We start from the raw sequence: 115343 nt of genomic DNA, 5'->3' as shown, positions 1-115343 counted from the left end.
AATTGAAATAATCAAATACGGCAGTAAAATTTTCACAGAACCAGATTTAAAGAATAGAACAAAAGAAACAAATACTACTCAAATATATTTAAAAGCGTTAGATACTATATTAACAGCAATGAAAGGCACGCGCATCTTTGACCGCTTTGGATTCAACGCCCCTAAAACCAAACAAAAAGAAAGACCCAAAGCCAAATTGTTAACTAATTTTAAAGAATGGGAATATGACCCTTCAAGGTCTGATTGGGTGAATACCTCAAAAGATGAGGTGCTAACAGATTTTAAACCACCTTCGTATTTAGAAGCAATTCTGAGCGAAAATTTAAACGATACAATCTTCTAAATACCTTTATATTTGAAATCACAGCCGCCGAGAATATTAAATAATATGTCAGAAGAACAAAAACAACTCCTACAGCGTAAACTCTGGGAAATAGCAAACCTCCTGAGAGGTAAAATGAATCCAGACGATTACCGTGATTACATTTTAGGATTCATATTTTTTAAGTATCTATCTGAAAAACAGGAACTTTACGCAAATCAACTACTTGAAGGTGAGGAGGTTACTGATTTTACACAAGTAACTGATGCTGAAACACTTGATGCAATTCGTGAGGAGTCACTTATTAAATTAGGGTACTACCTCAAACCTGAAGAGCTATTTGCAGCTGTAGCCAGCAAAGGAAGCTCTAAGGTAGAAGGAGAAAGTACTTATATTCTGGATGACCTTCAGGAAATCCTACGTCACATAGAGCAAAGCACGATGGACAGCGAGTCTCAAGATGATTTTGAAGCACTTTTTGAAGATTTAGACCTAACTTCTACCAAGCTGGGACGTACCGTAGGCGCAAGAAACGAGATTATCGTAAAGATTATCAATGCCTTAGATGAAATCGATTTTAGATTAGAAGATATCGAGAGTGACGTACTAGGAGATGCGTATGAGTTTCTAATCGGTAAATTTGCAGCTGGAGCTGGTAAAACCGCTGGAGAATTCTATACACCTCAACAGGTGTCTACTATACTGGCTAAAATTGTTACTACAGGAAAAACCAAAGTAAAATCAGTATATGACCCAACCTGCGGTTCGGGTTCGTTGCTGTTACGTGTAGCCAAAGAAGCAGACGTAAGTGAGTTCTACGGTCAGGAATTAAACCGTACCACCTACAACCTCGCACGTATGAATATGATACTGCACGATGTGCATTATCGTCAGTTCGATATACGTCAAGAAAATACCCTAGAAGAACCGCAACACCTAGAGTACCGTTTTGAGGCGATTGTGGCAAATCCACCATTTTCAGCGCATTGGAAAGGGAATAAAAACCCACTCAACAGTACAGACGAGCGTTTCAGCCAGTTCGGGAAGCTAGCACCTAACACAAAGGCAGATTATGCATTTGTGACGCATATGTATTACCAGCTAGCAGATAATGGTACAATGGCGTGTGTATTGCCTCACGGTGTCCTATATCGTGGCGCAGCAGAACACGTGATACGCAAGTACCTCATCGAGGAGTTGAACGCATTAGATGCCGTGATAGGCTTACCAGCAAATATTTTTTACGGTACATCCATTCCTACCTGTATTTTGGTACTCAAAAAATGCCGTGAGGCAGATGATACCATTATGTTTATCGATGCCAGTGGTGAAGACCATTACGAGAAGGTAAAGAACCAGAACGAACTGCGAGAGCAGGACGTTATGGAAATTGTAGAAACCTACCGCAACAAAACCGAGAAGGACAAATACAGCAACGTAGTCACCATCCAAGAAATACGTGATAACGATTACAACCTCAATATGCCTCGTTATGTAGATACGTTTGAAGATGAGGTCATCATTGACCTAGATGCAGTGACCGAAAGACTTAAAAATATAGATGCGCAATTAGGCGAAGTAGATGAAGAAATCGCAGGCTATTGTGCAGAATTAAACATCCCAACGCCTTTTTAGATGAAGTATAACAACTATTTGGGCGTGACCTTATCAGGTCGGGCTATTCGTTACAAGTCCTCGTTCGTGCCTCACTGTGGGCTTTTCACTGCTATCCCTCACGCAAAAATCAGCTCGCTATGTTAGAAAAACTAAAGCCAGAGCTGCGTTTTCCTGAGTTTGATGAATGTTGGAAGCTTTTAAAGTTAGGTGACATTACTTCTAAAATAGGTAGTGGGAAAACACCAAGAGGAGGCGAATCGAACTATCAATTATATGGCGTGCCATTTATTAGAAGTCAAAACGTACAGAATGGTTCGCTGGAATTAGACGACACTCACATTCCTTTAGAAATTCACGAGGAAATGTCGAATAGCAAGACAAAACCTTTTGATATACTCTTAAATATTACAGGTGCGTCAATAGGACGATGTAGTATTGTTCCTAAAGACTTAAAGGAGGCAAACCTAAATCAACACGTTTCTATAATCCGCATAGAAAGTGGGGAACCATTATTCTATCAAAATTTCATAATCTCTCATAGCGGTCAAAAACTAATATATCAGCAACAAACAACTGGTGGTAAAGAGGGATTGAATTTTAAAAGTATAAGAAACTTTAAAGTTCCATCACCTTCAGTTGAAGAGCAGCAAAAAATAGCCAATTTCCTTAAAGCTATAGACAAACGCATCAAATTACTCAAAGCCAAAAAAGATGCCTTAGAAGATTATAAAACCAGCATAATGCAAAAGCTATTTTCACAAGAAATACGCTTTAAGCAAGATGACGGTAGTGATTTTCCTGAGTGGGAAGAGAAGAAATTAAGTACGTTATTTAATGGTAAGAAAGGTAAAGGCTTACCAAAGAGTAGTGTAGCAGAACAAGGAAAATACCCTTGTGTTTTGTATGGAGAATTGTATACAAAGTATGATGAGGTTATAGAGAGAGTCATCAGTTACACGGATTCAGAGGACGGTGTTCAATCTCATAAAGGTGATTTATTGATGCCTACATCTACAACCACTACAGGAATTGACTTGGCTAATGTTACAGCCTTAAATATTGAGGATGTTAGATTAGGTGGTGATATATCAATATTGCGAAAGAAAGTAGAGCTAAATACTATTTTTTACGCCTATTATCTTTCAAATTATAAGAAGAACGAATTAGCAAAATACGCTCAAGGTATAACAATAGTTCACTTGTACTTCTCGCATTTAAAAAATATAAAGGTAGATTTTCCACACGTAAATGAACAAAATAAAATCGCAGAGTTTTTACTAAAGTTAGAAAGAAAGAAATTTAAGATTGATGATTTCATAAGTGATTTATTGATGTTCAAAAAATCATTACTTCAAAAAATGTTTGTGTAGGTATGGAGTTAACGAAGGCTAAAATAGAAGTGACGTACTCACAATGGAATAATCCTTATTGTGAATTACTCTTAGTATCCGTTTTAGTGAAAGCGAAACTAAACCGTTTCAAATCATTGATATATAGTTGTTTGGATATGTATCCATATTTGCATATATGCAAGTATTATTGTGAATTGCTTGCAAATATTCAACAATCGTTGTATTTTTGTACCAACAGTACGCACCGCGCGATAGTCCCGTTACAAGTGGGAACAGCGTCCCAGGGTGCGTCTTTTGCTTTTAAGAAATTATATAATACACCCGCTATGCCTCTGCTTTCAAGCACACTTAGCGGGTTTTTTCGTGCCTATGTTTAAAAAAGAAGCTACCACCATACGGCAACAAATAGTCCGTTTAAAAGAACGTGGCTTAGATATTCCTAATGATGAGTTAGCGACAAAATATCTTTCAAATATTAGTTACTATCGCTTAGGTGAATATTGGTACGTTATGCAATCTGATAAAGAGACCCATCATTTCAAGCCTAATAGTAGGTTTAGCGATGTGGTGGCCCTTTATAATTTTGATGCAGAATTGAGGCTTTTGCTTTTTGGAGTTATTGAAAAGATTGAGATTAGCCTTAGAACAAAACTAATCTATCATTTAAGTCATGAAGTTGACCCGTGGTGGTTCTGTAACTCTGAGATTTTTATTGATAGATTACAATTTTCAAGAACGCTTGCTAAGATAGAAGAAGAAATAAGTAGAGCAAGAAGTAAAGATGTAACCATAAAAAATCATTTTAAAAAGCATAAAGATGATTTAAGATTTCCACCATCTTGGAAGAGTTTGGAGCAAGTAAGTTTTGGAAATTTATCAAAGCTTTATGGGAACTTAAAGCACACGGTTAAAGCTAAAGATACCATTGCAGAGGAGTATGGAGCGGTAAACCATACCTATTTACCTAGCTGGTTACAATCTATTGCACAAATACGAAATTTTTGCGCACATCATTCTCGCTTATGGAACAGGAACTTACCGGGTACAGTAAAGCTACTCTCAAAACCACCTAATCCGTGGATTACTGATGATGCAAATGTTCCAAAACAACACGAGTTTACAAAGCTATACGTGCATATGTGCTTGATGCGATATATGTTGAATATCATACAACCGAATAATATATTTACTCAGGATTTAGAAGCTCTTTTTCTAAGATATCCAAATGTTGACCCTAACGCATTGGGTATGAAAACAGATTGGGAAAACGAACCTCTATGGACATAATATGACAACACAACCAGAACAAATATTAGAAAATAACCTAGTCACACAGCTAGTGGCATTAGGTTACAAAAAGGTCGAGATAGTCGATGAGGTTTCGATGTTGTCTAATCTTAAAGCACAGCTAGAAAAGCATAATAAGGTTACCTTATCAGAGCAAGATTTTAAGCAAGTACTTAACTACATTAATAAAGGGTCAATTTTTGACCGTGCAAAAATTCTTCGTGACCGTGTACCTTATGTAAACGATAAAGGTGAGAACAAAACCATAGAACTCATCAACCAGATACACTGGTGTAGAAACGAGTATCAGGTAACACAGCAAATCACTATTGAAGGGAAGTACAAAAACCGTTATGATGTTACAATTCTCATAAACGGTTTACCATTGGTACAAATTGAGTTAAAGCGTAGAGGTTTAGAACTCAAAGAAGCATTTAACCAGATTAACCGCTACGAGCGTCACAGTTTTGGAGCTGGAGCTGGTTTATTTCAGTTTATACAGTTATTTGTAATCAGTAACGGAGTCAACACCAAGTACTACGCAAACAGTCCTATCAAAGCTCGTTCGTTCAAGCAAACATTTTACTGGACAGATACCAAGAATAAACTCATCACTCAGCTCGCAGACTTTTCTGAGATATTCCTAGAGCCCTGTCACGTATCAAAAATGATATGTAAATACGTTGTGATGAATGAATCAGGACGTTACCTGATGGTATTACGTCCGTATCAGTTTTACGCAGTAGAAGCTATTATTGATACCGTAAAGACCACAACAAAAAACGGTTACATCTGGCACACCACTGGTTCAGGTAAGACATTGACATCATTTAAGACCAGTCAGATACTTACACAAATGCCACAAGTACACAAAGTGGTTTTTGTAGTGGATAGGAAGGATTTAGATTACCAGACTACCAAAGAGTTTAATAGTTTCAGTAAGGGCAGTATTGACGGTACAAATGATACCTCAACATTGGTAAAGCAATTAACTGGAGATGCTAAGTTGATAGTAACTACTATGCAGAAGCTAAATACCGCAGTCACCAAGTCACGCCATATCAAAAAAATGGAATCGCTTAGGGATAAACGAGTCGTATTCATTTTTGATGAGTGTCACCGTTCGCAATTTGGTAAAACACACGAAGCGATTAAAGGATTTTTCGAGAATAGTCAGATGTTTGGTTTTACAGGTACACCCATTTTTGAAGATAACGCAGGAAAGAACGAATACGGTAAACGTACAACTGCAATGCTATTCAACAAAGACTTGCACAAGTATGTAATTACCGATGCAATACGTGACGAGAACGTACTAAAGTTCTCAGTAGAGTATATCCAGACATTTAAAAAGAAAGACGGTATTCAGGATATCGAGGTAGAAGCGATTGATGAGAAGGAAGTAATGGAAGCACCTGAACGTTTGGATGCTATTACTAACTTTATAATAACAAACCATAATAGGAAAACTCACAGTCGAGAGTTCACAGCAATATTTTGCGTGAGTAATGTTGATACCTTAATCAAATACTACAATCTATTCCAACAGAAAAAGGAAGCTGGAGAACACAACCTACGTATAGCAACCATATTTTCATATAATGCAAATGAAGACGATAAGGAAGCTGTAGGTGATACGTGGGCAGATGACGAGTTTGCGAGTCCTCCTGAGCTGGGTCGAAGGATGGCAGCAGAACCATCAGCAAGCTATGGAACAGCAGAGAAGAACCAGCATACAAGAGAATACTTAGAAGGTTTCATAGGTGACTACAATAAGATGTTTGCGACAAATTATAGTACGAAAGATTCGCAGTCATTTTACAATTACTACAATGACATCGCAAAGCGAGTAAAGCATAAGCAAGTGGATATTTTACTGGTGGTCAATATGTTTTTAACTGGTTTTGATAGCAAGTCGTTAAACACTATTTACGTTGATAAGAACTTACGTTACCACGGTCTAATTCAAGCCTATTCCAGAACTAACAGGATTTTAAACGAGTTAAAATCACAAGGTAACATCGTAGCGTTTAGAAATCTAAAAGAACGTACCGATGAAGCAATAGGCCTATTCTCGAATTTAAATGCTAAGGACGAAATCATAATGCAACCGTACGAAGAGTACGTTCTAAAGATGAACGCAGCCTTTATCGCATTACTGCAAATAGCACCTACTGTTAACAGTGTAAACAACCTGAAAGACGAGGAGGAAGAGCTAGCTTTTGCGAAAGCATTTAGAGAGTTAATGCGTTTAAAAAATATTCTAAGCACGTTTACAGAGTTCACATTTGATGACCTCAGCGTAAACGAACAGACATTTGAAGATTACAAAAGCAAGTATCTAGACCTATACGATAAAGTAAAGAGTCACGATGCAAAAGAAAAAGTGTCAATACTTCAGGATATAGATTTTGAGCTAGAACTTATACACCGTGATGAGATAAACGTATCTTACATTTTAAAGTTACTAGCTAAACTCAAGGATGCAACTCCAAAAGACAAAGAGAAGCAAGAGAAAGCCATTTATGATATCATTGCTGGAGATACGAGATTACGTAGTAAGCGAGAATTGATAGAGAAGTTTATCAATGAGCATTTAACACTAATCGAAGATTCTGAAGATATCGGTGATGAGTTTGCAAACTTCATCAGTATAGAAAAGATGAGAGCTATAAAAGACCTCAGCGATAAGGAAGACCTAGATGCTACTAAACTGGAGAAAGTAATCGGTGACTACCTATTTACAGAAAAGAAGCCTCTACGTGATGATATTGTCGATTTGATGAACAAAAGACCAAGTTTAAAGAAACGAAAGACAAAATCCGAAAGAGTGACTTCAAAAATCCTAAAGTTCGTTGATACTTATATCAACGGAATACAGAATTAATATCATCTGAACCTAAGTATTTTAAAGGTATTGTTGCTATTTTGTTACTGAATAAAACAAAAAACCCTGAAAATCAGATGATTAACAGGGTTATAATGTACTCGAGATGGGACTTGAACCCATACGGACTAATGTCCATTGGATTTTAAGTCCAACGTGTCTACCAATTCCACCACTCGAGCATGTCTTACGCATTGTTCACGTAAGGAACTGGATTTCAAACTAAAAACTCCGTCAGCGGCGGCTGAGCGGAGTCGAAGTCGAGCGAAAAAAGGGATTCGAACCCTCGACCTCCACCTTGGCAAGGTGATGCTCTACCCCTGAGCTACTTTCGCGTTTGATAATTGTATTTTAAAGAACATCATTCGTTATGAATGCGGGAGCAAATTTAATACATTTCTATAAATTGCAAAGGAATTTCTTTTAAAAATCACGATAATCCTGCTTTTGAAAAGGGAAAGGGTTCAAAAGAAAACTTAACTGGTTGCCTTCTTGTTCTTTGTGAGTAAACGCTTTATTTCATTAAGTTTCATTAAGGCTTCAACAGGGGTAAGCGTGTTGATATCTAAATGTAAAATTTCTTCCTTGATTTCTTCTAAAAGTGGGTCGTCCAGATTAAAGAAACTCAATTGCATTTCATCTTGCGCTACTTGTAATTTCTCCGTTAACTCCTCGTTAGAATGTGATTTTTCTAGCTTCTTTAAAATTTTATTGGCCTTATGAATTACTTGTTGCGGCATTCCGGCCATTTTAGCGACGTGAATACCGAAACTATGTTCACTTCCTCCGGGTCTTAGTTTTCGAAGAAACAGCACATTGTCCTTTAATTCTTTAACGGAAACGTTGTAATTTTTAATACGCTCAAAAGAAGCTGACATTTCATTCAGTTCATGATAATGAGTAGCAAATAAGGTTTTAGCTCTGGCCGGATGTTCATGTAGGTATTCAGAAATGGCCCATGCAATGGATATACCGTCATAGGTGCTGGTTCCTCTACCAATCTCATCTAATAGGACAAGACTCCTTTCCGATAAATTATTGAGAATGGAGGCCGTTTCGTTCATCTCTACCATGAAGGTAGATTCTCCCATAGAAATATTATCACTGGCACCTACACGTGTAAAAATTTTGTCTACATAACCTATATGGGCAGCTTCAGCAGGTACAAAACTACCCATCTGCGCTAATAGTACAATTAATGCAGTCTGTCGCAGAATGGCGGATTTACCACTCATATTAGGCCCGGTTATCATAATGATTTGCTGACTTTCCCTATTAAGGGAGACATCGTTTGCAATATAGGTTTCACCCAAGGGTAATTGTTTCTCAATGACAGGATGTCTTCCATTTTTAATTTCAAGGGAGGTGTTATCGTTAATCTCCGGAAGTACGTAGTCGTTTTCTTTGGCCAATTGGGTAAAACCACAAAGACAGTCCAGTTGCGCTATTAATTGGGCGTTATTTTGAACGGGGGCGATATACTCTTGCATCCAAACGACTAGTTGGGAGAAGAGTTGTTGTTCCAGCGTTGCTATGCGGTCTTCGGCACCTAAGATTTTTGCCTCGTATTCTTTTAATTCCTCCGTAATATATCGTTCTGCATTGACCAGGGTTTGCTTTCGTATCCAAGTTTCAGGTACTTTGTCCCGATGCGTGTTCCTAACCTCGATGTAGTAGCCAAAAACATTATTGGATGCTATTCTCAAAGAGGTAATACCCGTAGCTTCGGTCTCCCTTTCCAACATTTTGTTCAGATAGTCCTTTCCTGAAGTGGCCAAACCTCTAAGCTCGTCCAATTCTTCTGAGAAACCTTCAGCGATAACCTTGCCTTTGAGAATATTTACGGGGGCTTCCTCGCTCAGCATCTCTTTTATTTTGGTCCGGAGCAAATCACAGGATTGCAATTGGTCTCCGATAAGGGCCAAGGCTTCATTGTCAGCGTTGGAAGCACTTTGCTTAATAGGAATTATGGCTTCCATGGAATTCTTCAACTGAACTACCTCTTTAGGATTAACCTTTCCTGTAGCTATTTTAGAAATTAACCGTTCCAAGTCTCCCATCAACTTAATACCGGCCTGTAGTTTGTGTAATAGTGTTTCCTCGGTCATCAAATGGCTCACAACATTATGTCTGTCCTTAATTTTCTGAACATTCTTTAGCGGTAAGGCCAACCATCTTTTAATCATACGACCTCCCATGGGAGAAATGGTCTTGTCTATAATATCTATTAAGGTAACGGCATTTTCATTGGTAGAATGGTAGAGTTCCAGGTTTTTAATGGTGAACCTATCCATCCAAATATAATCGTCCTCGGCAATACGCTGCAATCTATTAATATGCCGTAATTGCCTATGTTGTGTTTCGGATAAATAGTGTAATATAACACCGGACGCCACTATACCCTGAGTTAGATGGTCAACGCCGAAACCTTTCAGGGTCTTTGTGTTAAAGTGGTTCGTTAAGTTTTCCAAGGCATAATCCTCCTGAAAAATCCAATCTTCCAAATAAAATGTATGAAATTGCGGACCAAAAATTTCGCCGAATTCCTTTCTATGGTTTTTGGAAATAAGGACCTCGTTAGGGGCAAAATTCTGTAATAATTTATCAATTTGCTCTTCATTGCCTTCCGCGGTCAAAAATTCGCCCGTGGAAATGTCAACAAAAGCGACACCCAGTTTTTTTCTTCCAAAATGAACGGCACACAGAAAATTGTTGCTCTTTGCGCTTAAAATATCATCGTTTAAAGCTACTCCGGGAGTAACAAGTTCTGTAACCCCTCGCTTTACAATGGTCTTTGTCTGTTTAGGGTCTTCTAGCTGGTCGCAAATGGCAACGCGCTGGCCTGCTTTTACAAGTTTGGGTAAATAGGTATTTATGGAATGGTGTGGAAAACCGGCTAACTCCGTTCTATCCCCACCGTTATTTCTGTGGGTGAGTATAATTCCTAATATCTTAGAAGCTTTAACCGCGTCTTCTCCAAATGTTTCATAAAAATCACCCACTCTAAATAGCAGCAGCGCATCAGGATGTTTTGTCTTGATGGTATTGTACTGTTTCATTAAAGGGGTCACCTTTTTTACCTTTCCTTTATCTGCCACTGCCTTTATCTGCCTATTTTTGTTCTATGATAACGAATATATGGCATTCCCAATGCGATTTAAATTTTTGTTGATATTTAAGGTTGATAGTTGAAAAGTATTCTAATGAGAAAGTTAAAAAACGAGGAACTTGGAAGGTTAGCGGTAACCGAATTCAAAAAAGCCAAAAAACTTCCCGTAATCATTGTTTTGGACAATATCAGGAGTTTAAATAATATTGGCTCCGTTTTTAGGACGGCAGACGCGTTTTTGGTCCAAAAAATTTATCTCTGCGGAATTACCGCTTCACCGCCACATAAGGATATTCACAAAACGGCTTTAGGGGCTACGGAAAGTGTCGCTTGGGAATATGCCGAAAATACCTTAGAACTTATAATGAGATTAAAAACTGAGGGTAAGCTCATATGCGCTATAGAACAGACAGAAGGTTCTCAAATGCTGAACGGTTTCTCTCCGCAGAACGATACAACCTACGTTCTGGTTTTTGGTAATGAGGTCAAAGGGGTCCAACAAGAGGTAGTTAACAGTGCTGATGAGGTTATAGAAATACCTCAATTTGGAACTAAACATTCACTCAATATCTCTGTAAGCGCAGGTGCGGTAATTTGGGATTTTTGGTCAAAAATGAACAAATAAAAAACCCAACCGAAGTTGGGTTTTTCGTATAGTTTGAGTTAGTTAGTTTCTCCTAAGAGCCTCACAAGAAACTAAATACATTTCTTTTCTGCAAGAAAATTGCAAAAATTGTGTTAAAAATTTTGTGTTAAGGCAAAATCTTGAATGGTACTTAAAACCATTTCGTAATCTTCTTTATCTCCCACAAAATCAAGTTGAGATACATCTATAATCAGTTGATTTTCTTTGGGATAGGTCTTTAAAAAATTGAGATAGCCCTGATTGATATTATCAAGGTAAACGGCATCAATACTTTGCTCATAGTCGCGCCCCCTTTTTTTTATCTGCTCCAAAAGACGTGTAGTGTTCTGATACAGGTAAACATAAATTTTAGGCTTTTTAACGTCTTTATACATGAAATTAAAAATCTTACGATATAGTTCGTACTCCTCTTTTTGTAAAGTTACCTTGGCAAAAATCAATGATTTATAAATATCGTAATCACTGATCATAAAGTTTTTGAAAAGGTCGAACTGACTCGTATCATCCGAAAATTGTTGGTATCTATCTGCCAAAAAAGACATTTCCAGTGGAAATGCATAACGAGCCTTATCTTCGTAAAAATTGGGTAGGAAAGGATTCTCGGCAAAGCGTTCCAAAATTAGCTTAGCGTTAAAATCATTTGATATTTTAGTGGCAAGGCTGGTTTTTCCAGCGCCAATATTTCCTTCAATGGCAATAAATTGAAGACTGGTAAATAAAGCGGCCCTATTGGTATGCAGTTTACCGCTTATCTTTGACAATTCGCTTTTATCCCTGCACTGTTGCAATAGATTTCTACTGTCTTTTTTTAGAACTGGGTGATAGAATTGAGGGGCAATATCACTTAACGTTTTAAGAACAAACCTACGCTCTGCCATTCTAGGATGGGGAACGGTCAAATGTTCCTCGTTGATAATAGTATTCCCGTAATAAATAATATCTAAATCTATAATCCTACTTTGATAGGTCTGGACGTTAGTTCGTTTCCTGCCCAAAGACTTTTCTATATGCATAAGCCCATTAAGTAAATCTTTCGGGGCAAGTGAAGTTTTTAATTCTATACAGGCATTGAGAAAATCGTCGGACTCAAAACCCCAAGACGGTGATTGATATATGGGAGATATTTTTGCTACTGTTCCCAAGGTATCGGAGATGAGAAAAATGGCCTTTTGAAGGTTTATTTTTTTCTCGCCTAAATTACTTCCAATAGAAATATGTGCTCTTTGTGTTTTATCCATAATGTAGGGGCAAAATAAACAAAACAATTTCACTTTGGTTATCTTTGAAACGTAATAATAATCGGAATTGCATGAATTTTTTAAGAAATTTTCTGGCCGCTATCTTAGGTTGTATAGTTGCCATTGGCATTATTTTTATGATGTTCTTTATACTGGTAGGCCTTTTGGGTAGTGATGAAGACGCCGTTACTGTAAAGAATAACTCAATTTTAGAAATACAATTGCAACGACCTATAGCGGACTACACCGGTACTAGTGAAATAAACCCCTTTTCCGGATTATTTGAAGAATCCCAAGGACTGGACGAAATCTTGCATGCCATAACGGTGGCTAAAGATGACGAACGTATCAAGGGTATCAGTATCAACAACAATTTTATCATTGCCGGTCTGGCGCAGACCCAAACCTTACGTAAGGCACTGACGGAATTTAAGGAGAAAGGAAAGTTTGTCTATGCTTACGGCGATTTTTATACGCAGAAGGACTATTACCTGGCAAGCGTTGCAGATTCCGTATTCATTAATCCTGTTGGTGTGCTCGATTTTAAAGGATTATCGTCAGAAGTGCTTTTTTTTAAGGATTTACAGGATAAAACGGGGATTAAAATGGAAGTCATTCGGCACGGGAAATATAAAAGTGCGGTAGAACCCTATTTGGAAAATGAGATGAGTGATGCCAATCGGGAACAAATCAAGGAGTTAATTCAATCCCTTTGGAATTCCATGGTGGCCGAGATTTCAAACAATAGGAATATTTCTGAGCAGGACTTGAATAGTATTGCCGATACTTTGGGCGGTAGAACGCCTAAATACGCAAAACTGTCAGGGCTGCTAGACGAGGTCGTTTTTTACGATGAATATGAAAGTAAACTGGCAAATGCGCTAGCAATTGAAAAAAGTGCGGAAATTGATTATATAAATCTTGACGATTACACAAAGTATGCCAACAAAAAAGTACTGAAATCGGGCAAGGATAAAATTGCCGTCATCTTTGCTCAAGGCGAAATTTTCTATGGAGAAGGTGGGCCGGATATCATAGGTCAGGGTATTATTAACAAAGCACTCATAAAGGCACGTAATGATGATAAGGTCAAGGCAATTGTTTTAAGGGTAAATTCACCTGGTGGTAGTGCTTTGACCTCGGATATTATTTGGAGAGAAGTTGAACTAACAAAGGCCATAAAACCTGTTATCGTATCCATGGGTAATGTGGCCGCTTCTGGCGGATATTACATCGCCGCAGGTGCCCATAAGATTTTTGCCGAACCTACTACCATCACAGGGTCTATCGGGGTTTTCGGCACCGTGCCGAACGTTAGTGAGCTCGCCGGGGACATAGGTATTAATGCGGAACAAGTGGGGACGAATAAAAACGCTGTGGATTACTCTCTTTTTGAACCTATGACAGATAGATTTAGAAATCAGGTACAGGAAGGTATTGAGGATACTTATGAAACTTTTCTAGAGCGTGTTGCACAAGGACGTAATATTACCATGGCACAGGCAGATAGCTTGGCTCAAGGAAGGGTGTGGAGTGGTGTCGATGCTAAAAGACTGGGCTTGGTAGATGAGTTGGGTACTTTGGAGGATGCCATAGAGGCTGCTGCGAATATGGTAGAATTATCTTCTTACGGAATTAAAAAGTTTCCTAAATATAAGTCAGGTTTTGAACGGTTCATGGAAGACTTGGGAGGCGCCAGCGCCAAGACTAAAGAGGATATGATCAGGGAGGAAATAGGTGAGGAGTTCTATACGATATTAAAAAACGTAAGGTCTATTACAGAACAGAAAGGCGTACAGGCAAGAATGCCTTTTACCTTGAATATAAAGTAGATGATGGTGCAGAAGGATAAGGTGCTTGCACGTAGCATATATTTGTACTTAGGGGCTCTTTTTATTACTTCCCTAGTCGTATCCAACCTTATATTTCAAAAGTTTTTCTATTGGAATCCTTTCGGGGATGTTACAATTTTTGGAGCTCCTTTATTTGAGATTTCGGTAGGCATATTACCCTATCCGATAACCTTTTTAATTACCGATTTAATTTCTGAAATTTTTGGAAGAAAAAAAGCGAACCAAATTGTGGTTGCGGGTATTTTTGCATCGTTTTTTTCTTTAGCGATCGTTTATACGGCCAATGCGGTCCCAGCTACTACATGGTCGCCTGTAAACGATGGTTTGTTCACCTCGGTTTTTGGGAATACCATTGTGGCTGTCTTCGCCTCCATGATGGCTTATTTATTGGCTCAATTTGTTGATATCCAGATTTATCATTTTTGGAAAAACCTTACTAAGGGAAAATATTTATGGTTGCGAAATAACTTTTCTACTTTTTCTTCTCAATTCATAGACACTTTTACCGTAGTACTTTTGTTGTGTGCTTTTGGAGAAATACCGTGGGATAAATTTACAGGACTTGTTATCAGTGGTTTTATTTTTAAGATTATTATAGCATTTCTGGACACCCCTTTCCTTTATTTGTTCGTATATCTAATGAGAAAGCGCTTTAATCTATCCGTTGGTGAAGAAATAGAGTTAGATGTATAATATGAAGCGTAAATAGTAGTTCTAAAGAAAAACGTACGTTTAAGATGAAAAAAAAGGTTTTTAGAATTCTCGGTGTAATAGTGTTATTATTTGTGGCACTTTTGATTGCAATTCCATTTTTCTTAGAAGGGAAAATAGGGGATATCATTAAAAATAACGTAAATCAGAATGTAAATGCCACATTAGACTTCGCCGATGCCGATCTTAGTCTTTTCAGTAGTTTTCCTAATGCAGAGGTCGCTTTAACAAATGTTAGTCTAGTCAATAAAGCTCCTTTTGAAGGTGACACCCTTTTCTCATCGCAAAAAGTCTCCTTGAAAATGGGTATTACTCAACTTTTTAAAGGTGGTAATGATCCTATATCAATTCAAAGTTTAGCCTTGGATAATGCGTTGTTACATGTGCGGATAGATACAGCCGAGAATGCAAATTATGATATTGCGAAGGCCACAGCCGCTCCAATTAACCAAGATAATAGTGTTTCAGATGGTTTTACCTTTAATATGGAATCGTACGAGATTAGGGATTCCAAGGTGTTATACGACGATTTTTCTACAGGCTTGCATCTAGAAATTGTAGCGATGAACCACAAGGGTAAGGGAGATTTGTCATTAACAACCTCTGAATTGGACACCCATACGGATGCTCTGGTCTCTTTTGAAATGGATAGCACCAATTATCTTAACAAGAACAAAATTCAATTGGATGCTTTGATCGGTATCGATTTGAAAGAAAATAAATACTCGTTTTTAAAGAATGAAGCTTTGGTAAATCAGTTGCCACTAGTGTTTGACGGCTTTGTTAAGTTGAACGAGGACGAAAGTCAGGATGTTACCATCATTTTTAAAACACCATCATCGGACTTTAAAAATTTTTTGGCCGTAATACCGGAAGCATATTCCAAGAACATTGCGAATGTAACGACTACAGGAAATTTTACGGTCACCGGAGATTTTACAGGCACGGTAGATGAAACCCATATTCCCAAATTTAATATTCTCATCAATTCAGAGAATGCATCGTTTAAGTATCCTGACCTGCCAAAAACCGTAAGTAATATAAACTTGGATGTTGCTATAAAAAATGCCACGGGAATTACCGAAGATACCTTTGTGAATATCAATAAGGCCTCCTTTAACATCGATAAGGACAGGTTTAACCTTAGCGCTAAAATCGCCGAACTTATGGGTAATACCCAAGTAAACGCACATATGGACGGTAAGATGAATTTGGCCAATCTAGAAAAAGCCTACCCGATGCCAGAGGGACTTAGTTTAAAGGGGCTATTGAATGCTGATGTCACCACTGCTTTTGACATGGCCACCATAGATAAAAAACAGTACGGAAATACCGAGACTCAAGGAAATATGAGCTTGACCGATTTTGAATATAAAACTGAGGAGATGCCCAATGCCATACTTTTAAAATCCACGGCCATTACATTTAACCCCAATACGGTAAGTCTTACCAAACTTATAGGTGCTTACGGTAAGACAGACTTTAATGTGTCCGGTACCATTGACAACTTCTTGGGATATCTCTTTAACAATGAAAATGTTGAAGGGAATTTTAATTTAAAATCCAATGTGTTCAGTCTTGATGATTTTATGGCGGAAGAAGAACAATCGAATGAAAATATCACCACCTCAACTGCTAAAAAAATTAAGATACCTTCCTTCTTGGATGTAAGCTTTGATGCCACGGCGAACACGGTAATCTATGATAACATTACTCTGAAAGACGTAAATGGAAACTTGAGGATTAGAGATGAAAAAGCTGTTTTGAGCAATATGACGTCCTCCTTGTTCGATGGGAAAGTCGCTTTTAATGGTGAGGTTTCAACTAAGAACGATGTACCAACCTTTTCCATGAATTTAGGAATGGATCAGCTTAAGATAGGGGAAACCTTTCAAGCCTTGGAATTGTTCAAGGTATTGGCACCGGTAGCTGAGGTGTTGAAAGGAAATTTTAGCTCGGATATTGCATTGTCAGGCAATCTTACGGACGATTTGGTACCAGACTTATTATCCTTAAGTGGTAATATCTTGGCCAATGTGCTTACTCGGGAAATTAATGCGGAGAAGGCACCAATTTTGACGGCATTAGGTAGCAAGCTAGATTTTTTGGATATTGAGCAGCTAAACTTGAAAGAATTAAAAACAAAGCTATCTTTTAAGGACGGTATTGTTTCTGTAAAACCCTTTACAGTAAATTATAAGGATATTGCGATAAACGTGGATGGCAACCATACCTTTGACCGCAAGATGAACTATAAGGCTACCCTAGAAGTGCCAGCAAAATATCTTGGCAAGGACATCAATAATTTGATAGCTAGAATTGACGATGCTTCCTTAGAGGGTTTAACCATTCCCGTAACGACAAATATTGGAGGGGTTTATAATAGTCCGCAAGTCAGTACGGATTTTACTTCTGGTGTCAAGAACCTTACCAATCAATTAATAGAAATTGAAAAGCAGAAATTAGTAAATAAAGGAAAAGATAAAGCGAAGGATTTAATAGGGGGTATTTTATCTGGAAATAGTTCCGATAAGGATTCTACCGCGAAACAAGACCCGGTTAAGGGCAGCGCTAAAGATGTTCTAGGTACTATCCTAGGAGGAGATAAAAAAATAGATTCTGCAAAAACAAAAACTGATACCGTCCCAACGAAGAAAGAAGATGCGGTTAAGGATGCAGCCAAAGATATCCTAGGAGGCCTGTTCGGTAAAAAGAAAAAAACGGAAGCAAAAAAGGATTCGGTTAATTAATGGTTATCCCAACATAATAACCTTCATTGCCCCTAACGTTAAATACGGTATTATCATCAAAGATGAGATATTGACCTTTTATTCCTTTTAAAACACCCGAAAAATTAGGAGTTTTATCCAAATTAAGGCTCTTAACTTTTTCTGGATATTCCAGAACTGGAAATTCCAGGTTGGTCTCGTAATTGCTTTCTATAAAATAAGCTGCCACTTCTTCCGGTATAAATTGTCTTAATCTGTTGCGCCATTCTATCAGGTTCTCATCAACCACCGTATTCGTTAGCATCTTACGCCAGTTGGTCTTATCGCCAACGTGTTCTTTTAAGGCCACCTCGGTTATACCTGCTAGATAACGGTTCGGAACCTCTACGATTTCAATGGCTTCATGTGCACCTTGATCTATCCATCTGGTAGGAATTTGCGTTTTCCTTGTGACACCTACCTTTACATTGCTAGAATTCGCCAGATATACGATATGGGGCTGTAACTGTACCTTCTTCTCGTAGTCCAAATCCCTGTCTTCCTTATCTAAATGTGCAGTGCTCAATTCAGGGCGCATGATCCAATCTCCTGCAGATGGTATTTCAAAAAAGCAGGATTTGCAGAAGCCTTGTCTGAATATGGGTCTGTCATTACCACAATTTATACATTGGTGTTTAATGAAATTAATTCTTAGTTCCTTGTCCAGTACCTGATTTACATTAAGAAAATCGGACTCAAAAACGAGATAATACTGAATTGGCGTGCCAATTTCCGTTTGCATTTTTCTTAAAACACCTTGGTACTGCATGGGTATAAGCTTTAGGACTGTTGAATTTGAAAATGATAGGGATATAACCTATTTTAGGCGTGTAAAGATACCTAAAAATGCCGATTCCACTATTCAATTCTATTGCTTCTTGGTTGCTTAAAAAGCGGTATCATCAAATAGAACTTTTTTTGAAATATCCAGAAGAGGTGCAGCAAGAAGTATTGTTGCAACTTATAGAGATAGCGGAAGATACGGAGATTGGGCGCAGTTATGGGTATAACAGTATTACCAACTATGAAACCTTTAAAGAACGTGTTCCCTTGGTTTCTTATGAAGATATAGAACCCATAATAGAACGAACAAGAAGGGGTGAGCAGAATATTTTTTGGCCTACTTCCGTGAAACTATTTGCAAAGAGCAGCGGCACGACTAATGCTAAAAGTAAATTTATTCCCGTAAGCCTTGAGGCCCTAGAGGACTGTCACTATAAATCGGGCAAAGACTTACTTTGCTTATATTTAAACAACAATGAAAACTCCCAGTTGTTCACCGGAAAGAGTTTAAGATTGGGCGGTAGTAAGGAGTTGTACGAGGATAATGGTTCATTTTTTGGAGACCTCTCCGCTATCCTTATCGATAATATGCCGCTTTGGGCGGAATTCAGTAGTACGCCAAGTAGTAAGGTCTCGCTAATGAGCGAATGGGAAAGCAAACTAAAGGCCATTATCAAAGAAAGTGTTACTGAAAACGTAACCAGTTTGGCAGGTGTGCCTTCTTGGATGCTTGTATTGCTCAACAGTATGTTAGAGGAAACGGGGAAGGATAACCTATTCCAGGTCTGGGAAAATCTGGAAGTATACTTTCATGGTGGTGTCAGCTTTAGTCCGTATAAAGAACAATACAAGGTATTACTTCCGCGAAAGCAGTTTAAGTACTATGAGATTTACAATGCGTCTGAAGGTTTTTTTGCGATTCAGGATAGGAACAATGCAGATGACTTATTGTTGATGTTGGATTATGGTATTTTCTACGAATTCATTCCCATGGATACCTACAATACCTCGGAACAAGTAGAAATACCTCTTTGGGATGTTAAGGTTGGCGTTAATTACGCTATAGTAATTACTACGAATTCTGGCTTATGGCGCTATAAAATCGGTGATACGATAAGGTTTACCTCCAAAAACCCATACCGTATTCGAGTTACGGGCCGGACTAAACATCATATTAACGTCTTCGGGGAAGAGCTTATCATAGAAAATGCCGAAGAAGCCCTTAAAAGTGTATGTAAAAAAGCGGGGGCGGAAATTAAGGACTATACAGCCGGTCCTATTTTTATGAAGGGAAGGGAAAAAGGGAGTCACGAGTGGATTATAGAATTTAGAAAAGCCCCAAAAGACTTGGATTATTTCACAGAGTTTTTGGACAATGCCCTTAAGTCCTTGAATTCGGATTATGAGGCTAAACGGTACAACAATACCACCTTGAGCATGCCTAAAGTGCATGTGGCAAGAGAAAATCTTTTTTACGATTGGTTAAAGATTAACGATAAACTTGGCGGCCAGCATAAAATTCCTAGGTTGTCAAATAAAAGGGACTATATAGATGAGTTACTTCAAATGAACATGGAGCTTTAGAGTAATACAAAACTAGCTGTTTATGACTGCTATTTTCAATTTTTTAATGATTGCAGGGGCCGTGCAGGGCTTTGTGTTCAATGTGGCCACCTTCGCCTCCCGAAAGAAAATTGAAAAACCCATTCTCTACCTCAATTTATTCGTTCTTTTTCTTTCCTTAAATAATTTACAATCTTGGCTAATTGACAAAGGTCTATTATTGGAGGGGATACCATGGCAGAATTTCACTTTGCCATGGTACGTTCTTATTGTGCCTATGTTCTATGCGTTCTTACTGCATTATCTAGAAATAGAAAAAGATCGGTTCTTTGGTACGACTATCTATCGGACTGTTCTTTCTGGAATTGTTGACTAGAACGGTCGCGAACATCATGGTGGTAAGTGCGGCCTGGCCAGCACATTATTTGAGCATCTATAATACTATAGAGGATGTCATTACATTGGCCTTTTCATTATTTCTTTTTTATAAATCTATCAATATTGTATTTCAGTTTAAACCAATTGACACTCCTATTTTAGCTTTTGATGATTTAAAATGGTTAAAGTGGTTTTTTTATCTTGGCGGAGGTGTCTTCGCACTTTGGATATTATTCATAGTATTTAATGTTACCGGATGGGTTGCAAAACCATATAGTTATTATCCGCTTAGATTAGGTTCCTCAATTTTGATATACTGGGTGGGCTACCAGGCTTTTTTTAGGTGCACGATTTTAAAGGATAGGGTATTATTGAGAAAGGAAATTCGAAAAAAGAGTAGGCTTAACGGTTTAGGGCCGAGGGATAAGGAAAGTAGGGGTGCGGTTGCCTTTGCAGAGGTTGATGACTATGTTTTGTCCAATCAAAAATTTTTAAATCCTTATTTAAGTTTGGAATCCTTGGCTACGGAGTTGGGTAAAAGTACAAGTAACCTATCTAAATTAATGAATACCTATGCAGGGCATAATTTTTCAGACTATATCAATAACTATAGGGTTATTGAGGCTAAAAGGTTATTGGCTTACCCGGATTTTGACGCGTATACGATGGTTGCCATTGGTCTTGAATGCGGTTTTAACTCTAAATCTACCTTTTATACTTCATTTAAAAAGTTTACGGGTTTAACTCCAACTACCTATAGAACAATGCCTGTTTCTTAAATATCAGAATTGTCCGAATTTTTCTTGTTTATAGAATTTCGGACAAGCCGGACTTAGCGATGTTCTAGTTTTGTTCAGACAAAAAACTAGACCCATGAGAGTATTACTAATTATTTTCTTTTGGGCCATTACCCAAAGTCTAATGGCCCAAAAGAATACTGTTTTCTTAGAATTAGGAGGGCAGGGTGGCATCACGTCCCTTAGTTACGAGAGACAGTTCAACGATAGAACCACTGGTCTTGGTGTACGTACTGGTATTGGCACAAGTGTATTTGAGTTCAAGCCCAATGAATCAGATTCTGGGTCAATAGCTGGATGCTCTATCCGCGGGTCAATATTACCGCACCAAGGATTTCATTTACAATGCCGGTCAGCTTACAGTACCTGTTTGATATTAGAAATAGTAATTATATGGAGGTAGGCCTAGGGTCACCCTGGCAACTGATTTCCCTATCAATCTTTGTTCATCATGCTGTGATTGGATTCCGAAGACAATTTGGATATCAGAAAAGATGGATTTGGAAAATTAATTTTACACCTATAATCGACGTAAGTGGTGAAAATATTCAAAAGGATTCAGAACCAACGATCTGGGGAGGAATATCCCTCGGCAGAAAATTTTAGCCTATCAACAATAATGAACATTAAAATATAGAATATGAAGAAAATAGTCATCTCCGCATCTCTTTGTTTGCTTCTTAGTAGCTGCTTTACCTATAGGAATATAGACCTGGACAAAGGAGAATTCAACCAAGAAGATATTTTTAAAATAATAAAGACGGATGAACAAATAGAGAAAGGAAAATTATATTCTTAAATGATAGTTTAACTGTTCTGCAAAGGAAAGCAGGTACAAAACATGTTGTTCTAAGAACGGATATACAGGAAATTCGCAAGAGAAAATTTTCTTTAGGAAAAACCATAGCATTGCCCGATGGAATTACGGCTGTTGTTACAGCTGTAGCTCTTTATACATTCTCCAATTGGAGTGTTTCGCTAGGATATTAATCCAGATTATTTTACAAATCTGTTTTACAATTTAAACCTTTTTAAACGTATGAATTTGAACGGTTTTAATAGGTGCAAAAATCTTGATAAAAGTAAGAAGTGCTTACTTTCTTTAAAACAGGAATGCATTTTAGCCCAATAAATGATTGGTTTAACCGATAAACGGACCTACATCGAGGAATTTCCTCACATGAACAATTAAATGACGATTTTAGACGTTAAAGAGAGAATTTAGTGCAATAATTCCCAAACTAATATTTAATTATACTACTATTATGGCTGAAAGATTAGTAATTGTTTCTGATATGTGGGGGGCGAAAAAAGGCATCTGGATAACTTCCTATTTAGGCTATTTGCAACAATATTTTGATATTACTTTTTATGACAGTCAACAATTGGCAAATCTGGACTTGACTGTCCAGAGTGAAGAAAATGTGCATAATTCCTTTGCAGAAGGCGGTATCGATACTGCGATTGCGCATTTATTAAAAAGAGAAAAAACGCCAAGCTATTATTTGGCCTTTAGTACTGGAGGTACTATTGTGTGGAACGCTGCCAAAATGGGGCTACCCGTAAAATCTCTTTATAGTGTATCCGCAACACGCATACGATTGGATAATGATAAGCCTTGCGTGCCATTTAATTTATTGTATGGGGCTAACGATTCCTACGCACCAAAAGAATCTTGGGCAAATATGTTAGGGATCGAGATGGAATTGATGCCGAATTTTGGGCATACCCTTTATTCCGACGAAAAAGTGATTCGCAAAGTCTGTTTGGATTTACTACAGCAAGTAACTCAAATTGCACCTAAGGAGAAGAAGGCGGTGTAGCTTAAGAAACTGCCTTTAATTTTTTCACCGTCTCGTAAGAAAGCTTTTGCTCCGCATAAGGTTTGGTCACCTTAAATTCTGTTTCTCCGCTTGTTGGCATTTCAAACATGGCATCGGTGAAAATTGCTTCACAAAGTGACCGTAATCCTCTTGCCCCAAGTTTATACTCAATGGCTTTTGCTACTATATATTCTAGCGCTTGCTCTGTTATGGTAAACGTAATGTTATCCATGGCAAAAAGCTTTTCATATTGTTTTATGATAGCATTTTTTGGCTCGGTGAGAATTGCTCTAAGCGTCTTTTCATCCAAGGGGTTCATATGGGTCAAAACGGGTAGTCTCCCTATAATTTCAGGTATTAGGCCAAACTCTTTTAAATCCTTTGGTATAATGTATTGAAGCATGTTGGAATTATCCAGTTGCTCATCTACCTTAGAGGCATTGTAACCCACGGCTTGCATGTTCAAACGTTTTGCAATAGAGCGTTCAATACCATCAAAAGCCCCACCTGCAATAAAGAGAATATTTTCGGTATTAACTTCTATGAATTTTTGATCAGGATGTTTACGACCTCCCTTTGGCGGTACATTGACCACGGTGCCCTCTAGCAACTTTAAAAGCCCCTGTTGCACGCCTTCTCCTGATACATCTCTTGTAATGGATGGATTATCACTCTTTCTAGCAATCTTATCGATTTCATCAATGAAAACGATACCACGTTCAGCTTTTTCCAGATTATAGTCTGCTGCTTGCAATAAGCGGGTTAAAATACTTTCTACATCCTCGCCTACATAACCTGCCTCGGTTAAAACTGTTGCATCAACTATGGCTAAAGGTACATTAAGCATTCTTGCAACGGTCTTGGCCATAAGGGTTTTACCAGTACCTGTTTGACCCACCATGATAATATTACTCTTCTGGATCTCTACGTCATCTTCTTTGGAAGACGGTTGTAAAAGTCGCTTATAATGATTGTATACAGCTACGGACATTACCTTTTTGGTACGTTCCTGCCCAATGATAAAGGTGTCTAAAAAAGATTTTATTTCCTGTGGTTTCTTTAGGACCAACTCCGAAGAGAGGTCATTGGTCTTGGTTTGCCTAGATTCTTCAGCAACAATGCCATGCGCTTGTTCTATACATCTATCACAAATGTGTGCATCCAAACCGGCAATCAAAAGATTGGTTTCCGGTTTTTTTCTCCCACAAAACGAACATTCTAAATTTTCTTTTGCCATATTCTAGTACAATAACCTAATCTATAACGAGGGTATTTTGATTTTGGTTCAAAAAACTAACTTAATTTTGGTAGTTGGTCGAAATTATTTCTTTTCCCTAACCAAAATTTCATCGATCATACCGTATTCCAAAGCTGCATCGGCCTTCATCCAGTAGTCTCTATCACTATCGTCGTGTACTTTTTCAACTTTTTGCCCGGAGTGTTTTGCTATAATTTGATATAGTTCATCTTTGAGCTTAAGTATTTCCTTGGCCGTTATTTCTATATCGCTAGCCTGGCCTTGAGCTCCACCCATAGGCTGGTGGATCATAACTCTTGAATGTTCCAAACCACTTCGCTTTCCTTTTTCTCCAGCGCACAGAAGAACAGCACCCATAGAGGCTGCCATACCGGTACATATGGTGGCAACATCAGGATTAATAAATTGCATGGTATCGTAAATGCCCAAACCTGCATAAACACTTCCTCCTGGGGAATTGATATATATCTGAATATCTTTTGAGGCATCAACACTGGCCAAGAACAATAACTGGGCCTGTACAATATTAGCTACCTGATCATTGATTCCGGTGCCGAGAAATATAATACGGTCCATCATAAGCCTAGAGTATACATCCATGGCTATAACGTTCATTTGTCTTTCTTCAATGATGTTCGGCGTCATGTTGGTCGGGTACATGGCACTCATGATGTTGTCATAGTACGTACTGCTGATACCTTGATGTTTTATGGCGTAATTCTTAAATTCTTTTCCGTAGTCCATAAATAGTTAATCGATTTTAGTGGTAAAAAAAGGTGCCGAAAAAGTGTTTTCCCGGCACCGTAAAGATACTTAATTTATTGTTTGGATACTATCCATTAACTTCTTTGATGAAGTTTTCATAGGTAACTTCCTTAGTCTTTAGGTTCGCCTTTTCTTTATAAAGACTAAGAAGTTTTTGGCTCATCAATTGTTCAGATAAACGTTTTACCTCGTCCTGGTTGCCTAAAACCCTGGCTGCTATATTGTCCAGTTCTTCTTCTTGGGGATCAAGTTGGCCAAACTGTGCCATTTGGGATTTTATAAATCCTTTCGCAAACTCCTTGAGTTCGTCAAACTGCACTTGAAGGTTGTTGTCGTTGATGACCTTACCTTCAATGAGTTGATAACGCAGTCCTTTTTCAGATTTTTGGTATTCTTCCGCAGCCTCCTCTTCGGATAACTCCTTTTCACCGGTCACCTGTATCCATTTGGTCAAAAATCCTGCCGGTAGATCAAACTTTGTATTTTCAATAAAATACTCGGTTACATCGTTAAGCAATTTTTGATCCGCTTGCTGCTCAAATTGTTTTTCGGAATCTTCAATGATACGTTCTCTAAGCTCTTTCTCAGATTTTACGGCATCCTTTCCAAAGAGCTTGTCAAAAAGTTCTTGATTTAATTCTGCTGGCTCCCTTTCGTTTATCTCCGTAATAGTAAAAGAAACTTCGATATTCAATTTTTCTGCTTTTTCTTTAGAAATACCTAGGATACTTCCCAGTAAATATTCCTCCTTGACCAAACCTTTGGTCTTTAAGGTGACCGTATCTCCGACTTTTTTGCCGACCAGACTTTCTATGGCTTTTTTACTTTTTAGTTTATCTAACTCTAAAAGCGTTTGGTTGTCTATTTCTTCTGCTTCATTAAAGAACTTGCCCGATACTTCATCGGTTTTACCGACGACCTCCTTGCTTACCAATTTTCCGTATTGTTTCTGAATGCGTTCTACTTGCTCCGTCACCATTTTCTTGTCAGCGACTATTTTGTAGTGCGTTATGGCTTTTTTAGTCTTTAGGGGAACTTCAAAATTCGGTGCTAAACCTAGTTCAAATTCAAAGTCAAGTTCTTCTTGGTCCCAGTCAAAGCTGTCTTGTTGTTTTGGTAACGGATTACCAAGAACATCTAGCTTTTCTTCTGTAAGGTATTTGTTCAAATTGTCTTGAAGCAATTTGTTCACTTCGTCAACTAAAACAGCTTTACCATACTGCTTTTTAATTAGGCCCATAGGAACCTGTCCTTTTCTAAAGCCAGGAACATTAGCCTGTTTTTTATAGTCTTTAAGGATGGTATCTACTTTATCTTGATAGTCTTCCTTTGTAATAGCAACTTTAACAACAGCGTTTAAATCGTCTATCTGTTCTTTTGTAATATTCATTCCTTATTTTCTTATGTCCTTATATAAAATGGGATGCAAAATTACTATAATTTAGCCTGTTCGCCAAGTTTTTAAGGGGTTGAATTTCAAAAGCTAAGTCCATCTTTACTTGTCCTCCTTGAGGAGCGAATACAATATGGATTGTAGAAAGGAGAGCAGAAGGCTGAAAAGGAGGGCCCACCAAATATTCCCCACACTAAAACCTGCTACTAGGGCATCGGCCAAAAGAATGATAATGGCATTGATGATCAACAGAAAAAGTCCGAACGTGACTATCGTTACCGGTAGCGTAAGAATAATTAAAATGGGCTTTACCAAGAAATTCAACAAACTCAGTATTATCGCAACAATTATAGCGGTAACATAGGAGTCTACCGATACATTGGGTAGTATATTTGCCAAAAGGATTACTGCTAAAGCACTTAATAAAATTCGTAAAATAAGTTTCATTGGTTTTTGTGTTTACGGGTTGTTTTAGATGTAATGAGCTATAGTAGGTACAGCAGAATTACTTTTAAATGTAATCAATTTTTGTTTGTCTTTGTCCTTTGACATCTACAAAGCCAAGTTAGCATTTAAGCAAAAGCCTATTAGGATGACAAGAAATGTAGCGATTTGGACAAGAATTCCTTTGGGTTTTCTGCATGTAGCCAGTGTCCGGCATTGGCTATCGTTTCCATTTGAGCCAAAGGAAAATGCGTTTTTATTTGCAATAGGTCACTATCGGTAACATATTCGGATTTACTTCCTTTTAGAAATAAGGTAGGCCCTGCGTAGCTATCCGTGCTATTGATGTTCTCCCCAATTTCTTCCATCTTATGGCTTAGAACGGGCAGGTTAAACCTGAAGGACAGTTTTTTTTCACTGTTCCACAACAAGTTTTTTAAGAGAAATTGCCGTATTCCAAAATTAGATATGTGTTTCTGAAGTTCATCATCTGCTTCCTTTCGCGAAGTGAGTACGGATAAATCAATTTTATTAAGGCCATCTATAATTTCATGATGGTGGGGAGGATAAAATTTTGGGGCAATATCCGCAACCAATAGCTTTTCCGTTTTACCAGGATAATCACAGGCAAATTGCATTGCCGTTTTTCCGCCCATAGAATGCCCTATCAATAGCGTACGCTCTATATTTTTGGACTCTAGATAATTGTTCAGGTCTTTGGCTAAAAAATCATAATTAAAATCTTCGGAATGAAAGCTCTTGCCATGATTGCGTTGGTCTATGAGATGCACTTCCATACCACTGTCCGCATAAGCCATTCCCAACGTCTTCCAGTTATCGGACATTCCCAGAAAGCCATGAAGTACGCATAATGGTTTTCCGGAACCTAATATTTTTGAATGTAGTATTTCTCTCATTTCAATTTGTTCAGATACATATTTACCACATTGTCCAAGCCCAAGTAAATTGCTTCACAAATAAGAGCATGCCCTATGGAAACCTCTAAAAGATTAGGAATGTGTGTTTTAAAGTATAGGATGTTTTCTAGACTAAGGTCATGACCGGCATTTATACCGATACCGATTTCGTTAGCGGTTAGCGCCGCTTCCACAAAAGGTTGTATGGCTTTCTCTTTATCCGAGGTGAATTGTGAGGCATAGCTCTCGGTGTAGAGTTCAATGCGGTCCGCCCCAACATTTTGAGCACCTGTTACCATTGCGCTATCCGGGTCTACGAAGATAGAGGTTCTAATTCCTGCTTTTTTAAAGGTACCGATAACATCTTTTAAAAAGCTTTCGTTCTTAACGGTATCCCACCCGGCGTTTGACGTTATTGCGTCTACGGCATCCGGCACTAAGGTTACCTGTGTTGGTTTTACTTCCAAGACCAGATCAATAAACTTTGGATTAGGATTGCCTTCAACATTGTACTCCGTGGTGACTATATTTTTAAGGTCTCTAGCATCTTGATAACGAATATGACGTTCGTCCGGGCGTGGATGAATAGTAATTCCTTGAGCGCCAAATCGTTCTATATCCGCTGCAACTTTTAGAAGGTCCGGTACATTGCCGCCACGGGCATTACGGAGAGTTGCAATTTTATTTACGTTTACACTGAGCTTTGTCATTGGGTCATTTTAGTTTCAAAAACGTTCCAAAAATACGAATTAGGCTTACCTTTTGATATTAATAATTACTATTTTGCGTTATAATTTAACTCATGCAGATTCAAAGCCACATAATAAAAAATATACCTGAATTCAAGATTGGAGATTCCTTTGGAAAAGTTTTGGATTTTTTCAAGGAGAATACGTATTCGCATATCGCCATTACGGAGAAAAATCGATTCTTGGGTGTATTTTCGGAAAATGATGTAGAGATTATCGATGCGGCTGCAAAAATCGAATCGTACCGATACGATTTGGAGACCTTCTTTGTTAGGAAGAATACCAATTGGCTAGACGTACTAGAAGCCTTTGCAAGAAATGAAGCAAACTTGCTGCCAATTTTAGACGAGAACGAAGAGATAATAGGATATTACGATTTAACGGATATCGTTTCCGTTTTTATCGACACTCCTTTTTTTACCGACCCAGGGAATATCCTGGTCGTGGCCAAAGGAATGAAAGACTATTCATTTAGTGAAATAGCTCAGATTGTTGAAAGTAATAATGCCAAGTTTATTGGTGGTTTAATAACCGATATACAGAATGATGTCGTTCAAATAACTATTAAGATAAGTACCACTAATTTTAATGACGTGGTGCAAACTTTTAGGCGCTACAACTACAATATTATCTTCGGTAATAGTGACGACCAATTTTTGGAAGATTTGAAACAGCGTTCAGATTATTTAGATAAATTTTTAAACGTTTAGCATGAAAGTTGCCATTTACGGTCAAACATATCATGAGCAAGTCATTGATTTTTTACTGGAACTTTTAGACGAACTGCAAAAAGAAAGTGCGGAAGTCGTTATAGAAAAAGAATTTTACAATCACTACCTATTAAAGGGGAATACCCTGAATTTCCCAACATTTAGCGAATCTGCTGGCCTTGATGGTTCCTTTGATATGTTCGTAAGTTTTGGCGGAGATGGTACCATTCTAAGAGCGACCACTTTTGTAAAGGACATGGGAATTCCCATTGTGGGAGTAAACACAGGTCGGTTGGGGTTTTTGTCCACCTTTAAAAAAGAAGATGTAAGGAAAGTGGTTCGTGAATTTGTTGCTGGGGCCTATACCATAGTAGAAAGAAGCCTTGTTCAATTGAATACGAAGCATCTAGATGCAGAATTTGGTGACCTTAATTTTGCACTCAACGAGATTACGGTAAGTAGAAAGGATACCACTTCCATGATTACGGTAGAAACCTATTTAAATGACGAATACCTTACCTCTTATTGGGCAGACGGCCTTATTATTGCCACGCCGACAGGGTCAACAGGGTATTCTTTGAGCTGCGGAGGCCCAGTAATCGTACCCACGGCCAAGTCATTGGTGTTAACTCCTATTGCGCCTCACAATCTTAATGCGAGGCCATTGGTAATTTCAGACGAGACGAGTATTCGGCTTAAAGTCTCGGGTAGGGAAGAGAACCATCTGGTTTCTTTAGATTCTAGAATAGCGTCCCTTGAAAATGGTCAAGAAATTACCATTAAGAAGGCCTCTTTTTCAATTAAGATGATTGAATATACTTCAGAGAGCTTTCTAAAAACCCTCAGAAATAAGCTTTTGTGGGGTGAGGACAAAAGAAATTGAACCTGAAATGAAACAATAAATACCTTCAAAAGCTGTTTATCTTGTGAGAACATAAATAGGGTTGCACACCTTTGTAAACGATGAAGATGGACCTATTTATTGAAAATAGTAACGTATGTGGCGAATTGGTTTATTAGTGCTTTTTTTTAGCTCCCTGAGTTTGAAGGGTCAAACTTATGAGGTGGGGCTCTTTACCGGTGGCGCTAACACAATTAGTGATGTAGGGCGCACCAATTATATTTTGCCATCGGATATTGCGTTCGGAGGTATCTTTAAGTGGAATAAAAGCAAGAGGTATGCGTGGAGGGGTAGTGTTATGTACGGCAAGTTCACTGCGGACGATACCAAATCTAGCTCTTCTGCAAGACAACAAAGAGGTTATGTGGTGGATAACTCCATACTCGAAGGTTCTTTAGGCCTAGAATTTAACTTTGTGGAGTACAACCTGCATAAATTGGGCCCGGCATTTACACCGTATCTTTATACAGGGGTAACTTATTTTAGGTATGATTTTGAATATTTTAATGGTACGGTGTTACAGGAAACTTCGCAGAGAGATGGTTCGTTTGCGATACCAATTACGGCCGGTTTTAAGTATCGTATCAATCAGTTTCTTATTTTTGGGGCAGAAATTGGTGCCCGATATACGTTTACGGATAATTTAGATGCCAGTAATCCTGAAGGCTCCAATTTTGAACAGTTCCGTTTTGGGAATATTTTTAGTGATGATTGGTATGTGTTCTCGGGGGTTACCTTAACCTATACTTTTGGGAGAAAGCTTTGTACCGATTGTTTTGAGTAGCAAAGTAAATGGATAAAATAGAAGGATTAGTCAATCACAATTTACCAAAACATCTAGCCATAATAATGGACGGTAATGGCAGATGGGCCAAGCAACAAGGTAAACATCGCGTTTTTGGTCATGAGCACGGCGTAAAAACCGTTAGGTCTACCGTTGAAAATTGTGTGAAGATAGGAATTGAGTACCTTACTTTGTACACGTTTTCTACGGAGAACTGGAACAGACCCAAGATAGAAATACAGACTTTAATGCGGCTCTTGGTATCTTCACTTAAAAAAGAACTTAAAACTTTTAACAATAACCACGTTCGTCTCAATACTATCGGGAACATTTCAGCACTGCCGGAAAAAGCCTATAAAGAGTTGTTGGAGGTGATGGATAAAACAAAGGATAATACAGGGATGACCCTGACATTGGCCTTAAGTTATGGCTCTCGAGAAGAGCTGCGATCCGCTGTGAAGGCAATTGCGGTCAAAGTTAAAAATAATATAATTTCAGCTGAAAATATTGATGAAACCATTATAAATAACCATCTTTACACGCACAATTTGCCAGACGTAGACTTGCTTATCCGTACTAGTGGAGAACATCGGATCAGCAATTTTTTATTATGGCAGATAGCATACGCAGAATTATATTTTATTGACGTATTTTGGCCCGATTTTAGTGAGCACCATTTGGTGAAGGCTATAAAGAATTACCAGAACAGAGAACGACGATTTGGAAAAACTAGCGAACAACTCATTTAAAGATATGACTAGGTTCATATCCTTGAACCACTTATTTACCACTCTTCTTATTTTTATTTCAATTAATACCTTCTCACAAGACCTGTCTTATGAAGATGGTAAAAAATATATTTTAGGAGGGCTAGAGGTCACCGGTCTGGTAAGTTATAACGAACAGACGGTAAAGACCTACACAGGGCTTCGTGTGGGGCAGCCCATAACCATTCCAGGGGAACAAATCAGCGGTGTAATCAACAAGTTATGGGGTCTAGAACTGTTTAGCGGTATAGACGTTTACATTACGGACATCAAGGGGAACGATATTTTTTTAGAACTGCATATTGTTGAAAGACCCACCCTAACGGACGTTACTTTTTACGGAGTCAAAAATAGGAAGGTAGAAGAGCTAGTTAAGGATACCGATCTTAAAAAAGGAAAAAAGATTACGGAAAGTCTTATTTCTAACACCAAAAATTACCTCACTAACAAGTACAAAAAACAGGGTTATCTTAATACCAAGGTCACTATTGCCACAAAAAAAGATACTTCCGAGACCAATGCCAGAAGCATGGTGGTGAATATCAAAAAGGGGGACAAGGTTAAAATAAAGGATATCGTCTTCGAGGGTAATGAAGAGTTGTCAGATAAAAAACTTCGTAAAGCTTTAAAAAACACCAAGAAAAAACGCTTAGGTCGGTTCTGGAAGAAATCAAAGTTTATCAAGAAAGATTACGAGGAAGACTTGGGCTTGCTTGTAGATAAGTATGCGGAAAACGGATTTAGGGATGCGCGCGTCATATCCGACACTTTGGTAAAGGTTGATGATAATAACATCCAGCTGAACATTAAGGTGGAAGAGGGTAATAAGTACTATTTCGGTGATATCGATTTTGTAGGTAACACGGTGTATACCGATCGCCAACTCTCGCAAGTACTGGGCATTAAAAAAGGGGCCACTTATAACGGTGTTCTTTTAAGAGAGCGTATTGCAGATAATTCTAAACCTGATCCAAATGACGTAACCAGTCTATATCAAAATAATGGATATTTGTTTTCTACGATTAATCCGGTTGAGGTATCAGCGGCAAACGATACCATTAATTTTGAAATTAGAATCATAGAGGGTAAGGAGACCTTTCTAGACCATGTTACAGTAAATGGAAATGACAAGACCAATGACCATGTTATTTTCCGTGAGCTAAGAACTAGACCAGGTCAAAAATATAATAAATCGGATATTATTCGTAGTATAAGAGAATTAGGGCAGTTAGGCTTCTTTGACGCGGAACAGATAACACCAGATGTCTTGAATGCTAATCCTAACGAAGGTACGGTCGACTTATCTTGGAATTTGGTAGAATCCGGCTCTAGCCAGATAGAATTGCAAGGTGGTTATGGTGGAGGTGGTTTTATAGGTACCCTTGGCCTTTCTTTTAGCAATTTTTCCATACAGAATTTATTTAAGGGAGAAGCTTATAAACCGGTGCCCATGGGGGATGGACAAACCTTTGCCTTGCGTTTACAGGCAAGTAGAACCTTTAGGGTCTATAGTCTTAATTTCTCGGAACCTTGGCTTGGAGGTAAAAAACCGGTACGTTTTAACCTAAGCTTATCACGTACACAACAATTTGCGGCCACCTTTGGTGGTAGAAATGGAATCAATGTTAATAAGGATCAGCAGTTTTCTATTACGGGTGTAACGGCAGGGCTGGCAAAGCGAGTACAATGGCCGGATGATTTTTTCACCATTTCTCATTCCTTGAGTTATCAATTATACGATTTCAGGAACTATAATATAGGTCTATTTAATTTTGGTAATGGTAAGGCTAACGCTCTTGCCTATACTTTAGGTATTTCTAGGAATGCCACCTTAGGAGGGCGTATTTTTCCAAGAGGAGGTTCTAACTTTGAGATTACAGCAAAGTTTACTCCGCCATATTCGTTGTTTAGCAATAAGGATTTCGGTTCGCTGACGGACAGGAGTACAGAGTTGCAACCTATCGTGAACCAGCAAAGGGCTCAGGGTATACAAACATCTCCTGAAATCACTGAGTTGGAAAATGCCGACCAAGAACGCTTTAGATTATTGGAATATTACAAAATAAAGTTCAAAGGGGATTGGTACACGACCTTGGTTGATAAACTGGTCTTACGTACTAATGCAGAGTTTGGATTCTTAGGTAATTATAACAGTGATATTGGAGATGTGCCTTTTGAGCGTTTCTTCGTCGGTGGTGATGGTCTTGGGAACTTTACTTTGGATGGGCGTGATGTTGTGCAGCTAAGGGGATATGACAATCAATCGTTAACACCGGTAGACCCAATTTCCGGACAGCAAGAAGGTGGTATAGTGTACAATAAATTCTCTTTAGAACTTAGGTATCCGTTGACATTAAAGCCTTCTGCATCTATTTATGGACTAGCATTTTTAGAAGGTGGTAACTCTTTTAGCAATTTTCAGCAATTTAATCCGTTTCAATTAAAACGGTCGGCCGGTGTGGGGGTTCGCATATTTATGCCAGCATTTGGATTATTGGGAATAGATTTTGGATACGGGTTTGATGAAGACCTTAGACCTCAATCTGCTGGCCAAGGTCCAAGCGGATGGCAAACGCACTTCATAATTGGTCAACAGTTTTAATTTAAATTTGAAATTTTACGATTGTACCATATGCTAATCCTTTCATTTTAAAAGTTTTAGTAATTTTGGCACGATATTTTCTATTGGATTAAACGATATCAAAAATGAAGTCAAAAACAAAAGTTCTTTTATTTCTTAGTGTAGTATGCTTAAGTGTAAATTCCTTTGCCCAGAGAGGGGTTCGGATGGCTTACGTGGACATGGAATATATTTTGGAAAATGTAGAAGAGTATAGGGAGGCAAGTGAGCAATTGGATACCAAAGTGCAGAAATGGAAAGTGGAAATCGAGCAGAAGCGAAGTGTAGTTGAGCAAATGAAGAAAGATCTAATGGCCGAAAAAGTATTATTGACGGCGGAACTTATTTCAGAACGTGAGGAAGATATTCAAATTCTTGAGAAAGAGATGTTAGAATATCAACAGAACAGATTTGGACCACAGGGCGATTTGGTCCTTCAGAAACGGAGATTGATACAGCCTATACAAGATCAGGTGTTCAATGAAGTGCAGAAAATAGGTACCAATAAAAAATATGATTTTATTTTTGATAAATCAGCGGATGTCGTAATGTTGTACTCCGAAAAAAGACATGATATAAGTGAATTGGTATTGCGCCAAATCGCTAGGACTAGAAAAATAAGTAAGCCGGCAAATAAAGGAAATAAAAGAAGCCGATTAGATGATTTTGAAGGCGACGATGAAGAGTTAGAAGCAGTTGAAAGCGATGCGGTCACAGAACGAAAGGATAAAGCTAAAGAGGCTAGTGAAGCAAGGGCCAAAACAGCCGAAGAGAAAAGAGCAGAGCAATTAAAGTTACGGGAGGAAAGAAAGAAGGCGTATGAAGAACGAAGAAAGAAGTTGTTAGAAGAAAGAGAAGCGAAGAAAAAAGAAAAGCAAGAGGAGCGCAAGAAGGACTCGGAAGAAAAAGAAAATAGTTCCGAACAATAGATTTAAAGAACCATTAATTAACACTCAAATAAAAATTAAATTTTAACTCATGAAACAAGTAAAGAAAATAGCTGTAGCCTTAATGTTGTTTGTGGCGGCGAGCAGTTTTGTAAATGCACAGAGTAAAGTTGCACATATTGATGTAACACAATTATTGGCAGCGATGCCAGAGATGAAAGCTGCTGAGGCAGAACTTAAAAAACTACAAGAAACGTACAACGCAGATATTCAGGCTTCAATGACGGAGCTACGTAACAAGTTTACGCAGTACCAGAACGAGGCACCATCAAAGTCAAAGGAAGAGAACGATAAGAGAGCTGTAGAACTTCAAGGTTACGAGAAAAGTATCGGAGAAGCGCAACAAGCAGCGCAACAAGAATTTCAAAAGAAACAAGCTGAGCTCTTTGCTCCAATTTCCGAAAAAGCAAAAGCAGCTATCGAAAAAGTTGCGGCCGCTCAAGGTTACGACTATGTAATAGATGCGCAAGCTGGTGGAGGATTGATCGTAGCGAAAGGTAAAGACCTTTTGGCGGATGTAAAGACTGCATTAGGATTCTAGTAAGAAATATCATTTCAAACGAATAAAAAACCATCCTTTAATAGGATGGTTTTTTTATGGAAGCAATTTACTTTTAATTTTTTTCCAACGTAGTTTCTTTATAAATCTTCCTTCATTTAGAGATACCATAAAGGAAATTTTTTCTTTTTTGGCTTCAAAATATCCGTACACGTTGTCAAAAAAAATGGCACTCTTTCGCTGTTTTATCGCCATTTTTAATGAGGCTATCAGCGTTATGAGAAAGCCATAACGCATCGTATACATGGCCCTGCCTTGAAGATATCTTGCTTTTGGATTATAGGCTTTTCCAGTAGGTCTTAGGTGTTTTACCTTTAAAGTCTCGTCGGTGGTAATGAAATACCCGTGATACTGCGCTAACAACTCGTCTACCGTATCCCATCCCATTTCTGTTTTAAGTCCGCCTATGGCTTTAAAACAGCTTTTGGAATATGCCTTAAAAGCTCCCCGAACATGGTCCTTGTCCATGGTATGGTTCAATATCCAAGCTCCATTACTGTCTTTTTCATAAATAAACCCTCCTGCGATGCCTACATCCGGCCTGCCCTTAAAAATATAGGCAATTCGTTCAAAATAATTATCAGGAAGAATAAGGTCGGCGTCTAGCTTAACGATAAAATCAAAATCATCATTTAGTTCTCGAAGCCCTTTATTAAACGCCTTAATGACCTTACTACCGGGTAGGTGTTCTTCAGAAGAATGGGTATTTATCTTAAGAAGGGTAGTCGTTTTATTTATGAACTCATCAATTATCCGCTCCGTAGTATCCGTAGAGTCGTCATTAACAATAATCACCTTCTTCGGTTGTAAAGTCTGGCGAAGTAAGGAGTCTAGGGTACGCCTTAAAAAAGCTTCCTCATTGTGCGCAGGCATAATAACATAGTAGTTCATTTTTTTAGTACGGGATGTTATTTACTAGCTTTTCTGGTGGCATAGACCATATAATATCTAGGCGTAAAGGTCCTAAATAAGGGTCTTATCCCTATTTTCTTAACAGGATGTGTCCATTTCATGGAATCTTGAATCTCCCATCCAGATTTTTCCAATAGCCAATTAAATTGCCAGTCCTCAAATTCATGATAATGACGATCCCAGGGGTCCGTTTTACTCTGATAGGCTTTTGAGAACCATAAGCGTAACGGAATACTGGCTACAAGTTTGTCCGACTTAATTTCTGATAATACATTTAAAGGAGCAAGTAGGTGCTCAAAAATTTCAAAAGCGGTTACGACTGAAGCATCTGAATGCTGTACCGAGGAAAAGTTCTTGTCTAAATCTTCTCCCTTGGTGTTGCTAACCTCATAGCCTTGTTCCTGCATTAATTTGGACAAAGGGTTGGGTACACCTAAGTCCAATATTTTTTCCGTTGTACTAACGTGTTTCTGTAAGAAGCGAAGTGTTTTCTTGAACCGTTTGTTAGGAAAGGTATTTTCGTACATATTACATTCGGTAAACAATTGCATTGACGTTCATTCCTGCGCCAACACTAGCAAAGATAACAACATCTCCTACTATTAATTCTTGATTTTCAATTTTTCCTTTTCTAATCAAGTCCAATAGGGTAGGAATGGTGGCCACGGAGCTGTTCCCCAATTTCTGGATAATCATAGGCATAATTCCATCAGGCATTTCTTTGCCATATAGGGCATAAAATCTTTTGACGATAGCCTCGTCCATTTTTTCATTAGCCTGATGAATGATAATCTTTTTAACATCGTCTATAGCCACACCACTTTCTTCTAAGCAGGAGGCCATGGCTCCAGGTACATAGGTTACGGCAAATTCGTATATTTTTCTACCGAACATTTTTATGTATTTGGTATCCTCTGCCGTAGGAAGGTAAGACTTTCCGTAGAATAGAAAGTAAGCCTCTTCGTAAGTGTAGGTGGCGGTGGCGTGCGCTAAGATTTCACCACTATGGGAATCTTCTTCAATTATCGCCGCTCCGGCACCATCGGAATAGATCATGGAATCGCGATCATAGGGGTCAACTATCCGCGAAAGTGTTTCGGCGCCGATGACCAAGCATTTCTTAGCGATGCCGCTCTTAATGAAGGCATTTGCCTGTATAACGCTTTCTACCCAGCCAGGACACCCAAAAAGCATGTCATAGGCTACACATTTTGGATTTTTTATGCGTAAATGATGTTTTACCCGTGTTGCCAAACTCGGGAGCATATCGCTTTGCGATTGCCCATAAGCCACATCACCAAAATTGTGGGCAAGAATGATATAGTCTATTTCTTCTTTATTCACACCGGCATCATCAATGGCTTTTTCCGCTGCTAGAAAAGCAATATCCGAGGTATTGAGCTTTTTTGCCGCATAACGTCTTTCTGCAATTCCCGTAATGGTTTTGAACTTTTCAATGATAACGCTATTGTTATGCTTGAATTGACTTCCGTCGGCATTCAAAAATTCGTGCTGTTCAAAATCTTTGTTCTCAACGATCAGTGATGGTATATAACTTCCTGTTCCTGTAATACCTATCTTCATTTGGTGTAGTGTTAGTTGGTACTAAGCAAGATAGGTGTAATACCGCTAATTGCTATGCATGCATAATACACTTTACGATGTCCAGAAACAAAACCATCATATTCAAGGGAATAAAAAAGTCCCCATTAATGAACGAGGACTCCTGTTATGCAGTGTTAAGCGTTGTTTTATGCTTCGACATACGCTTCTATTGGAGTACAGGTGCAAATTAAATTCCGATCCCCAAAGGCCTCATCTGTGCGACGTACGGTTGGCCAAAATTTATTTTCAGATACATAATCCAAAGGAAAAGCGGCCAATTGACGGCTGTAGGGAAAATCCCAGTTATCAGAAGTAACCATGGTCAAGGTGTGCGGTGCGTTTTTAAGTACATTGTTGCTGTCTTCAATCGAGGCGTTATCAATTTCTTTTCTAATCGATAGCATCGCTTCACAGAATCGGTCTAACTCTGAAAGGCTTTCACTTTCTGTAGGTTCTATCATCATAGTGCCTGCCACTGGAAACGAAACTGTTGGCGCATGAAACCCGAAGTCCATTAATCGCTTAGCAATGTCCGTTACCTCAATACCGTTCGTTTTAAAAGGACGACAATCTATAATCATTTCATGGGCCGCTCTACCTTTCTCACCGGTATAGAGTACATCATAGGCGCCGTTAAGACGTTCCTTTATGTAATTGGCACTTAATATGGAATATCGTGTTGCATCCGTAACCCCAGAAGCCCCCAACATTTTTATGTAGCCGTAAGAAATAAGGCAAGCCAATGCGCTACCCCATGGTGCCCCTGATATTGCCGTAATGGCATTCTCACCACCCGTTTTTACGACGGGGTTAGAGGGTAGAAATGGTTTCAGTTGTTCGGCCACGCAAATAGGTCCTACTCCAGGACCTCCACCACCGTGAGGTATGGCAAAGGTTTTGTGAAGATTCAAGTGACATACATCGGCACCGATAGTTGCAGGATTCGTTAAGCCTACCTGAGCGTTCATATTTGCTCCGTCCATGTATACTTGTCCGCCATGGTCGTGTATCAAAGAAGTGATATATTTTATGGAGGATTCAAAAACACCATGCGTTGATGGGTACGTTACCATCAGGGCCGCTAAATTTTCAGAATGTTCTTTTACCTTCTCTTCCAAGTCAATGACATCAATATTGCCATGCTCATCGGTTTTGGTAACGATTACCTTCATGCCTGCCATCACCGCTGATGCGGGATTTGTTCCATGTGCAGATGCAGGAATAATACATATATCGCGATGGTGGTCGTTTCTGGAATGGTGATAGGCCCTAATGGTCATCAACCCGGCGTATTCTCCTTGGGCCCCAGAATTTGGCTGTAGCGAAGTTGCAGCAAAACCGGTAATGATATTTAATTGCTCTTCAAGCTCTTTAAGCACTAACTGATACCCTTTGGCTTGGTCTAAGGGTGCAAAGGGATGAATATTACCCCAATTGGCCCAGCTAAGCGGTAACATCTCAGAGGCTGCATTCAATTTCATCGTGCAACTTCCCAACGAAATCATGGAATGGTTTAAGGCCAAATCCTTACGCTCCAGTTTTTTGATGTAACGCATCAAATCAGTTTCGGAGTGATAGGTGTTAAAAACGGGTTGTTGTAAGAAACTAGATTTACGTGCTAATGAGGCCGTGATAATTTCGTCAAGGTCTTCTTCTTTGGAAGTATCATCATTAATACCTTGCGATTCCAAAAAACATAGGATTAAAGGTCGAATATCTTTTTCTGAAAAAGCCTCGTTTATGGAAATGGAAACCGTTTCTTCATCAATATAATTGATGTTAATTTTCTTGGATTCCGTTATGGTACGCAAAGATTTTACATTTTGAGCCTTGATCCGTATTGTGTCAAAGAAACAGGTGTTTACTTGTTCAAATCCGTGAGCAGTAAGCTTTTTGGCTATGATTTTAGTGTAATTATGTATTTTATTGGCAATATAGGTTAAGCCTTTTGGGCCATGATATACGGCGTACATGCCAGCCATAACCGCCAACAGGACTTGTGCGGTACAGATGTTAGATGTTGCCTTGTCTCTCTTAATATGCTGCTCCCTTGTCTGCAAAGCCATTCTCAAAGCTCGGTTCCCATCCGTGTCCTTGGTTACTCCAATAATACGGCCCGGGATGTTTCGCTTGTAGTTTTCTTTAGTAGCGAAAAAGGCTGCATGGGGACCGCCGTACCCTAAAGGAATTCCAAAACGTTGCGTGGTACCTACAACAACATCTACACCCCACTCACCGGGAGGTGTCAAAACCGTAAGACTTAATATGTCTGCCGCAACAGCTACTTTGATATCGTTCGCTTTCGCTTTTTCTACAAAAGAAGAATAATCGTTTACTTGTCCATATTTGCCAGGGTACTGAAGAATTGCACCAAAATACTCGCTTGAGAATTCAAAATTTGCGGGAGTATCCAACACCAATTCAATATTCAAAGGTGTAGCACGGGTTTTTAAAAGACTCAAGGTCTGTGGTAGTATTTCGTCTGAGACAAAGAACTTAAGCACACCGTCCTTTTTCTGCCCTCTGCTTCTTAAATCGAACAACATGGTCATGGCTTCGGCCGCAGCTGTACTCTCATCCAAAAGAGAAGCATTTGCCACTTCCATTCCCGTAAGGTCACACACCATGGTCTGGTAATTTAAAAGTGCTTCTAGCCGTCCTTGGGCAATTTCTGCCTGGTATGGAGTGTATGCGGTATACCAACCCGGGCTTTCTAAAATATTCCTTTTTATGACGGATGGTGTTATACTTTCATTGTAGCCTAGACCTATGTACGATTTAAAAACCTTGTTCTGGTTGGACAGATTTTCTAATAGACCTAAGAATTCATATTCGCTTATCGCGGGCGGTAAATTTAGACTTTCTTTTAAACGAATATCATTAGGAATCGTTTGATCAATTAGTTCATCTAAATCCTTTACCCCAACTACAGAGCACATTTTTTCTAAATCTTCTTCACGGATGCCAATATGGCGCGATGCAAACACGTCGGTCTTCATAATTTTATTCGAATTAGTCGCACAAAATTAGCGATTTATTCCATGGAAAAATGTCCTTTTTATCGCCTTTGAGCGAAAGTTTTTAACCAAAATCCATGGTTATAAACAGTTTGGTTACTTTTGTTTAATGAAGCTTTGGAGGCGATTTTTCAACTTTTATCTAGATGCAAGTATTCATGTGGCCCTGGCGGTATTTTCCCTGGTTTATGTAACGGGGATTACCTTAAACATTCCCATAGATTTTAACCTCTCTTGTTTTATATTTTTCGGAACTATAGTCTGTTATAATTTCATTAAATACGGTGTAGAGGCGTCGAAGTATGTTTTAGTTGCGAATCCGTACCACAAAAACATTCAAATACTCAGTTTTTTAGCCGGTGCTGGAGCACTTTATCATGCATTTTTCTTGAATGAACATACTTGGTATTTGCTGTTTTTTTTGAGTTTTATGATACTGCTATATGCGCTACCGCTATTGCCCAGTGCAAAAAATCTCAGGTCTTTAGGGGGTTTAAAGATTTTTGTGGTTGCCATGGTATGGGCCATGGCTACGGTGCTATTACCTTATTTTTCGGTGAACGAAGGGGTTTCATGGGACGCCATAGTGGAAACTGTACAACGTTTTTTACTGGTGCTAATATTATTAATACCCTTTGAAATCAGGGATTTAAAATATGATAGTCCAACCCTGAAGACCTTACCGCAGCGTTATGGCGTGGCCAACACTAAAATAATAGGCGCTTTTTTAACTCTTGTGTTTTTCTTTACAACTTTTTTCAAGGACGATATCAATAGGAATGAACTTTTGGTGAAAGGAGTATTATTTTTGGGCTTGGGTTGTTTAATGTACACTACAAAAAGAAACCAAACCAAGTACTACGCCTCTTTTTGGGTAGAAGCAGTCCCCATTCTTTGGCTTGTAATTCTTTTATTTATGGAGAAACGGCTTAGTCTTGTTTAGCCAGCTGCTGTTTCATTTTTAGTTTTTCTTGTTCGGATAAGCTTTGGAGATCAGCTTTTTGGCACAACGAAGTAAACTGGGTGTTGCGGCTACTATGCGTTGAACAAGTTTTACACATAAAAAGATGGAATTTAAGTTTCATCTTCTCCATAAATGTTGCCTCTCTATATTGAGTTTTGTCACAAATATGAACGGCTTTTTCGCAAGAAATCATCATGTTAGAACCAATTTTGATTAAGGCATCCCATAAGAGCAGTTCTTGCCCTATGAATCATTACCCATAGGTTAGACGGATTTATTCCGAGCTCATTACAAATATCTTCTGTACTTATTCCTTGAATAGTTTTCATGGTAAAAACCATGGCCTGTTTTTTAGGAAGTTTGGCTATACATTCTTGTATGGCAAGGCCTAGTTCCTCATTTTCCATTGTACTATTTTCTGACTTGCTGAAGGGGTCTGCTACTTGTTCCTCCATCCAATCCCCATCAGAATCGCTACTGGACCCGTAACTCATGCGTACCTCCGCTTTGCCTTTTTTCGAATTTATCTTACGATAATGATCAATTACCTTTCTTTTTAAGATGGCAATGAGCCAAGTACGTTCCGCTGCATCTCCCTTATAATTCTTGGCAGATTTAAGACCGGCTAAAAACGTTTCAGATACTAAATCTTTTGCAACTTCGGCATCACTTACCCTTCCTACTGCAAAATTAAAAAGATAATCAGCATAGCTGTCTACCCATAGGTCAGGATTTAATTTGTGAAGCGTCATATTTTTGTTTTCAGGATTAAAAGTAACAGAATTTGTTGTAACAATCCTCATGTTTTCCTTGCGTTCGTGGTATTTTAGTGCTCTCATAATCTATTTTTTTATTTATTGCTATGAAATATGTGCTCTTACTATCTCTTATTTTGGTTTCTTTCTTTGGAACATCCCAAAGTTCAACTATACATATCACAGAGTTCTCACAAAATGATATTAAAAACGGGATACTTATAGATGTAAGGACGCCAGAGGAGTTTGCCAATGGTCATTTGGAAGGTGCTATAAATATGAATTGGTACGATAAGGACTTTGCTGGTCATTTGAGTAATATCTCAAAAGATGAAACCATATATGTTTACTGCAAGAAGGGTGGACGTAGTACCAAGGCGCAAAAAAAACTAATTTCTTTAGGATTTAGCAATGTTATCAATTTGGAAGGGGGATATGATGCTTGTTTTGATGCTAAAAAGAAGTAACAGGATAGGGTCATCATCATATCCTTGCCCTGAGAATACTGAGCCACTACTCTCATAAATGCCATTCTTAACACTTCAACGAACTATTTGTGTACTATTTTCAATGTAACGATAGCATTTCTTGTTCCTATTTTCATATTTAAATAGCATTGAAATATTAATCCGCCCCAGCCGTTAATTTAAACAAGTGCCAATAGGTGGAGTGATACCTTTTTCCATGGGAATAGTATCATATTAGGCAAAGAGTTTGATAATTTGGCTCTGGGAAGTTTATCAGAATCCCAGAATACAGGGATGTACGTAGCTTTTATCTCATGTAATTTGCATTCCTATTTTGAAGGTTAAACGTTTTTTAAATTGATGGTCAAGCAATAGTAATACAAAAGAATTAATATGAAAAATTATATGTTACGTATCGGAATCCTAACATTTTTTGTTTTGATTACCGCTTGCAAGTTCGATAAATCCGTTAGCAAGAACTTTAATACCAGTATAAGCACGGAAGGCAATGGACTTTCTGCCGGTGAGGTTTACCTTTCCACAGACGCTGAACGCTTGGACGATAACGTATTTGTATACGGACAGAAGATTTACACCAATTTCGAAAACATGGATGGTTTTGTTGTAGAAAATGACAAGTATTATGCAAAAATGGGGGTTGAAGTGATTTCGGAAAGTGGTGAGGTGGTGATGCAAAGCAATAATTTGTTGGACAGTTCTGTCGGATTGGACGCTTCCTTAAGAACGCTCTTTGGAGAACTTATCCTTGCACAACCCATGCATTCAAGAGCAAAGTATACCGCGTCGTATGATATATCCGACGAAAGGGGTGAGGGTACTTTCACATCTACAATGGATTTTGAAATACTACCAAACCCGGATATAACCGTGAAGGAATCGGGTCTAAAGGCGCAGGAGATATATATTTTCAATACCGATTCGAAATCCGTTATCACAAATTCTGAAACTCAATTTGGCGATAATTTGCAATTTCAGTTTGAAGGGCTAGAGGGCTACACTTTGGTAGATGGCTTCGTAGCCTTGGGGTTATCCATAAAAGTTGAAGATGCGAGGGGAAAGCAAATACTTTACAATAAAAATGCCTTTGAGAACACACGTGTTACGGAAGCACAAATAGCTCAAGGAGTAGGCGGCACATTGGTTTTTTCCAAAGGAATGATAAATAACCCCGTTACCTGGGAGGTTGAAATATGGGACCTGAACAGCGATGCGCGTTTAAAAGGAACTACCCAGTTAAAAGTGAACTAATCATAGGTGCTCTTACAATAAGACCGATGGGTTGGGGCAACGAAATGTAGCTACTCCACAAGCCATTACTAATGAAGCTTAAAAATAGATGAAAACAATTAGTACGCTTGTATTTGAACTACAACTTCCAGATACTTTTCAAATCATACAGGAAAGTAAAATAGGGCTTCGCGCAGAGGACCACACCAACGATTGTAAAGAGCAACATCCGCATTTGGAGGCCAGGTTGTTTGCGCTGGCCGATTTAAAATCGGATAGTTATAAAGGTGATACGCTAGAAAAGAAGTGGGAAGATTGGTGTATATCATTGCATTATAAATCTTAGCTTATCAGTTTTGAAGAGACCAAGCTCAAGGGCTTTAAGACTTTCGTTATTCATGCCCATACAGATGCTTCTTGGAATAATATGCACTTTAAGCTACAGTATTTCCAAGCTGCAGTGTTTTTGGATAACAACTATTTTTTAGAGTTTAAGACCGTTCACGAAAAAACCCCATCCAATTCATTGGACTTTTGGGTGATGCCCGCCTTTGAATCTCTACTGTTTTTGGGTGATACGGTTACAAGAAAACAGGCTTACGCCCAACATTTATTGGATGCGCAGAAAGCATACGAAGCACAGCAACAGTTGGTAATAACTGATGAGGAAAGGAAGGAAGAGGAAAAGAAAAATGCCTTTTGCGAGGTTACAATCCCCAAGGACGGAAAAGAGATTTTTAAGGTAGGAGAATTTGATTTTGAGTTTATCCCTGAGGAAACAGAAATCAGTATCGGAAAAATGTCTAGGGATATACAACTGATTATAAAAGCGAGGACCAAAGCATTCAAAAGAGCTATTTCAGCTAAAATTCTAGATGACTATCCGGGTGATGGTGTAGTTACCTTGACTATACCCGCGATAGGCATTCATGAAAATAGCATGCCCAAAGGGCAACTGTATTTTGAGGAGGAAAAGACCGATGCACCACTATTTTTACATGCCAGATGCGAAGGTTTTGAATATAGTCTGGCATTCTCTGGCTCCGTTACCTACTATAATGGTTGGGTATTGTTAAAGGGAGAAATGACCAAGAGCTATCACAAAAAAGCATATCCAATTTTTGTGGCTAAAAAATTTGATATGTCGGGTTTAAAATGGTCAGATTATCGCTTTTCATCAATGGAAGAGGCGGCAACTGCTAGTCCACAGGAAGTAGCTTATCTTATGCTGCAAAACCCAAGCTTTACAAAATTACCGGAAGCCTTATTCCAGTTCAAAAATTTAGAGGAGCTTACCATCCACCAGAAATCAAATCATTGGGAAGAAGAAAAGTTACCTTTTCATGATATTCAGCGTGAAATAGGCGCATTGACAAAACTAAAAAAACTACATATAAGCGGTACTGCACTAGAACAGCTTCCGAATAGTCTGGGTCAACTAACGGATTTGGAACAGTTAAACGTCAGTAATACTCTTATTCGGGAGGTCCCGGAAAGTATTTAGCAATTGCCCAAACTAAAATATCTCTGGTTGTCATCCAATAAATTGGAACATATTCTCACTTCTATCCACCTTCCTATTTTAGAGAATATTTCCTTGGATAAGAATTAATTGTTAACCCTGTCAGAATCCTTGGCGAAACAACCAAAGTTAAATCGGGTTGTGCTAGATGAGAATCCTTTGGAAAGTCTGTCCGATGCTTTTAACAACATTAAGAAAATCAGTTTGTCCATGGAAGACAAATTAAGACTACTGGACTTCAGCTATAAAGGAGCGGATGGCAAGGGATTGTTTACATGGGAAGATTCCGTTTTTTGGTCGCACTAGGACAAGGAATTGGTTTCACAAATTGATGCAATTATCAAGACCAATAGGTTGGAAAAATATGCCACCGCCCTTCGTCCTATGGTCAAAAAAGCTATCGGTTTGGGGGTATGCCAGATTTACCGGAGAATGTACCATACCCAAGATTTGGGGAGAACTGGCGCGAAGGAAAATCGGATTACACCTATGAATTTATAGGGCAGATTAATTGTACCGAAATTGCGCATTTGCAAGACTATTTACCAAGAACGGGCACTTTGTTCTTCTTTTTAGAGACCATGCATAATATCTATGGAGGCACTAACAACCCTGGGAAAATCATTTATGTGGAGGATAACACCCGTTTAGCTTCGGGCAAACGTTTTCAATTTACGGAAGAAGATTATTTTGAAATGTGGGACAGCGGTTATCTTGGTTACAAAGTCAAAGCGGCGAAAATGAACAGTGCTCCATCGTTTTACGCGACTTACGTAAATAAATATCTTATTAAGGACGACAGTGAAGTTTTATTGGAAGATGAGAAATTATTGGACGAACTCTACGATACCTTTGAAAGTCCACTAAATGATAAAACACAATATGAATATATGGTTAATGCGCACGGTTTTACCCAACATGAGATACCAGAATTACAAGCTTCACTGTCCAAAAAAGGAAACCCCGAAGACTGGATGACCTTGTCGGTGGTAACTTCTGCGGGAGATATGCAATGGAGTGATGCGGGTGATATTTTCTATGTCATACACAAAAGTGATTTGGCCAAGCTAGATTTCAGTAACGTATTCGTTACTTTGGAGAGTAGTTAGTAAAGGCAATTTTGACTCGATCTTCCTTAACGTTCAAGAAGACAAATCACCTTAAAAAGGAACAAGCTGGGGAAATCAAGAATATAGATACTGAGTTTCAAAAATACCTGTGCATAAGGTTGAAACACTAATTGATTATTTCCAATGAACCATCAAGAGTATCTTTAAAAAAACCTTCAAACGGATGATTTAAAAAATGCTATCTCCATTATTTAATAATTTTGTAGCTGGTCCCAAAGGTATTCACAAGAAGTCCAATACCGTTTTCAGAAGCGTTCTCTTGAAGTTCGTGAACGAATTTTTTAAACGGCCTACTAGTGTCATATTTTCGCTGTAATTCTCTAAAAATTTCGTTTTCAGAACAAATCAAGTGGGCTAACTCCTCTGCGGTCACATTTAATCTAATTTTATCGGAAACTTTAGAAACCAAACGAAACCCTTCGGTATTAAGGCCGGTGAAGTCAACAAAATGATCATAATCATTAATTTGTGTTGATTGCTCTAAGCCTAATTTGCGGTATATCGAATTAAATAAAACCTCAAAGTCGTATAGTAATACAACAGCATCGCTTGTACCTACGTTGAATATCTCCTGAAGTAATTGTTGGGATTTTCCGTACCACCAGGAACCTGCTAGGGTAATAATATCAAAAGAGTTTCTCCTCTTGTTCAGCGATAAACCATCAAAATGTTCATAGCAAATGCCTTCTTGCGGTGCAGTTTTCTCTAGCATAGCGGTACTAGGGTCCATACCTAGGGTTTTCTTGCAAAATTGCTTTAGTGCTATGGTAGATTTTCCAGTGCCACAACCAATATCCAATCCATTTTCAAATTCCTTTTTTAACAAGGACTTTTTTAGGATAAGTGAGTGGAGCGGAGGTCTGTACGCTTCGTAGTGATAGGCAGTTTGCGCATTATATGCTTCACTGGACATCCGCTGCTATTTTTTTCTTAAAATACCGGTCCCCAAAAATCTGAATTACGAATATGAGTATAAAAATTATTCTAGCCAGGGTGGGGAACGATGTTGCAAGCACTGCCGCCAATGCCCAAACAAAAACAGCCGTCAAAGACCGGAACTGCAACCAATCGCCGATACTTTTTGTCATTCCATTGTTCCCTAATTCCTTCTTGGCAATAGCCCGAATTAGCATAAAGTTGAACAAACCTAACAGGACTGGCTTCATACAATAGAAAATGAAAGGAGCGGTACCGAAGAAATCACCTACGTAAAGTGCCGTTGAAAAAGGCAGGAATACAACGAATAGTAGTAAGATAATGTTCAGCCAAATTAATTTTTCGGTCAATACGGTGATATACCGGTAGATTCTTAAGTGACTTACCCAATAGAGCGCAATGACCATAAAACTGACCAAAAACCCAATAAAGCTGGGTATTCTATTTGCTAGAACAGCTGAAAAATTGTTTTTATAAAGTACTTCAACGCTGGGGACTTCAATTTCTAATATTAAAAGGGTCATAGCAATAGAGAAAACAGCATCGCAAAAAGAGGCTACACGACCCTTGTCAAATAAAAAAGAATGTGGCATTTATGGTTTTTTAATTTCAACCTTTACAAGATACTGAACTAAAATACCTGAATCTAGGGATACGGTTTAAAAATAGGGTCGTTGTTTTTGTTTCAAATTAAATAGGTTACCATTTAACAAAGCTGTGATTATGACAACAAAAATTTTTCTTGTAAACTCTTGACCGTATTATTTTTTACTGGTGTTTTTTTAGTAGGAGGTAAAATTATGGCTCAAAACGATACCATATGCCATGATTCCAAATGGAAAACTACCGTTAAGGATAGTGCCATTTTTTTTCGTCCCCCAGTAAAAAAAGAAGGTGATTTATATGTAATGCAAGATTTTTACAGTTCCGGGAAGTTACAGATGAGCGGAACTTCATCCAAGGCCAATAAAGACTTTTGGGAAGGTAAAGTAACTTGGTACAATGAAGACGGAAGTATTTTGCAGCAAGGCAGCTACACAAACAATCGTTTGAACGGAACATATATCTCCACACTAGACGGGAAACCCTTAAAGGCGCTTTTTAAGGACGGGAGAATAGTCTCTGGAAAGACCGGTAGTAATTTTGGTAATAATAGGCGGTATTATACTGAAATAAAGGGAGACACTACACTAAACATCATTTATGAGAAAGATATCAAAGGTGTGCGCTATGAAAGATACAGCGTAGGTAATAGATACGACGTCTTGATAAAGTATTGTGATGTTGATGGTAAATTTATTGGCGAACGAAAATCCTTATCTAACGGAACTTATGAAGGTCTGGAAGTCTCCTATTGTAAGGAGCCCATGCGTCCCCTGCGAATCACCTATTATCCTAAGGGACAAAAATTAGGTACCACGGTGTATTACTGTAACGACCAAGTAAGGGAGGAATTTAATTCTGCAAATGGGTTGTCCAAAACTTTTTATAGTCCGGCAGGTAAGGTCATAGGTAAGATTAACTATGTTTATGAAAATAATTACTTAAAACCAGTGGATGGCAAAGAGTATCAATTTTATTCAAGTTATAACGAGTACAAAGAAGAGCTTATTAAGGGTATTAGAACGTATAGCGAAGGAAAATCGGTAACAGAACAACAGTTCTACTAAAATCAGCAACTAAAGAGCCGTACCGAATATACCGATGGAGCCAAAGAACTACAAATTAGTTACGGTGAGGACGGAAAAGAGATTGCCAGAATGGTGTATAAGAACTGGACTCCATTGAACGGAACCGAAATTATCGGAGATCGAAAAGCCACCTATAAGGACGGTAAATTGGTTGTAGAACTTAACAACTATTACAATACCGATATTGTATTCAGTGAAAAAGCAACGGATAAGGAAACGTACTACGATAAAAATGGTACCATCTTGGGAACATTGAATTTGGAGGATGACAACGGGTATCTTAAGGCAATAAGCGGTGATCGCTATACCATTGATTATGAAGGGGATGTTAGCACAATTGAACATTATGAAAAGGGTTTTGTGACTCGTAGGACAAGCTATAGAAAACGTAAAATAAGTGAGAAGGAAAATTCCACTTTCAAAACGGTGGAGCTTTATGAGCCGCTAGGGTATAAACGAACAAAGGAAATCAGATTTTATAGCAATGGAAAAAAGCAAAGCGAAATAGAATACGAAGGGTACGATAAAACTACGGGAACCTTTTATGATATGGATGAGAACGTATTGGGAGCGTATAACTTTAAGACCAAGGAAGGAACGGTCTATGAATTTTTCGGAGACTCGGATTAGGTAAAACTGATGGAAACCCCTAAAGATGGGGAGCAACAAAGACTAAAACGTTATGATTATGGCCCTAACAATACATATGTTCAGATTGACCCAGTGTTGGTTGAGGATATTGATGCCAACTGTTGCGCTTCATTTTATTCTCGAGAAGATGAACTTTTAGGCAAAGTAACTTTTAAGGAAGGTAAGCCTTGGGAAGGTACTTATTACAATGTAAAGAAACGGACCTCTTACATCTTGAAGCAAGGAAAACGTAACGGGGCGTATAAAAAATACGATTATGATGAGAGCATTTTAGAAGAAGATACTTTTAAGGATGATAAGGAAGAAGGTCTATTCAAATACTATAATTACAACGAAGAACTCATTAAGACTGAAAACTTTAATAATGGTCTGCTAAACGAAATAGCGAGGTACTATGACGAAGACCAAAAGCTTGCCTACGAGATGACCTATAGTGCGGGACTACCTGTTGAGGGAACTAGATCAGTAAATACCTATTCCAGTAAAAAACCCATCACGGAAACCTTTATTGGCGGTGTGATGGTGAAGCGTATCAGTTATGACGATAATGGAAAAAGGGTGTCTAGCTATGTAGCAGGAAAGGAAAAAGAAACTACGGCCTACTATGGTGATACGGATAAAAAAAGACTAAGCTATAAGGTAGATGGAAGTACCCTTGACGGTAGGGTCATTAGCTATGATAAGGACGGCAAAGAACAATATAGTGCACTGTTCGAAAAAGGTAATCTTAAAGAAGGTACCGTAATGCTTACAGGTGGTAATGTAAGAGGTAACCCAGAATATATGATACTGTCCAGAGAACCCGATACGTTGACCGTAAAATTAATGGGTCAGGACAATAAAGTACTTTTTACCGCAAAGAAAAATCTAGCTTTTGGTACGGCTACAGTTTTTATGCAAAATCTAGATATTTACATGGATTATATAGGACCAAACCGGTTGTATTAAAGTATTGAGGAACCTAAGTAACAATTATAATCGGCCGTTTTATTTGATGGTCAAAATTTATAATACTTCGATGTTCGCGTCGAAATTATTTAGAAGTTTTCTTATCACGCCATCTGGAATCCTTCCTAAGGTTATTTTTTGAAAGAACATTACATATCTAACAAGATAAAATTAGATAAATAATCTTCTATTTCTTGTTCATTTAAGCCAGAGGGCATGTCTTCATGATATAAATAACGCAATACTTCCACTTCTGATGGTAGAATGTTATGGTTAGGAGATACTGTAGAGCACATAAAACTTCCAACGGGCTCACTGGAACCACAGCGATTGGAATGACCCAGCCCTAGTCCATGCCCTAATTCGTGCTTAAAGAGAATCTCTGAGTCAATCGAGAGCCAAATACGAGCATCGTCAATAAGGTTGTTAGAAAAAGACGTGGAAGCATATCCTTGATTGTTGCTTCCGTTAGCGATATCAAAAATATCCGGCCACAAGGTTTCAATTTCTGATACATCACCTAAATACAATGTGGCGTTCGCATCGGATTGATTGTTGGTCAAAGAAATCGTAAAATCCCCTACGGTAAAATAGTCATTTATTTCGGCTAGGGCTGTCGTTACCATTTCTCTGTATGCTGGGGTAATGGCACCGTCTAGATAAAGTTTTATGGATTCTCCCCATTTTAAATTGGTTGTTCTAGGGCTACTAGCACTTTTTCTAAGTGTTAAGAATGTATAATACTCCACCAAATCCTTTTGCGCCTGACTTAATATCTGGTATTCGTTGATATCCGTTATGGTAAGCGTAGCGTCCCAATCTGCGATGGTGCTCCCATCAAAAACCGATACGGTAAAAGGTATTTCATTATTCGTTTCAAAATCTAGCTGTAAATTCTCGCCAACAGATAATTCTCCCGTATTTTCATCGATGACCAAATCATAATTGGAATCAATGGTAAAGGTTAGCCTGTCTTCATCCGCATCAGACGCAGTTACGGTACCTATAGCGGTGCCTCCCGTACTATGTTCTGGAATCTGAAAAGCGGTTACTTCAATTCTTGGGGCGTTGTTCTGTCCGTCGCTAGCCGTTTCATCATTGGTAACTTCGTTGTCCAGAAGTTCATCAGTCAAAACATCGGTATCTGTGCTACAAGAGGCAATAAATAGCACTCCCAGTATATAAACTAGTTTTCTAATCTTTAAGTAGGTTTTAAAGTATATAAAGAACTAACGCTTATATGCCGTAATCTATATATAAGTAAATTTAAAATTTAGTGTATTTCATCGAAAACTATAATCACTCACCTCATACTAGTGGCTTAAACCAAAAGAATTACTGAGAATACCGAGGGATTATGCGTGCAAGGAAACACCCTTTCTTAACGTATAGTTTTATAGAAGTCCCGCTCTTTCCAATAGCGCTTCTACTTTTGGTTCCGCTCCTCGAAAACGTTTGTAAAGGACCATCGGGTTCTCCGTACCACCTTTAGAGAGTACGTGTTCCTTGAATTTTGAGGCCACCTCCTTATTGAAGATACCTTCTTGTTTAAAATACGCAAAGGCATCGGCATCCAACACTTCTGCCCATTTGTAGCTGTAGTAGCCAGAAGAATATCCACCTTGAAATATATGGGCAAAAGCTGTACTCATACAGGTCTCGGGGGTTTCAGGATAGAGATTGGTATCGGCGAATGCTTTGTCCTCATATTCTTTTACGTTCGTAATGTCGGTGGGGTCGGTGCCATGCCAAGCCATATCCAATAGGCCAAAACTCAACTGGCGCAGGGTTTGCATTCCTTCCTGGAACGTGGCGGAATCTTTGATTTTCTGAACAAGCTCCATAGGTATAACTTCACCCGTTTCATAATGCTTGGCGAACAATTTCAAAGCTTCTTTTTCATAACACCAGTTTTCCATGACCTGACTGGGAAGTTCAACAAAATCCCAATAGACCGAAGTTCCGGAAAGACTTGGATATGTGGTGTTCGCCAGCATACCATGCAATCCGTGACCGAATTCATGAAATAAGGTAGTAACCTCGTTAAAGGTCAATAAAGATGGTTTGGATGGTGTTGAAGGCGTAAAGTTGCATACGTTAGAGATATGCGGACGAACATTTTGTCCGTCTCTTATATATTGCGGTTTAAAAGAGGTCATCCATGCTCCTCCGCGTTTTCCCGCACGTGGATGAAAATCCGCATAGAAGACGGAAATAAAGTTCTTGTCGGTATCGTATACTTTGTAGGTCTTTACTTCCTGATGGTATTTATCTATATCGGAAACCTCCTCGAATTGTAGCCCAAAGAGTTTTTCAGCGACTTGGAAAACTCCGTCAATGACGTTCTCTAGTTTAAAATAGGGTTTCAGTTGCTCATCATCTAGGCTAAAGAGTTTCTGTTTTAGCTTTTCGGAATAGTAACTACCGTCCCATTTCTCCAAGCGGTCAATAGCGTCCTCTTTTTTTGCGAAGTCCTCTAATTGTTTGAATTCTCGTACTGCTGCCGGCTTGGCTTTTTCAAGAAGTTCGTTTAAAAAGGAATGTACTTTTTCCGGTGTTTCTGCCATACGCTCTTCAAGAACGAAATGGGCATGGGTCGTATAGCCCAAGAGGTTGGCACGCTCATGTCGCAGCTTAGCGATTTTCAGTACATTTTCTTTATTGTCCAATTCATTTCCATGAAAACCTTTACTACCAAAAGCCAAGGATAGTTCTTTTCGCAAGGTCCTGTTCTTGGCATACTTCATAAAGGGTATGTAGCTGGGATAATCCAAAGTTAACATCCAACCCTCTTCCTTACCTTTTGATTTGGCCAATTGTGCAGCCGCTTCTTTGGCACCATCAGGCAAACCATCTAGATCAGTTTCGTTGGTAATATGCTTTTGGTACTTGTTCGTTTCTGCCAATAGGTTTTCACCAAACTTTAATTTAAGCTTGGACGCTTCGGCATCAATCTCCCGTAAACGTTTCTTTTTATCCTCGGAAAGGTTCGCTCCATTTCTACTAAAACTCTTATACCTTTTTTCCAAAAGGGTGCGCTGTTCCACGGTGAGGTCCAGGTCGTCTCTTTGTTCGTAGACCGTTTTTATGCGTTTAAACAAAGCTTCGTTCAAGATAATATCATTCCCGAATTCAGAAAGGAGCGGGGATATCTCCTGTGCTATTTGCTGAATCTCCTCATTGGTTTCTGCAGAATTAAGATTAAAGAAAACACTTGAAATCCTGTCCAATTGCTGTCCTGAAAACTCCAAAGCTTCAATAGTGTTCTCAAAAGTTGGCGCTGCCGTACTGGATGTTATCGCATCAATTTCTGCCCTTGCATCCTCCATGGCTTTCAAAAAAGCTGGCTTAAAATGTTCATTTTTTATTTTTGAAAATGGGGCTAAATCGAAATTTTCTACTAATGGATTCATTAAAGAGATTATGAGATTATTTGTTCAAAGGTTTATACTAAAGTAGTTTTTGGTGTTAAAAGTTTAAGAGTAAGGCAAAAGTTCTAATTGCTTTCAGCTTTAAAGGAACATTGATTTTGCCAACTGCCAACTGCCAACTGCCAACTGTTTACTACTTACTGCTTACTGATTTTGCACCTTCAATGACTTTTTGCTTTAGGCCTTCTTTGTAAAGGATTACTTTGTCCAGAACACAGGTGTCAGAACTTCCAATAATCTGGGCAGCAAGAATACCGGCATTTTTGGCACCATTAAGAGCGACTGTTGCTACTGGTACGCCACCGGGCATTTGAAGAATGGAGAGGATAGAATCCCACCCGTCAATGGAGTTGCTACTTTTAACGGGTACACCGATTACAGGTAATGGTGACATGGAAGCAACCATGCCTGGAAGGTGGGCAGCACCTCCTGCACCGGCTATAATTACGGAATATCCGTTGGTATGTGCGTTTTTGCTGAAATCGAACAATTTTTCAGGAGTACGGTGTGCCGAAACAATATCTACATCAACTTCTATATCAAAACCTTTTAAGATATCTATGGCATCTTGCATTACGGGAAGGTCACTAGTGCTTCCCATGACAACGGCTACTTTGCTCATGATTATTTACTTATTACATTAATCGTTTCCTTTACCTTCTGTGCAATACTTCTTGCTTCCGCAATATTTTCGTTTACAATGGTCACATGTCCCATCTTGCGAAAAGGTCGGGTCTGCTTTTTACCGTAGATGTGTGGGGTAACCCCTTGCATGCCCAAAATTTCTTCTATATTTTCATAGACCACATCTCCCGTATGACCTTCGGCTCCAACAAGATTTACCATAATCCCTGCGACTTTACTCTCCGTTTCTCCTAGGGGCAAATTTAATATGGCTCGTATATGCTGTTCAAATTGATTGGTATAACTGGCCTCTATGCTATAGTGTCCGCTGTTGTGAGGTCGCGGAGCCACTTCATTGACCAAAATATCATCTTCTTGGGTTTGGAACATCTCTACGGCAAGTAGGCCGGTAAGTCCTATTTTCTTCGAAACCTTCAAAGCTAATTTGCGTGCTTTGTCCGCTACCTTTTCGTCTATCCTTGCAGGACAGATAACATATTCCACCTGGTTAGCCTCGGGGTGAAACTCCATTTCCACCACGGGATATGTTTTTACTTCCCCGTCCGAGTTTCTTGCAACGATGACCGCTAGTTCGTTTTTAAACGTAATCATGGTTTCCGCAATACACTCCCCTGGCGGTAATCCTTCTAAATCCGATAGTTTACGTACTACTTTTACGCCTTGACCGTCATACCCAAATTGAGCTACTTTCCAAACAAAGGGCAAATCTAACCCTCCGTTTTGTATACTGTCCTCTATTTCACTCCGATAAGCGAATCGTTGAAAAGGAGCGGTGGGTATGTCATGGTCTGTATAGAATAATTTTTGTTTTGCCTTATTTTGGATAATGCGAAGGGCATCTGGTTGCGGGTGTACCTTTACACCCTCTTTTTCCAATTGCTCCAGAGCGTCCAAGTTTACGTTTTCTATTTCTATGGTGAGGACATCAACGTCTTTTCCAAAATTATGAACCGTATCGTAATCTAGCAGGCTTCCCTGAACAAATTCGTTACAAGCTATTTTACAAGGAGCGTCGGGCGAGGCGTCCAGGACCTTTGTGGCTATATCCCATTTCCGGGTTTCGTAGAGCATCATTTTACCCAGTTGCCCTCCTCCTAAAATTCCTAGCTTAAAATCCGATGAAAAATAGTTCATATTCTAAACAGTCTTTTTATTTTTAGAATTAATCCTGTTTATCGCAAAAATACGCTTAAATCTGAGAATCCGATGGGCTAAAATTCAAAAACACATCTCAATATGCTATCTTTGCCAACCTTACTAATTTTTAAAAATTGATTCAACTTCACGACAAATTTTTTAAGCCTTTTATCAGCGAAAAGGAAATTCTGCAAGCGGTCAAACGCGTTGCGGATACCATTGCAGCTGATTATAAGGACAAGACACCAATTTTTGTGGGTGTTTTAAACGGGTCGTTCATGTTTGTATCCGATTTTTTAAAGGCTTATGACTACCCTTGCGAGGTTTCTTTTGTAAAACTAAGCTCTTATCAAGGGCTTACTTCTACTGGTATTGTGGAAACTTTACTTGACTTGCCCGATAATATAGAAGGTAGAAGTGTCATCATTTTGGAAGATATTATTGATACGGGACGTACGCTAAAGGAGCTGGTTCATCTTTTTTCCAATACCAATGTAAAGGAGTTTAAAATTGCTAGTCTCTTTTATAAATCCGATGTGTACAATGGTGAATACGTTATAGACTATTTTGGGTTAGAAATCCCCGACCGTTTTATTGTGGGATACGGACTCGACTACAAAGAATTAGGAAGAAACTTTAAGGAAGTATACCAACTAAACCAAAAACATATGATAAATCTTGTACTATTTGGAAAGCCCGGAGCAGGAAAAGGCACCCAGGCCCAGTTCTTAAAGGAACAGTACAATTTAAAGCACATTTCTACCGGTGACGTTTTCCGTTTTAATATTAAGAACGGTACCGAACTAGGTAATTTGGCCAAGTCTTACATAGATAAAGGCGATTTAGTACCGGATGCGGTGACCATTAAAATGTTAGAGGACGAGGTGGGTAAAAATCCCGATGCGGACGGCTTTATTTTTGATGGCTTTCCACGCACCGCCGCACAGGCGGAAGCACTGGACAATTTTTTGGAATCTAAGGACATGAAAATTGATGCCACCATTGCGCTAGAGGCCAATGATGAGGTGTTGATTGCCCGGTTGTTGGAAAGAGGTAAGGTAAGTGGCCGTACGGACGACCAGGACGTGGACAAGATTAGAAACCGTTTTGAGGAGTATAGTTTAAAAACTGCGCCATTAAAAGAATATTACGAAGACCAAAACAAATTCCATAGCGTCAATGGTATAGGTACTATTGAAGAAATTACGGAAAGACTAACAAAGGTAATCGAATCGCTATAGTTGGCAGAACAAGTAATACGACCCAAAGAAGCTATCAAGGGCTGTTTTGTTACCGGCTGTTCTTCAGTGTTTATTTTTTTCTTAATAGCTGCTTGCTACCTGATTTATCTATTTTATTTTGATGATTCCCTAGATTTCGATTAACTATTTTCCTAGGAAAAATATAACAACTTTATCGCTTCGAACGTAACCTATATGCATACTGGTTATTCTTAAAGTCCCTTCATCTATATTATGTATTTTTGCGCTGGCATAGAAGCGTTCTTGCTTAAACCTAATCATTTAAAATGACCGAAGGTAATTTTGTAGACTATGTAAAAGTGTTTTTAACTTCCGGTAACGGAGGTAAAGGCTCGGTGCACCTACATCGAGAAAAGTTCATTACTAAAGGAGGTCCTGATGGGGGTGATGGGGGTCGTGGAGGTCATGTGATTCTACGAGGTAATCAGAATTTATGGACCCTCGTTACATTTAAGTTCAAGAAGCATTTTAAGGCCGGTCACGGTGCTCACGGAGCAAAGAGCAGAAGTACCGGGGCAGATGGGGAGGATGTGTATTTAGACGTACCCTTGGGTACTATTTTGCGCGATGCGGAAACCAACGAGGTCCTATTGGAGATTACGGAACATGGCGAAGAAAAAATTGTAGTGGAAGGAGGTATGGGAGGCCGTGGAAATTGGCATTTTAGAACGGCGACGAACCAAACACCGCGGTATGCGCAACCCGGAAAGGAAGGAACCGAGGGCGCTTTTATTTTAGAGCTTAAGATTTTAGCTGATGTTGGGCTTGTAGGTTTTCCCAATGCAGGTAAATCCACGCTGCTATCGGTGATAACCTCTGCCAAACCCAAGATTGCGGACTATGAATTTACCACGTTGAAACCAAACTTAGGGATAGTAGAGTATAGGGATTTCAAGAGTTTCGTAATGGCCGATATACCTGGTATTATTGAGGGTGCTGCAGAGGGTAAGGGTCTCGGACATTACTTTTTACGTCATATAGAGCGCAATGCCACCTTACTTTTCTTAATTCCTGCGGATAGTCCGGATATTAGTAAGGAATATGATGTTCTATTGGATGAGCTAAGACGCTACAACCCTGAATTATTGGACAAGGAGCGCTTAATAGCTATTTCCAAAAGCGATATGTTAGACGAGGAGTTGATGGATGAAATGCGGACAGAACTCGAAGCTGATTTAAATGGAGTTCCCTTTATGTTCATCTCTTCCGTAGCACAATCTGGCATAACGGAACTTAAGGATAGGCTTTGGACAATGATAAACGCTTAATGGATATTTAGGGGAGCGGAATGAGGCAGTATCTTAAAAATATCGTTGAATTGAACGATAACGCTAAAAGCAGGTATTTTGCTTATTTTATTCAGGTTTTAATACTGGTCTCCATTATTTCCTTTTCATTTGAAACGGTACCGGATTTAGAACCCCGGACAAGAAAACTACTGCGCTTTATAGAAATTTTCTGCGTGGTTATCTTTAGTGTTGAATACGCGCTGCGTATCTATGTAGCCGATAGAAAAAGTAAGTTCATTTTTAGCTTCTATGGCATAATTGATTTCTTGGCCATACTTCCTTTCTACCTTGCGCTTGGGATAGACCTAAGGTCGCTGAGGGCGCTACGGTTTTTGAGACTTTTCAGAATTTTTAAGTTAATGCGTTATAACAGGGCAATAAAGCACTTCTCCGCCGCCATAATGAGGGCCAAGGAAGAAATCCTATTGTTCCTTTTCGTTACATTGATATTGATTTATTTTTCAGCCGTAGGTATTTATTATTTTGAAAATGCCGCGCAACCAGAACACTTTTCCTCCATTTTTGATAGTCTTTGGTGGGCGATCATTACCTTGACTACAGTAGGGTACGGAGATGTATATCCTATAACCGTGGGCGGTAGGGTATTTACCTTTTTTATCTTGATGATAGGCCTGGGAATCGTGGCGATTCCTACAGGTATTATATCATCCGCGCTTACAAAGTCGGTTGATAAAACTGATGAAGATTGATTTTTACGTATATTGAAGTAAAATATTGATAATGAAATATTTCAGTTACCTACTACTGCTTTTATTTTTCTCCTCTTGTGGTGCCATTCAAGTGGATTACGATTATGACCGTAATACGGATTTTTCCTCGTACACTACATATAACTATTTCTCCGATTTACAAACAGGACTAAATCAACTGGATGAAAAACGTTTAATGAGGGCCATGGATATTACTTTACAATCCAAAGGGTTAATGTTCTCGGAGGAGGCGGATATTTTTATTAATATAAAAAGTACTGTTTTTAGAGCACAGGCAGGTAATTCCGTAGGTGTTGGCCTAGGTGGTGGTGGCGGTAATGTTGGCGGTGGAGTATCTATAGGCATACCCGTTGGTGGTCCAAAACTTAATCGTGAACTACAAATAGATTTTGTAGATGCAAAGAAAGATATCCTGATTTGGCAGGCCATAAGTGAGAGTCCTTTTAAGGAAGGCAGTACTCCAATGGAAAAAGAACAAAAAATGCAGGAACTTGTTGCTAAAATATTCGATAAATATCCTCCCAAATCTCGTAAATAGTATCTAAGACTATCTGCTGAAACCCCTACTTCTTTTTAATACCCTAAAAACGCCGAAAACACCCATTTTACGGGGATTATTGATTACTTTTTACGAAGTAAATATAATATAAATAACTTATAATCAAATAGTTAAATTTTAGTCAAGCAAAATACCCGTTCGGACGTTTCTTTCTACCGTTCGTCATAATTTAGTGTGCCGCCCTAGATTTCTCACTTAGATTTACACCATCAAACAAAATAGATACTTCAAAAAATAAACGTATCAAGTTTGAAAAGTAAAATCAACTGAACAATAAAAACATATCATCATGAAAACAATCGACAAAACAAAATTAACAGTATTAAGTATCGGAGTATTAACCGTTGTAGTTTCCTTAATCGGAGCAGTAAGTAGTTTAAATTTGATGGATTATTTCTTTCCGCTTTACGCAGGCTTAACCTTGGTAGGCGTATCACTCTTGAACAAGGAAAGTAATAAGGAGTGTTCTAGAGAACCTTCCATGCTTAAATAGTATAATACCGTTTGGAACCAACTAGGTCTAAGCGGTATTTGTATTCTATTCGCCACACTTAATAATAGCTTTAAAACAATAACATGATCGCAATAGTAAAAATACTTTTATCCCTTCTCATTTCTATTTTTTTCTAGACCAAGAAAGAAACAACAGGTACCTTGGATATAAACTATATTTGAAGTTGAAAATTTAGATTAAATGAGTTCATTTATAAAGAGACACAGATGGCATTTCTACTTCTGGGCCGTACAGTTTTTAGGCTGGGGCGGACTGGTTTTTATTGCCTATGCCTTTACTCCCGATATGGACGGGTATAAGGCGAGTAAGTTGTTCTACTATGGACTAGCATCTACGTTTTTAATAGGTGTTCTCACTACTAGTTTATTGCGTTCTTTCCTAAAGAAAGTCATAAACTTCGATGCTTTTGATTCTAAACAGCTTCTAAAAATCCTGGCTGGTATTGGTGTGGCGGCATTGTTATATTTTGGCCTTTCCTACGGTTTTGGTCATTTTGTAGGGAAGTTTTCGGAGGAGCACGTAAAAGTTCCGGAGATGTATAAGGATTTTGGAATTGGGCTGTTGTTGATCAATTCCCTAATCACCATAATGGGGTGGACTATTTTTTACATGTCCGTTAAAATTGCGGCAAAACTCAATGCAAATCGCTTGGAACGTGCTGAACTTAACAGTACCCTAAAACAAGCACAGTTAAATACGTTAAAGGGACAGATAAACCCCCATTTTATGTTCAATAGTCTCAACAATATAAGGGGTCTTATGCTAGAGGACGTAGAAAAATCTAGGGATATGCTAACCAAGCTATCAGAAATGCTTCGCTATTCATTGACAAAAAATAATATGAATGCCATCTCACTAGAGGAAGAGCTAGAGATGGTAGATAATTACATAGCTCTTTCTAAAATTCAGTTTGAGGACCGTTTGGATTTTATAAAGGAAATCGATGAGAACACCTTAGGTTTTCAGATACCTCCAATGATCATTCAGCTGCTCATTGAGAATGCTACAAAACACGGAATTTCTAACCTTAAATCTGGTGGCACGATAAAGCTGATAGCGGAAAAAACAGAAAACCTACTCTCTATAGAGGTAAGTAATACGGGTAAACTCATGATAGCTCATAATTCTACCCAGTTAGGACTAAAGAATATTAAGCAACGTTTGCGTTTACTTTATGGCGCAAAGGCTTCTTTTATGCTTAAAGAGGTTAACGGGGAAGTAGTGGCAACTATTAAAATACCCTTGTCATGAGTAATACCATTAAAGCGGTACTAGTAGAAGACTCTCGCTTGGCACGCAATGAGCTCAAGGAACTCATTAAAAAGCATGAACAGATAACGATTATAGGTGAGGCGGAAAATGTAGACGATGGTTACAAATTAATTCAGGAGAGCCGTCCAGATTTACTTTTTTTGGATATTAATATGCCAGAGAAAGACGGATTTGAATTACTGGAAATGCTAGATGAAGTGCCAATAACCATTTTTACCACTGCTTTTGACGAATACGCCATAAAATCTTTTGAGTATAATGCACTGGACTATTTGCTGAAGCCAATCAACGAAAAACGTTTTGCTCAGGCGATAGCCAAAGTAGAGGACAAGCTTGATGCCGAAAAGGAAGAAGCTCTAGTCCCTAGCGAACGCCTTACGGGAAACAGTCAAATATTCATTAAGGATGGTGAAAAGTGCTGGTTGGTAAAAGTAGGGGATATTTCTCATTTTGAAATCGTGGGAAATTATACCAGGGTATTTTTTCAAGAGGAGAGTCCAATGCTTTACAAATCTTTAAATCAGGTGGAGGAGAAACTACCGGAAAAGTATTTTTTTAGAGCCAACCGCCAACAAATAATAAATACCAACTTTATAACGGATGTAGTTCCCTGGTTCAATGGTAAACTAAAATTGACCATGGCCAATTCTGACGAGATAGAAGTATCTAGAAGACAATCGTATTTGTTCAAGGACAAAATGAGTCTTTAATGCTGGAAAAATCATTTCCGCCTTACTTTAACTACATAGGTGGCTACTATAGCATCTTTATATTGCACGTGAACATCAAAGCTTCCTGCTCTTTCAAAGCGGTGTTTTAAAGTGTGCCCTGTATCATTATTTGTTATTTCTGGTTCTATTTTTGTCGTTGTCTCATTATGGACCAGTAGCAGGTTTAGCTCCTTCTCGTTGACCAACTCAGGAGTGGTCAGTTCAAATGAAACACTCTTGTTTTTAACCGTTTCTAAATACATTTGTTGCGGCGCTATCGGGATGATATTGTTAGAAAAGGCCGGTTTATAGACCACAGGTCCTGTTATGAATTCAGTATAACTGGGAACCTTCTCAAGTAAGGACCATTTGGCTTCTAAGGGATAATGATTTTTTATGAATAATTGTGGATCGGCCAAGAAGTATCCATCCGTATATTGACTTTTGAATCTAGGGCCATCTTCCTCTACGACGATAAGACCTGCGGACCATGTAGCATCGCACACATACCATTTATTCTGTAATAAAATGGTGTTCCAAGAATGGTTGGCACTACTTTCTTCCTGCAGTCTTAAGGTGGCCGTACGTCCGTGGCCATCTACGATTTCACTTTTAAGCCCCGCCAAGTTGGCCATTTCCTTAATAAGATAGGCATACCCCGTGCAGGCGGTCTTTTTGGTTGTCAATAATTTTTCAAACACTTTTGGTGTAAAAGAATGATTCCATTTTAAAAACTCCTCCCTGTCATCGGATAGTTTTTTACGTTTGTTGCTTGTTCTTAAATAAGCAGTGTAGTCATTTTCAATATTGGTGCAGATCCAAGTATAAATAGCCCTAAATTTCTCCACATCCGTAGTAAAATTACCTGTAAGGTTATAGGTAAGCAGCGGTAAATTTTTAAGTGATGCACCTTTATGGGATAGAGCCACACTATCGGCTTTTTTAAAGTCTATTTCTAAAAAATCCGATCGTTGCCCATAAGAATTATACAGTCCCGTTAAAATAAAAAGGTAGACTAATTTCATTATCGGAATAAATCTGCCACTTTTTGGAAGAAGGTTCTCTTAGAGGAAAAAACACCTTCTACGTCTACTTCACCCATTAGTTCTACATCTGCGAAATCAAAATTAATCGTAATATCCAATACTCCTGCGGTACTTTCCGGAACTATATATGCTTTGGTTTCGTAACCCAAATAACTAAAAAGCAAAATATCACCGACTTCTAATGCTTGTGGAAATTCAAATTTCCCATCAAAATCGGTAGATACGCCCACTTTGGTTCCTTTTAAGAATACATTAGCTCCGGGAAGAGGAAGGTTTTCTTCATCTAGAACGGTTCCCCTTACGGTCAGTTCTTGAACCAATTTAGGGTTGACAATACTTTGATCAATATTGAAACTGGTTTGTGATATATTTTTCGACAGTTGCGGTTTGCTATCTTGCGCGTTAACAGTATTCAACGCGCATAAAGAGAGTAATGAAAAGCTGAGCATCCCCAGCTTTTTTGCGAGTAGATTTGTAGGTAAATGATGGGTCGTGTTGGTTTTGTAGGATTTGAGTTGGGAGGTCTTAAAACGTTCGCAAGTCTTTTGCTCGCCACTGCTAAAATGATTCATAAGTGCTGTTTCTGACATTAGACTAAAATCTATAACTTCTAGTTTACAAGATAGGCAAAATCCTCCTTTTTTGGTTTTGTCGAAGTTTTCGAAATTTTCTGAACATGGTTTTTTTACTGAGATACAAATTGTGTTTTTCATCACATGTGGTTTTAGTATTATACCTCTAAGCTATGGTATACTAGGGGTGATAAAAACCGGTAATTCGTGAAAGGGTCCTTTTAATGAGTGACTGGGCTTCTTGGGCTAAATTCAAGTTCAAGTTCAAGTTCAAATTCAAGTATTAATAGTTGATTTTAAGACCAAGTTTTGACTCCGGTTATTCATTTGTCACTTTTACACGAACACCCTCGCTATGGCTGCTGAACTCTGGCGCGTACATACTTTGTATTGAGGTAATGCCGTTGCTGAAATCTCCAGAGTTGTTCACGCGCACATCATATTCAAAAACATAAACGCCTTTGGGCAGGTAGTCAAAAAAGAAATTGGTGCTCGCATCCTTGGTGCTTTCGTAATAGCCTAGTCCGTCTTGCCATTTGTATTGCGATAGTACATTTATGGGTTCAAAACCTGCGGCGCGCATATCTTTCATATGCAGAAATTCCATATTTCTGTCCGATTTCAATTCAATACGTACACGGACCAGATCACCCACCTTCAACTCAGTTGACTTGGTGATTTCAGAAATTGTTTCTCCTGTGCCAGTGTTCTTTTTTAGGAATAGTTTCTTTTTGAGCTGCAACGGGGTTTCAGCAGAAGTTATCTTGTCCAAATCTTCAAAATATTGCCAGTATAATGCACCCCATGCAATACCTTCGCCTTTTTTTGCAATCTGTACCTCGGCCATTTTGGACTCCACTTCTGAGCCAGCCCAAGACGTTTTGTAGTAACCGGTACCCGCTTCAATTTTTACATTTTCTAATTTGGAAGGAGCTAGTTTTTCCCCGCCGACCAAAACACTGACCGCTTCTGTAACTGATAGCCAGTCGCTACCCTTTAGGAGTAACGCATAAACCGCTTCTGTGGTTGCTTTGGTAGTTTTCCATTGATTGGTCTGCTTGTTTTTTAACAACCAAATTTTTAAATTATCAATAGTGGTAAGGTCACCATCAATCTCAGAAAAAGCTTCGATAAGTAATGCCTGCGTTTCAATTGGTGCTTGGTACCAATACCAGGAACTGGTGTTTTCTTTCCAGTACATGCCCAATTCATCGGATACGATGCTATTCTCTTTTAGGGAACGTAGTATTTTGGTAGCTGTTTTTTCATCTCCGTTTCGTTGCATAACAAGGGCCAACATTCCCTTGGTGTAAAGGTTTCTTTTTGTCCAATACTTGCGTGATTGTCCTAAATAATAGGTGCTGATTTCATCTACCTGCTTTGAAGTCTTAATATCCTCGAAAAAACTTCTCATGTACAGGTACTGAATTTGTGTATTGCTCAAATGGTCTTTTGACAGATCAGTGGCATATTTTTTCATTTGCCTATATTCCTCTACAAAGGCATTGTCCAAGTAACGGACCGCTTTCTTGATCATTCTCAGTTCCTTGTCATCTGCAGCAACGGACAGGTGTCTTAGATGACCTAATCCGGTAATAATATGTTGGGTAATGTATCTGTTTTCACGGCCACCGTTAAACCAAGGCCACGCACCAGAGTACATTTGATTGTTTTCTAGTTTTCTTAAAGCGATCTCTTGCTCGCTCTTCATTTTATTTAAATTTAAAAGTAACCCAATACGTTTTTTCTGTTGACTTTCGGACTGGGCGTCCCGCAACCATGGGGTTTCTTGAATGAGCAATGATTTCAGTTCTTGATTCTTCTCTAGATTACTTAGCAAAGCATCAGTATTTGCCCATTGTTGAAATACTTCTTCAATTCTTGGATTGGAATTGGCAATATGAGTTGCCAACGTATTGGCATAGTACCTAGAAAAGGTCTGCTCATTACACTCATAAGGATATTCCATTAAGTAGGGGAGTGCCTGCACGGCGTACCATGCCGGATTAGAGGTCATTTCTAAAGTTAACTTATGGTTGCTCAACGTAGTTGAGGTATTATCCTTCAGCTTGCCCAACGTAAAGGTTTTTGTCTGATTGCTCCGCACCCACATGGGAAGTGTTTCCGTCACTAACATACGGTTTGTTAGTACGGGTAATATATTCTGTTCACCATCGCTAAAATCCCCGGCCTTGGCAACGATTTTATATTGAACTCCTTGCAGTCCTTTAGGAATGCTGATGGTCCATGAAAGTTGTGTATTTCCCTTGGCATCAACCTGAAAGTCCTGTGTTTTGAGGTTATTTTTTAGAAGTGAGTCTATGGATTTTCCGGTAATGACGTCCGTTAATTCCAACTGACCGGAACCACTTAAGTATTTATTCGATAGATTCGAAATTTTACTACTAATGGTAATTTCATCTCCCTCACGTAAAAAGCGTGGCGGGTTGGGTAAAACCATCAATTCTTTTTGCGTTACTGCGGAAAGTCTGATGCTTGCCGTCTTCAAGTCTTTGGTATACCCTAGTAATTGTACGTTCCACCGCGTTAAGGCCTCCGGAGTCGTAAAACTGAAGCTTACCGTGCCGTCTTTATCCGTGCGTAGCTGCGGAAAAAAGAAAGCGGTTTCTTGAAGGTTCTTGCGGATTTTTATATCAGTAAAGTCAACAGGTTTTTGGGTTTCACTCGTTTCTTCAGGTAAAGGAGCAGCACTTATGGATAATCCTGCCGCTCTTCCTTGAAGAGCATCTGCGGCCTTCATTTCCATATTATCTTCTGCCATTTCTATAGCAACGGCTCCCGTAACGGATTTTCTTTTTTGTGTCCCATACCCCATAACAACCACCTCCTCAAGGGCTGCGGAATCCTCTTGCATGTAGAACGCGTAAAAATTATCCGTGCTAACCTTCTGCCGTAGCGTTACCTGTCCTATGAACGTAAGTATCAGTTCTTGACCCACGGCGGCCTTGATGGAAAAGTTACCATCGAAATCGGTTTGCGTTCCCTCGGTAGTTCCCGAGATAACTACATTTACACCAGGTAACGGTTGACCATCCTGATCGTATACGGTACCGCTTATATATCCTTTTTTAATCGTTGCATCAACGTAGGAAGCGTTCCGTAAGCTTGCTTGTCTTCTTTTTAAATAGTTGCGTTGGGCATAACGAGGGTTTCTAAAATCTAGACCAAACCACTCAAAACTATCAAAGCTTAGGGCAGGTACGGCATCTATCAGAAAATTAGCATCGTACTTCCTGAACGATTTCGTTCCAAAACTTTGGCTAGCGTTCGTATAGGAGTCAGAATAGTAATAAGGTCTGGCAATGGGGTTAAAGTTCCAACTATGTCCCCTGAATTGATCTAGAGAGGCGTCGTACATACTCGTGAGTAGTTCCGCGGTAACTTTTTCTCCTTCTGGTCCTTTTATCTTGAAACTCCATGTTTCATCGGTTCCCGGTTGTAGTTTGTCCCTAAAGTTCAGTGTCTCAATCTCTAGGTCCGTATTGGGATAGGGAACGCTGATAGGTGCACTACCTGCTCGGAACGAATTAAATACCGTAAAATGGTATTTTACGGTAAAACCGCCCAAATCTTTTGCAGTTACAGGAACGGTGATTGTTTCGCAGCCTTGTTCAAACCTAAGAATTTCCTTCCGTATTAATTTTTTGTCTTTTTCAACCAATACCGTTACATACGAATCTTTCGCATTGCTATAAAAGGTGATTTCTGCCATGTCCCTAACAGTATAAAAAGGCTTGTCGGTCTTGACATGAAATAACTGATTATCGGCGCGTATTTTTTCTTTTCCGTTATGGACACTGGTCTTTGTTTTTGCAGTAACCTTTTGTCCAAAGATGTCCTTTGTTTCTAGTTCTATAATGTACAGACCAGAGTTCCATTTTTTTAGGTTTTTCAGTGTTATATGTGTACTTTTTTCCGTGTCAAAATCAGTCTCTAGTACCAATTTTCCTTTTTCCCAAGTCTTAGGGTCATGTTCGTTTGAATAGGAATCATGGGGATAAAGTGTTTTAAAATCCTTTTTGCCCCAGTAGTTGTAATCGGGTGCGGGCCATGGCCTATCCCGTAAAACGTACTCCGGTGCCTTTAATTTGTACATTTTTAGAACACCTTTTGCAAATACGTTTTGGCCGTTAAGGTTCTGCGTACTGATATTTATTTTTTGGTTTTTAGCAGTGGTGTTCAACGGTTCATCTACCATAATGGAAGCGGTCATGGCATGATACCCAACTTGTACGGTAGTTGCCGTACTCCTAGTTTCTCCGTTGATATCAGTAACATCGGCGGTAACATAATAGGAAAATGTGGGTAGATTGGCTTTATCCGCTGACAGATCAGGCAGTGCTTTAAAAGTAATCTCATAACTGCCATTGCTATCCGTGGTGGTCTCGCCCAGTCCTATTTCTTGCGGTTCTCCATAGTTATATGGCCTGCTCCAATAGTACCATTGAGGATAGTTTACATTGCGCTGAACACGGTAGCTTACCTTAGCTCCTGAAATGGTGCTTCCCGCAAAAGCATTCGCCGTACCCTTCACGGTAATGCTATCGTTAACGCGATAGGTCTCTGTTACGGGTTTAAAAGATGTTTCAAATTTTGGGCGCTTATACTCTTCAACAAAAAAGTAAAAATCTTGGTCCACCAATCCGGAGACACCATAAACCTCTAAATAGAACATGCCCGTTAAACCTGTATTTGGAAGTATAAATTCACCTGTAAAGGAACCGAAATCGTTGGTTTGCAAATCCATTTCCGATACTTTTTGACCATTAACATCATATAGGCCAACGGTAACGGTTTCCTCGCTGGCAACCTGAGATACGGTATCATCATTCTCTATAAGAATTCCCTTAAAATATAAGGCTTGTCCAGGGCGATAGATGCTCCGGTCTTTGAATACGAATGCTTTATATGTTATCTGGGGCTTTTTGGTATCCCTTCTCTTTTGATTAATGTAGGTGCCTTCAAAAAAAGCGGTCTCTTTACCATGTTCGATCTTTGTTGTTTCAATAGAAATGCTAGACCTGTTCAAATCCATTGCACTAAAGCCATTTTTGTCTGTCACTAAACTCTTTCTGAGAATGGAGCCACGGTAATTTTTTCGATAATACAAGGTAATTTCCGCCCCAGCCTTAGGTTTGCCGGTATTGCGGTCCACTACCTGAAAGATATGTTGGTTTGGCATTTTGGTTTCGGTGAATGCCAAATCTGTAACCTGTAGTGTACTAAAGGCAAAACTTTTTTCTGTGTTCGATTTCTCATTGGTATCGGCTCCTGTGGCCACAATAACATATTGTCCGGCTTCTAGTGCAGGAAGCGGTATTTCTATACTGTGCCTTTGGTAGTCCCCTTCATCTTTTAGTTGAACGGTCCACGAAGCACGTGTTTTCAGGTCTTGGATATACGCCAACTGCTTTTTTATAGGGTATAGTTCCTCCAATTTTTTTCGCTGGATTTGAGAGATTGCATACGCTTTTAGGTTTAAAGACTTGTGATTTTTATAGTTTACCAATAACCTTGATGGTTTACTGACAGCTAACTGCTTTTCGGAAGTTAATTGTAGCTCTGAAGCCAGTATTCTAGATTTAAGCGCAGCACATTTTTGTCCGCCTCGGCTATCGGGAAATTGTGCTATAGTTGCGTCGTAGATGGCTATGGCTTCTTTAAGTTTCCATTGTGTTGCTTCGTTAGTGGCATTATAGGTGTTTCCTTGATGTTGCAGTAATTGAGCAATTTCATGGTTGTACAAGGCAGAAACCTCATGCTGTACCAAACGTTCTGCGGATTGTTGCAATACCGATAGATACACTTGGTCCTTGTCCTCAAAAACGGCATTGGTGTGGATAAACCTTAAACGTTCTATATCGACCGTGACCAGAGCATCTAGTCTTGGATTGGGAAAATGGAAAGTCAGCAATTGTTGATATATTCCCAAAGCTCTTTGTTGTAAGGATGTTTTATCATCCATGGGAATATTCAACTGTGTAAACCCGTAAGCTTCGCAAAGTAATTCCGGGTCGCTTATTTCAAATTTATCCGCTGGCCTGGTGATGCTATTTTCGTTGGTCTTATAAAAATCAAGGGCCGTATGTGCCAATACATTAAAAAGACTTGGTCTAAAGGTTTTAGAGCCCTCCTGTTCATATAGTATTTCTTTAAAATCTTTTAGAGTTTCCTTTTGAAGCTTTTTAGGATTCGCGAGTGATTGTTCAAAACGGAAGCTGATTTCATTAAATAGTGTGGTCAAATCCCAAGTTCTGAAGTCAACACTATCTATTTTGGTATCGGTAGCGGTTCTGTTATAAAATTGATAGCGATTTTGTTGGTAGTACTGCCAGTATAAATTGGCCAAATAGCTTTCCAGCACGTTCTTAACAGGGAAATTGGCCTTAGAAATTTCAACCTTGAGATTGGTAATGGTCTTAAGCTTGGCATCCTCTTCTAGAATCAATCCATACTTCGCTTTAAAAAGAAGGGATTTAATTACTTGACTATGCTGCTCTTCTTTCTTTGCCTTAGCGTTAATCGTTTCAACAATCTCTAGAGCGGATTTTGTTAATACTTCCCGTTCTAATTTATGAACCTTGGCCCACAATTGCTCATAAGACAAATTCGGTTCTTGTGCGGGTAGTACCTGTGAAAAGAGTATTACGGACAAAGTAGCTATCAATGTTTTCATTATTCTAAATTTACATAACAAATCTTTGCAAAACCTATGCCGCAGCAAAATAGCGTTGAGCCAAGTAGGGCTTTCGTTTACGGAAAGGGCCGTTTTGGGTTAGGTAATGCTCTTTTATATAATGAAATATCACATGGATTTTAATAGACCGCCATCGATAGGGATATTGGTTCCCGTAATGTAGGCAGCCTTGTCCGATGCTAAAAAAGCTGCTAAAAACCCATATTCCCTTGGGTCGCCAATCCTTTTTAAAGGAACACGGGATTGCATCTCTTGGAGGACCTCTGCTTCCGTAATGCCCATTTGCTCCGCTTTCTTTGCATTGAGCTGCGCTATACGGTCCGTATCAAAATAGCCTGTGAGAATATTGTTGACCGTTATTTTGTCCGGCCCAATCGCCGTTGCCAGTGACTTTGCCCAAGTAGTCACCGCCGCCCTTATGGTATTGGATAGCGCCAAATACGATAGCGGTTCTTTTACGGAAACCGAAGCCACGTTGATGATGCGTCCCCATGAATTGGCTCTCATGTGTTTTAATGCAAGTTCGGTAGTATATACCGTTGTCTTGAACAGTAAATCAAAAGCTTGCTGATAATCTGCAACATTTTTTTCCAAGGGATCTCCTGCAGGCGGTCCTTGGGTGTTGTTCACCAAAATGTCAACATTATTCTTCTCAAAATAGTTGGTGATAATTGTTTTATAGGCATCAAAATCATTGAAATCCACTACGAGATATTGATGTTCCTGACCCAAATCCGTGGGAAGATTCGCTACGATATGTTTTAACTTTTCCACGCTACGGGACATTATCGTTACACTTGCACCGCTTTCTGCCAATTGCAGGGCAATTGCCTTGCCAATTCCACCGCTACTGCCACCTACCAGAGCTTTTTTATTTTTTAAGGATACTTCCATAGTAGTTTATCTTCAATGGTCTTATTTATATTCCTCTCTTGCTGGACTGAAAACGTCTAATAGTTTACAACGCGTTAAGGCTCTTCCGCTGTGTTTTTTATGTGCTGCAATGACTACGATATCTCCTGGATAGTAGGTTCTTGTCTTTCCTTCTAAGGTAAATTCAAACTCGCCCTCCATCACATGCATGATCTGTTCGTTCATATGAGAGTGCTCCGGTACTTCAGCATTTTTTTCAACCGTCCAAAAGGCCATGCTCATGGTTTCGCTGTGTACAAGTTTGCCGTGGTAACCTGGCATAATCTCCTTAGAGGGTATTTCGGCTAGACTTAAATCCATAATATGATTTTTTCTTGACAAGGTAAAAATAAACTGTAGAAGTAAGAAGCAGTTTGTGATGCTCTTGGCTATCGCTATCTTTACGGTCTAATTTTGTTCGATGAAGATACATTTTATAGCAATCGGTGGCAGTGCCATGCATAATTTGGCCTTGGCTCTTGACCATAAGGGTTATCAGATAACTGGGAGTGATGATGTGATTTTTGAGCCTTCTAAATCTAGACTAGATGCAAAGGGTCTACTGCCTTCCGAGTTCGGATGGTTTCCGGAGAAAATACATGCGGACCTTGATGCAATCGTTCTTGGAATGCATGCAAAGAGCGATAATCCTGAATTGATAAAGGCACAAGAACTTGGTTTGACGATCTATTCTTATCCCGAATTTCTTTACGAGCAGTCCAAGGATAAAACCAGGGTGGTCATTGGTGGTAGTCATGGTAAGACTACCATTGCCTCAATGATTTTACATGTATTGGATTTTCATGGACGAGAAGTAGATTACATGGTAGGCGCTCAATTGGATGGTTTTGACCGTATGGTGCATTTGACGGAAGAGAACGACTTCATTGTTCTTGAGGGAGATGAGTATTTGTCCTCTCCCATAGACCGCAGACCAAAATTTCATTTGTACAAACCTAATATCGCTTTATTAAGTGGTATCGCTTGGGACCATATCAACGTGTTCCCAACGTTCGATAATTATGTAGAGCAGTTCCGGATATTTGTGGATAGTATTGTCAATGGTGGGAGCATCACTTACAATACCGAAGATGCTGAAGTCAAAAAAGTGGTAGAAGCCTCCGAAAATGCCATACGAAAGTTTCCGTATCAAACACCAGCATATACCGTTGAAGAAGGTCAGACACTTTTAGAAACGCCTGAAGGACCAATGCCCATTGCAGTGTTCGGAGAGCACAACCTAAGCAATCTTGCAGGGGCAAAGTGGATTTGCCAGAACATGGGTGTGGACGAGGACGATTTCTATGAGGCCATTGCTACTTTCAAAGGTGCCTCCAAACGATTGGAAAAGATTGCGGAGGGTAGTTCTAGCATAGCCTACAAGGATTTTGCCCATTCTCCAAGTAAGGTGGGGGCAACTACCAAGGCTGTGAAGGAGCAATATCCAAATCGTAAATTAGTGGCCTGTTTGGAATTGCATACCTATAGTAGTTTTAATCCTGAATTTTTAAAGAAATATAAAGGGGCTTTGGATGCCGCCGATGAACCCGTTATTTTTTTCCTCCCGGAATCCGTTGCTATTAAAAAATTGAAAGAAGTAACTCCGCAGCAGATTGCCGAGGCTTTCCAAAGAGATGACCTCAAAATTTTTACTGACGCTAATTCTTTTCATCAGTTTGTAAAAGGACAGGACTATAAAAATGCTACCTTGTTGCTAATGAGTTCCGGGAATTACGGAGGTCTAGATTTAAATGAAGTTCAGCACCTAATGGTATAGTGACCTAGACTCCGAACTGTTTAAGATGATGGTCTAAATGCTTGTATTGTAATTGTCCCCATTGCTCTTTGGTAAAGGTTCCGAAGGTTGGATGCGGATACCAATGATCTCTATCCCTTAAGGCATAAAAATCATCTACCAACGTTTTAAGAAGTTCAGATTCACTTTTAAAATCTTTGGGCTCTCTTGCCTTGAGTTGTGGAGCGGTAGGGAGGTTTTTACGCCAAGGTTTATCGTTGTACAAAGACTTTTTGAAAAAGGTTTTAATGAACCAGTTTCCCTTAGCGGTATTCTCTTTGTTCTTTATGGCCAGTTTCAACGGATATTGGCAATGCCACGTCATCTGGCCAACGGTCATCTTGCCCCATTTCCGCTCCGATGCTTCCGACAGTTGAGACATGCGTGCAACAATTTCTTTATGGCCATCAGCAGTTAATAAGGATTTCATTTTTTACACTTTTAAATGATAGTGAAATTTACGATAAAATAATTTGTTCGTTATCTTTAGCCAATGCAAGAAAAGCCAACTTCCTTTTCCATAAAACATTGGTCAGATGATGATAAGCCACGGGAAAAACTGGTGAATAAAGGACGGTCTGTCCTTTCGGATGCTGAGCTCATTGCAATTTTAATAGGTTCCGGAAGTAGGTCCGAAAGTGCCGTTGAACTTTCTAAACGTATTCTTTTGTCCGTGGACAATAATCTCAACGAACTGGGAAGACTTTCCATAAAACAACTCATGCAGTTCAAGGGTATTGGTGAAGCTAAGGCCGTAACGATAGCTGCGGCACTGGAAATAGGCCGACGAAGAAGGGGAGAGGAAGCTCAAAAAATAGATAAGATCAATAGCAGTAAGGACGCTTTTGAAATCTTACAGCCCATTATGGGTGAATTGGAACATGAAGAATTTTGGATTTTATACTTGAATAATTCTAACAAAGTACTACTTAAAGCACAACTAAGTAAGGGCGGTATTACCGGAACATTGGTAGATGTGCGTTTAATAATGAAACAAAGCCTGGAATTAGGTGCGGTAGGTATTATATTAGCACACAATCACCCTAGTGGTACCTTAAAACCTAGTGCTGCAGATAAGGAGATCACGCAAAAGATAAAAAAAGCTTCCGAATCTCTGGATATAAAAGTATTGGACCATCTCATCGTTACGCAGAAGAATTATTATAGTTTTGCCGATAATCAAGTTTTGTAAATGTTATTGATATATACCCATAAAATTACACCGCGCTTCAGCTACACGATGAAGCAGGTGTTCACTAAAATTTTGGGTATAGAAATTGGTTTTACGACCAAAGTCGAGGATTTTATAAAACATAACGAAGCCAAAATCACCTATACGAAGCAGCCACTTCAAAATGAGTTTTTTGTAAGAAGTAATGACCTGCTTTTTGAGCAGGGCATTAGCGATATACAGCTTAATGTTGTGCAATGGGACAATACGCCATGTTTCTTCCCTACTGGAGAAAGAAGCAATATACCCTATGATATTTTTGCCGCAAGTTTTTATTTATTGAGCAGGTATGAAGAGTACCTTCCCCATGTAAAGGATATTCATGGGCGGTTTTCTCCTAAGGATAGTGTAGGTTATCAGCATGGTTTTTTGGACAGGCCTGTGGTAGATCTATGGGCACTGAAGTTGTTGGATGTACTATTGGAGCGTTTTCCGGACTTAGAGCACGGTAAACGAAGCTATGTTTATGAATCCATTATTGATGTGACCACTTCGCATTGTTACTCCAATAGAGGGGTAATTAGAGGTGCGGCTGGCTTCTTGCTAGATTTGGGTACATTCAGGTTAAAGCGGGTTTATGAGCGCATTGTTGTTGGTCTCAAGATAAGAAAAGACCCTTATGACAATTTTTCGGAGTTAATAGCATGGCACAAACAGTTGAAGGTTAAAAGTATTTTCTTTTTTCAGTTTGCCAATTATTCCAAGTATGATAAGAACGTATCTACCAATAGCAATACCTTCAAATCACTGATCAAATACATTGGGGACTACTCCAAAGTTGCCTTGGCAGCGTCCTATAGTTCCTTTGCGAACACTACCCTTTTAAAACTTGAAAAACAGGATTTGGAGAATGTGGTCAATAGACCCGTATACATGTCCAGAATGCGCTATAACAGAGTTGATATCCCTTATACGTACAGAAATCTTATTGAGGCAGAGTTTACGGACGATTATACCATGGGATATAGCCGTGAAGTTGGTTTTAGGGCCGGAACCTGTACTTCGTTTCAATTTTACGATATTCCCTTGGAAGTACAACAACCCATAAAAATTCACCCATTCGCCATACACGATTATGCACTTGTAAGCCTTAAAAATAGAACTGCGATGATGAGCAAAATAAAGGATGTTCATGATGAGGTGCGGCAAGTCAATGGAAAAATGGTGACCGTTTTCTCCAACGAATTATTGGGAAGTACAGGGAAATACCAGTGGAAATCCATTTATAAAGAAATCCTTGAGAAATACAATGTATAAAGATACCGTTACCGATGTTTTTTTTGATCTGGACCACACGCTTTGGGATTTTGAGAAAAATTCTGCACTCACCTTTAAGAAGATTCTTGTTGAACATGAGATTGATATTCCCTTAGAGCGTTTTCTGGAAGTCTACGTACCTGCAAATTTTGCCTTTTGGAAATTATATCGTGAAGAAAAAATAACAAAAACGGAATTACGATACCAACGTCTTAAAACGGTCTTTGATACTTTGGAGTATGGTATTTCAGATGCTACTATAGACAGTCTTTCTGAAGAATATATCAATCACCTATCATCTTTTAACCATCTCTTTCCTCATGCGACCAACATCTTGGACTATCTAAGACCTAATTATAAATTGCACATCATCACCAACGGTTTTCAGGAAATACAAGAAAAGAAGCTAAGGAAATCGGGTATTCATGGTTATTTTGATCAAGTTATCGATTCGGAAATGGCAGGCGTTAAAAAGCCAAATCCGATAATTTTTGAAATGGCTTTAGATAAGGCTAAAACAAAGGCTACGAACTCTTTAATGATTGGGGATAGTCTTGAGGCCGATATACTTGGAGCACAGGCCAGTGGTTTAGGTGCTTTACATTTTTGTACGCTCGGTGAAGATTCGCACGAGCATTGTCCCATCATTACCGACTTACGGGAAATAAAAAACTATTTATAGAGTTATTAGTACTAGAACAAGGTTCATAACGGTGGTTAGGGACACTTTTTTAGATTTTAGAAATGAAAATTTCACGGATTGTCTTGGTACTATTATTAATGGGATGTTTTGCCTCTTGCTCTGAAGAGCTGGATTTAGGACAATACGATGATTTAACTATTACCCCATCCTTTGAGTCCAGTATTTTTTATGTTGAAGCACAAGAAAGCCTTATCAATAGGATCGTAGGGTTAAGCTTCTTTACCCAAGAATTTAATTTTGATGCTTTTGAAGAAGCATTTTTTGCAGATAGGGTTTTAGGTGGTGTAATTACTTACGAACTGGAAAATACCACCAGTAAGGACGTAGAGATCAGTATAGAATTTTTGGACGAAACAGACACTGTTCAAGATATTGAGTTCTTTCAAATGGATGCCGCTCCTACGGCTCTTTTAATCAGGGAGGTTGCTTACGGCGATTCCGGGAAAAGTCTTGATATACTGCGAAATACCTCTAAGATTAGATTGAGTGCTCGAAACCTTGGCGATAATAGTAGTACATCCAGTATTACTAATCCGTCATTGGTGTTGAGATCGGCGGGTGAATTTATGTTACGAGCCAAATGAAATTAATCCCGGGCTATTTTATCTTAATCCTTTTCGGGTGCCACTTTCTGCTGGCACAGAACAAACAATTGCTATACGGTTTTAATGAAATTCCGCAGTCTTTAATGGTCAATCCCGGTGTAGAAACAGATTTCCGGTGGTATGGAGGAGTTCCTTTACTTTCTGGCGTTTCTGGTTATGTTGGCTCTAATGCTGCAGCTGTAAACGACATTTTCGCGGTCGATGGTTTGGATATTAATGATAAGGTAAGAAATCGTCTGGTCAATCGTTTAGGGCCTTCAGACGAGCTCAGCGGTAATGTTCAACTAGAGTTTTTAAATATTGGTTTTAGGTCTTCTGATCTTGATATATTTTATTCCTTTGGTGCTTATCTGGAGTTTGATAATATTTCGTATTGGCCTCAAGATTACGCTATTCTATTATTTGAAGGAAACGCCAACCAACTGAATAGAAGGTTCAATTTTGGAGACTTAAGTATGAGGGGATCTATGGTGAATGTTTTTCACTTCGGGATAAATAAAAATATCGACAAGGATATAACCATTGGTGTTAGAGGCAAGATTTATTCTGGAATATTAGATTACAATTCAACGGGAAACAAAGGTTATCTCGTAAACACGGAGGGTCAAAATAATATCTTAAATACGACCCTTAGCGCGGACCTTAAATTAAGAAGTTCTGGGTTCGGGGATTTGGACAATGCAGCTGACGATGATAACGTTGCAAGTGCGCTTGTCAAAAGAGCTTTGTTCGGTGGTGATTTAGGATTAGGAGTGGACTTGGGTTTTAGTTATCATTTAAGTGAAAGAACGGTAATCACGGGAAGTGTACTTGATTTAGGATTTATGTACCATAGCGGAGATACCCAAAGTTATAGTCTCAAAGGTAATGCAAGTGCAGAAGGTATTGAAATAAACATTTTAGAAGAGTTTGGGAACCTAAATAGGGATTTTTGGCAAGATTTGGTAGATGAGGTAGAAGAATTGGTGCCTTTTGAATCTAGTAATAAGGCCTATGTAACTTTTAGACCAACTAAAATAAACGCTTCACTAAGACATGACTTTGGAAAACCAATAGGTTCACAAGAAAATTGTGACTGTTCCGTTACAGCTTTTTCAAGTAATGCAAGAACAAGATATCGGAATTCTGCCGGAGTTCACGTATATGCCATAAATAGACCTAGAGGTCCACAGGCAGCGGTAACGGGATTCTACCTCCGTAGACTTGGTAATATCATGGCCCTTAAAGCTACCTATACCGCAGATAAATTTAGTGCTACCAACCTAGGTTTAGGTGTTAGCTTGCAAGCGGGACCCGTAAACCTATATGCAATGGCAGATAATCTATTGTCCTATCAGAATATTGCGGCGTCTAATTATGCTTCTTTTCAGTTAGGATTAAATATCATATCTTGGAACAAAAGATAATGATTTAGCTCAAAGTAACTCTTTGGCACGTTTTTTTCATTTCTTTAGCGTATCACTAAAATTCTAATATGTTGAAAGGAGTAATTGTAGCATTGTATTTAGTTCTAAGCTTTATGACCTACGGTCAGGAAAATATCAGTGATTATAAGTATATAATCGTGCCCAAGAAGTTTGATGCGTTTAAGGAGCCGAATGCTCATAAGACGAGTACCCTGGTGAAATATCTTCTAGATCAAAAAGGTTTCCCTGTAATATATGACGATGCCTTACCGGAAGAACTGACTAAAAACAGATGTTTAGGGCTTTTAGTGGCGCTCGTTGATGATTCTTCGATGTTTTCGACCAAGACAGTAATAACCCTAGAGGATTGCAATGGAGAGATTGTCTTTAAAACCTTACAAGGCAAGAGCAGAAGTAAGGCATTTAAAGAGGCCTACACCGAGGCCATAAAGGAGTCTATGCGTTCCTTTGACCAGGTGAATTATACATATAAGGGTCAATCCGAAGTTACAGAACCTATAACGGTGAGTTTCAAGGATGATATAAAAAAGCTACCAGAACATACCGAAAAGTTGTCCAATGAAAACAAAGCTCAAGGACTTGAAGAAGTAGATATGAAGCAAGAACCTCTGGTTGTCCAAAAGGCAACTACGGAGAATCAGTTTTACGAGAGTAAGGAGCCTGTTGCTTCTGATATTACAATGGCGGAAAAACCAGCTCCGAAAAAATTAAAATTAAGAAAGCCTAATAAAGATGACATTTTATACGCACAGTCTTTACCTAGCGGATTTCAATTGGTGGATAGTGCGCCAAAAATAAGAATGAAGTTGTTAAGGACCTCCAAGGATAACATCTATATGGTTCACGGCGAAACCAAGAACGGTATCGTGTATCAGAAAGGTGATAAATGGATTTTTGAATATTATGAAGAAGATATATTGATGCAACAAGAGTTGAACATCAAATTTTAGAAATCATATTTTGTCTTCCATCTTTTTTTGAGAAAATCGCTTAAGGCAGCCTCCCTTTGGTTTCTTCCAGGTACGTAAAAAGAACTGCCGGACAGTTCGTCTGGAAGATATTCAGCAGCAACAAAATTATTATCATAGTTATGTGCATATTGGTAATTGTCTCCGTAGCCTAAATCCTTCATCAGTTTTGTCGGCGCATTTCTCAGCGGCAGGGGTACTGATAGATTTCCGGTCTGTTTTACGGTTTGTTGTGCCTTGCCTATTGCCATGTAACTAGCATTGCTTTTTGCGGAAGTCGCAAGGTAAATTGCGCACTGACTTAAAATAATTCGTGCTTCAGGATATCCTATGGTGGCTACCGCTTGGAAGGTAGTGTTCGCGATTACCAGTGCCGTAGGATTGGCAAGACCTATATCTTCCGAAGCAGAAATGAGCATTCTTCTTGCAATGAACTTTACGTCCTCGCCACCTTCTATCATTCTGGCCAACCAATATACAGCTGCATTTGGGTCACTACCCCTAATGGATTTTATGAAGGCCGATATGATATCGTAATGCTGTTCACCAGTCTTGTCATATAGGACAGTATTTTTTTGAACCTTTTTCATCACTAGTTCATCCGTTACGGAAATGGTGTCCGTATCCTCAGAATTGATGACAAGTTCAAATATGTTCAATAATTTCCTGCCATCCCCACCTGAGAGCCTTAGTAAGGCCTCGGTCTCTTTTAATTCAATTTTTTTGGAGGCAAGTTGTTTATCCTTTTTCAAGGCGCGTTCTAGTAGTTGTTCTAAATCTTCTTTTCCAAATGCATTAAGGATGTACACTTGGCACCGAGATAGGAGTGCGGGGATGACTTCAAAGCTTGGATTTTCGGTCGTGGCACCAATTAAGGTAACCCATCCTTTTTCAACGGCTGCCAATAAAGAGTCTTGCTGCGATTTACTAAAGCGATGTATCTCATCGATAAACAGTATAGGATTCTTTGCGGTAAATAGCCCTCCTGCCTGCTTTGCTTTTTCAATAACTTCCCTTATATCTTTTACACCGCTGTTGATAGCACTCAGTACGTAGAAAGGTCTTTTACTTTCTTCGGCGATGATGTTTGCTAAGGTTGTTTTTCCCGTGCCTGGAGGTCCCCAGAGTATCAGGGAAGGGATAATCCCCTTCTTTATCTGATGGGTAAGCGAACCCTGTTCCCCTACCAAATGGGTTTGACTAACATACTCTTCCAAAGTCTTAGGACGTACTCTTTCGGCTAATGGTTCGTTCATAGTATAAAAATAGAACAAAGTTCTTGAAATGGTCTTCCGCGTTCGTACAATATCAATGGATTTCCACTGTTGATATCAGAGGATATGACAATTTAACCGATTTTAAAATTTGGTCAACAATTTGATAAGAGGGGTAGCTAAGGATTATGAACGACAGTCAACATTTTAAGTTTACCAATGCCGTATTACTGGTTCCCTTGGGAGCAGTACTTTTCATTTGGGCTTTTTATTGGATGGAATTGGCAAATGGCATCAACCTAAATCATTTAGGAGTTTATCCTAGGACTCTTTTAGGATTAAGAGGTGTTGTAATGAGTCCGTTTATACATGGTTCTTTAGAACATTTGTATAACAATACTATTCCCTTGGCGATTTTATTAGCGGCCTTATTCTATTTTTATAGAAAAGTTGCTTGGCGCGTTTTGATTATAGGAGTTGTACTATCTGGCCTCCTTACATGGCTTATAGGAAGGCCCTCCTATCACATTGGTGCTAGTGGTATTATCTATGTTCTTGCCAGTTTTATTTTTTTCAAAGGAATTTATACAAGGTACTATCGGCTGGTAGCACTTTCTTTAGTGGTTGTATTTATCTATGGTAGTCTGTTGTGGTATATATTTCCGGTAAAGGAAGGCATTTCATGGGAGGGACACTTGAGTGGGTTTGTTACCGGCTTGTTATTGGCCATATTTGTTAGGGCTACATTGCCGGAGCTTAAAAAATATGATTGGGAACGGGAGGACTATAATGAGGAAGAAGATGAATTTCTAAAACAGTTTGATGAAAATGGTAATTTCATAGAAACTCCAGTGGAAGAATCAGAAGAGTCGCCGGATAAAGTGAAAATTAATTACGTATATAAAAGGGGCAAGAAAGAAGGGGAATCTTAGTCAAGTATACATGCGCTGACGGACTGCCTCATATAGAAAAAGAGCACAAGCCACGGAAACGTTGAGTGATTCTATTTCTCCTAATAAAGGAAGTTTGGCGGTATAATCCGCCGCTTTTAAGATAGAAGGTGAAATACCTTTGTCCTCCGCACCCATGACTATAGCAATATCTTGTTTAAAGGAGACATCATAGATTGAAGTATTCGTTTTTTCTGAGGCAGCTACTACTTTTATCCCTGATGCCTGTAAGTAAAATACGGCATCCTTAAGATGGTCCACTTTTGCAATAGGAACTTTAAATGCGGCACCAGCGGAAGTTTTTATGGTATCCGCAGTAACTGGGGCAGCACCTTTCTTTTGTATGATAATACCGTCCACGCCAGAACATTCCGCCGTACGGATAATGGCTCCAAAATTACGAACGTCCGATAACTGGTCCAAAAGGAGGAATAGCGCAGGCTTTTCTTTTTGTTGCACTTTTTCGATTAGCTCTTCTAAAGTGGAGAAGGCGATAGGGGATATATTAGCAACGGCACCTTGATGATTACCTTTGGTTAATCTGTTCAGTTTCTCAGGGGGCACATAGGAGACATTAATTTCATTTCTTCGAAGCAGCCCTTCTAGCTCCTTGATTAAATCACCCCTTAAACCCTTTTGAATAAAAACTTTGTCAATTTCTTCATTGGTATTTACGGCTTCAATTATAGCTCTAATTCCGTATATCTGGGTGGCTTTATCCATAAATGTAAAAATAAACAAAAACCACTCGGTTATTAGCCGAGCGGTTTAGAATTCTTATACTCCTTTGATTATTTTCCCTGGGAAGCCAAGTCTACAGTATTTAGCGTATTCGCGAATGTTAGAATCTGTACTAAAGAGGATTCTTTTTTTAGATTTAATCCCTTCTTCTTTATTAGTGCTGCAACCTGCATTTTTTGGTCGCTGCTAAACAAGTTTAATAGTTTGGACTTCTTTGTTGGTATATAACTTACCAAATTAGAGTTCAAATCCTTTAAGTAGTACTCGGTAGCATTTGAAAAACGCGCAGGGATAGCATTTACCATAGAATTTGCTGCCTCTTTCCCTTCAACATATTTAACAATATAGCGCTGATATAGGTTGTAATTTGGGCCTGACAACTTTGTTATTAAATAGTCTTGAGTTATTGTTCCGTCTTCATCAATAAAACTTGCGTACTGCAGTTCTTTATCATCAAAAACAACTCTAATATTTTCATCTTTGACCAGGGCCTTGTATTGTTCTTCTTCTAAATTGGTCTTTTTAATTTCAATTTCTTGGCTGTAAGCGTTGAACCTAGAATAAAAAGAACCAAGTAGCTGGTTGTTTACATAGATGTTACTTTTTTGAAAATTATCAACTAAGAAAGGAGAGCCCTTAATTCGTTGCGCCGATACCATTGTTCCAGATGAAGAAGCGTTCACATCGGCATACATTAAATTATGAAGAGAATTACCAGACTGGGTAAATAATGCGTCTAAATCACCGCAAGTGGTTGCCTGTGCTCGTAAATCTCCGGTACTCTGAGATACCTGTGCAAATGTTACCGTTACGCAGATACATGTTAAGATGAGTGTAAGAAACTGTTTTTTCATAGGATTGTGGTTTAATTAATTATGAATCCTTAAGTTATGAAAAAAAAGAGCGCAAGCTGCTGATAATTTAGCTATTATATTTAAAAGAAGGGATTATTATGGATTTCTCGATAAGTTACTCCTTTTCGTGAATTTTATTAAATAAGGATATCAAGTCTTTCCCATTTTCTAAATCTATTTCATTCGATTTTAAATACTTTTTGATTTCATTTAATTCTTCCTTTGAAACAAAGTGTTTGATAAATTTATTTTTTTGTTTCGGAATTTGAACAATGGGGTTTTTATCCTTCATTTTATAGTAATACTCCCTGTAGGTAGTAAACCTGCTAGGAATTGCAGTTACCATTGAATTCGCAGCCTCTTTTCCTTCCGTATATTTTATACGTATTCTTTCAAATAAACTATACTGTTTGGTTTCGTTGACAGAAATTAAATACGTTTCTTCAATTTGTCCTTTTTTGTTTTCAACACTCAAGTATTGCAAAGTTCCCTGAGCAGTTTCCAATTTTACTTTAGCATCTTGTACCAAAGCCTTTTCTTGCTCTTCTTCTAGTAGGGTAGCCTTTAATTCAATTTCACCATTATAAGCGTTGAAACGATAGAAATAATTTCCTAGGTGCTCATCTTCATAATATACCTTGCCAGGTAAGAACTCATCATTGACGTATGGTGATCCAATATCGGAACCAATGTTATACTCAATAAAATCTTTATTGTTACTTACAAGTTGAAATAAATTAGTCATCATAGGTGTAAATTGCTGATGAAAATTTGCGAAGGGATCATTTTCTACATCAGAACCACCAAAATTTGCTACTCCTACCTGCTGTCCGCATATGGATACAGAGAAAAGTAAAACAAAAGAGAACATAATTATCTTGGACGTTTTCATTTTATATAGCGTTAATATGATTAAATGCCTTAATTAAATCTTCTTCATGGTCTAAGTTTATATTTTTTTCTTTGAGATAGATTTTAATTTTCTCCCGCAATTCTTTATCGAATTGTTTGATGAAGCCACCTTTTTTCTGTGGTAAAAAGTCAATACGGTCTACTCCTAATTTTTGATAATAATATTCTTCAAAATGAGCAAATCTACTAGGAATATCTGCTACCATAGAGTTAATAGCGGGTTTACCCTCCGAATATTTTACCGCTAGTCTATGGTATAGTTTGTACTTAGGGCCGGATGCTATTTGCGATAAATATCCATTTTTTGTTTCGTTCTTTTTGTTGATATAGGTGGTAAAACGTAATTCTTTATTTAAATATTTAATTTTGATTTTCTTATCGGGATATAGCCTTTTCGCTTCTTCATCTGGTAAATCTGTTTTTTTAATCTCAATGACACTGTTAAGGGCATTATAGCGAATAAAGAAATCACCTTGCGGCTCGTCCCCATAATAAATTTTACTTTTCACAAAGTTTTCGGTGGAGTAGGGGCTACCTACTGTTTCTCCTAGAACTCTGCTTTTAGCATTGGTTCTTAGTTCCATCAAGACTAAGTTGAGCATGGGGCTACCCCCCTGTGCGGCACCAAATAATCCTGCTTCTCCTGTTGGTGCAGTACTGAGATTTTGAGATTGTAGTGTAGGGGCGATAAAAAATGCTATAAGTATAAATATTATTTTTTTCATTTTTTCTTTTGGATAATGGGTTATATAAATTTAAGAAACGTGTGTGTTTTGTTTAAAGCCCTAGAGACTTAATTTCAGGGGCATTTTTATCGTAATGATAAGCTCTCCAAAAAAATCCATCTTGGCTATATTTCCAAACTATTTCTTTTTCTTTAGTAACTTCCCAAATACCGAAATCACCTTCGGTAATAAGTACGTTTCCGTTGGGAAGCTTCACTGCTCCTGAAACTTTAGGGGAATAGAGTTCATCATTAGAGAACTCCCATAATACCTCGGGTTCATTATTTACGTTAGGTAGTAATTCAAAGGTGTTAGGTAAGTTCAGTTCATAGACCGTTGATTTCTCTAATTCTGCACCGTTAGAAAATATTAACATTTTCCCTTCATCTGCTCCATTTAGTAGGTTAGGGTAATGGTTGTTGTGAAATAATCGCTCTCCTTGAGTATTTTTATAAACGGACGGATTACCAAATCTGTATATTAAATCTCCTCCTTTTCCGTATTGCCCACCGGTGTTCGAGGATGACTCTTCTGAGGTAGTACTGTGGTCAATTACCCAAACCTCACTATAGAAGTTGGCACTTAAATAAATGACGTCTTTTATAGGGTCATATGAGATTGCGTTGCCATGTGTGATATCCCCGTTTTCATCGGTTACATAATTGACATCGATTAGTTGTGGATTATCAGCTACAGTTCCGAAATTGGATTTTGTGCTATCGTGCTCTTGAATAACATGGTCCCAAACATGCCATTCCCAAACGATAGTGTTGGTAACTGGGTCTATTTCTATTAGACCGTCAGGAAAAGTCTCAACGTTTAGTGAATAACCCGCTTCTGTTGATTCTTCAGGGGTCTTGCGTTCCCATATCATAGTAAGGATATTACCGTTCGGTAACATTTCGGCATCGTGATGAAGTATATAGTCATCAGAGGAATAATCAAAACTCCAGGCGATGGTTCCGTCAGCGTTCAATAGTTGTAGTTTACCGCCGAAACCTCCAATTTCTATTTTGGGGTCGGCAGATTCTAGCATGGCCAGAAGTTGGCCGTTGTCCAATAGAAAAACATCATTGCCTAATCGTTCTCCGTTAAGTGGAAAGTCGTAAAGGATAGCCCCATCTTTGTCCATAAGATACACGGAGTTGGCCTTGGCATCATTCACCAAAACATAATTATTATCCATTTTAGACTTATTGAAAAACTGAACAGGGTCTACAGTTTCCACTTCAGGTTCCGCTGGGTCTGTTTGCTCCTGCTCTGGAGAGGAAGGTATTACTACCGTTGGTTCTGTTGTTTCACAAGAATATAGTAGTATGAAGGAGAAAAGTGGCAGTAAATATTGCCTATAGCTTAACTTTTTCATAAGAAATTTTTGATGGTAAGATATTAAAAAAAGAAAGGCCAAACTCTTAAAGTTTGGCCTTTACTCTTATTCTATTGTTCGAATATTTAATTGCAAATATTCAATACAATATCTCCACCAGGCCCCGGTGAACCAGCTGCCGCTGTTTCTCCGGTCGGTGCAGTTAATTCCCAAATATGCTCTGATTCGAAGTTCCCTGGGGTATATGTAAATGTTAACTCCTCTGTTCCGTCAGGAACAACAATATCAAAGTTCGCAGCACTACCTGATTCTATGGTGTAATCAGTAGTTTCACCATCAATAGAAACTGTAAAGAAGGCTCCGTCCCAGCCATCTCCATAGGTGTCTTCCATGTCAAGGTTGTACGTTCCAGTTACCGGTGTAACAGGAATACAGGCTACCCCAACAGTATACTGGTAAGGTGAGCTAAAGTAGGAACCACCGGTGATGTTTCCATTTCCATTGGCAGCTGACCAAGAAGTGCCATCCGTTAAGTTAACAACAAATCTAAAATTAAAGGTATCCCCTCCGTCAAATTGTCCATCGACCAAACCAACTGCAGCCAATGCCTCAGCTAAGGTAGCAGTAAAGTTCGTTTGAGGAAGACCTCTTTCACTTGGGCTAAATTCGCTTGCAGGGATAGTAGTGTAAGCTACTTCTGCTTTAGAATTATCCACACCATCATCTTTGTTGTCCGCGAAAGATACGAGGACGTCTACAGAGGACAATAGGGCACCATTCTCTTCATCTTGTTGCTCTACGGTTACAGAGAAAATCGATGAAGTGTCAAACCTATTGAAAGTACCACTTTCAATGCTTCTTGTTCTTAAGATAGCACTGCTGGTTATACCGTCAATAACATCTATTACAATTTTGTCATCGCTTTCACAGCTCGTGAAAAAGACAGTTGCAAAGGTTAAAAAATATAAACTTAGTTTTTTCATTTTTTCTTTTATTTAATTAGTTACCAACAGGGAAACCAGGTGAAGCTGGGTTAGTATCCCAAAATACTTGAACTGTAACGGTTGTTTTTTGCGCTATGTTCGAGTTCGTGTTAGCTGCATTAGCAGGATAGAAGAAAGATCTGATAAAAGCTCCAGGATCTAACTCTAAATTTGGCTCCATTGTTGTTGGGAAACCTGTTCTTCTGTACATGTTGTATCCATCATGACCGTTTCCTTTAAGAGAAACTAAGAATTGTTCTGCCCATATGTTCAATTTACCTTCATCGTCAGCAGCGTCGAAATCTGCTTCAATAGAAGCAAGAAATGCATCAACGTCAGCCTCTGTAGGTGCCGTAGATAAATCTGCACCTGGATCTCTAGATCCAAAGGTTTGTACTTTGGCGATAGATTTAGCTATACCATCCAGTAAGAAAGGTTTCGCAGCAGCAGCACCACCCGCTGTAGCTACTTCAGCTCTCCAAAAATCAACAGTAGACGCTAAAAGAATCGGCGTTACACCGTTTCCACCACCACCAGCTCCAAGACCAGATTCGGCGAAACTACTATCATCGAAAAGACCACCAACAGGGTATACGCCAGGAATAGTTCTTAATAAACCATCTGGAGGAGTTCCGGCATCATTTCCATGATTACGACCCCAATATCCGTTAGGTAAAGTACAGAAGGTAAATCCACCAGCGGCATAGTGCGGAGGAGGCGCCTGTAATGAACAGTCTAATGTCTCTTCGTTCGGAGGGGTGCCATCTGACCCGGGTACTGTTGCATTTTGTCTGTAGTAGTAGTATCTGATACGGGGATCATCACTAAGATCCATTATTTCCATTAGGTAAATAGACATATAATCAGCACCACCTGTAACAGTATAGTTGTCGGCGTAATCTGGATGACGTGTATCAGGCTGAACTTCATTAGTTCCCCACTGAAACTGCATATCATCTGCTGAATCTTGGATAAAGTTACCAGAAGCGATAATGCTATTAAAAGCGGCATTGTTACCAGTATTCTTGTACAATCTTAATTTTAAGGTGTTACAAGCTAAGATCCACTGATCATAATCATTGTCGTAGAAAAAGTCGTTCTGAGGATCTACCGAACCACCTGCGTTAAAGTTGGCGATAGCACTATCTAATAACCCAATAGCGGCAGCATAAACATCAGCACCTGGGTCAGGAACCGGGTTTAATATATCCGGTGCTTGTAGAGCTTGAGAATAGGGAACATCACCAAAGAAATCCACTAAAAGAGATATGGTGTAAGCCTCGTAGAACTGTCCCATTGCAGTGTGGTTAGTTAAACCAGCCTCATTGGTAAGCACGTTCATATCCTTAATGTTCTGAAGTATCTGTTGATAAGCTTCTTCCCATTCGTTGTCAAAGTTTGCAGGATCATATGCATTTTGGTAATCTCTACCGAACATATTTTCTATTCTTACAACCTCTGCCATAGTTTCTCCCAAAGATTCTGTAAATCTTGCGAAATCCTCTTGAATAACGTTCAAGTAGAAATCGGGGTCAGCCTGTGAAGGGGTCAATGCATTTGGATCTTCAGTCAGATCTAGCTCAGTTGTCTCACAGGAGTTGAAAAGGGCTCCGGCAATAAAAAAAGCAGCTATGTATTTAATTGTTTTTTTCATTATCAAATATTTTTTTAATTAAAATGTTGCTTTAACACTCAATCCGTACCTTCTTGAGCTTGGTCCGTTCAAGTAATCAAAACCTCTACCATTACCAACACCTACACCGGCAACGTTTGGATCAAAGTTAGTTCCTTTTGGTATGTTAATAGCTTCATACCAAAGGTTTTGACCTGATAGCGTGAAACTTAACGATCCAAAAGGTGTTTTGTCCAACCACTTTGAAGGCATAGAGTAACCAAGGGAAACTTCTTGTAACCTTATAACAGAAGCGTCATAAATACCTAATTCATCAGGACCGAAAAGTACGTTACTGAAATAGAATGTAGAGTTGTTTACAGCTACATCGTTAGGTGTGCCATCTGCTTTTACTCCAGGGAGTATAAAACTGTTCAAACGATCTAAGGTATCCGTTGTAAGTCCTCTACCTAGAAGAACAGAAGTAGTTCTACTATAGATATCCCCACCATGGGTATAGTTCATTAAGAAGTTGAAAGAGAAGTTTTTATAATTGATACTATTACCAACATTTAATAACCAATCTGGATTCGGGTCACCAATGGTAAAGGTTCCGTTTTCTTCCGCATAACTACCTGCTCCGTTTACAATGAAGTTGTCGTTTTCATCTCTTTGGATTCTTGAACCAACTATTACACCTAAAGGTTCCCCTACACGGGCTGCATTACCTAAATTGCTAAAACCGGCATATACAACAATGTCCGTATCAAGACCAAGATCTACGACTTCTGTTTCATTAGCGGTAAAGTTTGAGTTAATGCTCCAGTTAAAACCACCTTCTTCTTCGCTCCTGAATAAATCTACGGTTGCATCCAATTCAACACCATAAGAACTAATTTCACCAACGTTAGTCTGTGTTTGAATAAAACCAGTTGATGGATCTAAAGGTCTTTCAACGATAAGGTCTTTGGTAGTCCTTGTATAGTAAGAAGCATCAAGAGAAACTCTACTGTTGAATAATCTGGTCTCCAAACCAAATTCCAGTTCCTCCAAAAGCTCAGGCTTTAAATTAGGGTTACCCAATTGGTCTGCACTTGTATTGGTCGTAACATCTCTTCCAGCACCATCTTGAAAATCCTGTGTATCTAAATCAAGTGTCGCTGCAACAGGATATCCTGTAGGGAAGTTAGCAGAAGTTCCGTATCCCGCACGCAGTTTCATGTAATTGATACCATTTTGGCTCTGAAGTCCTTCAATGAGCTTTGTGGGAATAATCGATAAACTTGCACTAGGATAGAATATTGATCTGTTTTCTTTTGAAAGGTTAGATACGTAATCATTTCTTCCGGATAGCGTTAAGTAAACTTTTCTATCGTAATCAAAATCTAACTGTCCGTAAAGACCTGCTATATTTCTTTCTTGGAAAAATTGAATTTCATCCTGTAATTGAAAGTTGAAGTGTCTAAGCACACCAAAGGCTTGTTGACCAGAACTTGCAACACCATTTTGATCGAACACTTCTCTTCTTGTAGTGGCACCAGCATTGAAACTGAAACCAATTTTTTCGGACAGTTCGTACTGTCCTGTTAAGATAAAGTTATGGTCAAGGATAGTGTTGGTGTTATTCCACGTTTGTAGAATACCACTTTGCGTTGCAACACTTCCGCCAATACCTCCTTTATTTTGGGAGTTGGTATTGTTTTCACTATAAACATCAAGACCAAATCTGTAAGTAAGGTTTAAATTGTCATTAATGTCATACATTAAGGCTGCATTACCGAACACACGGTTGGTAACCTGTCTATTTTGAGCATTATTAACGGTCCATAATGGGTGTTGAATACTATTATTTTGACGATAGTAAACACTACCTCTGGTAATAGGATTTTCAAATGGCAGACCTTGAATGTCCACACTTCGTGGAGTGTAGAAGAGGTTCGCAAACAGAGAAGAACCTGTACCAAATACACTGTTGCCCGTACTGGCAGCAATTGGTGGTGATTTAAAATCTGTATTCGAAAAGTTCATAGTTCCAGAAACGGTGAACTTATTGGAAAGGATTGCTCTACCACCAAGGCCTAGAGTATAACGCTGTAGGTTATTTCCTGGTGTAAAGCCTTCATCATCTAAGTGACCAAAGTTGGCATTGTATGAAACCTTACCATCTTCTGAAGAACCGTTAAAGTTAACGGAGTTACTCTTTACTACACCAGTCCTGAAGAACTTTTCAACACTGTCATATGGCCTCCAATCGTAACGCGCTCCTTGAAATTCTGGGAAAGCTGCTTGAATCGCCGAAGTAGATGTAGAATATGGGTGGGCTAAGGTACCTGCGTCATCAATAGCTGCTTGGTTACCCCAACCGGCTACTCCGTCTCTGTCAAAACTTGGTCCCCAGTTACTGAAGAACCATCCAAAAGCTTGGTCAAAACCATTTCCGTACTGATCCTGATAGTCAGGCAATGATGCTATTTCGTTGTAGAATAAAGAACTTGTAACTGTTATTTCATTTTTTTTTACACCACCACTAGTACCAGCAGCACCATTTTTAGTGGTGATTAGAATAACACCATTACGTCCGGCTGTACCGTAAAGCGTTGCGGCAGCAAGACCCTTAAGAACGTTTACGCTTTCAATGTTGTTCGGGTCTAAATCCAAGAATCTACTAGAACCGTTGTTCCCATTTGTGAAGGCGGAGCCATTTGCTTCATCTCTATTGGTGGCTGAATCTACTGTGTTCGTTCCACTATCAAAAGGAACACCATCAACAATAAAAAGCGGTTGGTTACTACCACTGAAACTACTTAGTCCACGGATAACGATACTAGTACCCGATCCAGAAAGACCACTCTGTGCTGTAATGTTTACACCAGAAGCTTTACCGGTTAGGATTCTACCAACGTCACCTTCAGGTCGCTGCTCCAAAGCTTCTTTGTCAACTTCAGCCACGGCGTAACCCAGTGCTTGCTTTGACTTCTTAATACCTTGGGCAGTAACTACAACTTCCTCTAAGGCTTGAGCATCTTCGGTCATTTGCACGTTTACCGTGTTTCCTGAACCTACAGCTTGCCTCATTGCCTTCTGACCTATATAGGTAAAGAGAAGTGTTTGGCCCTGCGAAGCGCTGATGGAATAATTACCATCGAAATCAGTTTGGGTACCGTTAGTTGTTCCTTCAACAACGATGTTCACCCCAGGCAACGGAAGTCCGTCCTGGTCAGTAACCGTACCGGTAACTGTTTTTTCTTGTGCGAAAGATAGATGCACAATTAACGCCAATAATAGCGTTAACAATCCATTTCGTTTTGTTCTCATTTTTTAATTATTTGAATTAGCTAAGCGCAAAAATCATAATAATGTGTTAATAATCCAAACTAATTTTAATAAAACTTTAAGGATGCAGATACTATTTCAAAGTTATAAATGAAACGGCTATTGAATTTGACTATATATAATGTAACAATATGGATTTTGAGAATTTAATAATATTAGAGGTAAAACTCTACAAAAAATAGGTTTGTTGATTTAAAAAGATTAATAGATGGCAATAAGTGATTGGCCTGACTATTTTTGGTACTTACTAAAGGTCTTTTTTTTGTTTCAAATTGGGGTGTGAAAAAAAGTTTCAAAATAATTAGGCAGGTGTTTGAATTATTAGGAAATATTACTACATTTGCCGACCCTTAAACAAAGGGTAATTTTATACATATTTATATAGTATGCCAACAATTTCACAATTAGTACGAACAGGAAGAGCCACAATTACTAAGAAGAGTAAATCGGCTGCTTTGGATTCGTGTCCACAAAGAAGAGGGGTATGTACACGTGTGTACACAACCACTCCAAAGAAACCTAATTCAGCAATGCGTAAAGTTGCGAGGGTGAGGTTGACCAACGGAAAAGAGGTGAATGCCTATATTCCAGGAGAGGGACATAATCTTCAAGAGCACTCGATAGTATTAGTAAGGGGCGGAAGAGTAAAGGATTTGCCAGGAGTTAGATATCACATCGTTCGTGGAGCATTGGACACCGCAGGTGTTGCCGGTAGAACACAACGTAGATCTAAGTACGGAGCAAAAAGACCTAAGAAGTAATAACACTTTTTAAAAAGAAGAAATGAGAAAAAGACAGGCGAAAAAAAGACCTCTTTTACCAGATCCAAGATTTAACGACCAGTTGGTAACAAGGTTCGTTAACATGATGATGTGGGACGGAAAAAAATCTGTGGCTTTCAGTGTTTTCTACGACGCAATAGATATTGTGGATGCAAAGAAAACGGATGAAGAAAAAACAGCTTTAGAATTATGGAAAGATGCATTGAGTAACGTTATGCCTCATGTTGAGGTCCGCAGTAGAAGAGTTGGTGGTGCTACTTTTCAGATTCCAATGCAAATAAGGCCCGATAGAAAGATTTCTACGGCAATGAAATGGCTAATCAGCTTTGCTAGAAAGCGCAACGAGAAAGGGATGTCGCAGAAATTAGCTGCTGAGATTCTAGCTGCTTCAAAAGAAGAAGGGGCTGCTGTGAAGAAGAGAGTCGACACGCACAAGATGGCCGAGGCGAACAAAGCATTTTCCCACTTTAGATTTTAATCAGAAATGGCAAGAGATTTAAAATATACAAGAAATATAGGTATTGCTGCTCATATTGATGCTGGAAAGACAACAACAACAGAGCGTATACTTTTTTATACAGGTGTAAGTCATAAAATTGGAGAGGTGCATGATGGTGCCGCGACAATGGATTGGATGGAGCAAGAGCAGGAAAGGGGTATTACCATAACTTCTGCAGCTACCACTTGTGAATGGCATTTCCCTACCGAGAATGGTAAACCTACTGCTGATGCTAAAGGTTATCATTTTAATATCATAGATACCCCGGGTCACGTAGATTTCACCGTCGAGGTGAATAGGTCTTTACGTGTTTTGGACGGTTTGGTATTTTTATTCAGTGCGGTTGATGGTGTGGAGCCACAGTCGGAGACTAACTGGAGGTTAGCCGATAACTATAAAGTTCCGAGAATAGGTTTCGTAAATAAAATGGACCGTCAGGGTTCTAATTTCCTTATGGTTTGTAAGCAGGTGAAGGAGATGTTAGGGTCCAATGCTGTTCCTATTGTTTTGCCTATCGGTGACGAAGCTGATTTCAAGGGAATTGTGGATTTGGCCAAAAACCGTGCTATCGTATGGCATGATGAAGGTTTCGGTTCTACTTTTGACGTTATCGATATTCCTGAGGAAATGAAAGCTGAAGTGAAGGAGTATAGAGCTGCTTTAATAGAGGCTGTTGCTGAATATGATGAGGAATTAATGGAAAAATTCTTCGAAGACGAGGATTCCATTACGGAAGAGGAAGTGCATGCGGCGTTAAGAGCTGCTGTTATGGATAGGGCTATCATACCAATGATTTGTGGTTCTTCTTTTAAAAATAAGGGAGTTCAGTTCTTGTTGGATGCTGTTTGTAGGTATCTGCCTTCTCCTATAGATAAGGATGCCATAGTTGGAACGGATCCTGATACTGGAAAGTCTATTTCTAGAAAACCAGATGTTAAGGAGCCTTTCGCTGCTTTGGCATTTAAGATTGCTACAGATCCTTTTGTGGGTCGTTTGGCATTCTTTAGAACGTATTCTGGAAGGTTGGACGCTGGTTCTTACATACTGAATAACCGATCCGGTAAAAAGGAAAGAATTTCAAGAATCTATCAAATGCACTCTAATAAGCAAAACGCTATCGATTTTATCGAGGCTGGTGATATTGGAGCCGCGGTAGGTTTCAAAGATATTAAGACGGGAGATACCATGTCTTCTGAGAAGCATCCTATTATATTGGAAAGTATGGATTTTCCAGACCCTGTAATAGGTATCGCGGTGGAGCCAAAGACAAAGGTTGATGTGGATAAACTAGGTATGGCTTTGGCTAAATTAGCTGAAGAAGATCCTACGTTCCAAGTTAAAACCGATGAGGCTTCAGGCCAGACTATTATTTCTGGAATGGGTGAGCTTCACTTGGATATCATTGTAGACAGGCTACGAAGAGAGTTTAAAGTAGAGGTTAATCAAGGTGAGCCTCAAGTTGAATATAAGGAAGCGTTGACCAAAATGGCTGCGCACAGGGAAACTTATAAGAAGCAATCTGGTGGCCGTGGTAAATTTGGAGATATCGTCTTCGAAATGAGCCCTGCCGATGATGATTTCGTAGGAGATGGGTTGCAGTTTGTGGATGAGATAAAAGGTGGTCGTATACCTAAGGAATTTATTCCATCCGTAGAGAAAGGATTCAAAGCTGCAATGCAGAATGGACCTTTGGCCGGATTTGAAATGGATACCATGAAAGTGGTATTGAAAGACGGTTCTTTCCACCCTGTAGATTCTGATGCACTTTCGTTTGAATTGGCCGCCAAAATGGGTTATAAAGCTGCGGGTAAGGCTGCAGGTGCAGTAATTATGGAGCCAATAATGAAATTGGAGGTTATTACTCCAGAGGAGAACATGGGCGATATCGTTGGAGATTTGAACAGAAGAAGAGGAACGATCAGTGATATGAGCGACAGAGCCGGAGCAAAGGTTGTTAAGGGTACTGTTCCTTTATCGGAAATGTTTGGTTACGTTACTTCCTTGAGAACACTTTCTTCTGGACGTGCTACCTCAACAATGGAGTTTTCACACTATGCCGAGACACCTTCTAATATATCTGAAGAAGTTATTAAAGCGGCAAAAGGAATAACAGCATAAATTTAGGACATGAGTCAAAAAATTAGAATAAAACTTAAATCTTACGATCATAATTTGGTGGACAAATCTGCTGAGAAGATTGTAAAAACGGTAAAGACTACAGGTGCTGTTGTTACTGGGCCTATTCCTTTGCCAACGCACAAGAAAATTTTCACGGTATTGAGGTCACCTCACGTAAATAAAAAGTCACGTGAGCAGTTTCAACTCAGTTCTTATAAGAGATTGTTGGACATATACAGCTCTTCTTCCAAAACTATTGACGCTCTGATGAAATTAGAGTTGCCTAGTGGTGTGGAAGTAGAAATTAAGGTTTAGTAAAGTTCGGTTCTCTATTTCCGAGAATCGTAAGCCGAACAAACACTGAGCGAATTTGAAGTGTCTGTCGAAGGTTAATAAGATTCTGAAACAAGTTCAGAATAAACATGTCCTAAGCTGCGGGCGAGGGAAAAACGGAAAAAATATATTCAGGGTTGAATTATTTTGACCCTATTTTTTTGTTAAAGAATTAGTAATAGTAATTAATATAATTAAATATGTCTGGGTTAATAGGAAGAAAAGTAGGCATGACCAGTATTTTTGACGAGAATGGTAAGAACATACCGTGTACCGTTATAGAGGCTGGGCCATGTGTAGTTACCCAAGTCAGAACCGAAGAGGTAGACGGGTACAGTGCCCTTCAACTTGGTTTCGATGACAAGGCAGAAAAACGTGCTAACAAGGCTGAACTAGGTCATGTTAAGAAGGCAGGCGCTTCTCCCAAGAAAAAAGTCGTTGAATTCCAAGGTTTTGAAGGTGATTACAAATTAGGTGACACCGTTGGTGTAGATCTTTTTGTTGAAGGTGAATTTATTGATGTTATTGGAACATCCAAAGGGAAGGGATTCCAAGGGGTTGTTAAGAGACACGGATTCGGTGGAGTTGGACAAGCTACTCACGGTCAGCATAATAGGCTTAGGGCTCCTGGTTCTATAGGTGCGGCTTCATATCCTGCGAGAGTTTTCAAAGGAATGAGGATGGCCGGAAGAATGGGTGGTGAACGTGTAACGGTTCAAAACCTTAGAGTATTGAAAGTAGTTCCAGAAAAGAATCTTTTAGTAGTAAAAGGTTGTGTTCCTGGTCATAAAAACGCTTACGTAACTATTGAGAAGTAATGAAGGTAGCAGTTTTAGATATAAAAGGTAAAGATACGGGCAGAAAGGCAAACCTTTCTGAGGACGTATTCGGTATAGAGCCCAACAATCATGCAGTATACTTGGATGTGAAGCAATATTTGGCTCATCAAAGACAAGGTACTCATAAGGCCAAGGAAAGAGCGGAGATTGTAGGTAGTACTAGAAAGATAAAGAAACAGAAAGGAACAGGTACAGCTAGAGCTGGTAGTATTAAATCCCCGATTTTTAGAGGTGGTGGACGTATATTTGGCCCTAGACCAAAGGATTATACCCAAAAATTGAATAAAAACTTAAAGCGTTTGGCTAGAAAATCTGCGCTTAGTTTAAAGTCAAAGGACAAGGCGATTTTAGTCGTAGAAGACTTTGATTTTGATACACCTAAAACAAAAGATTTTGTGCAGGTTTTAAAGTCTTTAGGGCTTGAAAACAAAAAGTCTTTAATTGTGTTGGGCGATTCAAATAAAGGCGTATATTTGTCTTCGCGTAATTTTAAGGGTTCAGATGTTGTAACTCATTCAGAATTAAGTACTTACAAAATACTCAACGCAAATAGCTTGGTATTGTTGGAAGGGTCATTAGAAGGAATAGAGACGAACTTAAATAATAAGTAAAACCATGAGTGTGTTGATAAAGCCAATTATAACGGAAAAAATGACCGCGGATAGCGAGTTGAACAACCGTTATGGTTTCATAGTTGACCCAAAGGCCAACAAGATTCAGATTAAGGATGCTGTTGAGGTGGCTTATGGTGTATCGGTCAAAAAAGTTCGTACTATGAATTACGGACCTACTAGAAAATCCAGATATACAAAAACTGGTGTACAGCATGGTAAAACTAATGCGATTAAAAAGGCAATAGTCGATGTTGTAGAAGGAGATATTATTGATTTTTACAGTAATCTATAAAGACAAAAAATGTCAGTTAGAAAATTAAAACCAATCACTCCTGGACAGCGTTTTAGAGTAGTAAACGGATTTGACGCCATTACTGCTGATAAGCCGGAGAAAAGCTTGCTTGCTCCGTTAAAAAAGTCCGGAGGTAGAAACAGTCAAGGTAAAATGACCATGCGCCAAAAGGGTGGTGGGCATAAGAGAAGATATCGTGTTATCGATTTCAAAAGAGATAAACAGGATGTGGTCGCTACTGTTAAATCAATTCAGTACGATCCTAATAGAACGGCGTTTATTGCGCTGTTGGAATATTCTGATGGAGAGAAGAGATACATCGTGGCTCAAAATGGGTTGCAAGTGGATCAAAAAGTTTCTTCTGGTACAAAAGCTGCTCCGGAAATCGGTAATGCTTTGCCACTAAGTGAAATACCTTTAGGAACAATAATTTCTTGTATAGAATTACGACCCGGTCAAGGTGCTGTGATGGCAAGAAGTGCTGGTACTTTTGCTCAGTTGATGGCTAAGGACGGTAAATTTGTAACGGTTAAAATGCCATCTGGTGAGACGAGGCTCATTTTGTCGGCGTGTATGGCAACTATTGGTGCCATATCCAATTCTGATCATCAATTGCTAGTATCCGGTAAAGCCGGTAGAAGTAGATGGTTGGGTAGAAGACCTAGAACTAGACCTGTAGCAATGAATCCTGTTGATCACCCAATGGGTGGTGGTGAAGGAAGAGCTTCTGGTGGTCATCCAAGATCAAGAAACGGTATTCCTGCAAAAGGATTTAGAACTCGTTCGAAGACGAAGAGTACCAATAAGTATATAATAGAACGTAGAAAGAAATAAAAAGTAGAAAGAAATGGCACGTTCACTAAAAAAAGGACCTTACGTTCACTATAGTCTGGAAAAGAAAATCCAGCAAAGCGCTTCATCTGGCAAAAAGTCTGTTATCAAGACTTGGTCCAGAGCATCTATGATCACTCCTGATTTTGTAGGAATGACGATAGCAGTGCACAACGGAAGACAATTTGTACCGGTTTTCGTAACGGAAAACATGGTAGGACATAAATTGGGAGAATTTTCACCAACAAGATCGTTCAGGGGTCATGCGGGTGCAAAAAACAAAGGTAAAAAGTAAGCTATGGGAGTTCGTAAAAAACAAATGGCCGAAAGAATAAAGGCCGAGAAAAAGAAAGTAGCTTTTGCAAAATTGAATAATTGCCCTACCTCCCCTAGGAAAATGAGGCTTGTTGCTGATTTGGTTCGTGGTGAGAAGGTAGAGAAGGCCTTGGCTATCTTAAGATTTAATCCTAAAGAGGCTTCTAGAAAGTTAGAGAAGCTACTGTTGTCCGCTTTGGCCAACTGGCAAGCAAAGAATGAGGATGCAAGTTTGGAAGATGCCGACTTGGTCGTTGCTGAAATTAGGGTTGATAGTGGTGCGATGTTAAAGAGACTTCGTCCTGCACCTCAAGGTAGAGCACATAGAATCAGAAAACGTTCTAACCACGTTACTTTAGTGTTGGGGTCTAAAAATAATATAGAAAGCTAGAATGGGACAGAAAACAAATCCAATAGGAAATCGTCTAGGAATCATTAGAGGTTGGGAATCTAACTGGTATGGTGGTAATGATTATGGTGATAAGCTTGCCGAGGACAACAAGATAAGAAAATACATTCACGCGAGGCTTTCGAAGGCTAGTGTTTCAAGAGTTATTATTGAGCGTACGCTAAAACTTATTACGGTAACCGTTACAACTGCAAGACCTGGTATTATTATCGGTAAAGGTGGTCAGGAAGTAGATAAACTTAAGGAAGAGCTTAAGAAGATTACCAACAAGGAAGTACAGATTAATATATACGAGATTAAAAGACCTGAGGTAGATGCTAATCTTGTTGCAGCAAGTGTTGCACGTCAGATTGAAAGTAGAATTTCTTTTAGAAGGGCTATCAAAATGGCAATTGCAGCTGCGATGAGAATGAATGCCGAGGGTATTAAGATTCAGATTTCAGGACGTTTGAATGGTGCGGAAATGGCACGTTCGGAATCCTATAAAGATGGAAGAATTCCACTATCTACTTTTAGAGCGGATATTGATTATGCTTTACATGAGGCACAGACCACCTACGGTAAGTTAGGGATAAAGGTTTGGATTATGAAAGGTGAGGTTTATGGTAAGCGAGAGCTTTCTCCTTTAGTGGGCATGCAAAAAGGTCAGTCTAAGGGTTCAGGTAAACAAGACGGACCTAGAAAACCACGCCGTAGAAAGTAATTTTTAAAGAAGTAAAGAAATGTTACAACCGAAAAGAACGAAGTTTCGTAAAATGCAGAAAGGCCGTATGAAAGGTAATGCCAGCAGAGGGCATCAACTTTCTAATGGTATGTTCGGTATCAAGTCTGTAGGAGACGCTGCTTTTTTAACATCACGTCAGATAGAAGCCGCGCGTATTGCAGCGACCAGATATATGAAGAGAGAGGGTCAATTGTGGATTAAAATTTTTCCGGACAAGCCTATTACCAAGAAGCCATTAGAGGTTCGTATGGGTAAAGGTAAGGGTGCTCCTGAATACTTTGTAGCAGTTGTTAAGCCTGGGAGAATAATGTTCGAGGTGGCAGGTGTTCCTATTGATGTTGCTAGAGAAGCATTAAGGTTGGCTGCGCAAAAATTGCCCGTAAAGACAAAATTTATAACAGCTAGAGATTATACAGTAGAGAATTAATCGTAGGTAATTATGAAAAAACAAGAAATTAAAGAATTGTCTGTTGAAGGACTTACGGAAAAACTTGCTGAATATAAGAAGCAGCATGCGGATTTAAAAATGGCGCACTTTGTGACTCCTTTGGAGAACCCTTTACAAATAAGAAAGGTAAGAAGAACTGTTGCGAGGTTAGCTACGGAATTAACAAATAGGGAAAACCAATAACTGGTTCTGCTTTATGGAAGAAAAGAGAAATTTAAGAAAAGAGAGAGTTGGGGTTGTAACCAGTAACAAAATGGAAAAGTCCATCGTTGTTGCGGAGGTAAAACGTGTTAAACACCCTATGTACGGTAAATTCGTTTTAAAAACGAAAAAATACGTTGCACACGACGAAAAGAACGATTGTAGGGAGGGAGACACCGTTAAAATAATGGAAACTCGCCCTATGAGTAAGACCAAGTGTTGGAGGTTAGTAGAAATCTTAGAAAGAGCTAAATAAGTTATGTTACAGCAAGAATCTAGACTAAAGGTGGCGGATAATACAGGAGCAAAGGAAGTTTTAACTATCCGTGTTCTTGGAGGTACCAAAAGAAGATATGCTTCTATTGGAGACAAAATTGTGGTTACCGTTAAGGAAGCTACGCCAAATGGGGGTATTAAAAAAGGTGCAGTTTCTACGGCAGTAGTTGTTCGAACCAAGAAAGAAGTAAGAAGACCTGATGGTTCTTATATAAGATTCGATGATAATGCTTGCGTTCTTCTTAACCCTACTGGGGAGATGAGGGGTACACGTGTTTTTGGACCTGTAGCTCGAGAATTGAGAGATAAGCAGTTCATGAAAATTGTTTCATTGGCCCCTGAGGTATTATAAGATAGAGTAAGATGAAGAAGTTAAAAATCAAAACTGGAGATACTGTCAGAGTTGTTGCAGGAGATCATAAAGGTTCCGAAGGCAAAGTGATGGTTGTAAATCTAGAAAAGAATAAGGCTATAGTGGAAGGCGTAAATATGGTTTCTAAACACGAGAAGCCTAGTGCTAAGAATCCACAGGGTGGCATTGTAAAAAAAGAAGCTTTGATTCATGTGTCAAACTTGTCTTTGATTGATCCTAAATCAGGTGATACCACAAGAGTAGGTTATGATATGAGGGATGGAAAAAAAGTAAGATTTTCTAAGAAATCTAATGAAGTAATTTAGTTATGACTTACGTTTCAAGATTAAAGAAAGAATATAAAGAGCGCATTGTATCTGCGCTTACTGAGGAATTTGGTTACAAGAATGTAATGCAGGTGCCTAAGTTAGAAAAGATAGTTGTCAGCAGAGGTGTTGGTGCAGCTGTAGCCGATAAAAAGCTTATTGATCACGCCGTAGACGAAATGACTATGATAACAGGTCAAAAGGCTATAGCCACTATGTCCAAGAAGGACGTTGCGGCCTTTAAACTTAGAAAGGGTATGCCTATCGGAGCAAAGGTTACGCTAAGAGGCGAACGCATGTACGAGTTTTTAGATAGACTTGTTACATCTGCTTTACCAAGGGTAAGGGATTTTCAAGGAATTAAGGCTACGGGTTTTGATGGTAGAGGAAACTACAACTTGGGTATTACGGAACAAATTATTTTTCCGGAGATAAATATTGATAAAATCAATAGAATCAACGGTATGGATATCACCTTTGTTACTTCTGCAGAGACAGATAAAGAGGCAAAGTCATTATTAACAGAATTGGGATTACCTTTTAAAAAGAACTAGTATGGCTAAAGAATCAATGAAGGCCCGTGAAAGAAAAAGGGCAAGGACTGTAGCTAAATATGCAGAAAAAAGAAAAGCTTTAAAAGGAGCTGGTGATTATGAAGCACTACAGAAACTGCCTAAGAATGCATCTCCAGTGCGTATGCACAATCGGTGTAAGCTGACTGGAAGACCAAAAGGTTATATGAGAACATTTGGTATTTCCAGGGTTATGTTCAGGGAAATGGCAAATAAGGGTTTGATACCTGGTGTTAAGAAGGCTAGCTGGTAGTAAAATAAATAAGTTGAACTGGTTTCAGGTTTAGCAAATAGCTAAAAACCGTCACCGAATTATATATAAATGGTAACAGATACTATAGCAGATTATCTAACTAGAGTTAGAAATGCAAGTAGAGCAGGTCACAGGGTTGTGGAGATTCCTGCTTCTAACTTAAAAAAGGCAATAACAAAGATATTATTCGATCAGGGATATATCCTTAGTTATAAATTTGAGGATGACAAAGTTCAGGGAACTATTAAGATAGCCTTGAAATATGATAAGATGACGAAGGAGCCTGTGATCAAAAAGATACAGCGTATCAGTAAGCCTGGTCTTAGAAAATATGCTCCTAGTGAAGATTTGCCAAGAGTATTGAACGGTCTTGGTATAGCCATAGTCTCTACATCACACGGAGTAATGACAAGTAAGCAGGCCAAGGCAGAGAATGTTGGTGGTGAGGTTTTATGTTACGTATATTAACAGAATAAAGAGTTAGAAGATGTCTAGAATAGGAAATAATCCAATAGCAATTCCGGAAGGAGTTACAATAGAAATCAATGATAACATCATTACTGTTAAAGGAAAATTAGGAGAGTTAACTCAAGAATTTTCTGGCGTCAGTGTTAAGGTAGAAGATGGTGAGGCATTCGTGACCAGACCTTCGGATTCAAAGGAACACAAGGCCAAGCACGGACTGTATAGATCATTAATTTTGAATATGGTCGAAGGTGTGTCTAAAGGTTGGACAAAGGAATTGGAGTTGGTTGGTGTAGGTTATCGCGCTAGCAACCAAGGTCAGAAATTGGATTTGGCTTTGGGTTTTTCACATAATATCGTTTTTGATTTAGCTCCAGAGGTTAAAGTTGAAACAATATCGGAAAAAGGGAAGAATCCCATTGTAAAATTAACCTCACATGATAAGCAGTTAGTCGGTCATATAGCCGCTAAAATAAGATCTTTCCGTAAGCCTGAGCCTTACAAAGGAAAAGGTGTTAAGTTTGTAGGTGAAATATTAAGAAGAAAGGCTGGTAAATCAGCTTAATTATAGCATTATGGGATTATCAAAAACGCAGAGAAAGTATAGAATTCGAAGAAGAATCCGTAAGGTTTCCGTTGGTACTGCTGAGAGACCAAGATTATCGGTTTTTAGGAGTAATAGTGAAATTTATGCTCAGGTAATTAATGACGTAGAAGGTATCACTTTGGTAGCGGCATCATCTAGAGATAAGGATATCGCTTCAGCAAAAGGGAACAAGACAGAGATAGCTACCCTAGTAGGAAAGGCCATAGCGGAAAAATCGGTTAAAGCCGGTTTCGATAAAGTGGCATTTGATAGAGGTGGTAATTTATATCACGGAAGAGTTAAAGCTTTGGCTGAAGGGGCAAGGGAAGCGGGACTAAAATTCTAAAAAAAGAGTATGTTTCAAAAATATAAAAACGTAGAGACTGTAAAACCTGGCGGCTTAGATCTTAAAGATAGATTGGTCGGAGTACAGCGTGTTACTAAAGTTACAAAGGGTGGTAGAGCATTTGGCTTTTCTGCGATTGTAGTAGTAGGAGATGAAAACGGAGTTGTTGGTCATGGCCTTGGAAAATCAAAGGAAGTTGCTACGGCAATTGCAAAGGCAATTGAAGACGGAAAAAAGAATTTGATTCGTATCCCTTTGAATAAAGGTACGTTGCCACACGAGCAAAAAGGTAAATTTGGTGGAGCACGTGTTTATATCCAACCTGCTTCGCATGGTACCGGTGTAATTGCTGGTGGTGCCGTTAGAGCGGTACTGGAGGCCGTTGGTGTTCATGACGTACTGTCAAAATCACAGGGTTCCTCAAATCCCCATAACGTAGTTAAGGCAACTTTTGATGCTTTATTACAATTAAGGGATGCAAGAACAGTTGCACAACAAAGAGGAGTTTCTTTAGAGAAAGTTTTTAAAGGTTAAGAAGGGTATTATGGCAAAGATTAAGGTTACACAGTTAAAGAGTAGCATCAAAAAACCTCAAAATCAAAAGCGAACGTTAGAAGCTCTTGGTTTAAAAAGAATTGGTCAGGTGGTAGAGCATGAAGATACCCCTAATATTCTTGGAATGATAAATAAAGTTAAACATCTAGTTTCTACAGAAGAAGCTTAAATAAATATTTGATGAATTTAAGTAATCTACAACCCGCAGAAGGTTCAGTTAATAGAGATGGTAAGCGCCTGGGAAGAGGCCAAGGATCTGGTAAAGGTGGAACTGCTGCAAGAGGACACAAAGGAGCTAAATCTAGATCGGGTTACTCCAAGAAAATAGGATTTGAAGGTGGACAGATGCCCTTGCAAAGAAGAGTGCCTAAGTTCGGTTTTACGAATATAAATCGTAAGGAATATCAAGGCATTAATCTAGACAGGTTGCAAGCTCTTGTTGATGACAAGGTTATCAAGGAAACTGTTACTTTAGATATTTTGGTAGAGAACGGACTTGTTAGAAAAAATGAGTTAGTGAAGATTTTAGGTGGTGGAGAGTTAAAAGCATCACTGAAAATTTCGGTACATAAATTTACAGCTACAGCAAAAGCCGCTATCGAAGCTGCCGGTGGTGAAGCAATAAGTTTATAAGCATAAACGAGAGCATGAAGAAATTTATTGATACAATATCCAATATTTGGAAAATAGAAGAGCTAAGGAATAGAATACTTATTACCTTAGGTCTTTTATTGGTTTATAGATTTGGTTGTCAAATTGTACTTCCAGGTATTGATTCTACACAATTGGGTGGACTGGCAGATGGCACGGACCAAGGAATATTTGGTTTGCTGAACGCATTTACAGGAGGGGCTTTTGCCAATGCTTCTGTTTTCGCACTCGGAATAATGCCCTATATTTCTGCTTCGATTGTAGTTCAATTAATGGGGATTGCAATTCCCTATCTTCAAAAGTTACAGAAAGAAGGAGAAAGCGGACGTAAAACGATAAATCAGATAACTAGATGGCTAACCATCGGTATCTGTATTGTACAAGCACCGGCTTATCTATATGGCTTAGAAGCTTTTGGTGTTAGAGATAGTGCTTTCCTATTAGGGAAGGGACTTGACTTCATGGTGCCTGCGGTAATAATTTTGGTAACAGGATGTGTTTTCGCAATGTGGTTAGGAGAAAAGATAACGGATAAAGGTATCGGTAACGGTATATCCTTATTAATAATGATTGGTATTATCGCCACCTTGCCTCAATCCTTTGTTCAAGAGTTCATCTCTAGGACTACGAACAATAATGGTGGATTGATGTTCATTCTTATTGAGGTAATTGTTTGGTTCTTGGTTATTCTGGCTAGTGTTCTTTTAGTAATGGCCACTAGGCAAATTCCGGTGCAATATGCTCGTAGAACTGCATCAGGAGGCTATGAAAAGAACATCATGGGTTCCAGACAGTACATTCCTTTGAAGCTTAATGCTTCAGGGGTTATGCCAATCATATTCGCACAGGCAATCATGTTTGTTCCCAGTATGATCGGTGGTGCTTTTGATGATACGGAGTTCGGTCAGTGGATGCAGGTGCAATTTGCTGATATCTTCGGACTAGCATATAACATTCTATTCGGTCTATTAATTATCATATTCACTTACTTCTATACGGCTATTACGGTTCCAACTAACAAAATGGCTGATGATTTAAAAAGAAGTGGTGGTTTTATTCCAGGAATTAGGCCAGGTAAGGAAACGGGTGATTTCTTAGACAAGATTATGTCTTTGATTACTTTGCCGGGATCAATATTTTTAGCTTTACTTGCGGTATTACCGGCAATTGTTGTAAAGCTTTTAGATGTGCAGGCAGGATGGGCATTATTTTACGGAGGAACATCGTTGCTCATTATGGTGGGTGTGGCCATTGATACTGTTCAACAGGTAAATTCATATCTCTTGAACAGACATTATGATGGTCTGATGAAATCAGGAAAAAACAGAAAAGTAGCATAATTTATGGCTAAGCAAGCAGCAATAGAGCAAGATGGGTCTATCATAGAAGCGTTGTCAAATGCAATGTTTCGTGTGGAGTTAGAAAATGGACATGTGGTAACTGCTCATATATCGGGCAAAATGCGCATGCATTATATTAAATTATTACCTGGAGATAAGGTGAAATTGGAAATGAGTCCATACGACCTTACGAAAGCAAGAATTACTTATAGATATTAAGATACAAGATGAAAGTAAGAGCATCAGTTAAAAAGAGAAGTGCCGAATGCAAGATTGTACGCAGAAAGGGCAGGTTGTACGTAATCAACAAAAAGAATCCTAGATTTAAACAAAGACAAGGGTAATTATGGCAAGAATCGCGGGTATAGATATACCAAAACAGAAGAGAGGCGTAATTGCCTTGACCTATATTTTCGGAATTGGAAGAAGCAGGTCTAAAGAAATATTAGAGAAAGCCCAAGTTAGTGAAGATACTAAGGTCTCTGATTGGAACGACGATGAGATAGGTCGTATCAGGGATGCTGTTTCTTCTTTTACCATCGAGGGAGAGCTTCGTTCTGAAACACAATTGAACATTAAGCGTTTAATGGACATTGGTTGTTATAGAGGTATTCGCCATAGATCAGGTTTACCTTTAAGAGGTCAACGTACCAAGAATAACTCTAGGACTAGAAAAGGAAAGCGTAAAACAGTTGCTAACAAGAAGAAGGCTACTAAATAATAAATAGTTATGGCAAAGGCAAATACAAAAGTAACTAAGAAACGTAAGGTTGTTGTAGATTCTGTTGGTGAAGCTCACGTAACAGCTTCATTTAATAACATTATTATTTCATTGACGAACAAGAAGGGTGATGTAATCTCGTGGTCGTCAGCAGGTAAATTAGGATTTAGAGGTTCAAAAAAGAATACACCATATGCCGCACAGGTTGCTGCAGAAGATTGTTCCAAAGTAGCTCATGAAGCTGGTTTAAGAAAAGTAAAGGTGTACGTAAAAGGACCGGGTAATGGTAGAGAATCTGCCATACGTGCCCTACACAATTCAGGAATTGAAGTGACGGAAATCATAGATGTAACTCCGATGCCTCATAATGGTTGTAGACCTCCAAAAAGAAGAAGAGTTTAATTAAGTATTAATAGATTTCACAGAAAGTGTAATTACGATTATCGAAGGATAAGCCTTAATTCATAATCTCACTTTCATAATTTAAGAAAATGGCAAGATACACAGGACCAAAATCAAAAATCGCCCGTAAATTCGGAGAAGCGATATTCGGAGACGACAAAGCCTTCGAAAAGAAAAACTATCCCCCAGGACAACACGGTAACGCAAGACGTCGTGGTAAAAAATCGGAGTACTCCGTGCAGTTAATGGAGAAGCAAAAAGCAAAATACACATATGGTATTTTGGAAAAGCAATTCCGTAATTTATTCTCCAAAGCTAACAGGAGTAAAGGTGTTACAGGTGAAGTGTTACTTCAGTTATGTGAATCTCGTTTAGACAACGTTGTTTACAGAATGGGAGTTTCTCCTACCAGAAGTGGCGCTAGACAATTAGTATCACACAGACACATTACTGTTAACGGAGAGTTGGTAAACATTCCTTCTTACTCTTTGAAAGCAGGAGACGTTGTTGGGGTAAGAGAAAAATCTAAATCCTTACAAAGCATACAGGATTCATTGGCTGCAAATAGCTCAGTTTATGAATGGATGACGTGGAATTCAGAAAAAATGGAGGGTACATTCGTATCGGTCCCAGAAAGACTTCAGATTCCAGAAAATATCAAAGAACAATTAATAGTCGAGTTATACTCTAAATAAACAACACTGATCCAATTATGGCATTATTTAATTTTCAGAAACCCGATAAAGTAATAATGATCGATTCCTCAGATTTCGAAGGGAAATTTGAATTTCGTCCTTTGGAACCTGGTTATGGATTAACTGTTGGGAATGCATTAAGAAGGGTATTGCTTTCTTCATTAGAAGGCCATGCCATCACATCCGTAAGGATTGATAAAGTAGAACATGAGTTCTCTGTAATATCTGGTGTTGTAGAAGACGTAACCGAAATTATATTGAATTTAAAACAAGTTCGTTTTAAGAAGCAAATTGAGGATTCCGAAGCGGAAGTTGTTTCAATATCTGTAAGTGGTAAAGATCAGTTGACCGCTGGGGACTTCCAGAAGTTTATTTCTGGTTACCAAGTGCTTAATCCTGAATTGGTTATCTGTAATATGGATGCTAAGGTTAGCATTAACATGGAAATCACGATTGATAAGGGTAGGGGCTATGTTCCAGCCGAAGAGAACAAAAAGTCGGGAGCTCCAATGGGGACTATCGCTGTGGACTCTATTTTTACACCAATTAAGAATGTAAAGTATAGTATTGAAAACTATCGTGTAGAACAAAAAACCGATTATGAAAAGTTGGTTTTCGAGATTGTTTCTGATGGTTCTATTCACCCAAAAGATGCTTTAACCGAGGCGGCTAAGGTGTTGATACATCACTTTATGCTTTTCTCTGATGAAAGAATTACACTGGAAGCTGACGAAATTGCCCAAACGGAGACTTATGATGAAGAGTCTCTACACATGAGACAATTGTTGAAGACCAAGCTTGTGGATATGGATTTATCCGTTCGTGCTTTGAATTGTTTGAAAGCGGCAGAAGTGGATACGCTTGGAGATTTGGTGTCTTTCAATAAAAACGATTTGATGAAATTCAGAAACTTCGGTAAAAAGTCGTTGACAGAGCTAGAAGAACTTGTTATTAACAAAGGACTTAGCTTTGGAATGGATTTGTCAAAATATAAATTAGATAAGGATTAATAATCATATTTTGCTCCTCGCCAGTCGAGTTTGGTAGCAAGATGATAAAGTAAACATATGAGACACGGTAAAAAAATAAACCATTTAGGAAGAAAAACAGCACATAGAAAGGCGATGTTGGCCAATATGGCCTGTTCCTTGATTGAACATAAGAGAATCAATACTACTGTTGCCAAAGCTAAGGCGCTGAAGCAATTTGTAGAACCATTAATTACAAAATCAAAAGCCGAGAATAATTTATCGGCTGAAAAAGGTACGCACAACAGACGTATCGTATTTAAGAGTCTTAGGGATAAGTATGCTGTTACTGAATTGTTCAGTGTGGTATCTGAAAAGGTTGCCGATAGACCAGGTGGTTACACTAGAATTATAAAACTGGGTAATCGTCTTGGTGATAATGCTGACATGGCTATGATAGAGCTGGTAGATTTCAACGAAGTGTACAACGCGGGCAAGCCTAAGAAAAAATCAACAAGAAGAAGTAGAAGAGGTAGCGGAGCTAAGACGGAGATGCCTCCGGTGGCTGTTGCAGATTCTAAGGCAGAAGCTCAAACTGATACAGAGGCTAATGCAGATGACTCAGAAGAATAAAATGTCAATAAATATTGATAATTATAAAAGGATAAGCTTTATAGCTTATCCTTTTTTTATGTTTTTTTGTTAACGATTAATAAAGTATAGAAAACTTATGAAATATCAATCCAGAAAGAAGGCGTTAATATTATTGGCGGACGGTACCATTTTTTATGGTAAGTCCGTTGGGGATAAAGAAGGAACTGCATTTGGGGAAGTCTGTTTTAATACAGGAATGACCGGTTATCAGGAGATTTTTACGGATCCCTCTTATTTTGGTCAACTAATGGTCACTACTAACGCACATATTGGTAACTATGGCACCAATAAGGAAGAGGTAGAATCAGAAACCATTAAAATTTCGGGATTGATTTGCAGAAATTTCAGTTATGAATACTCTAGGCCCATAGCGGATGCCAGTTTAGAGGAGTTTTTAAATAAAAACGAGTTATTTGCCATATCCGATGTTGATACAAGGGCTTTGGTGAATTATATAAGGGATAATGGTGCTATGAACGCTGTTATTTCTACGGAGGTGGATAATATCGAAAGCCTAAAGAAACAATTGAAAGAAGTACCTAGTATGGACGGATTAGAATTGGCTTCAAAAGTTTCTACCCGTGAGCCGTATTACTATGGAGATGAAAATGCGAAGTATAAAATATCTGCCTTGGATATTGGTATTAAAAAGAATATCTTAAGAAATCTCGCTAAGCGAGACGCCTATATAAAAGTGTTTCCGTATAATACTAGTTTTGATGAAATGGCTTCTTGGAATCCTGATGCGTATTTTATTTCTAACGGACCTGGTGATCCGGAACCTCTTAAAGATGCTATCAATACGGCAAAGGATATCATAAAAACAGACAAGCCTTTATTCGGAATATGTCTAGGACATCAGGTAATTGCCTTGGCTAACGGAGTATCGACTTATAAAATGCATAATGGGCATAGGGGTATCAACCACCCAGTTTTAAATTTGCTGACAGGGAAAGGAGAAATTACCTCTCAGAACCACGGTTTTGCGATTAACCGAGAAGAAACAGAGGCAAATACGGATTTAGAGATTACCCATGTACACTTAAATGATAAGACGGTCGCGGGAATCAGGATGAAAGACAAGAATGTTTTCTCGGTACAATACCATCCCGAAGCCAGTCCGGGCCCTCATGATGCGGACTATCTTTTCGATGATTTTTTTAACTTAATTGCGAAAAACACAAAAGAGCCGTTAGAAGTTTAAATTATCGTTATTTTATTGGGAATTACGGTACCTAAGAGAATTCTTTAAAAAGAGTGTTTCGTATCTTTGCCCACTATTAATAATCAATTTTAATCAAGAAAAATAAGATGAGTATCATACTAAGTGTTCACGCTAGACAAATATTGGATTCAAGAGGTAACCCTACCGTAGAAGTAGATGTAATTACTGAAAATGGTGTAATGGGAAGAGCGGCTGTTCCTTCTGGTGCCTCTACCGGAGAGCATGAGGCTGTTGAACTTAGAGATGGTGGTAGCTCATTTATGGGTAAAGCGGTCACTAAAGCCGTTGCCAATGTAAATAACGTCATTGCTGAAGAAATCTTAGGGATGTCCGTGTTTGAACAGAACCTACTGGATCAAACGATGATAGATTTAGATGGCACACCCAACAAATCAAAATTAGGCGCTAACGCGATTTTAGGTGTTTCATTAGCAGCAGCAAAAGCTGCTGCAAACGAGCTTGGGCTTTCCTTGTTCCGTTATGTAGGAGGCGTAAGTGCAAATACGTTACCTGTTCCAATGATGAACATCATAAATGGTGGGTCGCATTCCGATGCTCCTATAGCCTTCCAAGAATTTATGGTAATGCCGGTAAAGGCCATGAATTTCTCACATGCCATGCAAATGGGGACCGAAATCTTCCATAACCTTAAAAAAGTATTACACGATAGAGGTTTGAGCACGGCGGTTGGCGACGAAGGTGGCTTTGCACCTAATCTTGCCGGCGGTACGGAAGATGCATTGGATACCATTGCGAAGGCTGTTGATAAAGCTGGCTATAAATTGGGCGATGATGTTATGATTGCCCTTGATTGTGCTGCGGCAGAGTTTTTCGTAGATGGAAAATATGACTACACCAAGTTTGAAGGGGATAAAGGTGTTATAAGAACATCTGAAGAGCAGGCACAATATTTGGCTGACCTTTCCGCAAAATATCCTATCATATCAATCGAAGATGGCATGGATGAGAACGATTGGGACGGTTGGAAAGCATTAACAGATAAGATAGGGGATAAGGTGCAATTAGTTGGTGATGATTTATTTGTTACTAACGTGGAGCGCTTGTCTACTGGAATAGAAAAGGGTATTGCTAATTCTATTCTAATAAAAGTAAATCAAATTGGAACATTAACGGAGACTATCGCAGCGGTAAACATGGCTAAAAATGCAGGGTATACCTCAGTAATGTCGCATCGTTCCGGTGAAACCGAAGATAATACCATAGCAGATTTGGCAGTAGCACTTAATACAGGTCAAATCAAGACCGGTTCAGCATCACGTTCTGATCGTATGGCCAAATACAATCAATTGCTTCGTATTGAGGAAGAACTCGGGAGTATGGCATACTATCCCAAGGATAAAGCCTTCAAATTAAAATAATACCTTTAAAAAGCCTTTCTAATTCAGAAAGGCTTTTTTTTGGCCTATTCACAAAAAAAATAACTATCTTTTTACAATTCAATAATTAAAATCCCTCTAATATCGAATATGAATAATTTCCTTTTTGTTGCTGCCGAGAATGATGCCATACCAGATTGTAAAGCGGGCGGAATGGGCGATGTTGTCCGTGATGTCCCTAGAGAAATTTCCAAACGAGGAGATAAGGTCCACGTTGTGGTTCCTTCCTACTCTAGGTTGCATAAATCAGGCGTCTTCAAGATGAATTTAAATTTTCAGCTCAGAGGTACCACTTACACCGCTGAGTTATATGAGGTGGTTCCGAAAAAAATCGATGCGAATATAAAACATTATGTAATCCACCATCCAGAGATAGCCGAGGGTGGTATTGCCCATATATATCATGACGACCCAACAGAGCCATTTTATAATGATTTTGTGAAGTTCATGGTTTTTAATACTGCAGTCGCTGAATCTATGCGAGTAGAGGCTTATGGGTCTTTGGATATTGTACACATGCACGATTGGCATTCAAGTGCTTTGTTATTTTTAAAGAAATACCACCCAAGTTATAGAGGTCTAAGGAAGATGCGATACGTTTATAGTATTCACAACTTGGCCATACAGGGAATACGTCCCTTCTACGATAATTATGCTTCAGTTAATAATTGGTTTCCCGAAATAGAGCTTGACCATAAGACTTTGATGGACCCGCGTTACCAGGATTGTATTAATCTCATGGCTGTAGGTATTCGCCTGGCAGATGCTGTACATACGGTCTCTCCATCTTATAAGGAAGACGTGATGCTTCCTAGTAGAAAACCTGAATTTATTGGGGGGGAAAGTTTGGAAAATGATTTACTACAGGCAGATAATGAAGGGCGGTTGTTCGGAATTTTGAATGCGTCCAATTATGGTAACATTAGAGAAGCGGAAAAGGGCTTGCTTTACAGAAATACGGTCAAAGCATTATTTGGATGGCTTCAAGATGAGTCAAAAATGTATAAAGCTAATTTTCTTGCCCATACAGGTGAGAAAATCATGGAATACGTAGGTAATAGACCCAAATTTATAGTGTCTAGTGTTGCCCGTCTAACAGAACAAAAATTTTACTTCTTCATGCGGTCTCCGGAAGCATTGGAAAAGATGTTAAAACGACTTGATAAAATAGGCGGAATTTTTATGCTCTTGGGAACAGGAGATCCAGGTTACGAAGAACATTTTCGCAACATGAGTTATAAGTATAAGAATTTTATTTTCACGAACGGTCAGTCAGAAGATTTGATAGATTCCATGTATCTAGAGACGGACCTTTATTTTATGCCTAGCCTTTTTGAACCTTGTGGTATAAGTCAGATGTTGGCGATGCGCAACGGGAATCCTTGTTTGGTGCATCATACCGGAGGTTTAAAGGATACGGTCTCACACTTAAAAACCGGCTTCGCGTTCGATGGTAATACCTACGACGAAAAGATAAAGAATATGGTTAAAAGTTTTGACCAGGCCCTTGATATCTGGGAGAACGACCAGCCCAAGTGGAAAAGGATTAAGAATAACGCGAAGAAAATGAGGTTTACATGGGAAAAATCGCTGGATGCCTATTATAAGGATTTGTATTTATTGTAGTTATAAAAGTCTAATTTATCCTAAAAAATATCAGGTGTTAATAATTATCTAAAGGCATCTGTTTAATTGTTAAAACAATCACTTTTCCGTAAATTTACCGTTAAAATCAAATCTAAGTAATTACGATATATGTCAGATAAAGCTACTTTAAAGTACGATGGTAAAGAGTATGAATTTCCAGTTATAAAAGGTACCGAGGATGAACTTGCCATAGATATCAAGCAGCTACGTGGTAGTACTGGTGGGATTATTACCATAGATCCTGGATACAAGAATACCGGGTCTTGCGAAAGTGCTAT

General features: G+C 38.9%; 118 protein-coding genes and 2 tRNA genes (2 of these 120 cut by a window edge). 83 read left to right on the top strand and 37 right to left on the bottom strand.

What is annotated here, in order from left to right:
* From BFP77_RS06735 to BFP77_RS06715, 5 genes are all read left to right on the top strand, one after another.
* Window positions 1-343 carry the 3' end of a protein rep gene (locus BFP77_RS06735; protein WP_143751862.1) on the top strand. Its footprint begins 731 nt before the window's first position, so 343 of the gene's 1074 nt are visible here — the last part of the coding sequence; the start codon falls outside the window, past its left edge; it ends in the stop codon at window positions 341-343.
* Between the two features lie 45 nt (window positions 344-388).
* The gene (locus BFP77_RS06730; RefSeq protein WP_099573265.1) at window positions 389-1957 is read left to right on the top strand and encodes a type I restriction-modification system subunit M; all 1569 of its coding nucleotides are present in this window, start codon (window positions 389-391) and stop codon (window positions 1955-1957) included.
* 119 nt (window positions 1958-2076) lie between these two features.
* Window positions 2077-3309 (top strand): restriction endonuclease subunit S, encoded by a 1233-nt coding sequence (locus BFP77_RS06725; protein WP_099573264.1) that lies wholly within the window; start codon window positions 2077-2079, stop codon window positions 3307-3309.
* A 351-nt stretch (window positions 3310-3660) separates the two neighbouring features.
* Entirely contained in the window at window positions 3661-4578 is a 918-nt protein-coding gene (locus BFP77_RS06720; RefSeq protein WP_099573263.1) for an Abi family protein, read from the top strand.
* A 1-nt stretch (window position 4579) separates the two neighbouring features.
* Window positions 4580-7465 carry a type I restriction endonuclease subunit R gene (locus BFP77_RS06715; protein WP_099573262.1) on the top strand — a complete coding sequence of 962 codons (2886 nt, stop codon included), beginning with the start codon at window positions 4580-4582 and terminating at the stop codon, window positions 7463-7465.
* A gap of 98 nt (window positions 7466-7563) precedes the next feature.
* On the opposite strand, the gene BFP77_RS06710 is transcribed toward BFP77_RS06715, so the two are convergent.
* From BFP77_RS06710 to mutS, 3 genes are all read right to left on the bottom strand, one after another.
* Window positions 7564-7647 (bottom strand) — tRNA-Leu (locus BFP77_RS06710).
* A gap of 81 nt (window positions 7648-7728) precedes the next feature.
* Window positions 7729-7800: transfer RNA gene (locus BFP77_RS06705), tRNA-Gly, on the bottom strand.
* Window positions 7801-7941: 141 nt separating this feature from the next.
* Window positions 7942-10524: a DNA mismatch repair protein MutS gene (gene mutS / locus BFP77_RS06700; protein WP_099573279.1), complete on the bottom strand. Its 2583-nt coding sequence runs from the start codon at window positions 10522-10524 to the stop codon at window positions 7942-7944.
* 144 nt (window positions 10525-10668) lie between these two features.
* On the opposite strand from mutS, the gene BFP77_RS06695 reads away from it, so the two are divergent.
* Window positions 10669-11199, top strand: coding sequence for an RNA methyltransferase (locus BFP77_RS06695; RefSeq protein ID WP_099573261.1), 531 nt, complete (start codon window positions 10669-10671; stop codon window positions 11197-11199).
* A 113-nt stretch (window positions 11200-11312) separates the two neighbouring features.
* On the opposite strand, the gene folK is transcribed toward BFP77_RS06695, so the two are convergent.
* Window positions 11313-12458: a 2-amino-4-hydroxy-6-hydroxymethyldihydropteridine diphosphokinase gene (gene folK, locus BFP77_RS06690; protein ID WP_099573260.1), complete on the bottom strand. Its 1146-nt coding sequence runs from the start codon at window positions 12456-12458 to the stop codon at window positions 11313-11315.
* A 71-nt stretch (window positions 12459-12529) separates the two neighbouring features.
* Between folK and sppA the strand changes: the two genes are divergently transcribed.
* From sppA to BFP77_RS06675, 3 genes are read left to right on the top strand one after another with little or no spacing between them, the layout of a single operon-like run.
* Window positions 12530-14290 carry a signal peptide peptidase SppA gene (sppA, locus tag BFP77_RS06685; RefSeq protein ID WP_099573259.1) on the top strand — a complete coding sequence of 587 codons (1761 nt, stop codon included), beginning with the start codon at window positions 12530-12532 and terminating at the stop codon, window positions 14288-14290.
* Window positions 14291-14293: 3 nt separating this feature from the next.
* Complete coding sequence (locus BFP77_RS06680; RefSeq protein ID WP_099573278.1) at window positions 14294-15004, top strand: queuosine precursor transporter; 711 nt, start codon at window positions 14294-14296, stop codon at window positions 15002-15004.
* Window positions 15005-15048: 44 nt separating this feature from the next.
* Window positions 15049-17772, top strand: coding sequence for an AsmA family protein (locus BFP77_RS06675; RefSeq protein ID WP_099573258.1), 2724 nt, complete (start codon window positions 15049-15051; stop codon window positions 17770-17772).
* On the opposite strand, the gene BFP77_RS06670 is transcribed toward BFP77_RS06675, so the two are convergent.
* On the bottom strand, window positions 17765-18559 hold the full coding sequence (locus BFP77_RS06670; protein ID WP_099573257.1) for a DUF2797 domain-containing protein: 795 nt from the start codon (window positions 18557-18559) through the stop codon (window positions 17765-17767). The genes BFP77_RS06675 and BFP77_RS06670 overlap by 8 nt on opposite strands.
* Window positions 18560-18636: 77 nt before the next feature.
* On the opposite strand from BFP77_RS06670, the gene BFP77_RS06665 reads away from it, so the two are divergent.
* From BFP77_RS06665 to BFP77_RS06640, 6 genes are all read left to right on the top strand, one after another.
* Window positions 18637-20157, top strand: coding sequence for a GH3 auxin-responsive promoter family protein (locus tag BFP77_RS06665; protein ID WP_099573256.1), 1521 nt, complete (start codon window positions 18637-18639; stop codon window positions 20155-20157).
* A 22-nt stretch (window positions 20158-20179) separates the two neighbouring features.
* Window positions 20180-20512 (top strand): hypothetical protein, encoded by a 333-nt coding sequence (locus BFP77_RS06660; protein ID WP_099573255.1) that lies wholly within the window; start codon window positions 20180-20182, stop codon window positions 20510-20512.
* Entirely contained in the window at window positions 20466-21293 is an 828-nt protein-coding gene (locus tag BFP77_RS06655) for a helix-turn-helix domain-containing protein (RefSeq protein ID WP_143751861.1), read from the top strand. The genes BFP77_RS06660 and BFP77_RS06655 overlap by 47 nt, the downstream gene beginning before the upstream one ends.
* Window positions 21294-21387: 94 nt before the next feature.
* Window positions 21388-21714, top strand: a complete 327-nt coding sequence (locus BFP77_RS06650; RefSeq protein WP_099573253.1) for a hypothetical protein — start codon at window positions 21388-21390, stop codon at window positions 21712-21714.
* 237 nt (window positions 21715-21951) lie between these two features.
* Entirely contained in the window at window positions 21952-22110 is a 159-nt protein-coding gene (locus tag BFP77_RS16945; protein WP_180272321.1) for a hypothetical protein, read from the top strand.
* Between the two features lie 466 nt (window positions 22111-22576).
* Window positions 22577-23134, top strand: coding sequence for a hypothetical protein (locus BFP77_RS06640; RefSeq protein WP_099573251.1), 558 nt, complete (start codon window positions 22577-22579; stop codon window positions 23132-23134).
* Window position 23135: 1 nt separating this feature from the next.
* Here the strand turns inward: BFP77_RS06640 and clpX are convergent, their stop codons facing one another.
* The 6 genes from clpX to BFP77_RS06610 form a co-directional block, all read right to left on the bottom strand.
* On the bottom strand, window positions 23136-24371 hold the full coding sequence (gene clpX / locus BFP77_RS06635) for an ATP-dependent Clp protease ATP-binding subunit ClpX (RefSeq protein ID WP_099573250.1): 1236 nt from the start codon (window positions 24369-24371) through the stop codon (window positions 23136-23138).
* Between the two features lie 84 nt (window positions 24372-24455).
* Complete coding sequence (gene clpP, locus BFP77_RS06630) at window positions 24456-25136, bottom strand: ATP-dependent Clp endopeptidase proteolytic subunit ClpP (RefSeq protein WP_099573249.1); 681 nt, start codon at window positions 25134-25136, stop codon at window positions 24456-24458.
* An 88-nt stretch (window positions 25137-25224) separates the two neighbouring features.
* Window positions 25225-26547, bottom strand: coding sequence for a trigger factor (gene tig / locus BFP77_RS06625; protein WP_099573248.1), 1323 nt, complete (start codon window positions 26545-26547; stop codon window positions 25225-25227).
* 105 nt (window positions 26548-26652) lie between these two features.
* On the bottom strand, window positions 26653-26997 hold the full coding sequence (locus BFP77_RS06620) for a phage holin family protein (RefSeq protein ID WP_099573247.1): 345 nt from the start codon (window positions 26995-26997) through the stop codon (window positions 26653-26655).
* 140 nt (window positions 26998-27137) lie between these two features.
* Window positions 27138-27911 carry an alpha/beta fold hydrolase gene (locus BFP77_RS06615; protein ID WP_099573246.1) on the bottom strand — a complete coding sequence of 258 codons (774 nt, stop codon included), beginning with the start codon at window positions 27909-27911 and terminating at the stop codon, window positions 27138-27140.
* Entirely contained in the window at window positions 27908-28621 is a 714-nt protein-coding gene (locus BFP77_RS06610) for a pyridoxine 5'-phosphate synthase (protein ID WP_099573245.1), read from the bottom strand. Before BFP77_RS06610 ends, BFP77_RS06615 begins: the two co-directional genes overlap by 4 nt.
* 92 nt (window positions 28622-28713) lie before the next feature.
* Here BFP77_RS06610 and BFP77_RS06605 point away from each other — a divergent pair, with 92 nt between their 5' ends.
* The 7 genes from BFP77_RS06605 to BFP77_RS06575 all read left to right on the top strand — a co-directional run bounded on the left by BFP77_RS06605 (window position 28714) and on the right by BFP77_RS06575 (window position 35930).
* Window positions 28714-29370: a CBS domain-containing protein gene (locus BFP77_RS06605; RefSeq protein WP_099573244.1), complete on the top strand. Its 657-nt coding sequence runs from the start codon at window positions 28714-28716 to the stop codon at window positions 29368-29370.
* Between the two features lies 1 nt (window position 29371).
* A complete protein-coding gene (locus tag BFP77_RS06600; protein WP_099573243.1) occupies window positions 29372-30253 on the top strand; it encodes an NAD kinase in 882 nt (293 codons plus the stop codon).
* A 115-nt stretch (window positions 30254-30368) separates the two neighbouring features.
* On the top strand, window positions 30369-31055 hold the full coding sequence (locus tag BFP77_RS06595) for a DUF6089 family protein (RefSeq protein ID WP_099573242.1): 687 nt from the start codon (window positions 30369-30371) through the stop codon (window positions 31053-31055).
* A gap of 8 nt (window positions 31056-31063) precedes the next feature.
* Entirely contained in the window at window positions 31064-31804 is a 741-nt protein-coding gene (locus BFP77_RS06590) for an isoprenyl transferase (protein ID WP_099573241.1), read from the top strand.
* Window positions 31805-31808: 4 nt separating this feature from the next.
* A complete protein-coding gene (locus tag BFP77_RS06585) occupies window positions 31809-34424 on the top strand; it encodes a BamA/OMP85 family outer membrane protein (RefSeq protein WP_099573240.1) in 2616 nt (871 codons plus the stop codon).
* 104 nt (window positions 34425-34528) lie between these two features.
* Entirely contained in the window at window positions 34529-35371 is an 843-nt protein-coding gene (locus tag BFP77_RS06580; protein ID WP_099573239.1) for an OmpH family outer membrane protein, read from the top strand.
* Between the two features lie 49 nt (window positions 35372-35420).
* The gene (locus BFP77_RS06575; protein WP_099573238.1) at window positions 35421-35930 is read left to right on the top strand and encodes an OmpH family outer membrane protein; all 510 of its coding nucleotides are present in this window, start codon (window positions 35421-35423) and stop codon (window positions 35928-35930) included.
* Between the two features lie 54 nt (window positions 35931-35984).
* Here the strand turns inward: BFP77_RS06575 and BFP77_RS06570 are convergent, their stop codons facing one another.
* From BFP77_RS06570 to gcvP, 4 genes are all read right to left on the bottom strand, one after another.
* On the bottom strand, window positions 35985-36839 hold the full coding sequence (locus BFP77_RS06570; RefSeq protein ID WP_099573237.1) for a glycosyltransferase: 855 nt from the start codon (window positions 36837-36839) through the stop codon (window positions 35985-35987).
* 17 nt (window positions 36840-36856) lie between these two features.
* Window positions 36857-37387 (bottom strand): methyltransferase, encoded by a 531-nt coding sequence (locus BFP77_RS06565; RefSeq protein ID WP_099573277.1) that lies wholly within the window; start codon window positions 37385-37387, stop codon window positions 36857-36859.
* A 1-nt stretch (window position 37388) separates the two neighbouring features.
* Window positions 37389-38444, bottom strand: a complete 1056-nt coding sequence (locus BFP77_RS06560; RefSeq protein WP_099573236.1) for a 3-oxoacyl-ACP synthase III family protein — start codon at window positions 38442-38444, stop codon at window positions 37389-37391.
* Between the two features lie 167 nt (window positions 38445-38611).
* Complete coding sequence (gene gcvP / locus BFP77_RS06555) at window positions 38612-41464, bottom strand: aminomethyl-transferring glycine dehydrogenase (protein WP_099573235.1); 2853 nt, start codon at window positions 41462-41464, stop codon at window positions 38612-38614.
* Between the two features lie 127 nt (window positions 41465-41591).
* Between gcvP and BFP77_RS06550 the strand changes: the two genes are divergently transcribed.
* Window positions 41592-42425, top strand: coding sequence for a hypothetical protein (locus BFP77_RS06550; protein WP_099573234.1), 834 nt, complete (start codon window positions 41592-41594; stop codon window positions 42423-42425).
* A gap of 218 nt (window positions 42426-42643) precedes the next feature.
* Here the strand turns inward: BFP77_RS06550 and BFP77_RS06540 are convergent, their stop codons facing one another.
* Window positions 42644-43198 (bottom strand): sigma-70 family RNA polymerase sigma factor, encoded by a 555-nt coding sequence (locus tag BFP77_RS06540; protein WP_099573275.1) that lies wholly within the window; start codon window positions 43196-43198, stop codon window positions 42644-42646.
* A 110-nt stretch (window positions 43199-43308) separates the two neighbouring features.
* Here BFP77_RS06540 and BFP77_RS06535 point away from each other — a divergent pair, with 110 nt between their 5' ends.
* The 6 genes from BFP77_RS06535 to BFP77_RS06510 all read left to right on the top strand — a co-directional run bounded on the left by BFP77_RS06535 (window position 43309) and on the right by BFP77_RS06510 (window position 47547).
* Window positions 43309-43668, top strand: coding sequence for a rhodanese-like domain-containing protein (locus BFP77_RS06535; RefSeq protein WP_099573233.1), 360 nt, complete (start codon window positions 43309-43311; stop codon window positions 43666-43668).
* Between the two features lie 393 nt (window positions 43669-44061).
* Complete coding sequence (locus BFP77_RS06530) at window positions 44062-44937, top strand: hypothetical protein (protein WP_099573232.1); 876 nt, start codon at window positions 44062-44064, stop codon at window positions 44935-44937.
* An 88-nt stretch (window positions 44938-45025) separates the two neighbouring features.
* Window positions 45026-45262: a hypothetical protein gene (locus BFP77_RS06525; protein WP_099573231.1), complete on the top strand. Its 237-nt coding sequence runs from the start codon at window positions 45026-45028 to the stop codon at window positions 45260-45262.
* A gap of 81 nt (window positions 45263-45343) precedes the next feature.
* Window positions 45344-46420 carry a leucine-rich repeat domain-containing protein gene (locus tag BFP77_RS06520; RefSeq protein ID WP_143751860.1) on the top strand — a complete coding sequence of 359 codons (1077 nt, stop codon included), beginning with the start codon at window positions 45344-45346 and terminating at the stop codon, window positions 46418-46420.
* A gap of 129 nt (window positions 46421-46549) precedes the next feature.
* Window positions 46550-46744: a hypothetical protein gene (locus BFP77_RS06515; RefSeq protein WP_143751859.1), complete on the top strand. Its 195-nt coding sequence runs from the start codon at window positions 46550-46552 to the stop codon at window positions 46742-46744.
* A 107-nt stretch (window positions 46745-46851) separates the two neighbouring features.
* Window positions 46852-47547, top strand: coding sequence for a DUF1963 domain-containing protein (locus tag BFP77_RS06510; RefSeq protein WP_099573228.1), 696 nt, complete (start codon window positions 46852-46854; stop codon window positions 47545-47547).
* 208 nt (window positions 47548-47755) lie between these two features.
* Here BFP77_RS06510 and BFP77_RS06505 read toward each other — a convergent pair whose 3' ends face one another.
* Window positions 47756-48481 (bottom strand): class I SAM-dependent methyltransferase, encoded by a 726-nt coding sequence (locus BFP77_RS06505; RefSeq protein WP_099573227.1) that lies wholly within the window; start codon window positions 48479-48481, stop codon window positions 47756-47758.
* Complete coding sequence (locus BFP77_RS06500; RefSeq protein ID WP_099573226.1) at window positions 48471-49097, bottom strand: TMEM175 family protein; 627 nt, start codon at window positions 49095-49097, stop codon at window positions 48471-48473. Before BFP77_RS06500 ends, BFP77_RS06505 begins: the two co-directional genes overlap by 11 nt.
* Before the next feature lie 159 nt (window positions 49098-49256).
* Here BFP77_RS06500 and BFP77_RS06495 point away from each other — a divergent pair, with 159 nt between their 5' ends.
* The 3 genes from BFP77_RS06495 to BFP77_RS06485 all read left to right on the top strand — a co-directional run bounded on the left by BFP77_RS06495 (window position 49257) and on the right by BFP77_RS06485 (window position 51794).
* Window positions 49257-50174 carry a hypothetical protein gene (locus BFP77_RS06495; RefSeq protein WP_099573225.1) on the top strand — a complete coding sequence of 306 codons (918 nt, stop codon included), beginning with the start codon at window positions 49257-49259 and terminating at the stop codon, window positions 50172-50174.
* 90 nt (window positions 50175-50264) lie between these two features.
* Entirely contained in the window at window positions 50265-50825 is a 561-nt protein-coding gene (locus BFP77_RS06490) for a hypothetical protein (RefSeq protein ID WP_099573224.1), read from the top strand.
* 9 nt (window positions 50826-50834) lie between these two features.
* Window positions 50835-51794, top strand: coding sequence for a toxin-antitoxin system YwqK family antitoxin (locus BFP77_RS06485; RefSeq protein ID WP_099573223.1), 960 nt, complete (start codon window positions 50835-50837; stop codon window positions 51792-51794).
* A 149-nt stretch (window positions 51795-51943) separates the two neighbouring features.
* Here the strand turns inward: BFP77_RS06485 and BFP77_RS06480 are convergent, their stop codons facing one another.
* From BFP77_RS06480 to BFP77_RS06465, 4 genes are all read right to left on the bottom strand, one after another.
* Window positions 51944-52966, bottom strand: a complete 1023-nt coding sequence (locus tag BFP77_RS06480) for a cadherin domain-containing protein (protein ID WP_180272320.1) — start codon at window positions 52964-52966, stop codon at window positions 51944-51946.
* Between the two features lie 222 nt (window positions 52967-53188).
* Complete coding sequence (locus BFP77_RS06475; protein ID WP_099573221.1) at window positions 53189-55207, bottom strand: M3 family metallopeptidase; 2019 nt, start codon at window positions 55205-55207, stop codon at window positions 53189-53191.
* A 151-nt stretch (window positions 55208-55358) separates the two neighbouring features.
* The gene (gene purE / locus BFP77_RS06470) at window positions 55359-55847 is read right to left on the bottom strand and encodes a 5-(carboxyamino)imidazole ribonucleotide mutase (RefSeq protein WP_099573220.1); all 489 of its coding nucleotides are present in this window, start codon (window positions 55845-55847) and stop codon (window positions 55359-55361) included.
* 2 nt (window positions 55848-55849) lie between these two features.
* Window positions 55850-57004 (bottom strand): 5-(carboxyamino)imidazole ribonucleotide synthase, encoded by a 1155-nt coding sequence (locus tag BFP77_RS06465; protein WP_099573219.1) that lies wholly within the window; start codon window positions 57002-57004, stop codon window positions 55850-55852.
* A gap of 137 nt (window positions 57005-57141) precedes the next feature.
* Between BFP77_RS06465 and BFP77_RS06460 the strand changes: the two genes are divergently transcribed.
* From BFP77_RS06460 to BFP77_RS06430, 7 genes are all read left to right on the top strand, one after another.
* Complete coding sequence (locus BFP77_RS06460; protein ID WP_099573218.1) at window positions 57142-58248, top strand: adenylate kinase; 1107 nt, start codon at window positions 57142-57144, stop codon at window positions 58246-58248.
* 287 nt (window positions 58249-58535) lie between these two features.
* Window positions 58536-59537, top strand: coding sequence for a GTPase ObgE (gene obgE, locus BFP77_RS06455; protein ID WP_099573217.1), 1002 nt, complete (start codon window positions 58536-58538; stop codon window positions 59535-59537).
* A gap of 20 nt (window positions 59538-59557) precedes the next feature.
* On the top strand, window positions 59558-60268 hold the full coding sequence (locus tag BFP77_RS06450) for an ion transporter (RefSeq protein WP_099573216.1): 711 nt from the start codon (window positions 59558-59560) through the stop codon (window positions 60266-60268).
* Window positions 60269-60299: 31 nt separating this feature from the next.
* On the top strand, window positions 60300-60827 hold the full coding sequence (locus tag BFP77_RS06445; RefSeq protein WP_099573215.1) for a DUF4136 domain-containing protein: 528 nt from the start codon (window positions 60300-60302) through the stop codon (window positions 60825-60827).
* 310 nt (window positions 60828-61137) lie between these two features.
* Window positions 61138-61341, top strand: coding sequence for a hypothetical protein (locus BFP77_RS06440; protein WP_099573214.1), 204 nt, complete (start codon window positions 61138-61140; stop codon window positions 61339-61341).
* Between the two features lie 201 nt (window positions 61342-61542).
* Entirely contained in the window at window positions 61543-62613 is a 1071-nt protein-coding gene (locus BFP77_RS06435; RefSeq protein WP_257212892.1) for a sensor histidine kinase, read from the top strand.
* On the top strand, window positions 62610-63344 hold the full coding sequence (locus BFP77_RS06430; RefSeq protein WP_099573213.1) for a LytR/AlgR family response regulator transcription factor: 735 nt from the start codon (window positions 62610-62612) through the stop codon (window positions 63342-63344). The genes BFP77_RS06435 and BFP77_RS06430 overlap by 4 nt, the downstream gene beginning before the upstream one ends.
* 11 nt (window positions 63345-63355) lie before the next feature.
* Here BFP77_RS06430 and BFP77_RS06425 read toward each other — a convergent pair whose 3' ends face one another.
* The 5 genes from BFP77_RS06425 to BFP77_RS06405 all read right to left on the bottom strand — a co-directional run bounded on the left by BFP77_RS06425 (window position 63356) and on the right by BFP77_RS06405 (window position 72913).
* Window positions 63356-64369 carry a transglutaminase domain-containing protein gene (locus tag BFP77_RS06425; protein ID WP_099573212.1) on the bottom strand — a complete coding sequence of 338 codons (1014 nt, stop codon included), beginning with the start codon at window positions 64367-64369 and terminating at the stop codon, window positions 63356-63358.
* Window positions 64369-65103, bottom strand: a complete 735-nt coding sequence (locus BFP77_RS06420) for a carboxypeptidase-like regulatory domain-containing protein (protein WP_099573211.1) — start codon at window positions 65101-65103, stop codon at window positions 64369-64371. The genes BFP77_RS06425 and BFP77_RS06420 overlap by 1 nt, the downstream gene beginning before the upstream one ends.
* 178 nt (window positions 65104-65281) lie before the next feature.
* A complete protein-coding gene (locus BFP77_RS06415; RefSeq protein ID WP_180272319.1) occupies window positions 65282-71659 on the bottom strand; it encodes a carboxypeptidase-like regulatory domain-containing protein in 6378 nt (2125 codons plus the stop codon).
* Window positions 71660-71788: 129 nt separating this feature from the next.
* On the bottom strand, window positions 71789-72574 hold the full coding sequence (locus BFP77_RS06410) for an SDR family oxidoreductase (protein WP_099573210.1): 786 nt from the start codon (window positions 72572-72574) through the stop codon (window positions 71789-71791).
* Window positions 72575-72595: 21 nt separating this feature from the next.
* On the bottom strand, window positions 72596-72913 hold the full coding sequence (locus tag BFP77_RS06405; protein ID WP_099573209.1) for a cupin domain-containing protein: 318 nt from the start codon (window positions 72911-72913) through the stop codon (window positions 72596-72598).
* A 100-nt stretch (window positions 72914-73013) separates the two neighbouring features.
* On the opposite strand from BFP77_RS06405, the gene BFP77_RS06400 reads away from it, so the two are divergent.
* Window positions 73014-74369, top strand: coding sequence for a UDP-N-acetylmuramate--L-alanine ligase (locus BFP77_RS06400; RefSeq protein WP_099573208.1), 1356 nt, complete (start codon window positions 73014-73016; stop codon window positions 74367-74369).
* 4 nt (window positions 74370-74373) lie between these two features.
* Here BFP77_RS06400 and BFP77_RS06395 read toward each other — a convergent pair whose 3' ends face one another.
* On the bottom strand, window positions 74374-74817 hold the full coding sequence (locus BFP77_RS06395) for a DUF1569 domain-containing protein (RefSeq protein WP_099573207.1): 444 nt from the start codon (window positions 74815-74817) through the stop codon (window positions 74374-74376).
* Between the two features lie 63 nt (window positions 74818-74880).
* Between BFP77_RS06395 and radC the strand changes: the two genes are divergently transcribed.
* From radC to BFP77_RS06365, 6 genes are all read left to right on the top strand, one after another.
* Window positions 74881-75579, top strand: a complete 699-nt coding sequence (radC, locus tag BFP77_RS06390; RefSeq protein WP_099573206.1) for a RadC family protein — start codon at window positions 74881-74883, stop codon at window positions 75577-75579.
* Entirely contained in the window at window positions 75580-76875 is a 1296-nt protein-coding gene (locus tag BFP77_RS06385) for a polysaccharide deacetylase family protein (protein ID WP_099573205.1), read from the top strand.
* A complete protein-coding gene (locus tag BFP77_RS06380; RefSeq protein WP_099573204.1) occupies window positions 76868-77557 on the top strand; it encodes a YjjG family noncanonical pyrimidine nucleotidase in 690 nt (229 codons plus the stop codon). The genes BFP77_RS06385 and BFP77_RS06380 overlap by 8 nt, the downstream gene beginning before the upstream one ends.
* A gap of 62 nt (window positions 77558-77619) precedes the next feature.
* On the top strand, window positions 77620-78162 hold the full coding sequence (locus BFP77_RS06375) for a hypothetical protein (protein WP_099573203.1): 543 nt from the start codon (window positions 77620-77622) through the stop codon (window positions 78160-78162).
* Window positions 78159-79589 carry a DUF5723 family protein gene (locus BFP77_RS06370; protein WP_099573202.1) on the top strand — a complete coding sequence of 477 codons (1431 nt, stop codon included), beginning with the start codon at window positions 78159-78161 and terminating at the stop codon, window positions 79587-79589. The genes BFP77_RS06375 and BFP77_RS06370 overlap by 4 nt, the downstream gene beginning before the upstream one ends.
* A 68-nt stretch (window positions 79590-79657) precedes the next feature.
* On the top strand, window positions 79658-80560 hold the full coding sequence (locus BFP77_RS06365; protein WP_099573201.1) for a hypothetical protein: 903 nt from the start codon (window positions 79658-79660) through the stop codon (window positions 80558-80560).
* Here BFP77_RS06365 and BFP77_RS06360 read toward each other — a convergent pair.
* On the bottom strand, window positions 80557-81834 hold the full coding sequence (locus tag BFP77_RS06360) for a replication-associated recombination protein A (RefSeq protein WP_099573200.1): 1278 nt from the start codon (window positions 81832-81834) through the stop codon (window positions 80557-80559). The genes BFP77_RS06365 and BFP77_RS06360 overlap by 4 nt on opposite strands.
* A 146-nt stretch (window positions 81835-81980) precedes the next feature.
* Here BFP77_RS06360 and BFP77_RS06355 point away from each other — a divergent pair, with 146 nt between their 5' ends.
* Window positions 81981-82724 (top strand): rhomboid family intramembrane serine protease, encoded by a 744-nt coding sequence (locus BFP77_RS06355; protein WP_099573199.1) that lies wholly within the window; start codon window positions 81981-81983, stop codon window positions 82722-82724.
* On the opposite strand, the gene rlmB is transcribed toward BFP77_RS06355, so the two are convergent.
* The 8 genes from rlmB to BFP77_RS06315 form a co-directional block, all read right to left on the bottom strand.
* Window positions 82725-83465, bottom strand: coding sequence for a 23S rRNA (guanosine(2251)-2'-O)-methyltransferase RlmB (rlmB, locus tag BFP77_RS06350; protein WP_099573198.1), 741 nt, complete (start codon window positions 83463-83465; stop codon window positions 82725-82727). It lies immediately after the preceding gene.
* Window positions 83466-83533: 68 nt separating this feature from the next.
* Window positions 83534-84337: a hypothetical protein gene (locus BFP77_RS06345; RefSeq protein ID WP_099573197.1), complete on the bottom strand. Its 804-nt coding sequence runs from the start codon at window positions 84335-84337 to the stop codon at window positions 83534-83536.
* A gap of 115 nt (window positions 84338-84452) precedes the next feature.
* A complete protein-coding gene (locus tag BFP77_RS06340; protein WP_099573196.1) occupies window positions 84453-85229 on the bottom strand; it encodes a hypothetical protein in 777 nt (258 codons plus the stop codon).
* 1 nt (window position 85230) lies between these two features.
* On the bottom strand, window positions 85231-85974 hold the full coding sequence (locus BFP77_RS06335; RefSeq protein WP_099573195.1) for a hypothetical protein: 744 nt from the start codon (window positions 85972-85974) through the stop codon (window positions 85231-85233).
* A gap of 52 nt (window positions 85975-86026) precedes the next feature.
* Window positions 86027-87340, bottom strand: coding sequence for an aryl-sulfate sulfotransferase (locus BFP77_RS06330; RefSeq protein WP_099573194.1), 1314 nt, complete (start codon window positions 87338-87340; stop codon window positions 86027-86029).
* Window positions 87341-87426: 86 nt separating this feature from the next.
* On the bottom strand, window positions 87427-88284 hold the full coding sequence (locus tag BFP77_RS06325; protein WP_099573193.1) for a hypothetical protein: 858 nt from the start codon (window positions 88282-88284) through the stop codon (window positions 87427-87429).
* Between the two features lie 16 nt (window positions 88285-88300).
* Window positions 88301-89938, bottom strand: coding sequence for a SusD/RagB family nutrient-binding outer membrane lipoprotein (locus BFP77_RS06320; protein ID WP_099573192.1), 1638 nt, complete (start codon window positions 89936-89938; stop codon window positions 88301-88303).
* Window positions 89939-89956: 18 nt separating this feature from the next.
* A complete protein-coding gene (locus tag BFP77_RS06315) occupies window positions 89957-93211 on the bottom strand; it encodes a SusC/RagA family TonB-linked outer membrane protein (protein WP_099573191.1) in 3255 nt (1084 codons plus the stop codon).
* A 404-nt stretch (window positions 93212-93615) separates the two neighbouring features.
* Here BFP77_RS06315 and rpsL point away from each other — a divergent pair, with 404 nt between their 5' ends.
* The 36 genes from rpsL to BFP77_RS06135 form a co-directional block, all read left to right on the top strand.
* The gene (gene rpsL / locus BFP77_RS06310) at window positions 93616-93990 is read left to right on the top strand and encodes a 30S ribosomal protein S12 (protein WP_027078345.1); all 375 of its coding nucleotides are present in this window, start codon (window positions 93616-93618) and stop codon (window positions 93988-93990) included.
* 22 nt (window positions 93991-94012) lie between these two features.
* The gene (gene rpsG / locus BFP77_RS06305) at window positions 94013-94489 is read left to right on the top strand and encodes a 30S ribosomal protein S7 (RefSeq protein ID WP_099573190.1); all 477 of its coding nucleotides are present in this window, start codon (window positions 94013-94015) and stop codon (window positions 94487-94489) included.
* A 6-nt stretch (window positions 94490-94495) separates the two neighbouring features.
* The gene (fusA, locus tag BFP77_RS06300; protein ID WP_099573189.1) at window positions 94496-96628 is read left to right on the top strand and encodes an elongation factor G; all 2133 of its coding nucleotides are present in this window, start codon (window positions 94496-94498) and stop codon (window positions 96626-96628) included.
* A 9-nt stretch (window positions 96629-96637) separates the two neighbouring features.
* Entirely contained in the window at window positions 96638-96943 is a 306-nt protein-coding gene (gene rpsJ / locus BFP77_RS06295; protein ID WP_007094989.1) for a 30S ribosomal protein S10, read from the top strand.
* A 218-nt stretch (window positions 96944-97161) separates the two neighbouring features.
* A complete protein-coding gene (rplC, locus tag BFP77_RS06290) occupies window positions 97162-97779 on the top strand; it encodes a 50S ribosomal protein L3 (protein ID WP_099573188.1) in 618 nt (205 codons plus the stop codon).
* Complete coding sequence (gene rplD / locus BFP77_RS06285) at window positions 97779-98411, top strand: 50S ribosomal protein L4 (RefSeq protein ID WP_099573187.1); 633 nt, start codon at window positions 97779-97781, stop codon at window positions 98409-98411. The genes rplC and rplD overlap by 1 nt, the downstream gene beginning before the upstream one ends.
* A gap of 4 nt (window positions 98412-98415) precedes the next feature.
* Entirely contained in the window at window positions 98416-98706 is a 291-nt protein-coding gene (rplW, locus tag BFP77_RS06280; RefSeq protein WP_099573186.1) for a 50S ribosomal protein L23, read from the top strand.
* A 9-nt stretch (window positions 98707-98715) separates the two neighbouring features.
* Window positions 98716-99540, top strand: coding sequence for a 50S ribosomal protein L2 (gene rplB / locus BFP77_RS06275; RefSeq protein WP_099573185.1), 825 nt, complete (start codon window positions 98716-98718; stop codon window positions 99538-99540).
* 13 nt (window positions 99541-99553) lie between these two features.
* A complete protein-coding gene (rpsS, locus tag BFP77_RS06270; RefSeq protein ID WP_027078352.1) occupies window positions 99554-99832 on the top strand; it encodes a 30S ribosomal protein S19 in 279 nt (92 codons plus the stop codon).
* A 3-nt stretch (window positions 99833-99835) separates the two neighbouring features.
* On the top strand, window positions 99836-100243 hold the full coding sequence (gene rplV / locus BFP77_RS06265; protein ID WP_099573184.1) for a 50S ribosomal protein L22: 408 nt from the start codon (window positions 99836-99838) through the stop codon (window positions 100241-100243).
* Between the two features lies 1 nt (window position 100244).
* Window positions 100245-100964, top strand: a complete 720-nt coding sequence (gene rpsC, locus BFP77_RS06260) for a 30S ribosomal protein S3 (RefSeq protein WP_099573183.1) — start codon at window positions 100245-100247, stop codon at window positions 100962-100964.
* 19 nt (window positions 100965-100983) lie between these two features.
* Window positions 100984-101412: a 50S ribosomal protein L16 gene (gene rplP, locus BFP77_RS06255; RefSeq protein WP_099573182.1), complete on the top strand. Its 429-nt coding sequence runs from the start codon at window positions 100984-100986 to the stop codon at window positions 101410-101412.
* 12 nt (window positions 101413-101424) lie between these two features.
* Complete coding sequence (rpmC, locus tag BFP77_RS06250) at window positions 101425-101616, top strand: 50S ribosomal protein L29 (RefSeq protein ID WP_099573181.1); 192 nt, start codon at window positions 101425-101427, stop codon at window positions 101614-101616.
* Between the two features lie 13 nt (window positions 101617-101629).
* Window positions 101630-101890: a 30S ribosomal protein S17 gene (gene rpsQ / locus BFP77_RS06245; RefSeq protein WP_027078357.1), complete on the top strand. Its 261-nt coding sequence runs from the start codon at window positions 101630-101632 to the stop codon at window positions 101888-101890.
* A gap of 3 nt (window positions 101891-101893) precedes the next feature.
* Window positions 101894-102262, top strand: a complete 369-nt coding sequence (gene rplN / locus BFP77_RS06240; RefSeq protein ID WP_013993867.1) for a 50S ribosomal protein L14 — start codon at window positions 101894-101896, stop codon at window positions 102260-102262.
* A gap of 11 nt (window positions 102263-102273) precedes the next feature.
* Entirely contained in the window at window positions 102274-102588 is a 315-nt protein-coding gene (rplX, locus tag BFP77_RS06235) for a 50S ribosomal protein L24 (RefSeq protein WP_099573180.1), read from the top strand.
* 2 nt (window positions 102589-102590) lie between these two features.
* Window positions 102591-103142, top strand: coding sequence for a 50S ribosomal protein L5 (gene rplE, locus BFP77_RS06230; RefSeq protein WP_099573179.1), 552 nt, complete (start codon window positions 102591-102593; stop codon window positions 103140-103142).
* 1 nt (window position 103143) lies between these two features.
* Window positions 103144-103413 (top strand): 30S ribosomal protein S14, encoded by a 270-nt coding sequence (rpsN, locus tag BFP77_RS06225; protein WP_099573178.1) that lies wholly within the window; start codon window positions 103144-103146, stop codon window positions 103411-103413.
* A gap of 69 nt (window positions 103414-103482) precedes the next feature.
* A complete protein-coding gene (rpsH, locus tag BFP77_RS06220; protein WP_099573177.1) occupies window positions 103483-103881 on the top strand; it encodes a 30S ribosomal protein S8 in 399 nt (132 codons plus the stop codon).
* Window positions 103882-103900: 19 nt separating this feature from the next.
* Window positions 103901-104443, top strand: coding sequence for a 50S ribosomal protein L6 (gene rplF, locus BFP77_RS06215; protein WP_099573176.1), 543 nt, complete (start codon window positions 103901-103903; stop codon window positions 104441-104443).
* Between the two features lie 10 nt (window positions 104444-104453).
* Window positions 104454-104810, top strand: a complete 357-nt coding sequence (gene rplR / locus BFP77_RS06210) for a 50S ribosomal protein L18 (RefSeq protein ID WP_099573175.1) — start codon at window positions 104454-104456, stop codon at window positions 104808-104810.
* Window positions 104811-104819: 9 nt separating this feature from the next.
* Window positions 104820-105344 carry a 30S ribosomal protein S5 gene (gene rpsE / locus BFP77_RS06205; protein ID WP_099573174.1) on the top strand — a complete coding sequence of 175 codons (525 nt, stop codon included), beginning with the start codon at window positions 104820-104822 and terminating at the stop codon, window positions 105342-105344.
* Window positions 105345-105354: 10 nt separating this feature from the next.
* Window positions 105355-105534 carry a 50S ribosomal protein L30 gene (gene rpmD / locus BFP77_RS06200; RefSeq protein WP_099573173.1) on the top strand — a complete coding sequence of 60 codons (180 nt, stop codon included), beginning with the start codon at window positions 105355-105357 and terminating at the stop codon, window positions 105532-105534.
* Window positions 105535-105545: 11 nt separating this feature from the next.
* On the top strand, window positions 105546-105998 hold the full coding sequence (gene rplO / locus BFP77_RS06195; protein ID WP_099573172.1) for a 50S ribosomal protein L15: 453 nt from the start codon (window positions 105546-105548) through the stop codon (window positions 105996-105998).
* A 14-nt stretch (window positions 105999-106012) separates the two neighbouring features.
* Window positions 106013-107356 (top strand): preprotein translocase subunit SecY, encoded by a 1344-nt coding sequence (gene secY / locus BFP77_RS06190; RefSeq protein ID WP_099573171.1) that lies wholly within the window; start codon window positions 106013-106015, stop codon window positions 107354-107356.
* Between the two features lie 3 nt (window positions 107357-107359).
* A complete protein-coding gene (gene infA, locus BFP77_RS06185; RefSeq protein WP_013305172.1) occupies window positions 107360-107575 on the top strand; it encodes a translation initiation factor IF-1 in 216 nt (71 codons plus the stop codon).
* Between the two features lie 8 nt (window positions 107576-107583).
* A complete protein-coding gene (gene ykgO, locus BFP77_RS06180) occupies window positions 107584-107700 on the top strand; it encodes a type B 50S ribosomal protein L36 (RefSeq protein WP_073370549.1) in 117 nt (38 codons plus the stop codon).
* A 2-nt stretch (window positions 107701-107702) separates the two neighbouring features.
* Complete coding sequence (rpsM, locus tag BFP77_RS06175) at window positions 107703-108077, top strand: 30S ribosomal protein S13 (protein WP_099573170.1); 375 nt, start codon at window positions 107703-107705, stop codon at window positions 108075-108077.
* Between the two features lie 9 nt (window positions 108078-108086).
* Window positions 108087-108479 (top strand): 30S ribosomal protein S11, encoded by a 393-nt coding sequence (rpsK, locus tag BFP77_RS06170; protein WP_099573169.1) that lies wholly within the window; start codon window positions 108087-108089, stop codon window positions 108477-108479.
* A gap of 89 nt (window positions 108480-108568) precedes the next feature.
* On the top strand, window positions 108569-109174 hold the full coding sequence (gene rpsD / locus BFP77_RS06165) for a 30S ribosomal protein S4 (RefSeq protein ID WP_099573168.1): 606 nt from the start codon (window positions 108569-108571) through the stop codon (window positions 109172-109174).
* Between the two features lie 17 nt (window positions 109175-109191).
* Window positions 109192-110184 (top strand): DNA-directed RNA polymerase subunit alpha, encoded by a 993-nt coding sequence (locus tag BFP77_RS06160; protein ID WP_099573167.1) that lies wholly within the window; start codon window positions 109192-109194, stop codon window positions 110182-110184.
* Between the two features lie 57 nt (window positions 110185-110241).
* Window positions 110242-110775 (top strand): 50S ribosomal protein L17, encoded by a 534-nt coding sequence (gene rplQ, locus BFP77_RS06155; protein WP_099573166.1) that lies wholly within the window; start codon window positions 110242-110244, stop codon window positions 110773-110775.
* 97 nt (window positions 110776-110872) lie between these two features.
* Entirely contained in the window at window positions 110873-112000 is a 1128-nt protein-coding gene (carA, locus tag BFP77_RS06150; protein ID WP_099573165.1) for a glutamine-hydrolyzing carbamoyl-phosphate synthase small subunit, read from the top strand.
* 107 nt (window positions 112001-112107) lie between these two features.
* Entirely contained in the window at window positions 112108-113400 is a 1293-nt protein-coding gene (eno, locus tag BFP77_RS06145; protein WP_099573164.1) for a phosphopyruvate hydratase, read from the top strand.
* 108 nt (window positions 113401-113508) lie between these two features.
* Entirely contained in the window at window positions 113509-115044 is a 1536-nt protein-coding gene (locus BFP77_RS06140; RefSeq protein ID WP_099573163.1) for a glycogen synthase, read from the top strand.
* A gap of 129 nt (window positions 115045-115173) precedes the next feature.
* Window positions 115174-115343, top strand: the 5' end (the start) of a protein-coding gene (locus tag BFP77_RS06135; protein ID WP_099573162.1) for a citrate synthase. Its footprint extends 1117 nt past the window's final position; the window shows 170 of its 1287 coding nt (coding positions 1-170); the start codon lies at window positions 115174-115176; its stop codon lies beyond the right edge, outside the window.

It is taken from the genome of Maribacter sp. 4U21 (assembly GCF_002742365.1).
Taxonomy (GTDB): Bacteria; Bacteroidota; Bacteroidia; order Flavobacteriales; family Flavobacteriaceae; genus Maribacter.
The sequence above is the reverse complement of the archived record's forward strand: the minus strand, read 5'-3'. Positions and strand labels throughout refer to the sequence as shown.

What these genes read in the sequence shown, in the direction of transcription:
- BFP77_RS06730 (WP_099573265.1), top strand. Translation starts at nt 389, where the DNA reads ATGTCAGAAGAACAAAAACAACTCCTACAGCGTAAACTCTGGGAAATA.
- BFP77_RS06725 (WP_099573264.1), top strand. Translation starts at nt 2,077, where the DNA reads ATGTTAGAAAAACTAAAGCCAGAGCTGCGTTTTCCTGAGTTTGATGAA.
- BFP77_RS06720 (WP_099573263.1), top strand. Translation starts at nt 3,661, where the DNA reads ATGTTTAAAAAAGAAGCTACCACCATACGGCAACAAATAGTCCGTTTA.
- BFP77_RS06715 (WP_099573262.1), top strand. Translation starts at nt 4,580, where the DNA reads ATGACAACACAACCAGAACAAATATTAGAAAATAACCTAGTCACACAG.
- mutS (WP_099573279.1), bottom strand. Translation starts at nt 10,524, where the DNA reads ATGAAACAGTACAATACCATCAAGACAAAACATCCTGATGCGCTGCTG.
- BFP77_RS06695 (WP_099573261.1), top strand. Translation starts at nt 10,669, where the DNA reads ATGAGAAAGTTAAAAAACGAGGAACTTGGAAGGTTAGCGGTAACCGAA.
- folK (WP_099573260.1), bottom strand. Translation starts at nt 12,458, where the DNA reads ATGGATAAAACACAAAGAGCACATATTTCTATTGGAAGTAATTTAGGC.
- sppA (WP_099573259.1), top strand. Translation starts at nt 12,530, where the DNA reads ATGAATTTTTTAAGAAATTTTCTGGCCGCTATCTTAGGTTGTATAGTT.
- BFP77_RS06680 (WP_099573278.1), top strand. Translation starts at nt 14,294, where the DNA reads ATGGTGCAGAAGGATAAGGTGCTTGCACGTAGCATATATTTGTACTTA.
- BFP77_RS06675 (WP_099573258.1), top strand. Translation starts at nt 15,049, where the DNA reads ATGAAAAAAAAGGTTTTTAGAATTCTCGGTGTAATAGTGTTATTATTT.
- BFP77_RS06670 (WP_099573257.1), bottom strand. Translation starts at nt 18,559, where the DNA reads ATGCAGTACCAAGGTGTTTTAAGAAAAATGCAAACGGAAATTGGCACG.
- BFP77_RS06665 (WP_099573256.1), top strand. Translation starts at nt 18,637, where the DNA reads ATGCCGATTCCACTATTCAATTCTATTGCTTCTTGGTTGCTTAAAAAG.
- BFP77_RS06660 (WP_099573255.1), top strand. Translation starts at nt 20,180, where the DNA reads ATGACTGCTATTTTCAATTTTTTAATGATTGCAGGGGCCGTGCAGGGC.
- BFP77_RS06650 (WP_099573253.1), top strand. Translation starts at nt 21,388, where the DNA reads ATGAGAGTATTACTAATTATTTTCTTTTGGGCCATTACCCAAAGTCTA.
- BFP77_RS16945 (WP_180272321.1), top strand. Translation starts at nt 21,952, where the DNA reads ATGAAGAAAATAGTCATCTCCGCATCTCTTTGTTTGCTTCTTAGTAGC.
- BFP77_RS06640 (WP_099573251.1), top strand. Translation starts at nt 22,577, where the DNA reads ATGGCTGAAAGATTAGTAATTGTTTCTGATATGTGGGGGGCGAAAAAA.
- clpX (WP_099573250.1), bottom strand. Translation starts at nt 24,371, where the DNA reads ATGGCAAAAGAAAATTTAGAATGTTCGTTTTGTGGGAGAAAAAAACCG.
- clpP (WP_099573249.1), bottom strand. Translation starts at nt 25,136, where the DNA reads ATGGACTACGGAAAAGAATTTAAGAATTACGCCATAAAACATCAAGGT.
- tig (WP_099573248.1), bottom strand. Translation starts at nt 26,547, where the DNA reads ATGAATATTACAAAAGAACAGATAGACGATTTAAACGCTGTTGTTAAA.
- BFP77_RS06620 (WP_099573247.1), bottom strand. Translation starts at nt 26,997, where the DNA reads ATGAAACTTATTTTACGAATTTTATTAAGTGCTTTAGCAGTAATCCTT.
- BFP77_RS06615 (WP_099573246.1), bottom strand. Translation starts at nt 27,911, where the DNA reads ATGAGAGAAATACTACATTCAAAAATATTAGGTTCCGGAAAACCATTA.
- BFP77_RS06610 (WP_099573245.1), bottom strand. Translation starts at nt 28,621, where the DNA reads ATGACAAAGCTCAGTGTAAACGTAAATAAAATTGCAACTCTCCGTAAT.
- BFP77_RS06605 (WP_099573244.1), top strand. Translation starts at nt 28,714, where the DNA reads ATGCAGATTCAAAGCCACATAATAAAAAATATACCTGAATTCAAGATT.
- BFP77_RS06600 (WP_099573243.1), top strand. Translation starts at nt 29,372, where the DNA reads ATGAAAGTTGCCATTTACGGTCAAACATATCATGAGCAAGTCATTGAT.
- BFP77_RS06595 (WP_099573242.1), top strand. Translation starts at nt 30,369, where the DNA reads ATGTGGCGAATTGGTTTATTAGTGCTTTTTTTTAGCTCCCTGAGTTTG.
- BFP77_RS06590 (WP_099573241.1), top strand. Translation starts at nt 31,064, where the DNA reads ATGGATAAAATAGAAGGATTAGTCAATCACAATTTACCAAAACATCTA.
- BFP77_RS06585 (WP_099573240.1), top strand. Translation starts at nt 31,809, where the DNA reads ATGACTAGGTTCATATCCTTGAACCACTTATTTACCACTCTTCTTATT.
- BFP77_RS06580 (WP_099573239.1), top strand. Translation starts at nt 34,529, where the DNA reads ATGAAGTCAAAAACAAAAGTTCTTTTATTTCTTAGTGTAGTATGCTTA.
- BFP77_RS06575 (WP_099573238.1), top strand. Translation starts at nt 35,421, where the DNA reads ATGAAACAAGTAAAGAAAATAGCTGTAGCCTTAATGTTGTTTGTGGCG.
- BFP77_RS06570 (WP_099573237.1), bottom strand. Translation starts at nt 36,839, where the DNA reads ATGAACTACTATGTTATTATGCCTGCGCACAATGAGGAAGCTTTTTTA.
- BFP77_RS06565 (WP_099573277.1), bottom strand. Translation starts at nt 37,387, where the DNA reads ATGTACGAAAATACCTTTCCTAACAAACGGTTCAAGAAAACACTTCGC.
- BFP77_RS06560 (WP_099573236.1), bottom strand. Translation starts at nt 38,444, where the DNA reads ATGAAGATAGGTATTACAGGAACAGGAAGTTATATACCATCACTGATC.
- gcvP (WP_099573235.1), bottom strand. Translation starts at nt 41,464, where the DNA reads ATGAAGACCGACGTGTTTGCATCGCGCCATATTGGCATCCGTGAAGAA.
- BFP77_RS06550 (WP_099573234.1), top strand. Translation starts at nt 41,592, where the DNA reads ATGAAGCTTTGGAGGCGATTTTTCAACTTTTATCTAGATGCAAGTATT.
- BFP77_RS06540 (WP_099573275.1), bottom strand. Translation starts at nt 43,198, where the DNA reads ATGACGCTTCACAAATTAAATCCTGACCTATGGGTAGACAGCTATGCT.
- BFP77_RS06535 (WP_099573233.1), top strand. Translation starts at nt 43,309, where the DNA reads ATGAAATATGTGCTCTTACTATCTCTTATTTTGGTTTCTTTCTTTGGA.
- BFP77_RS06530 (WP_099573232.1), top strand. Translation starts at nt 44,062, where the DNA reads ATGAAAAATTATATGTTACGTATCGGAATCCTAACATTTTTTGTTTTG.
- BFP77_RS06525 (WP_099573231.1), top strand. Translation starts at nt 45,026, where the DNA reads ATGAAAACAATTAGTACGCTTGTATTTGAACTACAACTTCCAGATACT.
- BFP77_RS06520 (WP_143751860.1), top strand. Translation starts at nt 45,344, where the DNA reads ATGCACTTTAAGCTACAGTATTTCCAAGCTGCAGTGTTTTTGGATAAC.
- BFP77_RS06510 (WP_099573228.1), top strand. Translation starts at nt 46,852, where the DNA reads ATGCCAGATTTACCGGAGAATGTACCATACCCAAGATTTGGGGAGAAC.
- BFP77_RS06505 (WP_099573227.1), bottom strand. Translation starts at nt 48,481, where the DNA reads ATGTCCAGTGAAGCATATAATGCGCAAACTGCCTATCACTACGAAGCG.
- BFP77_RS06500 (WP_099573226.1), bottom strand. Translation starts at nt 49,097, where the DNA reads ATGCCACATTCTTTTTTATTTGACAAGGGTCGTGTAGCCTCTTTTTGC.
- BFP77_RS06490 (WP_099573224.1), top strand. Translation starts at nt 50,265, where the DNA reads ATGGTGTATAAGAACTGGACTCCATTGAACGGAACCGAAATTATCGGA.
- BFP77_RS06485 (WP_099573223.1), top strand. Translation starts at nt 50,835, where the DNA reads ATGGAAACCCCTAAAGATGGGGAGCAACAAAGACTAAAACGTTATGAT.
- BFP77_RS06475 (WP_099573221.1), bottom strand. Translation starts at nt 55,207, where the DNA reads ATGAATCCATTAGTAGAAAATTTCGATTTAGCCCCATTTTCAAAAATA.
- purE (WP_099573220.1), bottom strand. Translation starts at nt 55,847, where the DNA reads ATGAGCAAAGTAGCCGTTGTCATGGGAAGCACTAGTGACCTTCCCGTA.
- BFP77_RS06465 (WP_099573219.1), bottom strand. Translation starts at nt 57,004, where the DNA reads ATGAACTATTTTTCATCGGATTTTAAGCTAGGAATTTTAGGAGGAGGG.
- obgE (WP_099573217.1), top strand. Translation starts at nt 58,536, where the DNA reads ATGACCGAAGGTAATTTTGTAGACTATGTAAAAGTGTTTTTAACTTCC.
- BFP77_RS06450 (WP_099573216.1), top strand. Translation starts at nt 59,558, where the DNA reads ATGAGGCAGTATCTTAAAAATATCGTTGAATTGAACGATAACGCTAAA.
- BFP77_RS06445 (WP_099573215.1), top strand. Translation starts at nt 60,300, where the DNA reads ATGAAATATTTCAGTTACCTACTACTGCTTTTATTTTTCTCCTCTTGT.
- BFP77_RS06440 (WP_099573214.1), top strand. Translation starts at nt 61,138, where the DNA reads ATGAAAACAATCGACAAAACAAAATTAACAGTATTAAGTATCGGAGTA.
- BFP77_RS06435 (WP_257212892.1), top strand. Translation starts at nt 61,543, where the DNA reads ATGAGTTCATTTATAAAGAGACACAGATGGCATTTCTACTTCTGGGCC.
- BFP77_RS06430 (WP_099573213.1), top strand. Translation starts at nt 62,610, where the DNA reads ATGAGTAATACCATTAAAGCGGTACTAGTAGAAGACTCTCGCTTGGCA.
- BFP77_RS06425 (WP_099573212.1), bottom strand. Translation starts at nt 64,369, where the DNA reads ATGAAATTAGTCTACCTTTTTATTTTAACGGGACTGTATAATTCTTAT.
- BFP77_RS06420 (WP_099573211.1), bottom strand. Translation starts at nt 65,103, where the DNA reads ATGAAAAACACAATTTGTATCTCAGTAAAAAAACCATGTTCAGAAAAT.
- BFP77_RS06415 (WP_180272319.1), bottom strand. Translation starts at nt 71,659, where the DNA reads ATGAAAACATTGATAGCTACTTTGTCCGTAATACTCTTTTCACAGGTA.
- BFP77_RS06410 (WP_099573210.1), bottom strand. Translation starts at nt 72,574, where the DNA reads ATGGAAGTATCCTTAAAAAATAAAAAAGCTCTGGTAGGTGGCAGTAGC.
- BFP77_RS06405 (WP_099573209.1), bottom strand. Translation starts at nt 72,913, where the DNA reads ATGGATTTAAGTCTAGCCGAAATACCCTCTAAGGAGATTATGCCAGGT.
- BFP77_RS06400 (WP_099573208.1), top strand. Translation starts at nt 73,014, where the DNA reads ATGAAGATACATTTTATAGCAATCGGTGGCAGTGCCATGCATAATTTG.
- BFP77_RS06395 (WP_099573207.1), bottom strand. Translation starts at nt 74,817, where the DNA reads ATGAAATCCTTATTAACTGCTGATGGCCATAAAGAAATTGTTGCACGC.
- radC (WP_099573206.1), top strand. Translation starts at nt 74,881, where the DNA reads ATGCAAGAAAAGCCAACTTCCTTTTCCATAAAACATTGGTCAGATGAT.
- BFP77_RS06385 (WP_099573205.1), top strand. Translation starts at nt 75,580, where the DNA reads ATGTTATTGATATATACCCATAAAATTACACCGCGCTTCAGCTACACG.
- BFP77_RS06380 (WP_099573204.1), top strand. Translation starts at nt 76,868, where the DNA reads ATGTATAAAGATACCGTTACCGATGTTTTTTTTGATCTGGACCACACG.
- BFP77_RS06375 (WP_099573203.1), top strand. Translation starts at nt 77,620, where the DNA reads ATGAAAATTTCACGGATTGTCTTGGTACTATTATTAATGGGATGTTTT.
- BFP77_RS06370 (WP_099573202.1), top strand. Translation starts at nt 78,159, where the DNA reads ATGAAATTAATCCCGGGCTATTTTATCTTAATCCTTTTCGGGTGCCAC.
- BFP77_RS06365 (WP_099573201.1), top strand. Translation starts at nt 79,658, where the DNA reads ATGTTGAAAGGAGTAATTGTAGCATTGTATTTAGTTCTAAGCTTTATG.
- BFP77_RS06360 (WP_099573200.1), bottom strand. Translation starts at nt 81,834, where the DNA reads ATGAACGAACCATTAGCCGAAAGAGTACGTCCTAAGACTTTGGAAGAG.
- BFP77_RS06355 (WP_099573199.1), top strand. Translation starts at nt 81,981, where the DNA reads ATGAACGACAGTCAACATTTTAAGTTTACCAATGCCGTATTACTGGTT.
- rlmB (WP_099573198.1), bottom strand. Translation starts at nt 83,465, where the DNA reads ATGGATAAAGCCACCCAGATATACGGAATTAGAGCTATAATTGAAGCC.
- BFP77_RS06345 (WP_099573197.1), bottom strand. Translation starts at nt 84,337, where the DNA reads ATGAAAAAACAGTTTCTTACACTCATCTTAACATGTATCTGCGTAACG.
- BFP77_RS06340 (WP_099573196.1), bottom strand. Translation starts at nt 85,229, where the DNA reads ATGAAAACGTCCAAGATAATTATGTTCTCTTTTGTTTTACTTTTCTCT.
- BFP77_RS06335 (WP_099573195.1), bottom strand. Translation starts at nt 85,974, where the DNA reads ATGAAAAAAATAATATTTATACTTATAGCATTTTTTATCGCCCCTACA.
- BFP77_RS06330 (WP_099573194.1), bottom strand. Translation starts at nt 87,340, where the DNA reads ATGAAAAAGTTAAGCTATAGGCAATATTTACTGCCACTTTTCTCCTTC.
- BFP77_RS06325 (WP_099573193.1), bottom strand. Translation starts at nt 88,284, where the DNA reads ATGAAAAAACTAAGTTTATATTTTTTAACCTTTGCAACTGTCTTTTTC.
- BFP77_RS06320 (WP_099573192.1), bottom strand. Translation starts at nt 89,938, where the DNA reads ATGAAAAAAACAATTAAATACATAGCTGCTTTTTTTATTGCCGGAGCC.
- BFP77_RS06315 (WP_099573191.1), bottom strand. Translation starts at nt 93,211, where the DNA reads ATGAGAACAAAACGAAATGGATTGTTAACGCTATTATTGGCGTTAATT.
- rpsL (WP_027078345.1), top strand. Translation starts at nt 93,616, where the DNA reads ATGCCAACAATTTCACAATTAGTACGAACAGGAAGAGCCACAATTACT.
- rpsG (WP_099573190.1), top strand. Translation starts at nt 94,013, where the DNA reads ATGAGAAAAAGACAGGCGAAAAAAAGACCTCTTTTACCAGATCCAAGA.
- fusA (WP_099573189.1), top strand. Translation starts at nt 94,496, where the DNA reads ATGGCAAGAGATTTAAAATATACAAGAAATATAGGTATTGCTGCTCAT.
- rpsJ (WP_007094989.1), top strand. Translation starts at nt 96,638, where the DNA reads ATGAGTCAAAAAATTAGAATAAAACTTAAATCTTACGATCATAATTTG.
- rplC (WP_099573188.1), top strand. Translation starts at nt 97,162, where the DNA reads ATGTCTGGGTTAATAGGAAGAAAAGTAGGCATGACCAGTATTTTTGAC.
- rplD (WP_099573187.1), top strand. Translation starts at nt 97,779, where the DNA reads ATGAAGGTAGCAGTTTTAGATATAAAAGGTAAAGATACGGGCAGAAAG.
- rplW (WP_099573186.1), top strand. Translation starts at nt 98,416, where the DNA reads ATGAGTGTGTTGATAAAGCCAATTATAACGGAAAAAATGACCGCGGAT.
- rplB (WP_099573185.1), top strand. Translation starts at nt 98,716, where the DNA reads ATGTCAGTTAGAAAATTAAAACCAATCACTCCTGGACAGCGTTTTAGA.
- rpsS (WP_027078352.1), top strand. Translation starts at nt 99,554, where the DNA reads ATGGCACGTTCACTAAAAAAAGGACCTTACGTTCACTATAGTCTGGAA.
- rplV (WP_099573184.1), top strand. Translation starts at nt 99,836, where the DNA reads ATGGGAGTTCGTAAAAAACAAATGGCCGAAAGAATAAAGGCCGAGAAA.
- rpsC (WP_099573183.1), top strand. Translation starts at nt 100,245, where the DNA reads ATGGGACAGAAAACAAATCCAATAGGAAATCGTCTAGGAATCATTAGA.
- rplP (WP_099573182.1), top strand. Translation starts at nt 100,984, where the DNA reads ATGTTACAACCGAAAAGAACGAAGTTTCGTAAAATGCAGAAAGGCCGT.
- rpmC (WP_099573181.1), top strand. Translation starts at nt 101,425, where the DNA reads ATGAAAAAACAAGAAATTAAAGAATTGTCTGTTGAAGGACTTACGGAA.
- rpsQ (WP_027078357.1), top strand. Translation starts at nt 101,630, where the DNA reads ATGGAAGAAAAGAGAAATTTAAGAAAAGAGAGAGTTGGGGTTGTAACC.
- rplN (WP_013993867.1), top strand. Translation starts at nt 101,894, where the DNA reads ATGTTACAGCAAGAATCTAGACTAAAGGTGGCGGATAATACAGGAGCA.
- rplX (WP_099573180.1), top strand. Translation starts at nt 102,274, where the DNA reads ATGAAGAAGTTAAAAATCAAAACTGGAGATACTGTCAGAGTTGTTGCA.
- rplE (WP_099573179.1), top strand. Translation starts at nt 102,591, where the DNA reads ATGACTTACGTTTCAAGATTAAAGAAAGAATATAAAGAGCGCATTGTA.
- rpsN (WP_099573178.1), top strand. Translation starts at nt 103,144, where the DNA reads ATGGCTAAAGAATCAATGAAGGCCCGTGAAAGAAAAAGGGCAAGGACT.
- rpsH (WP_099573177.1), top strand. Translation starts at nt 103,483, where the DNA reads ATGGTAACAGATACTATAGCAGATTATCTAACTAGAGTTAGAAATGCA.
- rplF (WP_099573176.1), top strand. Translation starts at nt 103,901, where the DNA reads ATGTCTAGAATAGGAAATAATCCAATAGCAATTCCGGAAGGAGTTACA.
- rplR (WP_099573175.1), top strand. Translation starts at nt 104,454, where the DNA reads ATGGGATTATCAAAAACGCAGAGAAAGTATAGAATTCGAAGAAGAATC.
- rpsE (WP_099573174.1), top strand. Translation starts at nt 104,820, where the DNA reads ATGTTTCAAAAATATAAAAACGTAGAGACTGTAAAACCTGGCGGCTTA.
- rpmD (WP_099573173.1), top strand. Translation starts at nt 105,355, where the DNA reads ATGGCAAAGATTAAGGTTACACAGTTAAAGAGTAGCATCAAAAAACCT.
- rplO (WP_099573172.1), top strand. Translation starts at nt 105,546, where the DNA reads ATGAATTTAAGTAATCTACAACCCGCAGAAGGTTCAGTTAATAGAGAT.
- secY (WP_099573171.1), top strand. Translation starts at nt 106,013, where the DNA reads ATGAAGAAATTTATTGATACAATATCCAATATTTGGAAAATAGAAGAG.
- infA (WP_013305172.1), top strand. Translation starts at nt 107,360, where the DNA reads ATGGCTAAGCAAGCAGCAATAGAGCAAGATGGGTCTATCATAGAAGCG.
- ykgO (WP_073370549.1), top strand. Translation starts at nt 107,584, where the DNA reads ATGAAAGTAAGAGCATCAGTTAAAAAGAGAAGTGCCGAATGCAAGATT.
- rpsM (WP_099573170.1), top strand. Translation starts at nt 107,703, where the DNA reads ATGGCAAGAATCGCGGGTATAGATATACCAAAACAGAAGAGAGGCGTA.
- rpsK (WP_099573169.1), top strand. Translation starts at nt 108,087, where the DNA reads ATGGCAAAGGCAAATACAAAAGTAACTAAGAAACGTAAGGTTGTTGTA.
- rpsD (WP_099573168.1), top strand. Translation starts at nt 108,569, where the DNA reads ATGGCAAGATACACAGGACCAAAATCAAAAATCGCCCGTAAATTCGGA.
- BFP77_RS06160 (WP_099573167.1), top strand. Translation starts at nt 109,192, where the DNA reads ATGGCATTATTTAATTTTCAGAAACCCGATAAAGTAATAATGATCGAT.
- rplQ (WP_099573166.1), top strand. Translation starts at nt 110,242, where the DNA reads ATGAGACACGGTAAAAAAATAAACCATTTAGGAAGAAAAACAGCACAT.
- carA (WP_099573165.1), top strand. Translation starts at nt 110,873, where the DNA reads ATGAAATATCAATCCAGAAAGAAGGCGTTAATATTATTGGCGGACGGT.
- eno (WP_099573164.1), top strand. Translation starts at nt 112,108, where the DNA reads ATGAGTATCATACTAAGTGTTCACGCTAGACAAATATTGGATTCAAGA.
- BFP77_RS06140 (WP_099573163.1), top strand. Translation starts at nt 113,509, where the DNA reads ATGAATAATTTCCTTTTTGTTGCTGCCGAGAATGATGCCATACCAGAT.